Here is a 111,929-nt window from a genome sequence, read left to right as displayed (position 1 = left end):
AATTTTTGAACTCTCTAGTATAACTTGTTTTCTTTCTAGTTGTGGACATAATCATTCTCCTTAGGTTATTGTCGTATATCTATTATATACTAAATTTTCTTTACGACAACTATCCTATCACATAGGGTTATCGTCCAAATCATGTCCATTTATTTCTATATCTGTAATTGCACCACTTTTTGAACTTACTGTAATTTCTTGTAATATATTTTCTTTATCCTTTATTTGGAAAGTATATTCAAATGTAGCATCTTCAAATTCAAGTTCCTTTTTCACATTTATTACTTCTCCTGGAATTTTTTTAATAGCTATTTCTTCTAATTGCTTTTCACTATAATTTATATTTGATCTTGCATAGCTGTATATAGTTCCCGCTACAATTCCGCTACCAATAATAACTATAGCTACTGCTATTAAAGTTACCTTTTTTATTTTTTTTTTGTTATTTTTAATTGTTTCTATTGTTTTGTTTAAAATATCTTTCATCATTAACTCCTCCTATTATCTTATTGTTTATACTCATTATATTAATAGTTTGTGAGATAATAATGAAATATTGGTTAAGTTTAAATGAGATTTATATTAAAAAATTTTCATTTAGTAATGTGAAATTATAATTATCTTATACTCTCCTGAAATAGATGTAAAATACTTTTTATCTTCCACAAGGATATTTATTATTCCATCTTCATATTCTAAATTATATAAATTCTAGTTCCCAGTTGTAGTATCCAGTCTTTTCATCAAAAACATATTTAAAATATGCAGAAAACAAATTCCCCTTTTTGCTTCTTAAATTTCTAAATCCTACCTTCCCATTTTTAAGCAGAATCTCTACCATTTCTTTTGAGAGAGTTTTGCCAAAAGATGCAATATATTTATCATCTTTCCAAATTGTAAACTTACACCCATTTTTCCAATTGATGCATCCAAAGTTCTTTTCAGTCTCTACCACTGCATTTCCACAGGCAGGACATATCCCTATGCTTTCTTCTCCTTCTTGTAAGGAAACCTTAAATGTATTTAGCATAGATAGATCATTTTTTATGGAATTTACTGCATCTATAGTGAATTGTTTTATTATCTCTAGAAAATCTTCTTTTTTAAATTTATCTTTTTCTATATCTGATAGTGTTTTTTCAAGTCTCCCAGTATATTCTAAGTCAAGTAGCTCTTTACATGGAAAGATTTCAACTATAGTTTTTCCAAGTTCTGTGCATGTAAGACTTTTACCCTTTGCCTTTATATATCCTACATCTTTAAGTTTTTTTATAGTTTCAGCACGGGTCGCTGGAGTTCCTATTGAAAATCCACTTAAGATAGACTCCATCATCTCATCTGTATCTTCTTCATCTTCTTTAAAGTTTTTTCCACAAGTTTCCATAATTCTTAGGAGAGTTTTTTCAATATGAAGTTTAGGTGGCTTTTTAGTAACTGTATTTATAGTGCTAGATACTACATCTACAACTTCTCCCTCTGAAATCATAGGTAATATAGTATCTTTGGTTTGGGTTTTTTCAACAACACGCCAACCTAAAACAGTCTGAACTTTTCCTTTAGAGACAAATATTCCTTTAATGGACACTTCGTTTACTTTGCAAACAAGTTTTGTCTCTTCATACTCTGCAACAGGTAAAAACTGCATTATAAATCTATCTTTAACTGCTTCATATACTTGTTTTTCATCTACAGTTAATTTGCTTGGCTTCATATAAGTTGGAACTATAGCACTATGCCCTTCAACTTTTTTATTGTCAAAAATTCTTTTATTTGTACTAAATTTAATCTCTTTTTCATAGGGAAGATCTTTTTTTAATAGATTCAAAACCTTTTCAGTCTTTTCTTTTAAACTCTCCTCTAATGCAACACTTCCTGTTCTAGGATATGTTATAAATTTCTTTTCATAAAGAGACTGTGCTACTTTTAATACCTTGTCTGATGTCCACCCTTTGAATTTACTTGTTATATGTCCTTGTAAATTTGATAGATTGAATAGTAAGGGTGCGTAGTCTTTTCTCTTTTCTACTTGTTTTTCTATAACTACTGCATCTTTATCTTTTAAACTTTCACTTATCTCTTGTAATATTTTTTTATCATCAAACTTTTCATTATCATTTTCATAATAAAGTCCTTCAAATTGAACATTATCTTTTGTATTAAAATTTGCTAAAAGTTTATAATAGGTAGATGGTTTGAAGTTTTCTATTTCTTTATCTCTATCATAAATAATCTTTAATGTGGGAAGTAGCACTCTACCTATATTTAATATCTTTTTATCATTTGGTTTGTATCTAAGTGTTGCTACAGAAGTTAAGTTTATTCCTATAATCCAGTCTGCCCATTGTCTTCCTATTCCTGCATCTTGAAGTGTTTGCATTTCTTTATTTAGTTTTAAGTTTTCTAGTCCCTTTTTTACTTCATCTTCTGTCCACTCATTTAAAAGCATTCTATAAACAGGTTTTTTTTCATTAAAATATATAAATAATTCATCACCTATAACTTGACCTTCTCTATCAAAGTCAGTTGCAGATATAATGGATTCTACATCTTCTCTATCTATAAGGCTCTTTATTAGATTTAATTGTTTTTGTGCACCTATATCTATAGATTTTCTATCTTTATTATCTACTTTAACCTTATATTTAAATTCTTCTGGGATAAATGGAAATCTATCCATTCTCCAACTTCGCATGGTATCATCATAATCTTTTGCATCAAAGAGTTGTAATAAATGACCAAAAGCCCATGTGATTATGTAATCTTCCCCTTCAAAATATCCATCTCTTCTAGACTTAATATTTAAAGCATCAGATATATTTTTTGCAACAGATGGTTTTTCTGCAATAATTACTCTTTTCAATCAATACATCTCCTCTACTAAATCTATTATATCAATAAATGTACAAAAAAATAAGAGGCATTGCCTCTTATTAAGGATTTTTCTTTATTATTAATTTATTATCCTTTAAGCTTTTCTATAAGTTCATCTTTTTTATTTAATATACTTTTTAATTCATTTTTAACCAATCCATCTTTTATATTTCTTTTTTCTACAAAGAACATTGAAAGTCCACCAAGACCTACATGAGTTCCTACTGCTGCTCCCATTTGCATTATATAAATCTTATCTTTAAAGTTAGTTTCAGTTTTTATTTTTTCCACTAGGTTGTTTGCCATTTCTATAACTGAAGTATATCCAACTATTATAAAATCAGTAACTTCTAGATCAACTCTTTCTTTAAATTCATCTATATAGTATTTTAATACCCTGTTTCTTCCTCTTTCTTTAGCCACTATAGCGCCTTTACCTTTTCTCATAGTCATGATAGGCTTTACTCTTAAAAGTTTTCCTATAAATGCACTGGCATTTGTTAACCTTCCACTTTTAATTAGATTATTTAAATCATCTACACAAAGAAGATGTTTAACACGTGTTTTATAACTTTCATTAAATTCTATTATTCTCTCAAAGCTATATCCTTGTTCTATCAGCTGGGCACTTTTAATTATAAGCCATCCACTTCCATGACTCATAGATAAAGAGTCTACGACATATATTTTTATATCGGTATTGGGATTTCTATCAAAGAATATATCTTGTGCTATAATAGCAGACTGGTATGATCCACTAGTACCACTTGACATACATATACAAAGTATTTCTCTATATCCTTCTTCTATAGCTTTATCTATTATTTTTAAGTATTCTTCAGGGCTTGGCATAGATGTGGTGGGTAGTGTTTCAAGCATTGGCAGTCTTTTATAAAACTCATCTGATGTTATATCTATTTTATCCTTATAGCTTGTACCATCTATTATTATATTTAACGGAGCTATGCCTATATTATATTTTTCTATTATTTCCTCTGATAAATCACATGTGGAATCAGCCATTAACTTTATCATTTATATCCCCCATCTTTTATTATAAGAAAAGCTTATAAAGAAACATTATAAGGAAGCTTTTCTTGAAACTCATTGACGGAAAGTTCTAAATTATAAAAGATAAAGGTAGAACTTTCCGATTGGTTATAAAAAAGTCGTAATATGTCGATTTTTATTAATTATAACATAATATAGCTTAAAGAGATATAGTAAAAGATGGATAATTTATTAGGAAAGTTTAAATTACACATTAAAAAAGTGAGATAACTAAGTATCCCACTTTTTTGCTTTTAGTATTCAGTATGATCATTTCCTAGATAGTCTACATCTGCATAGATTTTTACTATTTCTTCACCATTTTTATAGTCTAAATTTATATTATTTGCTCTACCATCGTCGCCTCTATTTTTTAAATGTCTATCTACTACATCAATAGCACTAGCTTCTATATTACCAGTCATAACTTTATCAAATTCATCTTTAGAAATTTCTAGCACTAAACTATGCATTCCATCATTTACTATTCTCTTTTCTATAATATTATTAAAGTCCATATTTTCCTCCTATTATGTTTTTATCAACTCTTCTTATTATATTGCCTATAAAGAGTGATTTTTAAACATAATTTTGAAAGGATTATATAACTTTTGCACCATCTAGATCTATATTTAATTCTATAACTTTCCAATTATAGTTAACTGATTTAAAATAGCTTTCCATTTCTTTTTTAAAGTTTGTATCATCTTCATTTATAATTGCCATAATAGTCGGACCTGCCCCACTTAGATATCCTCCTAAAGCTTTAAATTCATAAATTTTCTCTAAAACTTCATTAAATCCTTTTATCAGTTTTCCTCTATAAGGTTGATGTAAATTATCTTTTAATGCGTGTTTTAATAAATCAAATCTACCATTAGAAAGTGAGGATATAAGTAAAGAAACTCTGCTTACATTTTCTACTGCATCTTTATAAGGAATATTTGTTGGTAAAACTTCTCTAGCCATTTTCGTAGATAAAGGAAAATCTGGTATTATAGCTACAAATTTAAGTCCCTTAGCTATATCTATTTTATTATAATAGATATTTGCCTCTTCCATTATCGATGTTATAAATCCACCAAATAATGCAGGCGCTATATTGTCTGGATGCCCTTCGATCTCTGTAGCTATCTTAAACATCTCCTCTTGTGATAAAGGTGAACCTGCCATCTTATTGGCTCCCATAATACCCGCTACGATGCAACAAGCACTACTTCCAAGTCCTCTCGACACTGGAATATCTGTATCTATATTAATCCTTATACCTTTAGGTTTATATCCTATAGCATCAAATACTTTTAACATTGAAGTATAGACTAGGTTGTCACTATCTTCTTCAGTATCTAAGGCTCCAATTATTTCTAGCCCATGAGATATTTCTTCAAATGAAAATTTATTATAAAGATCTAATGCTATTCCAAGGCTATCAAATCCGGGTCCTAAATTTGCACTTGTAGCAGGTACTCTTATATTAATCATCTATTATCACCTATCTCTAGAATTCTTAAGACCATCTTTTCCATATCTTCTTTATTGCAATTATTTTTATGAGCTATCTTTTTATCTTTGAGCTCTAATATCGCATTAGGTATATCTAAATTTCCCATTTCCCCTAGTTTTTCTATTATGCTAAAATCATCTTTATCCTTTGTATCTATTCCAATTGAATTTGAAACTTTAGTTCCAAACTTAAATGGACTTGCAGTTGATACTATTACAGTTTTTGTATTATCCTTTGTTTCTAATTTATACTTTTTATAAGCGCTATGTGCAACAGCTGTGTGAGGATCCATTAAATAGTTATGCTCCATAAATACTTCATTTATAGAACTAGTTATTTCTTCTTCTGTTGAGAAGTATCCTTTAAAATCTTCTTGATCTAAGCCTTCTACCTCATACTTTCCTTCTTTTTCTAAGCTTTCCATAGCATTTTTTATGAGTTTATCATCTCCACCACTTAAATGAAATAAAAATCTTTCTAAATTAGAAGAAACTAATATATCCATAGATGGAGAAGAAGTTAATATAAGTTTTCTTCTCTTATCATAAGTGCCAGTATTTATAAAGTCAGTTAAAACATTATTTTCATTTGATGCACAAATTAGTTTATTTATAGGTAGCCCCATTTCTTTTGCATAAAAAGCAGCTAATATATTTCCAAAGTTTCCTGTGGGAACTACAAAGTTTATCTTTTCATCTTCTTTAATCTTTCCCTCTTTCAAAAGATTTAAGTAGCTATAAAAATAATATACTATTTGAGGTACAAGTCTACCTATATTAATGGAATTTGCTGAAGATAGTTTATAGTCTCTATTCTCTAGAAGCTCTATGAATCTATTATCGTTCATAATCTTTTTAACACCACTTTGAGCATCATCAAAATCTCCATTTATAGATACTACAAATGTATTATCTCCTTCTTGTGTAAGCATCTGTCTCTTTTGTATATTGCTAACTCCATCCTCAGGAAAAAATACTATTATCTTAATACCTTCTACATCTGCAAAGTTTTCTAATGCTGCTTTACCAGTATCCCCTGAAGTAGCAGTTAAAATGACTATTTCTTTTTCTTCTCCTGTATATTTTATGGCTTCTTTTAATAAATATGGAAGCACAGACAATGCCATATCTTTAAAGGCAAAGGTTGCACCATGAAAAAGTTCTAAATAGTGCAGATCTCCTGCTTCTACTAGTGGAGCTATTTCTTTTTTACTAAATTTTTCATCATATGCTTTATCTATTGAATTTCTAAGTGAATCTTTATCAAAGTCAACAAAGAACTTATTCATAACTTCATATGCCAATTCTCTATAATCCATATTTAATAAAGATTTTATATTACTGATCTTTGGAATGCTCTCTGGAACAAATAATCCACCATCTTTTGATATACCATTTATAATTGCCTGACCCCAGGAAGCAAAGTTTTCTTTATTTCTAGTACTAATATATTTCACTTTTTCCACCTCTAATCAAGAATTCTAGCTATAAAATATTCATCCTTTTCAATACCCAAAGAAGATATAGTATCCATTATCTTCTTTAGTTCTATCTCACGAGTAAGTATAGCTATATTTTCTTTAGTGGATAGGACTTTTTCAGATATATCTTCAAGTGATTTAACTATTTTTTCTGTTGAATCAGAAATTCTTAAATAAAATTTACTTTTAAATTCAGAATTATTATTTTTAAGGGTTTTATCTCCTAAAGGATTAGCCTTTCTGTTATACCCTAATGCTATATCTAATACATCTCTTAAAACTGCATCTCCAGTTGGGAGTTTACCTGCTCCAGATCCATAAAATTTTAGTTCGCCTATATTGTCTCCTTTAAAGATTACGGCGTTATATGCCATGTTTACACTAGCAAAATATGAATTGTTTTTTACTATTGTAGGGAGTACTAGAGCATTATACCCATCATCTAACTCCATTACTTCTCCTATTAGTTTTACTGTAGATTGCATAAGCTTGATTTGTCTTACATCAAATGATGTAATTTTATTTATTCCTTCAAGTATAATGTCCTCTTCTCCCACTTTCCCTTGTAGCGATAGACTTCCTAATATTCTAAGTTTTCTAAGGGTATCATCACCTTCTACATCTGCTGCAGGATTCATCTCTGCATATCCAAGTTCTTGAGCATTTGTTAAGACTTCACTATAGTCTAACCCTTCATTAAACATCCTAGTTAAAATATAATTGCAAGTTCCGTTTAATATTCCCTGAACATCTGTGATCTCATTTAATATTATTTCTTCCTTAAGAGGCTTTATGATTGGGATGCCCCCTCCTACACTAGCTTCATATAAAAATGAAACTCCTTTTTCATCTGCTAAACTAGATAATTCTTCAAAATATTTTGATACCAATGCCTTATTTGCAGTAACTACAGATTTACCTTTATTTAAAGCCGCTTTTATATATTCATAACTTTTATCTATATCACTAGTTACTTCGATTACTATAGTTATTTCATCATCATTTAAGATTTCTTCAAAATTAGAGACTATAGTATTTTGTTTTAATGATACATCCCTTTTCTTGTTCACGTTTTTTACAAGGACTTTTTTTATATTTATTTCTTCTCCTACTAGAAGAGAGATTTCTCTTTGTCGCTCTTCTAGTATTTCAACTACGCCAGTACCTACAACTCCAAGTCCTAATAATCCTATGTTTATCATGTTTTGTCCTCCTATTTCATCATAATAATCCTATTTCAGGTCGATGAGTTTTTCTGCTATTTGAACTGCATTTAATGCTGCACCTTTTCTTATATTGTCAGCTACTACCCATAAATTGATTCCATTTTCAAGACTAAAGTCTTTTCTTATTCTTCCTACATATACAGAGTCTTTACCTTCTATATCGATAGCCATTGGGTAAAGATTTTCCTCTCCATTGTCACGTACAATTACTCCAGGTGCATTTTCAAGTACTTTATATACATCCTCTATATCAAATGGTTTTTCAAATTCTACATTTATTGATAGACTATGAGCATATTTTACTGGTACTCTTACACATGTTGCTGTAATCTTTATATCTTCATTTTTAAGGATTTTTCTAGTTTCATCTATCATCTTCATTTCTTCTTTTGTATATCCATTTTCTAAAAAGCTATCTACATGAGGTAGGGCATTAAATTGAATTTGGTGAGCATAACATTCAACATTTCCCTCTTCTAAATCTTTAAGCCCCCCAAGTCCTGAACCAGATACTGCCTGATAAGTAGAATAAACTATTCTTTTTATCTTAAATTTATCATCTAAAGGTTTAAGTGCTACAACAGCCTGGATAGTAGTACAATTTGGATTTGCTATTATTCCATTATTTTCTTTTATAGAGTCTGCATTTACCTCTGGTACTACTAGTGGCACATCGGTATCCATTCTAAATAAACTACTATTATCTATAACGGTGATTCCTTTACTAGCTGCTAATTTTCCATACTTTTCACTAATAGCTCCTCCAGCTGCAAATAGTGCTATATCAATATCTTTATCAAAAGATTTTTCATTTAGTTCTTCTACTACATAATCTTTGTTTTGGAAGTTTACTATACTACCAGCTGATTTTTTAGAAGCTAGAAAATATATATTTTCTACTGGAAACTTTCTTTCTTCTAATATTTTAACTATAGTACTTCCCACAAGACCTGTTGCTCCTAATACTGCTAAATTATACTTTTTCATTTTAAATTCCCCCTATATATTAATTTTTAAAAGCCTTATAAATTGATGATATTGATTTATTAAAATCTGCATTTTCAACTCCTACTATTACATTGAGTTCACTAGAACCTTGAATTACCATTCTAATATTTATTCCACTTTGGGATAAAGATGTAAATATTTTTGATAATATACCCTTAGTTCTAATCATTCCCCTACCAACTACTGCTATAAGGGACATGTTTGGATAAGCGATTATTGAGTCTGGATTGCAATATATTTTTATCTCTTCTATTATCTTTTCTAGCTTAGAATTAAGCTGAGATGCTGGAACTACTAACGATATAGAATCTATACCAGATGGCATATGTTCTATAGATATGTTATTAGTTTCTAAAACAGTTATTAATTTTCTTAAAAAATCTTTTTCAGAAATCATTCGAGTCTTTTCAATAGAAATAACTGTAAAATCTTTTTTACCAGCGATTCCAGTTATGGTTTCTGTATTATTTAAAGGATACAAATCATCCACTATTTTAGTTCCTGGATCTTCTGGAGAATTTGTATTTTTTATATTTATTGCAATACCCTTTTTCTTAACTGGAAATAATGACTCTTCATGAAGTACTGGTGCTCCCATATAGGAAAGTTCTCTAAGTTCTTTGTATGTAATTATCTCAATAGGCTTAGGATCATCTACTATTTTAGGGTCTGCCACGAGAAATCCTGATACATCTGTCCAGTTTTCATATAGCTTAGAATTTAAAACACTTGCAACAATAGCCCCTGTTACATCGGATCCTCCTCTACTAAAAGTAGTTATCTCACCATTAGATTTAGCACCATAAAATCCAGGTATAACAGCTTTAGTAACATTTGATAATCTCTCTTGCATTTTTATTTCAGTGGCTTTAGAATCAAATTCACCTTTATCATTAAAGAGAATAATATCTTTAGAATCTATAAATTCAAAATCTAAGAAACTGGATAATATAATAGCATTTAAATATTCTCCACGACTTGCAGCATAGTCTTTAGAAGACCCATTTTGAATTTTATCTTTTATTTCATCTAATATTTCTTGTATATCCAGTTTTAAATCTAAACTTTTACAAATATTTAAGAATCTATTCTCAATAATCTTATATACATCATCAATGTTTAATCTATGAGAAGCAAGTTGATGACACATATAAAGGAGATCAGTAATCTTATGATCATTTTTATGAACTTTCCCAGGTGCTGAAGGAATTATGTATCTTCTGTTGCTATCTGATTTTATAATCTCTTTTACTTTTAAAAATTGATTACTATCAGCTAAAGAACTCCCTCCAAATTTTGCTACGATTATATCATTCAATCTAATTCCTCCTTAAAAATGGGTATAAAAAAATACTCGCCCAAAATAGGACGAGTATTAATATTCTCGTTTCCACCCAAATGTTTAAAGTATAGCTTTAACGCAGCCAACGCATATCCCTAATAAAATTTCAGGACTGGACTCATAGGTGGTTTTCAATCAAGTGTATCAAAGAAGTTTTTCAGCCGATGAACTTCTATTTCTTTTGACCTTACATGGTTTACTCTTCCTATTCAAAGCCTTTTTAATATTCTAACCTAAATCTTTAGTAATGTCAACATTAAAAACTTTCAGATTTTTTATTTTGCATAAGCCTTTGCTATTTCTGGAAGTTTTATAGTTAATCCTCCATCTACCAACAAGTCAGTACCTGTTATAAACGATGCTTTATCATCTGCTAAAAAAGAAACTGCATTTGCTATATCATCTGGTTCTCCGTTTCTTCCAATTGGAGTCATTTGTTTCATATATTCCATTTGTTCTGGATGATCTGCGGCTGCTTTTTGAGCCATAGGCGTCATGATTATACCAGGAGAAATTGAAACTATTCTTGATTTCTTTTTACCGAATTCAGTAGCATATTTTTTAACTAATAAATGAACTCCTCTTTTTGAAAAGTTGTATGCAAGATCTGATTTATCCTGTACTACTTTTACTAAAGCGTCTATTGCTCCAGGCTCAGAAGGATTTTGTAGATATTTATCATAATCTGGATTTGGAGGTACTACATGCCCCATCATTGATGCAATAAGAATAAGTACAGTATTTTCTTCAGCCACATTTAAGAATTCTTCTATTAAATTTTCAGTTCCAAGTAAGTCAATTTCAAAAGTACCTTTTGTATTTGCCATACCTCCACTTACACCTGCTGAATTTATAATAGTTTTAATTTTACCCAGAGATTTTCCATATTCCAGTAATTCTTTTATACTTTCTCTTTTAGAAATATCGCTTGATTTATAAGCTACTTCAATGCCCGATTTTTCTAATTCCGCTTCTGCTTTTTTAAGTTTATCTTCATTTCTTCCAGTTATAAGTACTATTCCATCTTTAAATCTTTTAGCACATTCTAATCCTATCCCACTACTTCCACCTGTTATTACATAAACATTTTTCATTATAAACCCCTCCATTTTTATATTAATCAGAATATATGGAATTTTTATTATATATATTAATTTAACACATCTTTTATAATTTATCAAACTAATTTGATAATTAAAAACATATAATGATCTTCTATAAATCTATATTATCTTCTATCCACACAGATATACTTCCAGGGGAAACCATAAAGTCTCCAAATCCATCTTCATCTATATTAACTTTTCCTTCATTGTTTCCAGTATAATCAGTATAAGTTTTTCCAGACTCTTCTTTTCCTACAAACATTCTTATAGTATTTATATCCCCAATTGAAATTATAACTGCACATTTATTGGGATATTCTTTATTTCCTAATCTAACCCATCCTATTGCAGAATCCGATTCAAAGTAATCATTTTGTTCACCATAAGCAAATTTTTTCCGAATTTTAGCTAATTTTTCTATTTTTTCTTTATCTCCCGGCTGAGGATTTTCACCTCCTGTACCGTAGTAGTCTCCATAAAACAAACATGGATAGCCATCTTTTCTAAGAAAGATTATACCATATGCAATTTCTTTAAACCAAGGTTCTATAAAAGATTCTAGAGATTCACCTGGTTGAGAATCATGGTTATCAACAAAGGTAACAGACAATAATGGGTGAGTTTTTACTATTATATTATCAAATATCTTTCTTAAATCATACTTTAATCCCATTTTAGAAGCATTGTATAAGTTAAAATGAAGGCCTACATCAAATAAATCTAATTTATAATTTATACTATCTAAAAAACTATTATTTACATCTAAATCATCTATCCAATATTCTCCCAGTATATAAAAGTCTTCTCCCTTATACTCTTTTATATGTGATAGAAACTCTTCTACAAACACTTCATCCATATGCTTTAACGCATCCATTCTAAATCCATCAAGATCTAATTCATCAATAAACCATATTGCCCATTTTTTTAGCTCTTCTTTTACTTCTGGATGAGCTAAGTCTATATCAGAAAACATAAGATAGTCAAAGTTCCCTTTTTCATCAGATACTCCTAAATTCCATCCTTTATTTTCTCCTACAATCCTATAAATTGCATTATTTTTTGTTAGATTATCATAATCTACTCCACTAAAATGATAATGTGTCCATTTGAAATCTGAATATTTATCATCTCTACCTGGGAAATCAAATCCTGTCCATGCTTCTATCTCTTGTGGTTCACCCACGTCCTTATTTCTATCATTTTTATCTACCATTACTGCCATAAATTTTTCAGTTCTATCAGCACCTGCTTTGTGATTTAATACTACATCAGCATATACTTTCATTTTTCTTTTGTGTATCTCTTTTATAAGTTGTTTTAGTTCTTCTTTAGTTCCATATTTTGTTCTTATAGAACCTTTTTGGTCAAATTCTCCTAAATCATAGAGATCATATGATCCATACCCTGTATCACTAGTACCAGTAGCTTTATATACTGGAGGAATCCAAATAGCTGTTACTCCTATTTCTTTAAGTTCATCTAATTTTAATATCATGTTTTTATAATAATTACCATCATCAGGTAAATACCACTCAAAACCCTGAAACAACAATCCGTTCTCCATATTACTTGTCCCCTTATTATTGATTTTGTTTATACCTATACCCTATTTCTTGAAAATTATCAATACAATAGTATAGAACATACTATTGTATTGATAAAACGATCATAGCTCTGTGGGTTTATAAATTTTGGTATGTAAGTGTTGTAGGTTAGTAATTTTTTATTATAAAAGGATAGGAAACTTAAATATTTAAGTTTCCTATCCTTTTATATCTATGTCTTTTATAATCGTAATATTTCTTCCCATGCTTTTAGCTATATAAAGCTCCTTATCTGCATATTGTATTATTTCTCTAATTGAACTAAAATCCCCAACGTTTCCTATTACTCCCCCCACACTTATAGTTGTACATTTTTTATTTCCTTTATCCATATAGTAAAGACCTATCTTCTCAACTTCTGTACGAATAAAGTTTCCAAGCTGAAGTGCTTGTTTATAGCTTATAGAGGTTGAAATATATATAAATTCTTCTCCACCATATCTACCAAATATATCTTTATTATTTACTTGAATCTTTTTTATACAATTAGCAATTTTCTTTAAACAAATGTCTCCTTCTGTATGTCCCCAAAAATCATTATATCTCTTAAATTTATCTATATCTATCATAAATAGTACAATTTTATCTTGTTTTAAACTTATATCATTTAAAATATTTTCAATATATATATTAATACTTCGTCTATTTGCAATTTCTGTTAATTCATCTTCATAAGCCTTTTTTTCAAGTATCTCATTTGATGATTTTATATTTTCCAGTTCATCTTTTTGTCTTTTTATTTCTTTTTCAAGTCTTATCCTTATATTGTCAATTTTATCTTTATCTTGAATTTTTCTAAGATCTATGTTTAATACTTCTAATTTATCTTTTAAATTTAAACTCTTTAGTTCTTCATTTATATTAAAATATTTTTTATAATATAAAAGTGCATTTTTATAATCTTTTTGTTTTTCATGATATTGAGAGATAAGATTATATATATTAAAAAGTTTTTTCTTTGCCCCTATACCCTCGGCATAGTACATTGCCTTTTCATATAAATTTAAAGTTCCTGAAAATGATTTGACTTCATAGAGCTGTGCAAGATTTATTAGTACATCTATTGAGTAGTACTTGTTATCGATGCTTCTAAGTCTTTTAAAAGCTTTTAGATAATATTTTTCCGCATTTATAAAATCTTCTATTTGAAAATAAAGCTTTCCAATTTTATTTTCAACCTCTGGTAAAAAAATCACTTCATCAGCATCTAAAAGCATATTATAACTTTTATTATATACTTCTAAAGCCATCTCAAATTCTTTTTTAATAAAATAAATCTCTCCTATATTTCCTAATATAACGGCATGATATACATGATTCCCATTTTTAGAAATAACATTTGTTCCCATATTATAATACTCTATAGCTTTATCATAAATCTCAGAATCTTTATAAACCTCTCCAATATTATTTAAAATACTAGCTAATAGTGTATCATCATTATGCAGATCTAATAATTTTCTCCCATCAAAAAAACATTTTAAAGCTTCATCATACATTGAACTATAAAAGTATGCAATGCCTATGAGATTTAATGCTTTTGACTGACCTATAATATCATTTTTGTTTTTAAATATAGATAGTGCTTCATAAGCATTTTCAAGTATACTACTTGTATCTGATTTAATCCTACTAGCAAACGCTATATTTAAAAAAGCATATCCCTCTTCCAGTTTTAAACCATTGTTTTTTGCTAATTTATATACATATCTACTAATTTCAATAGACTTTTTAGGATCTAAAGGTGCTATCTTTTTTGCATGGTCAAGTTTATCATATATTTCTTTTGAAATCATAACTTCCATAATTATCATATCCTTGTTGTTATATTAATTAATTATAAAAAACAAACATAGTGTTTTATCTATCTTACTTCAAGTTCTTTTATATAGTCTGTTTTATTTACTAAATTTGAAGATCAGATCTTTTTAATATAATGTTTTTCATTATAATTTCAATTGTAAAAAGTCATACGCATCTTCTTCGGATAAAGGTTTTGAAAAAATATATCCTTGAACAACATTGCATTTAAGCTCCTTTAGCATAGATAGTTGATCTTCTAGCTCTACTCCTTCAGCAACTACATCTAAGTCTATATCATGTGCTAAATTTATAATTTCAGCTATGATACTTCTACCTTTTTCTTCTACCATCATATCATCTATAAATGATTTATCTATTTTTATAGTATGTATAGGAAGTTTTAACAAATAGTTTAATGAAGAATATCCTGTTCCAAAATCATCTAAATATAATTTAATGCCCATATCTTTTAGTTCCTTTAGTTTTTCAATATTATCTTCAAAAGACTCCATCAAAGCCGTCTCTGTGACTTCAATTCCCAGTAAACAGCTTTCAGCACCTGTCTCTTTTAATACCTTTTTTACCATTTTAATAAAGTCTATCTTTTGAAGTTGAATGGGGGATATATTTACGGAGACTTCTATTTTCTTTTGATATTTCTTTCTTATGTTAATTGCAAATTTACAAGCTTCTTTTAATACCCATTCTCCTATTTTGTTTATTTCTCCAATTTCTTCTGCTATAGGTATAAAATCCATAGGAAATACAAGTCCATATTCTGAGCTATTCCATCTTATAAGTGACTCAAATCCAACTATTTCATCATTACTAAGATTTATTTGTGGTTGATAATTAAGTATAAATTCATCTTTATCAAGTGCATTTTTAAGACTGTTTTCAAATGAAATCCTATTTGCAACTTCTTCTTCTATTTTTTTCTCATATACTTTATATCTATCTTTACCTAGCTCTTTAGCTTTATACATGGCTAAATCAGCCTTTTTAAATATTTCATCTACTGTATAACCATCCTTAGGATAGAATACAATTCCCATGCTTATAGTAACTTTTATTTCTTCATTTAATATATTAAATGGTTTATGAAATGATTTTTGAATCTCTATTGCAATTTGTTCTATTTCTTCTCTACCCTTACCTTCTAAAACAATCATATACTCATCTCCACTTAGCCTAAATATATGCTCGTTTTCTTTGTCTATAATATCAATGGATTTTAATCTTTCAGCAACTTCACTTAAAAACACATTCCCAAAGGCATGCCCAAATATATCATTAATATTTTTAAAATTATCTATATCTAGATATAATAGGGATCCTGATATTTCACTATTTAAGTCTTTATTAAACTTATCATTCATTATCTTGAAAAACATATTCCTATTAGGTAAGTCTACAACCTCATCATAGTAAGCCATTAATCTAAGATCTTCTTGAGTCTTTAATAATTCATCATTTATTGATTTCATTTTTGATTCCATTTGTTTTCTTTTATTTAGATTTAGGAAAAGATAGATGACAAGAATTAGCAATATAATCATACTTATAGTTGTAAATATAAATATGATTTTGCTTTTTTCACAGAATGAAATAGACTTAAAAATAGAATCAAGACTGGCTAAACTAATTATTAAAATTATAAGGACTATAAGTGATCCAATGTATTTAAATTTCTTCATCTTATTTATGGAAAGGATACTCCACTTCTAAACTCTAACCGAAGCGATTCTTTCGCTAGAGGGAGAAATTGCCATCTGCGTTAACAGGTATCCATGCCAAGTACACCTCCTTATTAATTAATACTATATACTATTGACTAAATGATAGTCAATATAATTTTATGCTAAACCAAACTAATCTAAGAACAACTAAATAACCACAAGAAACCCCTTTTTTTAAAAATTAAGGGTTTCTTGTGGTATAAGCAACTTATTTTTGTGAGTTCTTTTATATAAAACAAATCCTACTAAATCTGCTATTATCCAACCAATAGGTACAGACCACCAAATTCCTCTTTGTCCAATCTGAGGAATTCTAGAGAGAGTGTAAGCTAAAAACACTCTTGAACCTAAGGATAATATTGTAAGAAATAAAGAGGTGTTTAATTCTCCCATCCCTCTAAAAAATCCATAGAACATAAATAAAAATCCTATTAATACATAAAATATGGATATTATTGATAGATACTCTACTCCTATCTCTATTACATTTATTTCGCTAGCATTTACGAAGATATTCATAAGTTTACCCGCACTTATATAGATAGCTAGGGATAATATTAAGCAAAATATTATTATAGTCTTAACAACTGATTTAACACCCTCTCTTATTCTAGTCATATTATTAGCCCCTTTATTTTGTGCTACATAAGTTGAAAAAGCATTTCCAAAGTCTTGGACTGGTAGATAAGCTATAGAATCTATCTTACCAGCAGCTGTAAAGGCTGCAATTGTATCTGCCCCAAATGTATTTACAATCCCCTGTACACATACCATTCCAAAGGTCATTATTGATTGTTGTATAGATGTAAGAAAGCTATATTTTGCTACAACTTTAGCAATCTCCTTATCAAAAACCATATCTTCACGTGTTAATCTAATAAATGGAATCTTTGTAAATCCATATATTAAACATAATATAGAAGAAACAGCCTGGGCAATTGCAGTAGCCACTGCAACCCCAAGGACTCCCATGTCGTAGACTATAACAAAGAGTAAATCTAACACTATATTGATTAAAGCTGCTAGTATTAAGAAGTATAATGGAGTCCTTGAATCACCTATAGATCTTAAAAGTGCAGAACAAATATTAAATAAATAAGCAAATATAAGACTAGCAAATATAACCTTAAGATATATCCTAGCATCTCCTAATATGTTTTCGGGTGTATTTATAAGTATCAACATTTCTTCTATATTAAATACTAATAAAACTGATAATAAAATCGTGAAAATCCCTATGGATAAAAATGATATATATATCGTCTTTCTAAGTTTAGAATAGTTCTTCTCTCCAAAATAATATGAATATACAATGGAGGCTCCCATACACATCCCAATTATTACAAAAGAAAAGAAATTCATAAGCATAAAGGATGATCCTACAGATGCTAACGCATCCTTTCCTATAAATCTGCCAACTACAACTGAATCAACTATATTATATAATTGTTGAAACAAGTTCCCAATAAGCATGGGAAAAGCAAACTTTAATATGGTAGTAGAAGGATTTCCTTTAGTCATATCTGTTATCATAAACACCCCTCCCAATTTGTATGATTTATTATGATTTATTATGATTTATTATAGTTTAACATATTTCAAGGTATAATTAAAATTTAAATGATGATTCTAGAAATTTCCTATTTGGACAAATTCCTCAATATCAGTTGCAATAGTTGATAAAGTGCCATTTTTTTATATTTACTTAACATTTCACCCAAAACTGCCGATATAATTAAAAGAAAAAGAATTATTTGTCATATTTTATTGTAACTATATAGTAAGATTTTTAAAAAAGGTATTTTTGGAGTAATGTATATTATTTCATAAAATTAAATAGGGAGGATTAAAATGATTACTCAAAGCAAAGACAAAACAAAAGTTAAAGAAAGTCAAAAGAAAGGTAAAGAAGTTCAAAAGCAAGGGAAAAGAGCTTCAATTAAAGTTAAATTAATCATCATACCACTATTAGTTGTACTATTAGGCATATCAGCTATAGGCACTATCTCTTATTATTCAACAAGAAAAGGTTTGCTTAATGAAATGAAAGAAAATGGGCTAGCTACATCTGAAAACTTTATAGGTAGACTAAGTGATAATAAACAGTCGCTGGAGTTCATTAATAAAATGATTGAAGATAAAATTAGAACAGCTGCTAATACAACTATACTTAGTAAAGATAATTTAAGCGATGACTTTTTAAAAAAGTTGGCAGATGAATCAGATGTCGATGAAATAAGTTATTATAATTCCAATTGTGAAATTATAAATTCTAGTATTAAAGAACTTGTAGGCTTGGTAGTAGAACCAGGACATCCAGTACATAATTTTATGATATCAAGTAACTCAGATTTAATAGAAGAAATCAGGCAAGATAGTGAATCTGGAAAATATATTAAAAATGGGTACTTAAAAGATACTGATGGAAAATTTATACAAGTAGGAGTTTCGGCAGATAAGATTCACGAATTAACTCAAACTTTCGCCTACCAAACTCTCTTAGAAAAAATAGGTTCTAATAAAGAAATAGCATATATTACATTGATTAATAAAGATTTAGAAGTAATTGGTAGTAGTAACAAAGAGCTCATAGGATCAATATTTAATGATGCTGGAATTAAGTCTGCTGCAATTGATGGTGTACCTGCATCGCAAGAAAGATATTATAAAGCAAAAAATATGGAAGTTTATGATATTAACTATCCAGCTATTATAAACGGAGAAAATATAGGAGCATTAAGCATTGGTTATTCTATGGTAGATGTTCAATCAGCTATAAAAAGAAATTTGATTGTAGTTATAATTTCTGGTCTATTGATATTTATAGTTTTAGGCATTACTTTATTTAATGGATCTAATTATGCTATAAAAATAGTTAATAAATTGAAAGAGCAAATGGGATTTATGGCTTCAGGTGACTTTTCTAAGGATGTGCCAGAAGATTTAATAAGTAAAAATGATGAGTTTGGGGAAATATCACAAGCAGTAAGTCGTATGCAAACATCTGTAAGAGGTGTTATTAAAAATGTTATGGAAGCAGCTGAACAACTTGCAGCTTCTTCCCAGGAACTCACTGCTACTAGTCAACAATCCTCTAGATCTGCTGATGAAATAGCTAAAACTATTGAAGAAATAGCCTATGGAGCATCTGATCAAGCTAAAAACACTGGACATGGTGCGTCATCAATTTTAGAACTTGGAAATTTAGTGATGGAAAATAAAGTTGACATTAAAAATCTAAACAGTACAACTGAAAAAGTAAACCATCTTAAAGATGAAGGGTTAAAAATATTAGTTGACCTTGTTGAAAAGACAAATATTAATAGTAAATCTTCAAAAGAAGTTCAAAGTATTATCATTAATACAAATGAAAGTGCAAGTAAAATAGTTAGTGCCAGCGAAATGATAAAAAGTATAGCTGAACAAACAAATCTACTTGCTTTAAATGCAGCTATAGAGGCAGCAAGAGCAGGGGAAGCCGGAAGAGGTTTTGCAGTAGTAGCAGATGAAATTAGAAAACTTGCAGAAGAATCAAATAAATTTACTGAGGAAATAAGCAAAATTATAAATGATTTAACTGATAAGACATCTAGTGGAGTTAAAACTATGGAAGAATTAGAAGAAATAGTTTCTTCACAATCTGAAAGTGTAAAAACTACTAATAATAAATTCCAAGGAATAGCAGAAGCTATAGAAGAAATGAAGTGCGTTATTAATAGAGTGAGTAATTCTAGTGATGAAATGGAAAATAAAAAAGGAGAAATTATTAGCATAATAGAAAACTTATCAGCAATTTCAGAAGAAAATGCCGCAGGTACACAAGAAGCATCAGCATCTGTACAAGAACAAACAGCTGCTATGGAGGAAATCGCCAATGCAAGTGAAGATCTTGCTAAAATTGCAGAAAAATTAAATATGCGTGTAGGCGAATTTATAATATAGCTAGTTGATGGATTTGTAATTACACTATCTTATGTAGAAAGTTAAGGCTCTTTTCTGGCAATAATACTTAGAAATAAGAATTATTACCAAAAAAGAGCTTTTTTATATATTTATTAGATTTTTCATGCTTAAATCAAGAACATTATAGGAATGTGTTATAGTACCTGTTGAAATATAATCAACTCCACATTTTGCAACATCTGATATGTTTTCAAGGGTTATATTACCTGATGCTTCAGTTAAAGCGAGTTTATTGATCATTTCAACAGCTTTTTTCATAGTATTTAAATCCATATTATCTAACATAATAATATCAGCACCTGCTTCTAATGCTTCTTCAATCTCTTCTAAAGATTCAACTTCTACCTCTATTTTTCTAACAAAGGATACATTTTTTCTAACTAATTCAATAGCATTTTTTATTCCACCTGCTGCTTTAATATGATTATCCTTAATTAAGACACCATCAGAAAGGTTGAATCTATGATTACATCCACCACCAATTTTAACTGCACACTTTTCAAAGATTCTGTTATTAGGTGATGTTTTTCTTGTATCTAATAGCTTTGTATTTGACCCTTCTAATTTCTTAACAAACTTTCTTGTTAAAGTTGCAATACCACTCATTCTTTGTAAGTAGTTAAGTGCTACTCTTTCCCCAGCTAAAATATTTCTAGTGTTACCAGTAATCTTAGCAATATGTTCTCCTGTATAAACTTCTTTGCCGTCTATACTAAACAATTCAATATTAACATCCCCAAGCAAAGAAAAAACCCTCTTAAAAACATCAAGTCCAGCAATTATACCATCTTCCTTTACAAGCAAGTCAACACTTGAGCTAGTATTTTTACTGATAATACTATTTGTCGTAATATCATCATAAGGAATGTCTTCTAAAAGGGCACTTCTTATAATATCATCAACATTCAACCAATTCATTTACAAAATCCTCCCTAACACTTTTTAAACTATCTAGGATAATTCTTTTATTGAGTTTCTCAATTGCAGTTAAAGACTTAATACTATTTTGTTTATAAAACTTTTTCAGTTCAATATTTTCTATGTCATTATTTATAAGATCTGCTGCTCGCTTTGAAAAAACTAAAGCTTCAAGTAAAGAGTTGCTTGCAAGCCTATTGCGACCATGAACACCTGTACAGCTTACTTCTCCGCAGGCAAATAGATTTGTCATTGAGGTTCTTGAATATACATCTACTTCAATTCCCCCCATTAAATAATGCTGTGCTGGTGTTACAGGGATAGGTTTTTCTGTAATATTAATACCTATTTTTAAACACTCCTTAAAAATAGCTGGAAATCTATTTTTAATATACTCATTTGATTTAAAGGAAACATCTAAATATACATAAGCACTTTTTGTTTCAAATTGTTCATTAACAATAGCCTTGGTTACTACATCTCTAGCTGATAATTCATCTACAAATCTTTCACCCTTTAAATTAAGCAACTTACCCCCTTCACCTCTTACTGCTTCAGAAATAAGCATTCTTCTTCCCCTTAACTTATTTTCATATAAGCTTGTAGGATGGATTTGAATATAGCCTAAATCCTTAATCTTAACATTGTTTTTAAGTGCTATTGCAATTCCATCTCCAGTTATACTTCTATAGTTAGTTGAACTTTTAAATAATCCCCCTATTCCTCCCGTGGCTAATATTGTAACCTTTGAAAAGATATTATAGGCTGTCCCATTTTTAAGTACTGCACCACCATAACAAATATTATTATCAGTTATTAGGTCAATTAATTGTGTATCTTCAAAAATTGTAATATTTTTTCTCTTCTTTATCTCTTTATATAAAGCGTTAATTACCTCTTTTCCTGTACTATCTTTACAATGGATTATTCTATTGACACTATGTGCACCTTCAATTGTATATTCAAATCCCTTTTCATTTTTATCAAATTCAATACCAAATTCAACTAGCTTATTAATATTGAAGCTTGATTCGTTTGCAAGAATTCTTAATGCAATTAAATTGTTTTCATCTTTTCCAGCATTTAAAGTATCTTTAATAAAAATTTCAATATCATCACTATCTCTTGCAACAGAGATCCCACCTTGTGCAAGATTACTGTTACATTCATTAACCTTTGTTTTTGTTATTAAAAGAACTTTTAAATTTTTATCTAAATTTAGTGCACTATAAATCCCTGCTAACCCTGTACCAACAATTAATACATCAAATACTAAATCCACAAAATCACCTTCCAAAAATATGCATGTTTATTAGCGAGTTATATGCTTTTTTTCGAAGGTCCTCATCTAATATAATTTCATGCTGCGAATATAAAAGACTATCATATACATTTTCTAAAGTAGTCTTTTTCATGTTTATACAGGTCATAGTTCCAAGAGGATTAAAAAATTTCTTGTTTGGATTTCTTTTTTTGAGTTCATGAAGTACACCCACTTCTGTGACAATTAAATATTTTTCAAAATCACTATTAGATGCAAAAGAAATAATTCCTCCTGTACTTCCGACAAAATCTCCTAGCTCAATAACCTCTATTTCACATTCTGGATGAACTAGAATTTTAATATCAGGATGTATATCCTTTACCTTTAAAATTTGTTCTTTAGTTACTTTTTTATGCGTTATACAAAAACCATCCCATAATATTATCTTTTTATTTGGAACTTGGTTTTGAATATACTGTCCTAAATTTTTATCTGGTAAAAAAATAATTTCCTTCTCTTTAATATTATTAATAATTTGTACAGCATTTGAAGAAGTGCAGCAAATATCTGAAACGGCTTTAACCTCGGCTGTAGAATTTATATAACATACAACTTTTGCATCTGGATATTTTTTTCTCATCTCCAATACTCCTTCAGCATCTGCCATATCAGCCATTGGACATCCAGCATCAAATGCTGGTAATAAAACTCTTTTATCTGGTGAAAGGATTTTAGCACTTTCTGCCATGAACTTAACTCCACAAAATACGATAGTATTTTCCTTACAATCCTTTGCTACTTTACTTAAATAGTATGAATCCCCAACAAAATCTGCAATATCTTGAACTTCTCCCCTTTGATAATAATGAGCAAGTATAATTGCATCTTTTTCTTTTTTTAATTGAATAATTTTTTGACTTAAACTGTGATCCACTTATTAACCACCCCTTAAAAAAATTACATTTATCTTGTTATCGATTTTATCACTATTTCCTCTAATAATCAAGCATATCACTTTCTATAAACTATTTAAATATTCTCTGAAAACAAACCTCAAAACAACCCTAGTTTTTTTAAATTATTTTTTTAAATGATTGATTAGATTGTTTTAAAATAGTAGAATAGATAGTATGACTTTATTAAGAAAAACTTTTAGAAGGTGAATTTATGTTAAAAATGAAACGGTTATTCTCCTCTAAGGATTTAACTGAAGGTACGCCATGGAAGCGAATAGTGGAATTTACCATACCTATGTTAATAGGAAATGTTGCCCAACAACTGTATAATACCGCTGATTCTATTATTGTAGGAAAATATGTTGGGGATAATGCCCTTGCAGCTGTTGGAAGTGCATCTCCTATATTAAACCTCTTACTTGTACTCTTTGTTGGAATTTCAGTAGGGGCTGGCATTATGGTATCTCAATATTTTGGAGCTAGGGATAGAAAAAAGCTTTCTAAAACTATTGGAATATGTATAACTCTTACTGCTCTTTCATCAGTGTTTATTATGATTCTAGGACCTATAGTAACAAGGCCTCTACTTAATCTCTTAAACACACCACAGTCCATTCTACAGTGGTGCACAGACTACCTTATAATCTATTTTATTGGTATAGCAGGTCTTGCCTACTACAATATACTATCAGGAGTTCTTCGTGGTCTTGGCGACTCTCTATCCCCACTTGTCTTCCTTCTAATATCCACCATATTAAATGTAATATTGGATTTAATATTTGTAGCAAAATTCAATATGGGAGTACCTGGAGTAGCCCTAGCAACTGTTATAGCACAAAGTATATCTGCAGTTTTATGTATGCTTCGATTAATGAAGATGAAGGATAGCTTTGATTTAAATTTAGAGACGCTAAAACTAGACAAGGAATATTCCTATAGACTTATAAAACTTGGACTTCCTTCGGGGCTTACCCAAGCAATTTTTTCTCTTGCCATGATAGTAGTTCAATCTCTAACTAATAGTTTTGGAGAGATGGTTATTGCTGCAAATGTTATAATAATGCGGGTAGACGGTTTTGCAATGATGCCAAACTTTTCCTTTGGGAGTGCTATGACCACCTTTACAGGACAAAATATAGGGGCAAAAAAGATGGATAGAGTAGATAAGGGCGCTAAAGACGGAACTATTATCTCCCTTGGTGTATCTGCTACTATAACACTTTTAATCTTAATATTTGGGAAACACCTTATGGCAATCTTTACTGATACTAGTGAATTAGTAGACTTAAGTATGAATATGATGAAGATTTTAGCATTTGGATATCTGGCAATGGCTATCACCCAAAGTCTTTCTGGAGTTATGAGAGGTGCTGGTGATACTCTTACTCCTATGTGGATTTCATTTATGAGCACAGTTATAATTCGTATACCAGTAGCTTATGGGATTGCTTATTTTACAAGAAGCCCTTCTTATCCTACTGGAAGGCCAGAATCAACTTTTATATCTCTACTTACCTCCTGGACTCTTGGAGCAATTTTAACCTTTATATTCTATAGGAAAGGTAATTGGCGTAAGCAAGCTATAATTGATTAAAATCTACTAAAGAATAAAAGATAAAAAACTGTTGGAGATCTCCAACAGTTTTTTATCTTTTATTTGGTTTTATTATAAATTTTGAAAAAACTATTCCTAAAATTAGTCCCAAGAAGCTAAAAGAAACCCAGCCAAAACCTATTTTCCATAGGGGAAATTTAGAGAATAGCTTTACTATAAATAAATCTTTAAATCCTGCTGCTTCTATACCTATTATCAAACTTACTCCAAGAGTAAAATATACTGTTGTCTTATAGATTAAGCTATTTTTTATATAATCATCTAATAAATTTAAAAATGTCAGTACTATTACTACCGGGTACAAGGTAACCAATATTGGCACAGAAAAAGATATTATACCTTCTACTCCTATAATTGATAAAAAAGCACTTATTAAAATAGATACTATAACTATATGTTTATATTTTAATCTATTATTAGAAACTTTACTAAAAAAATCTCCTGTAGCTGTTGTAAGACCTATAGCTGTAGTTAAGCAAGCTAGTGCTACTATAATGCTTAAAAATATATTTCCATAACTTCCAAGTAGATAATTTACCATTACATTTAGTAGTTCAGTTCTTCCCAAACCGCTTGAAACTATTGGAGATATTTTAGCTCCTAAAAACGTAAGACCCCCGTATATAAGGATAAGACCTGTAGCAGCTATTAGTTCTGTATATACGGTATATCTAGTTAAAGCATTTTTAGATTCTATTCCTTTTTCCTTAAAATTAGAAATTATCATACCTGCAATTACCATAGGTGAAAGTGAATCCATAGTATGATATCCTTCTAAAAAACCTATACTCAATTGGTTTGACCCTGCTATAGCCGTGTTAGCTATAGGAGTAAATATCCCCTTTAATATAATAGTTAAAAGTGTTATAAGTAAAAAAGGAGTCATATAAGTCCCTATTATATCTATAATTTTTGATTTGCTTATTGAAAAATATAGGGTTATTCCAAAAAAGATTATAGAAAATAAAAGTGGGCTAAAATTCGGAAAAAAAGGTAGTACAGATATTTCAAATGTAGTTGCCCCAGTTCTAGGTACTGACATTAAAGGACCTATAAACAATATCACTAAACTACCTAATAAAATACTAAACTTAATACCCACCTTTCCAGCAAATTTCTCTGCATCTCCTTGGTTTTTAGCCATAGCTATCATTCCAAGTGCAGTTAGTCCAGGCCCAGACAAAGAAAAACCTATCCAAGCTAAAATCCAACTTTTCCCCGCCTGAAGACCCATAAAAGGAGGTAGAATTAAATTGCCTGCTCCAAAAAATATTGCAAATAACGCAAAACCTGAGACTATAACATCCTTAGTTTTGATAATATCTTTTTTCATTTTAAAGCTCCTATCTCATACTATTACAAATTTTGTTTATTAATAAACAAAACCGCCTACATAGATTATCATTTTTTTACAATCTTTGCAATAGATTTAAAATAGGAATATTTAAACTTAATGTTTAAATATTCCTATATTTTAGAGAGTAGTATAAATCTTTAACTTTTTATTTGTAAAAGCTTAGTTTTTAATTCTTCTTCAATTCTGTTTAACTCTATCTCTGCTTCTTTTCTCTTTTGACGACCTTCTATCTGAATACGCATAACTTCATCAAGTGTAGATATTAGGGATTCATTCGTAGCTTTTAGTGTTTCAATATCTACTATTCCTCTTTCTGATTCTTTTGCTGTCTCAATAGTTGCAGATTTAAGTGTTTCAGCATTTTTCTTTAGCAATTCATTGGTCATGTCAGTTACTTCTCTTTGAGCCTTTGCAGCCTGACTTGAATGAGTAACGCCTAAAGCTAAGACCATTTGACTCTTCCATAATGGAATTGTATTTACAATAGTAGATTGTATTTTTTCAGCCATTATACTATCATTTCCTTGAACCAAACGAATCTGTGGAGCCATTTGGATAGAGATCATTCTAGTTAATTCTAAATCATGTATCTTTTTTTCGAAACGATTACAAAGAGCAGTTAGGTCTTTAACAGACTGTGCATCCTCTGGTAATCCACTAGTATTTGATTTTGCTATTAGTGCAGGCAATTCTTCTTGATGGACTTTAGCGAGTTTCTTTTTGCCTGCCAGGATATACATAGAAAGTTCTTTAAAGTATGTTTTGTTAAGCTCATACATTTTATCAAGCATTGCTATATCTTTTAATAGCTGTATTTGGCTTTTTTCTAAAGTTTCACAAATTTTATTTACATTTACCTCTGCCTTATCATATTTAGCCTTCATTGTAGTAAGTTTATTAGAAGATTTTTTAAATATCCCTAAAAATCCTTTTTTTTCTTCTTCTACATCAAACTTTCTTAGTTCTGTTACCACACCAGATAGCATTTCTCCTATTTCTCCTAAATCTTTAGTTCTTACATTGTTTAAAGTAGTTTCTGAAAAATCTGATATCTTCTTTTGGGCACCTACCCCATATTGTAAAATTTCGTTGGATTTATTTAAGTCAATCTTACTTGCAAAATCCTCTACTACCTTTTTTTCTTCTGGAGATAGCATATTTTCATCAAATGGTTCTTTTTTAATTTGTATATCTTGCTGACTTAATATGTCTGTGCTTGAGCCTTCTTCTATTGATGAATCATCGCTAAAAGGTTCAAAAGTTAAAGTTGGAATTTTATTATTCATTCTTATCCTCCATATTTTATTTTTTAATGTTCATATCATTATCTGTTAATCCTTCTTGTGCAAACATAGTTTCAAGGACAGATATGTCTGTTGATATGTCAATTGCTATATCTTCAAACAAGCCATCTAACAGATTTTCAAAAGCAAGATTAATAGTATCCATAGTTTCTTCTATTTCTTTTTTTGCACTTGAACTATTTTCTCCTTGTATAGAGTGAGAATCTAATTTTTTGTAAGCGTTAACTAATTTTAAAGTTGTTGGTAAGAAATATTCAATAAATTTCTTTATCTCTGGAAATTTTTTTGGATGAAGTTCTACATAATCAAATATCTTTCCAGTTATTTCCTCTAATCTATCTAACTTAGCGGAAATTTTTTCTCCCAGAATCTCAATGTTTGCTTCTTTGATTTCCACAACAAATTTTCGTCCTTCATCTATTGCTTTTCTAATTTCAGGATTTAAATTATCCCCTTTATTAATATCTTTAGTTTTTTCCTTTTTTATATTTTCCATCTTTAGGTTCTTTTGAAGATTAAGATACTGTTCATAGCACTCGTTACTTAACATAAAACAAGTATTTCCCTCATCAATATGTCCTTCGGGAAACATACCAATATCAATCATCTTTCGTAAATCTCTTATTACAGCTTTATTACTTAATCTAGTTGCTTTAGAGAGTTCATCAATCGAACAATAATCTTGTTTTTCCATCTTAGAGATATATCTTTGAAATCTTTTTAGTCTCTTTCTAATTCTCTTTCCATTTATAAGTGAAATTATACTTATTATAAATAAAGGAAATAACCCCAATGCAATAGTATAAAAAATTCCCTCTCCCCCAATAGTCCCTCCTAACAATGTCAATACAAATATGGCTATTCCAAAGATACTACTTCCTATAGTGCCAAAGATAGTAAATAATAGACTTGATACGCGTCCAACTGGTATGGTAAAAGTATTTAGATCTGTTGGAGAATTACTTTTAAAAATACTTTTTCTATTGATATTTTTATAGTTATTTACAGTTTTATTAGTACTTTTATTATAACTACTTTGTTTTTGGATGATTGACTTTTTAGCCTCTTCAAGTGCTTCTTCAACAAACTCTTTAACATTTTTATTTAATCTATTAAAATCTCTATTTTTTATAGAATCTTGTACTATATTTTTGATTTTATCACCTAAGTTTAAATTATCTCTCCTTTTCATCTTTGCCTCCAAGCATAATTAAGTTATTCCTTTAAGTATCATTTATAATATTTTTAATATAATTAGAATAACTTTTCTACTATTATAGCATGAATCATATAAATATTACATGAATTTATATGATTTAGATACTGACTCTAATAATTTATCTAAAACCTTTTAAACTTAAGTTTTTAATTGTTTTTACTTATCAATACTGCTATCTAAATAACTTCCACAAGAATTGATTTATTTTCTTTGATATAGGGTACTATACTAATAAAAACTCAAAGGAGAATTGTTATGGAAATAAATTATAAAGTAAGCACAGACAAAAGTTTTGAAGTAGCCATAGAAGATCTAAAGAAAAGTCTTAATAATCATAATTTTGGAGTTTTATGGGAATTAAATTTTAAAGAAAAACTTCAAGAAAAAGGGTTAGATTTTAATAAAAATTTCCAAATATTAGAGGTTTGTAATCCTCAGCAAGCAAAAGAAGTATTAGAACAAAATATAGAAGTTGGTTTTTTCTTGCCTTGTAAGATGGTAGTATATGAAAATAACAACTCAGTATTTATTGGAATGACAAATCCTACAAAGCTAATTGAAATGATAGCTGGTGATGAGTTGGTTAGTCTTGCTATGGGAGTTGAAAAAGAATTAAGATCTGCTATAGACGAAGCAACATAACATATACAAGTTATTAAAATAGGTCTATAAATTTCTTAGCAAGTTCAGGATCAAACTAACTCCCACTATATTATAAGTTATTATCCCAAAAGCACTTACAGAAAAGGAGAATTTGACTATAGTGTTGATATACAATGAAACCTTACTGCTTCACCCATAAAATTGACCTCTCACAAAAATTCCCCTATGCTATGCTTAGGGGAAAATAAAACATATTTATTATATTATTATACTGCAAATCTCTGTAATGTTTATTTCTCTTACTGTGTTATCCAAGGTATTAATACATATTTTCTCTTTTATAGATTCTACTAATTTCCCTTCGAGAACACTTAATTCTCCATCTATCTTGACTACTACCTTACAACCGATAAGATTCGCTAGTTGTAAATATAGTGGGATACCAAAGAAGAAATTTATTAACTTAGGATCTGCCGATACAACCTTTCCAAAGTTTAGAACAATATCCCTTCTTAAACATTTGTCAATATCTTTAAGTTCTCTATTATGATTATGATTTTCATGGGGACTACAATCATTACTATTAATCATACAAATTCGGTTATAGGGTATAAAGTATCTTTTACCAATGTCTTCTATTTGTAAAAAATCTCGACCAGCCTCTTTCAATAAACCTTTAATGATTTCTTTAGTATCATTACATTCAAGTTCAATCTCAACTAAAATCCCACGAAGCATTCTAAAATGCAATCTAAGAGCACTTAAATTATTAGGATCTCTTGGATTAGTTAAGGTACTTAATAAATTGTTGATTTGCTCAATACACTGCTTCTGTTTTTCAAATTCTTCAGGAGAAAGTTCAGTAGTTGGAGATGAAAATCTTTTAACAGATATTTTCTCTGGACATTCTAAAGGAGTACAAAATAAATCATCTTTAACTGTAGATGGTATTTCATTTGGACAAGAAAAGTTATCTTTCATGGTTAATTCCCTCCTTTTGAAGTAGTTTTTGTGAACTATTATTGCATAGTGGTGCTAATATCGAATCTTCTTTATCTAAAACACGCATTATACCCCACATACCAAGTTCAACATCTGGTCTAATATTACCCGATCTATACATATAGTCTCCTGGTATATTATACATTCCTCCAGCACCAAAGATAAGATTGAGGTTAGCAGTAGTTCCTACAGTGTTTTGCCCTTTAGCTGATATGATCGTAGAGTCCACTAGATCCTCATTTCTAAGCCATGTGTGACCATGAAGTACAAAAGTATGAGTTCTTGCCCTATCAGCTGGATATACAAATCGTACTATTACAGGATCCCCTGGATAGGCAAGGAACACTGGAGTTGAAGGATCACAATGACAATTTGAACTAAATACTTTAGAAAGATCAAGATTCTCTTTTAGCCTATGAATAATTCTCTCTGACCTATAATTAAATCCTCTTGAACCTTGGTCTTCAAAGTCCTCAACTTCTTCTGATTCTACAAATATCGGTTCAGGATCTATTATTAGATCCCCATTCTTATCTACTAGTCTGACTCCATCATGCATTAGAAGAACAAATTCTCTAAATTCTCCTAATAGTGGATGAGATATAATAACTTGAGATCCAGTTGCACCTTTTTCACGAGTAGTAGGATGAAGATATTTCGATCCTTTTTTCTCTGCAATAAATATTCCAAAGGCTCCATGATGACGGTGATTTCTAACATCTGCCATATCCCAAAGATTGCATGCGCCAAAGTCTTGATCAACATACCAACGATAAGTTATGCTTTTTCCAGGTTCAATTGTTTGGTCTGGATTAAATCCAACAGTTGCTCCATCTGATCCTCTTACATCATATTGAAGCATTTGAGTATGAAGAGAGATTCGCGATGAGGTGGGGAAAAATGCATCTGCTGGGACACCAGGATATCCATGAACATCATTATTGTGGAAATTTCCTGTAAGATTATTATTAAGTGTTACTTCTATACAATCTCCTACATTACCACGAAGTATAAGAGGCTCTGGGTTTAATTCTCCAGATAGTATTTTAGGAACATCTTTTTCTAAGGCAAATATTATACCATGTGGGTCATGGTCACCAGCCTTGTTGTATACGATAGGCACTTGAAGTGCTACTACACTATATTTTCTAACAGGTGCATCGCATAAGCATGGATTTCCTGGATTCATTGCCTTTGGTGGTCTTTTACCAGTTGGTACAGGTAATATATTTTTTCTCTCTAATGGAGAACTACGATCAGGCAATGGTGGTAGATTGTTTGCTTTTTCCTTAAAGCTTCTGATCAATCCCCAGTTACCAACCCACAAATCATCAATAGAGCCATAGTGATAAAGCATGTCAAAGTCTCCATCTCCTTCAATATTTAATTCCAAAGTAAAAGATTCAGATATACCAATATGCTGTTGTTGCTCTATTTTGGAATCAAGATTAGGTCTATCTCTATGCCATCTTTGACGATGCAGGTTAAAACTATGGGATTCTTCTTGGGCTCCATCAAGTAAACGAATGCGAACTGGATCTCCATTATAAGTCTCAAGTATAGGGGTACAAGGATCACCATGAACCCACGAACTAAAAACATATGCTGGATCACAGTCAGGTTTTTTTAATCTAAATTGTAGCGGTTCACTACGATAATTCACTCCCATAACCCCTGGATCATCTAGAGAACCTGAGAATGGTGGTGGATTTATGGGACATCCATCTTTATCAAACAATAAAGCAAAATCATGAACAAATAAAGTAAATTCACGGAAATCAGGAATCAGTGGATTAGTAATTACAGCTTGAGTACCACTTTTAATTTGTTTACAAGTATTTTTTGGATCTAAAAATTTTGAACCCTTGGCTTGAATGTTAATTGATCCAAAGACACCATGTTGTTGATGAGTATTTGGGAATAAATGGTCGTGAAAAAAAGTAGCTTTTAGTTCTACATCTGCATACCACTGAAAGTTTATAGTTTCTCCAGGTAATACGCTTGAATCATAGTTCCATCCAACATTTCCGCCATCTGATACTAATGGATCAAATTTAACAAAGTGAATATGAGTAGCACTTTCGTAAGTTCTTGTTAGAAGTTGAAATGCATTTCCACCAAGTGTATCTGGAAACTCATTTGTATATTTGACGCGAATACATTCTCCCGCATTTGCCCTTATAACAAGAGGTTCAGGATCTTTTTTTCCAGATAACACTTTTTCTTTATCTTTTTTTAGTACATATAATCTGCCTTCTGGGTCATGCCACCCTTCTTTGTTATAGCAAATTTTTGTTTGTATACCAACTATATCAAAGCTCCTTTCAGGTGTCACGCCTTCAGTACAAGGGTTTACGAAAACAGCTCCTGGACGAGCATTTGGTGCAAATTGATTCCTTTCAATTTCAGTAACTTCTCTTCCACCTTCTATTCCAAGAGGTGGCCGTGGTGCTTTACATCCTACTATTCCAGGTATAAAATTAGGGTACCCTGGCTTTTTAGGGGTAGGATTAGGTAGTCTTTTTCTATCTGGAAGAGGCTGAAGTGCTTTTATCTTAGTCCCATTAGGGTAGCATTGCATCCCATCTTGAATTGTATTAAAAACTCTATGCATCCCCCACATCCCTTCCCCAAAGTGAGGATATAAATGGCAGTGTAGAATTATATCTCCAAAGGCTCCTTGAAAACTACCAGATCCATATAAAGGAGAAATTGTATAAAAGTTTTGAGGAGAAATTGCTTGAGAGTCAAGAATCTCCGAATTGGGATCAGTTGGTTCAAAAAGCCATTGATGAACATGATAATGAAATATATGAGTTTCCTGTACACCTGCATGAATCAAACGAATCTTATGCGGATCTCCTACATAGGAACGAAGTATTGGTGTATCAGGATCACCATAAACCCAAGAGTCATGGTGAACTTCTTCACCTTCACAATCAGAACAAACAAGTCCATTATGACTAAGGAGTACTCTATTTCTCATTGGTTCTGCCCTATAGTTAACGGAGTGAGTTGCTTCTGGTTGTAATGTCATAGGGTCAATAGGTATTTCACCAATTAAATTTTTTATTTCCATTTCATCATGAAATATCCATGCAAACTCTCTAAAAGATGGATGGAAAGGATGATGAATATCTGCATAAAGTCCACTATTGATTGGATACCCAGTTATAGGGTCAGTCCAAGTAGAGCCTTTAGCTTCCACTATTAAAGCTCCAAATAAACCATGGACATTACTTCCTAGTTCACTAGAGAGTGGATTTCCTAAATCACTAAAGATATGAACACCTTCTCTTATTACTTTCCATTTATACAATCGAGTACCACCAGGGGGACAAGCTGAAGCGATAGAATTTTCATTACATCCTACAAATGCTCCATCTGATGTTTGAACATTATACTCTGCTCTTTGAATATGCATTGATGTTGGGAAAGGCAATTTATTTTCAAATAATACTTCGATATCATCTCCTTCTGTAGCTCTAATTACTAAAGGCTCTACTAGATCAACAGGAGTAAATGGATTAGAGTCTACTTCTTTTTTTACTCTTTCTTCATTTTCCTTTAATACATACATCATACCATCTGGGTCGTGCTCTCCAAATTTATTTACAACAATCTTTATTGGAATAGCCACTATATGAAAACACCTGTTCATTACTCATCACATCCCTTTGAAGTACAATAATCTCGATGAGAGATTTTAGGAATTAATTTTCCCGGTTTCTCAATGTAAAAAACTTCAACTCTATCTAAGTGAATACGAAAAACTCTATTTTCAAGTGGGTCGATATGAGTAGTTTCCACATCAACAAAAACATAGTCACCTTCAACATTTTTTATTTTTCCAATCACTAAGAAAGGAAACTCTTGAGTTAAAATTAATACCTTCTTACCAATGGATTTTTTAAAAGTTTCTTCTACAACTGATTCTCTAATAAAATTAATATCACGACATTTTATATCATTAAATTTTGATGACATTTTAATTACCTCCATAATTTATATTAAGGAATTGAAATACGGGTTTCAGGATCAAATAGTGTAAAGTAAGCTATGTTTTCCATGGGAAAGCTTAGAGGTGTTGGAAACTTATAAAATGGTGCAGTGTTCATCTTAATTATTACTGGGTCTAGAGTAATAGCCCCATTAGTTACCTCAACAACCCTCCCAGTAAATATAGGTCTAAAAACCTGTCCAAGTATATTTAATTGAACAGCATCCAATACAAGTAAAATATCTTTATTTAACATATCTTTAAACAGCTTATTTTCAGGAACTATGTCATTTGGATTTGGCTTACAATATTTTGCATTCTTTGATTTATATTTTTCTATTGCCTGCATTTTTAAATCTCTACTAATATTAATAATGTTTTCATCAGTAATGGAGTCTTCTTTTGTTGGGTTAATGTTAATGTTAATGTGGGACATTATATTTCCTCCTTTAAATATAATCTTTAAAAAGACAACACATTGAATTTAGACTATCTCTGCCATCTTCTTGTGTTATTATATGTAGTTTTTATCTTTAGGTGTCTTTAATGTTAGTGTCCAATCAGTATGGATAATCATAAAATAAACTAAGGAAAGGAGGTATTTATATGGATAATATAAAATGTGGTTGTAATATGTGCCACTGCCACGATAAATGTTGTAATAATCACGACAACTGTTTTCATCATAGATGTTCACCACTTCAAGCTAACCTTGCTGGGTTACAAGGAAATCTTAATTTTCAGTTGTTTAGACTAAAAGGATGTAGCGTAAAAATTCATGTGGAATGTTCAGGTCAAGAACAGGTAATTATGGGCAAAATATGCAATGTTGGGACTAATTTTGTTAGTATTCACGTAGATGATGGACAACCGGGTGAAAAGGTAGTTACAGTTATGACTGAACGAATATGTCTAATAGAATGGCCAGATAAAAACTGTAGCCCTTGCAAAAGCTGGGAATCATGTAATCCATGTAGACCATGCGATTAAAAGCGTAATCACTTTTTAGGAATATAAAAAAGTCATCTTTAGTTGATTTAAATCAACTAAAGATGACTTTTCCCATTGATATGAAAAATTATATGAATTTATATTATTTATAAAAAACGTGAGACCCTATAACTTTAACAGGAGTTTTCGTCCGTGGCACAGTCTGATCTGTTGCTAAAATTGGATTGACAAAGTATATGGAAAGAACTAAATTTCAATTGACAAATACATTCTTAGCTTAAGGATTTATCTTTTATATTTTACAGTCTTATAATTGTTTATATAGGCTTTGACAGTTCAAATTCAGCTAACCACCTATGATATTCCCCGTTACTTAATATTACATCATAAAAGATAGTTGGTATACATTTTACTATTCTAACTCTTGTTCCAACTTCAACATGCGGTGGCTGCCCATGTCCAGTTGAGTTTATAACTGTAGCATAACCCCCTGGAGTAAGATTATTGCTTGAGCATGCATCTTCAGGTTCTAGCTCAAAACTTGCAAACCAACGATGAATCATGCCATCTGGTAATTTTACTGCGCAAAGACTTGCAATCCAAGGATTAACTATTCTAGCAGAAGTACCTGGATGAATTTCTGGTGGATGACTTACAATTGATATTACCCTATCTCCTGCAGAAAATTCAGGATAATTTAAATAATCATTCATCAAATTCTCAACCTCCCTCATTTTATATTACATTATATGATATGCAGGAGATTGATTAATTGATAATAAGTTTTACTTGTCTGTTAACTCATCTTCTGTTAACCACTTATGGTTTTTACTTTTTCTCCGCTAGTTTTAGGAGTATAGTCAACTATATAAACTGTTGTCTTTTCAGATGATTAAATTTTACTTTAACCCTCTTTATTTTATATTTCTCAATTATTTTATTATTTTAATCTAAATAAATCTTTTCATACATATCTATTTCTTGTATCCAATTATAATTATTCTTAGCTTTAATACCTAATAGTCCCATTTCTTTTCTTAGTTTAGAATCTTTCACTAATTTTGTAGCATAGTATTCAAATTCTTTTTTATCCTTAAATAAAAAGCCATTAACTCCATGAGTTATAATTGCCCTGTTCCCCGCGACATCTCTTGCTAGAATTGGCTTACCCATATATTTTGCCTCTAAAAGGGTGTTAGGCATTCCTTCTGAAAAAGATGCATTAAGCACTATATCTGATTTCAAAATAAAGCCCTGCGCATCTTTATGAGAAACCTCTCCAAGATATGTTGCCCAATTTTTCTCTTTTATTTTTTCCTTAAATTCTTCCCCTAAGTCTTTTTCTAATATTGGTCCAATAATAACTAATCTAATGTTTTCTATTCTTTCTACTAAACTAGAGAACATTTCAATTGTTTCCAAAGGAGCCTTAACCTTTCGTATCCCGCCAGCAAAAAGAAAAGTAATATAACTTGGATTGATGAAGTTACTAAGATATTGCTTATTTAGTATATTTTCTCTTTCTATAAGCATAGGTGTCTGTGGGATAACTTTTATTTTATCCTGAGCAATTCCTTCTTTAATTAATTCTTCTTTGGCTTCACTGTGAAAGACTACGATTGTCTTTATTTTATTTAATAAATCTACTATTCCTTCTTTACCATCTTCCATCTCTTGCAATTGTTTAAGATCTGTACCTGTAAAACTAACTACTATATTTTTATCCATATCTATAAGTAAATCGCTAACCTTTACCAGGGATTTAAATGCATGGAATGCATGAATCACATCATATTTCATAGGCAGTCCTTTTGTTACATCTTTAGCTTCAGCTATATCTACAATAATTCCTTTTTTTTTAAACCCCTCTACCAATCTAGTTACTGTCACCCAATTTCCACCTGACTTTACAGTTTCATCAGGCAATATATATAAAATTTTCATCATTTCAACTCCGATATATTATAGTGTATTTATTATAGTGTATTTACCCTAGATTAATCAATAGATTAATTTATTATAAACTTTTCTTTTATATTGATGTGTGTGTATAATATAATATATTATATTATATAAAGGAGGAAGCTATGGTGCAAGTTGAAATAGTAAATAAGTAACTTGGTAAATATACGATAAGTTAATAGCATTATTATAGGAAAAAATATACTTAGTAGTATAGTGAATAATTTTACAGATTGAGAGGTTATAGATGAAAAGAAAAGATATACTTGAATTAAAAAAACGTTTTAAAAAAGATGAATGCACCTTTACTAGAATATGTGGTTGCTTTGTTAACTCAGAAAAAAATATAGTTCTAGAAATAAACGAAAATTTCTTAAATTTAGATGAAGATGATTATTTTAAATACTTAGAAATTGCCAAAAAAGTTTTATCAGGTACCATTGGAAACAATATACTTGGGCTTAATTTTGTAAATGATGAGAAAGAATCAAACGATAAACAACTTTCTTTAATTGGATTAAAAAAGAGTAAGCTAAAGGATAATGATCTTTTAGATAATCTTTACAAATCAATTATAGATAACTATAACTATGAAGGTAACTATTTAATACTCCTTTTTCATGATGTGTATGATATAATCACAAAAACAAAAGATAATTTGAAAGTTGATGAATCTGAAGAAGTTTTTGAATATATAATATGTGCAATTTGTCCTGTTTCACTTTCAGATGCTGGACTTAGCTATTGTGAAGAAGAAAATAAGATAAAGTCGAGAGTAAGAGACTGGGTAGTTGGCTTTCCAACAAGTGGATTTACATATCCTGCTTTCATAGACCGTAGTCCAGATATTGACTCTATTATGTATTATACAAAGAACCCAAAGGAAATTCATGAAGAACTTTTAGAAAATACATTAGGGTGTTTAGCAAAGGATACTTCTACTATACAAAAGAACAAGTTTCAAAGCGTTATAAAAGATTCTATAAGTGCTGATGAGGAAGAAGCCAACAAAATATATATGGAAGTTCAAGAGAACTTAAGCAATATGGTTAGTGACTATAAATTACACACTAACAATGAGAGCAGTGAGCCTATAAAACTAACACAAGATAATTTAAAAGATATACTCGAAGAAAGTGGAATTACAAAAGATAATGCCCTTAAAATTGAAAACCTCTATAAAGAAAGCTTTGATAATGACCTTCCACTAGCAGAAAGTCTTATTGATAAAAAAGCACTTAAGGAAAGTGAATTAAGAAAAAAAGAAAGGACTCTTGAAAAACAGGTAGAGTTTCTTAAAGTTAAACTTGAGCAAGTTGATTTTAAAGATGATATAGAGGAAAATTACGATATTATTTTACAAGTAAAGCCAGAAAAGGTAAGTGAGATCAAATCTCAGACAATAGATGGACAAGAGTGTATAATAATTCCTGTTAGTAGAAATGAAAAAACTACAATACATGAATTGCGATAAATAATAAGTACATCTAAAATATCATACAACAATCTTGATATTTTAGATGTACTTTTTTATTTATAAAAAACGTGAGACCCTATAACTTTAACAGGAGTTTTGGTCCGTGGTATAGTTTGATCTGTTGCTAAAATTGGATTAACAAAGTATAAAGTATCTTCAGGCACTACCATTTTACCATTTAGTGCTTCAGCTACAGCCCTTTTAACAGATTGAGTTGGGATTCGTCCCCTGATTATTCCGTTTTTAACGGGAGAAAACTGAGATTTTTGGAAAATAACCCCCTCTAGTGTAGAAGGGTACTTATCACTTCTAATTCTATTTAATATAACATTTGCAACTGCTACCTGTCCTAAATAAGGCTCACCGCCTGACTCAGCCATAACAATACGCTCAAACATATTTATATCAGGAAAATTCATATCCATAGCTTCTCTATTTGGAACAGGCTTATCTAAGTCTTTTATTAATACATTTTTTCCTAATAACTGTTCGCTTTGCTTACTCTCCATTCCTTCTGGGATAATATTGCTTACAGTTTTACTAAGAGTAATCCTCTCTTGTTTATTTGTTTTCTGTTTAATTATAGGAATATTAGTATTTTTATAGTAGGTATTACTTCTTGATTTTTTAGTTGCTGTTTGTTTAGCTCCTTGCTTTTTACTTTGCATTTTTCTAATAGATTTAACTATTTCAGAGTACGTATCTTCTTCCTGGTTTTGCTCTTTTTTTATTTTTTTTTCTTTTTCAGCTTTTTTTCTATCTTCAATCTCCTTAAAAGAGAGCATTCCCTCAACAGTTGCACTTCTTTGTTTTTCTTTAAGCGTTTTACTTTGTGATAATCTTTTTTCTTCTAAAAAATCGCCTTGCTCATTTATATTTATTTGGAGTTGCGAGTCGGCTAAAACATTAGTATTTTTAGTTAAAGTAAATAATATCGATAAAAGTATTATTATAAGAAACTTATTATTTTTATTAATAAACATTACAAAATGTCCTCCTGATAAAAAAGTATACTTGTATTATATCATGAATTTACTATCTATTATATATAATAGATAGTAAATAGTTCCTTTTTTATCTATAATAAACTCTTTCCATCATAATATCACAACTATTACTGATTTCTCATCTGTTCATCATACATATTTTTATAAAAACCATCTTCAATCATTAAAGACTTATGATTTCCTTTTTCAATTATTCTTCCTTTATGAAGAACAATGATTTTATCTACATCTCTTATAGTAGAAAGCCTGTGAGCTATTATAAATGTTGTACGGTCTTCTTTTAATTTCTGAATACCTTTTTGTATTGCTTTTTCAGTTTCAGTGTCAATATTTGAAGTAGCTTCATCTAAAATTAAAATCTTTGGATTTCTTATATAGCTCCTTGCAAAAGAAATCAATTGTTTTTCACCTTGGCTAAGATTGTTTCCTTTTTCAAAGACTTTTTGATTTATTCCTCTTTTTACGAGTTCTTCTCCTCCTACATCTATAAGAGCTTTTTTTACATCCTCATCAGTAAATCTAGCATCACCAAGTACAATATTATCTTTTATATCAGTTTCAAATATAAAAGCATCCTGAAGCACTACTGACATTTCTTCTCTTAGAGAATTTTCATTTATGTCTTTTATATTTTTATCATCAATATAAATATTTCCAAGCCTTGGGCTGTAAAAGCTTAAAATCAAATTTATTATAGTACTTTTTCCGCTTCCAGTTGAACCTACAAATGCTATTGTTTCTCCACTTTTAACTTCAAAACTTATATCTTTTAAAACATCTTCTTCACCATAAGCAAAGTATACACTTTCAAATCTTACATCTCCTATAATATTTTTGATTCTTCCTTGCTGTTCTTTAACCTGCTTTAACTCCAGCAAGTTAAATATGTGTGATGCCGAAGCATAGGATTGCTCAACCTCTCCAAATCTTGTAACAATAGTATTTATATTATTGAAAATTTTAGTAACATAATCTATTACAATATACATACTACCTATAGTTACCGCATAAGCACTGGTTATCTTTCCTACTCCAAAATATAAAAGAACTATTACTGTTCCAAGATAACTTACAATATCAATTGCTCTATACCCTCCATAGCTTCTTACCTTAGTAATCTCTAAATTTGTATCAAATATCTTTTTATTTGTTTTATCAAACTCATCCTTTATATAGTCTTCCTTAACAAATGATTTGATAATCTCTATATTTTGTATATTTTCATTGATGCTAGAATTTATGTCCCCGATATAATTTCTGGTAAGAGTTGTATATTTGGCTGTTTTATATCTTAAGTCCCTAAATATAATATATACTAAGGGAAGGAGTATTAAAAGCATTATTCCTACAGCAAAATTGGTTATAAGAATCATCAAGTAAAGACTTACAACCATTATGGCAGAAGTTGTAATATCAGATAATACTAGCTGAAACATTGTTTTTAATTTGTTTGTATCATTAGTAATTCTTGAAACAATGCTACCTGAAGGCAGTGTGTCAAAATAAGAGATAGGAAGTTTTGTAACATGTTGATAAACTTCCTTTTGAATGCTAAAAGCTATTTTATTTGCTGCCTTTTCAAATGATATAATTGCTAAATTACTAAATAGTCCGCTTAAGAGATAAGCTATAAGATAAACTCCAAGAAGCTTTAATATAGAAATAAAGTCTTTTCTTTCTATATTTATCTTTATATAATTGTTCAGTATAAAGCCAATAACTAAAGGACCCAGGATTTCCATACCTGTTCTAATTAAAGAAAGCACTAGACCTACAGCTAAAGACTTTTTTTCATTCATTGCATGTTGTTTTAATTTTTCTGTTACTAGCTTATTTCTTATATTATTCTTCATCAAAATGACTCCTTGCTGACTGATTTTGATATTGTTTGGAATACCAATTACCTTTTTTAATCAATTCTTCGTGAGTTCCTCTTTCTTTAATTTCTCCTTTATCTAAAACTATGATTTCATCAAGATCTTTAACCTGGCTTATACGATGGCTTGAAATAATCATAGTCTTTCTTTCTTTCAGTTTTTGTATATTTCTTAAGATGTTTTTTTCTGTTTTACCATCTACCGCGCTCATTGCATCGTCCAATATTAAAATATCTGGATTTTTTAATATTGCTCTTGCTATACTTATTCTCTGGTTTTGTCCACCTGAAAGAGAAATCCCCTTTTCACCACATAGAGTATCAAGTCCTTTTGGAAATATTTTAAGATCCTTTTCAAAGTCAGCAAATCTTATAGCTTCCATTACTTCTTCATCAGTAGCATTGGGTTTTGAAAGTTTTATATTGTCTTTTATGTTTTTTGAAAATACCATATGTTTCTGAGGTACATAACCTATTTTTTCTCTAATGCTTTCTGCTGTATACTTATCGATATTCTTTCCATCAATGTATATACTCTCTGTATTCATAGGGTAGAGGTGAAGCAGCTGCTTTATAAATGTTGATTTTCCTGAACCAGTTTTCCCAAGAACACCTATAGATTTACCTTTTTTTATTTTTATATTTAAATCTTTTAAAACATCTTCCCTTGATGTAGGATATTTAAAACTATGATTTATAAACTCTATATCCTGATTTTCATTTAGGTCTATACTTTCTGGACTATCTGTAATATATTCTTTATAATCTAAAACTTCTTGTATTCTGTCCATTGAAGAATTTGCCTGTTGTTTAAAGTTGATAAAGTTACCAAATGCATGCATAGGCCATACAAGCATATTTAAATAGTAGGTAAAAGAAATTAACTTTCCTATAGAAATTTCTCCCCTTGAAATTAAAACAGCTCCATAGCATATCCCTATAATAAATGTAAATGCTGGTATAATCCTTTGAACAGGAGTAAGAAGAGCTTGATATTTTACAACTTCCATATTTTTATCAAGTAAGTTTTTACCATTTTCTTCAAATTTCCTTCGCCTTATATCCTGAAGATTAAATACTCGTATTATTCTTATTCCTTCTATATCTTCCAAGACATTAGAGTTTAGAGAGTCAAATGCCCTCTGAACTTTATACCATCTTACAAGAATTTTTTCTCCAATCCATATGCTTAAGTAGGCAAGAATAGGAAGAGGCAGTATCGAAGCTAAAGTAAGCTTTACATCTACAACCACCATCATCATTATTATAATGATAATTGGAAAGACAGTAGAATCAAACAAACTTAATGTTCCTATACCAGCTAAGTTAGATATACTGTCAACATCATTTGTAGCTTTTCCCATAAGAGAGCCTGTAGAGTTCTTTTCAAAAAAGTTCATGGACTGATTTAAAATCTTTGTCATAAGCTTGTCCCTTATCTTATAGTCTATTTCGTTTCCTGCTCTAAATGTAAAGTAACTCCATCCCATAGCTAAAAAATATTTAACTACTATAACAAGAATGTCTAAACCCAAGATAATTAAAAAAGTATTTAAAGCAATTGTCTCTTCAAATATCATATCAGTTAATCTTCCTGTTATATAGGGCGGTATAAGCCCTACGATATTACTTAAAGCTAAAAAAACAAATGCTAAAATATATTTATTTTTATAGTATGAAATAAACCACCAAAATTTTTTAAACATAAATCATCCCTCTTTAAAATTTAATCATCTGCTAATAAAACTGATTATATGATATGATATACATATAATACTTTTAAAAAGCTTAGTGTTTATATATCTTAACATATTTAAAGTGTTTTGATAAATAATAAATATGGAAAGGAAAAGTTATGAATATAATAGATTTAATTATTTTAGCAATTATAGGTTTAACTGCTTTATCTGGTTATAGAAGAGGGTTTATTTTATCATTTTTTAGTTTAATAAGACTATTTTTTGCAATAATAATTTCTAAAGCTCTCTACCCATATATCATAAATTTTATGACTCAAAATACCAGTATATATAATGGTTTAAACAACTTTTTGTATCCTAAAATACAAGCCTTGTTAAATGGGCCAAGTCTTCTTATAGCTGATAAAATAACTTATTTAATTATTAAACTATTTATAATTATTATAATTTATTTTATAGTTAACTCAATATTAATTCTAATTATCAGGCAGATAGATAGTTTCTTTAAGCTACCTATTTTAAATACTTTAAATAAGTTTTCAGGCCTTATATTTGGCTTTGCAAAAGGTGTTTTACTAATATATATAATATACGCATTATTAACACCTGTAATTATGCTAAAACCTGAGAGTTTTATCTCTGTTAGTACAACGAATTCAGCCTTAGCCAGATATTTTTACAAGCCTGATTTTATATTAAACTATCTAAAAGATAATTATCTCAATTTAATAAACTCTATATAGATTCTACTATATAGAGTTTATTTTTTAGCTTTTCAAATTATTTTATTCATCTACTTTTTCAATCCTATTGCTCTTTAACAAGCAATATTACACTCCAAGTATATAATTCTATAAAATATTAATTGCCTCTATCTGCCATTCTTTCTTCTTTATCTATTGAATACACATTGATTCCAACCATTGCTTCTCCTAAATCTTCTGAGATTTCAGCAAGTATTTTCGCATCATTATAGTTGGCTACTGCTTGAACAATAGCTTTTGCTCTTTTTCTTGGATCGCCTGATTTAAAAATTCCAGATCCAACAAATACTCCATCACAGCCAAGTTGCATCATCATCGCAGCATCTGCAGGAGTAGCAACACCACCAGCAGCAAAATTAACAACTGGGAGTTTTCCATTTTCATTTATATATTCAATAAGTTCAATAGGAGCTTGAAGTTCTTTAGCTGCATTCATTAATTCTTCCTTTTTTAAACCTTGAATTCTCCTTATTTCAGAATTCATAAGTCTCATATGCTTGACTGCTTCTATAACATCTCCAGTTCCTGGTTCTCCTTTAGTTCTAATCATGGATGCCCCTTCTCCAATCCTTCTTAAAGCTTCACCAAGATTTTTTGCTCCACAAACAAAAGGAACTTTAAATGCTTTTTTATCAATATGCAAACTAGGATCGGCAGGACTTAATACTTCACTTTCATCAATATAGTCTAATTCTAAAGCTTCTAATATTTGGGCTTCTACAAAATGTCCTATCCTTACTTTAGCCATAACCGGAATTGAAACAGCTTTTTGTATAGCTTTAACCATTTGTGGATCTGAAGCTCTTGCAACACCACCATCTTTTCTAATGTCTGCCGGTACTCTTTCTAGTGCCATTACAGCACAAGCCCCTGCTTCTTCTGCAATTTTTGCTTCTTCAGGTGTTGTTACATCCATTATTACCCCACCTTTAAGTAGTTCAGCAATGTTATTATTTAACTTATTCATTGGCAATTCCTCCTATATCCTTTAAATTTATGATGCATTCTTTAACTTTAGTTATTATTAGTCTAATTATTACATATTTTCAATATAATAGCAATACAGTGGTAGAATTATAGCTATATATTTTAAGGCTATAGGCAATAATAGAATGAGTAAATTGTTTAAAACAGATACTCGGAGTTATCTTTATAGTATATTTATTATTTGACATCTCAATATCTTAAACTTTTAAAAATTTGTTCAACCCCTAAAAGTTTTTCACCATTTGTTATTTGATTTTCTACTTGATCATATTCTCCTTGTTCTATATGTTTTGGTATTAACATTAATATTACCTAATATTTAAATCTTCCTATGCTTTTAAATATGGCTTCCGCTTGTTTTGATAATTCTTCACTAGCATTAGCTATTTCCATTGTTGAAGCTTCTTGTTCTTCCACAGAAGCTGCAGCTTCTTGTGTACCCGCCGCATTTTCTTCTGATATAGCTGACAGGTTTTCTATAATGTTTATAATTTCTTCCTTTTTAATACCCATTTCATGTCCACTATCATTTAAGGTTTTTATTGCATCTTTTATAATATCTATAGCTTTAGCTATACCTTCAAATTTATCTTGAGTATTGTTTACATTTTCTGATTGTGATTCTACAATATTGTGTACTTCTTCCATGAATTCAACGGAATTATTTGTTTTATTAATTAAATCTTTGATTATACTAGTTATCTCTTCGGTAAATCTTGTAGACTCTTCAGCAAGCTTTCTAATTTCATCTGCTACAACTGAAAATCCTCTACCCGATTCCCCTGCTCTAGCTGCTTCTATGGCCGCATTTAAAGCTAATAGATTAGTTTGTTCTGCTATATTTTTTATCATCTCGCTAGCTTTAGCTATTTTTCCTGCACTGTGGCTAGTTTCTAATGTAATGTTTTTCACTTCTTTTGTAATATTATTATTTTTCACTGCACTTTCTTTCAATTCATTTAATGCAGTATATCCTTCATTTACTAATAATATTATTTCTTTCGATAGACTGTCTAATTTTTCAGCTTGCCTTAATTCATCTTCTATTAAATCACCTAAACAATCTATATTAATTGCACCTTCTTCAGTTTCTTTTGCCTGATTAGTAACACTTTTTGCTATTTGATATATAGCTTTAGTAGCTTCACCTGCCACTATGACAGATTCATTGGTTGTTGCTGTTAATTCCTCTGAAGATGCTGCTACATGTTCAGAAATATTAGCTATTTCTATTACTATATTTCTTACTTTTTCAATAAAAATATTGAAACTATTGGATATCTCTCCTACTTCATCACTACTTATCATATCAACCTTTGATGTAAGGTCTCCATCCTTCGTTGCTAATTCATCTATTTTTTTTGTGACTACATCTAGTCTTCTAATTTTCTGAGCAAGTAAAACAAATGTTATAATTATTGCTAAAATGAGTAAAGTTATTAAAATAAATACTATTGTAATTAAAAAAATAGATTTATTAGAAGAATATTTTACCTCATTTTCAGCCATTTTATTAATCTCTTCAATAAATAAGTTAGATAAATTTGTTATTTCTTTCTTAGATGTATTATAATTGTCATCAAATACTAATCTTCTGGCTGTTTCTCCATCTCCTCTTTGTATAGCCTCCATAGCCTTTTCTTCTGTTTTCACCAAGTTATTAGAGGATTCAGCTGCTTTCTCTAAAATTAAGAAATGTTCTTCCTTTGCTCCTATCTCCTTTAATTTAGAGATAGTTTTTTCTCTTGTTTGTGTTTCATTTACTTCTTTCCAATAATTATCATAATATATTTTTTCTCCAAATTGAACATAAGCTCTTACCTGATTAGTCAAGTAGTCCGAAGCATCTCTTAATTGTAGTCCTAAGTTTGCAAATTGGAACTGTCTATCTTTTGCTATTCTCTCTGCTTTGATGCCTATATTTAATTCAAACACTGCAAAAACATTTAAAATTATAAGTATTATACTTATAACACTAGTAATTTTTAATAGCCTTGAAATTTTCATATATCTTCAACACCTTTCAAAACAAGTTGATTTTTATACTATATTAGCATTTCTAGTTATAATAGGATTTTTATGTTTTTAAACATTATTTACTTTTAACATATGTTATAAAACAAATAATTGTGACTTATGCAGGTATATAGCTATTGTTTTCTCTTTAAAAAAATTTCTTTGTCTCTAAAATTATACAAAAAAAGCCAATTAGGACTCTATGTTCAAATCCAAACTGGCTTCTCTCTACATAATATATTGAAACTTCTCCGTTATTTACCGCCCTCTCTTTTGTTAGGAAATCTAACGTATCGGTCTTTTGAAATATGGAATGTCCTTTGTATTTTAAATTACTCAACATTTGTCTAATGCTACTTTCAAATTATTTGATTATAAATCATATATCCTTATTTTAAATTCTTTTAAAGACTTACCTTCCATGTTTTTCTATATACGAGATTCACTTACACTATATCAAAATATACAATCTGTTATAGCTGGCGGGCTTGAAAAAAGGGTATTTTCATAAACACATTATTAATTACTGTTATATACTTTAAATATTGTTCTCTTAATTTGGCAAAATTACTAAATATCAAGTTTTAAAAACCCTATCTATAAAAATATTATGGTAAGAGTATACCTGTTAATGGTGTTTCTTCGGGTTTCCCAAAAAGATATCCTTGCATTAAGTCTACATTTTCTCTTTTTAGATATTCATACTCAGCTAATGTTTCAACTCCTTCTGCTAATATAGTTGCTCCTATTTTTTTACCAGCATTTATAAAATTAGATAATATTTCTTGTTTATTACTATTGATATCAATGTCCCGTATTATATTCATATCGATTTTCATATAATTTGGCCTAAGTTGGAGAAGAGAATCAATAGTAGAATATCCACTCCCTATATCATCTAATGCAGTAGAATAACCTTTATCCCTATAATAATTAAGAATTCCATTTAAATGATTAAAATCCTCTACTTTCTCTGTCTCTACTACTTCAAAAACTATTTGATCTTCATTTATATTTTCTTCATTTAAAACTTTTGCAGTACTTTTTAAACATAAAGACGGTTCATAGATTGCAGTAGGAATAAAATTAACAAAAATCTTCTTTATTATACCTTTTCTTGAAGCTGCTCTAATAGAATATTCCCGACAAACTCGATCCAAATAAAATAATAAATCCATCTCCTTTGCTATTGAAAATAACTTTTCAGGATTCATAATAGTACCATCTTTTAACACACCCCTACTCAATGCCTCATAACCATGGATTTCTCCTGTTCTTGGATCAATAATTGGTTGAAAAAGAGTTTTTATTCTTCCTTCATTTATTATCTCAGCCACTTCCATGCCTTGATATAGTTTTACCCATTGCAATAAACTTCTATAGTTTCTTAAAGAAGAAAATTTAAGGTCTTCTCCATTTTGTAATGGTAAGATTTTTATATCTTTTTGCTCCACAGGATTAAAAACAGAATTACTCAAAAAAAGAATGAAATCTTGAAACTCCACCTGTTTTATTAAGTAACCATCATCTACTGCTCTAAAATTATAATTGTTTTTCTTTAATGCAATTTCTGATAGCTCAATGTGATGATGGGTTGGTAGATTCATATAAACATCTTGATTTTCAAAAAAAGTTTTATGCAGTTTTCTACATCTATTACAATTCATAAACTTACTCCTTTATTTATGGTTTTTATAAACATTAATCATAATTTCTACAATGAAAAAACACTAAATGATAGAGGATGATAAGCATTAGCTCCCATCCTCTATCGATGTTCTAATATTATTTACTTTACATTCTTAATAAGTCTAAAAATAACTTACTATTTTATCTTCATTCCATTATTATCTTTTCCTAACTTTGGTAATGGTATTTGCAGAAGTCTTAAAAAGTCCTTTTGCGATTCCAACTCCCTCTCTAATATAAAATTAATGAATGGTCTATCATCTTCATGTGCTTTTTCAAGGAGTGAAATATAGTCTATTCTTAAGATTGGTGGAATTAATGCTGGCAAGTATCCATCCTGTATTAGTGCTGTATTCATTAATAATCTAGCGACCCTACCATTACCATCTTTAAAAGGATGAATAAATACAAACTTTTTATGAAGAAGGGCTGCAAATTCTACTGGATGATACTTTCTTCTTTCCTTATTCATCCACCTACATAAATCTTCTATTTCACTTTGAATATCTTCAACTTTAGTAACTGGGTAGTTAGAGCCTGTAATAAATACAGGAATATCACGGTATGTTCCTGCAAATTCTTCATCTATATTATGATAAAACAATTTATGTAAATAAAGAATATCTTTCTCTGCAATTTCTTTGTTACCAAGTAAAGTAAACATATAATCATATGCTTTAGCATGATCCACTGCCTCAAACATATCCCTTAGGGGTCTTCCCCCCACTGTTAGTCCATCTTCTATTAAAACTTTGGTTTCACTCATCGTCAATGAGTTCCCTTCTAGTGCATTGGATGTCCATGTTAATCCAATTCGATAAAATTCTTTTATTTGCTTTAGCATTTCGCCCTCAAAAGGTCTTAATTCATTAATAATTGTTTGATATAAATCTAGTTTTTCAAGGTGACTCATAGGTTCACTCCTTATCTCCATATTTTGTATTTTAATCTAATTATATAATTATTACCTATCCATGTCTATATCCAATTCCTGAACAAATCGATTATCCATCAGCTTATACATCAAAGGTATAAGCTGTTCCATTGGAATATTCTTATTCTGATCAAACCAATGTTTTATTATTGATAGGGTAGCTCCGACTAAAAACTCTAAAGCATAATCTATCTCTTCAGGTGAAATATTTACGCGATTTGTTATAGCTTCCATCATCATCGATTTAAAAACATTTTTCATCTTTATTGAAAAACGTGGATCTCCATTCTCACTTAATAAAACTGAATAATAGTCACTGTTTTTCTCATAAATTGTAATGATATTTTTAAAAAAATCAGGGCTATGCTCACGAGATTTATCTATTGATGGTAAATGTTCTATCCCTGGCATTAAATCTTCTTCAATCTGTTCAAGTATATCGTATACATCTGTGAAATATGCGTAAAAGGTAGATCGATTGTATCCTGCTTTTAGCGTAATGTCTTTAACTGTTATTTTTTCAATCTTTTTTTCTTTATATAATTCCCAAAATGCATCTTTTATGGTTTGTTTTGTCATCATGGTTATTTCAGGTTGTTTTTTATTCATTAGGATTCTCCTTAGTATATTAATCCGACACATCGACATAGATTGTTGATTGTATGGTTGTTCTTTATTCTATAAACTTATATCATACAACAAGTTGTCGAACTAAACAAACTCTAAAATTCATTTTTAAAAGGAGAACTTATGATTACAATATTATGCGGCGGTTCAAGAGGTGATTTTCAACCTTATATAGCTCTTGCACAACAACTAAAGAAATATAAAAAAGAAGTACGAATTTCAGGTCCAAAAGAATTCGAATCATTTGTGACCAATTACGATATTGATTATTTTCCAATTAACGTAGATATAAGTGCTTTAAACATTGATCCAAAAATGTTGGAAAAAGCTGGTTCTGCAGATAATCCACTCAAAATGCTACTAGCTTTCAATAAAATGAAAGCATACGGTGAGTATACTACTAAAGAATATTATAAAGCCTGTCAAAATAGCGAACTTATTATTTATCATCCAGGTTTAACTATTGGCTATTTTGCAGCTAAAGAACTTGGCATACCATCTGTACTTGCCTCACCATTTCCTATGCACAAAACAAAAGAATATTTATCCGTTGTTATGTATGGTAAATCAAAACCAACTATGATTAATAAAAAATTAAGCTACTTAATGATACAAGGTATGTTATGGCTGGCTGGAAAAGATTCCGTTAAATCTTTTTGGAAAAAGCAATTCGGTCGATTACCAAAAGATTTTGGTGCTCCCTATGAACACCATAACCAATCTAATCAGCCAGCTCTCATTTCCTGTAGTAATCATATATTTGAAAGGCCTGCAGACTGGAACTCACATATCCATCAAAAAGGCTATTGGTTTGTTGAGGAGAAAGATGACTTTAAACCCGACGAAGCCTTAGTAGACTTCATTCAGGCAGGCGAGAAACCTATCTATATAGGTTTTGGAAGTATGTCTATGATGAAAAAACATGCTGAACTAGGTGAACTTATCGTTAATGCAATAAGAAAAAGTGGTAAACGAGCTATTATCTGTGGTTTTGGTAGACCTGATAATCTAACCGATGATATATATGCACTTGATAGTATCCCTCACACTTGGCTTTTTAACCATGTTTCGGCTGTTTGTCATCATGGTGGTGCTGGTAGCTCCGCTGCAGGATTTAGTGCTGGTATTCCAAGTATTATTATTCCATTCTCTAACGATCAATTTGCCTGGGCTCATCGTTCTTATGATCTAGGAATTGGTGTTAAACCTATAAATGTAAAGAATTTAACTGTCGATAACTTGGCTAATGCTCTCATATCAGCTTTTCAACCAGACCTCATAGCAAAGGCAAAAGCAATAGGTGTTAAAATCCAAACTGAAGATGGTGCTAAAAATTGTGCTACAGTTATTATTGATCTATTAGAAAATTAAGCATTAGAGGATGTTAAATAAATGATATGTCAACCTTTTTTAGGTTCTTTCCAACATTGGTTGATTTAAGCACTATTGTAATATGCATTTGGATATATCTCAAAGCGTCTTAGAAGCCATCTACTTCATTTGTTTTACATTGATTATCGTTTCCTGTTTACACTTAGGACAAAATAGTGGGAAGTTTTCAAGCACCGTATCATCAAGTATCTTGACCCTTGTTTTGTTGACCTCTATCCTTTTACTTTGTTTTATCCTTAACCTTTTTCATGGCCTTGTTAACTTCTTGGTCAACAGATTCTTGATAGATGTCAGCGTAAGTTTTTGAATCTTTGATTAGATCGTCACAGAAAGCGGCTACGTCACTGTCCGTCACTTCAAGCACGCCTTTCCCCAAGGCCACGCCCTCTTCAAAAAAGTTCACAATCCCAGAGAGTAAATCTATACCATCAGTTAATTCAACTGGACCAACCTTAAAGAGATATTTTTCAATCTCTTTATAAACAATCTGATAATCTTTCGGGAGCGCCTTGACACGCGCCACGTGCACTCTCCACTCTTTTTTGCCTTCGATGATATCTTGTATTCTCATTTTATCCTCCTATCTACCTAACTTTTTAGCGATATTATTGTTGAGTTGCTTGCGCCACTTGTCCCGAAAAGACTTTGCCCCTTCTTCTCCTATCAACGCTGAACAGAAGCCTTCGATATCACCACCCAAAACCTCTTGTATACTCTGACCGTCCGCAGCCGTTTCTTCCAGCAGTCCAAGCACACCTTCAAGAATTGGCATTAGGTTGCGACCAGTGAAATCTGAGTGTTGCCAAAGATTATCCTCAATTTTTTCCCATGCCACTTGATAATCAGCGGGTAGATTTTTGGCTAGCAATTCAAAAGTTTTCAATTCTTTAGTCATGTCATTTCCCGTAATTTTTTCCCCAAACTTCATTATTTCTTCTCCTTTAACTTGTTAATTTTTGATGATACCAATTCCCATCTTTCCCAGAATCTCCTCAGCTCTTCGCACCCAGCATCGTTGAGCGTGAAAAACTTTCGCGGTGGCCCCATATCAGATGGCTTTTTCGTAATTTCTACCAGCTTGTTTTTCTCAAGCCGTACCAAGATGGTATAAACTGTCCCGTCTACAATATCGGAAAATCCGAGGGCATTCAGACTATTCTTTTCTATCTTAACAACCGTCTCAACGGTACAATAATTTGAAAACATATCCCACAAGATGTCAGATTAATTATAAAATTAACACTAACTGTTTTATAGTATTAATATAATTATGTATTATAAACATAATGGTAACTCCCATCTACATAGATTAAATTATATTTCTAGCTTTAAGAATTTCATAATTCAACGCATCCTCAATATCATTCTTTAGCATTCTCATGTTTTTATAATAACCCTCTTGAATTTGAGCGATATAAAATGCCAAAACTTTATTGTTTTTAATAAGAACCTGATCTTCATCCATCAATTCATCAAAAAGACTATTGTAGTTAATCTTAGCAATTTTGATTTTATCTTCCATGGTGATTGAATTAAATTTAATAATCTTGGAAAATCGAGAATATATCGGAGTCCCTAAATGTTTTTCCGCCTCTTCCTCAGTTAGATAATTAGTGGTACAAATAATAATACATTGTTCAACATTAACGGTATAATTCTTATCTACAAAAACTCCTTCATCAAACATCTGATAAAATGCATTATAAAATGAATTATGTACTTTATCAAATTCATCAAGTAATATTACATTAGACTCCCTACGAATTAATTCTCTTGCCAGACTATCCTCTCCATGCTCTGCGCCAAATATATATTTATACGCTTCCCCCGTTTGCTGCATTGAGAATTGTATTCTCAACATCTCTCTTTCAAAATGAGAATCAATAAATTTTGCTGTTTCCGTTTTTCCAACCCCAGATTCACCAAGAAAAAGTAAGGTTACTGGCCTTTTTCTATTTGGACTTGTGAGCGAATACACCGATGATAAAAATTGCCTGACAACATTTGGTTGTCCAATAATTGTATTGTTATAGTTCATTGATATATTTTTCAAAATCTCTAATGTCAACTCTTTATGTTTATCAGTATGTTCTTCAATTAATGCAGAATATGTTTTTTTTATATCTTCATAGAACTTTGTTGGTGGATTGTTGAGCCAGACTGTGTTAATTTTTACTCGCGAATGTTCTAAGACATTATTTGAAAAACTAAGTATTGCCCATTCTTTTATTCCACCATAATCATCCGTTTGGATAACTAAATTATCAATTTGCATAGGTAACTCGTCTGTTGATGTTATTCCATCCAAAACAATTTTTGTTTTATTGATATGATCTAAGACATCACCAATAGTAAAATAATGATCTGCCGAACTAATTAGTTTGTTAAACTTGGTATCTGATCCAAAATGAATGTGTATTTTTTTCATAATTATCCTGCAATCCCCGCTAAAACAACATCATAAACATCAACCTCAATTATATCTTGTGACTGGGTATCTTCTATATAACTTACCCGATCTTTATTCCTAGTTCCAAATTCAAATTCTCTAGATAAATCCAATTTGCTTTTATCTGTTTTTCCAACATAGATTGCATAAAGTGAAAGTTGCATTTTCGGCAAATCAGACATAGTATAATTATTTCTAAATGCAGAACTATTAAAACGAAAAATCGTCTCAATTTGGTTAGGATGTGAGACAAATTCATAATAGCCCCGGCCTCTAGCAATGGCCTCCTCTATCTTGGAAATATCCATTTTGAATTCATTTTCATCATTGCTTGGAATAGGAACATCACCATCAAGCATTGTGAAAAATGGCGCTGCTAACATTAGAAACGAAAACGAATTTGGTTCGGGATACATGATTAATTTTTCAAAAGACTTTATAGACGTGCACATCCTATTTTTTTCTTTTTTTCGTTGGTCCTTATCAATCAAATCTAAAAAGTCGGCAAGTAAAGTGTTTTCAAGAATATTCCTTGCTATTTTTTCTTTCTTTCGATTAACATCTACACTTCCATTTGCGCTTGCATTAAATGTAATACCGCTCAAAAAACTAAACAATTTTGGGGCATTTTTCCCATTAGTTCCAATACCCCCATCAACATCTGCACTTGCATTCATATCGGAGTTTATACTTGTAATAAATTCTGTTGTTTTTTTGAACTCTCCACCTAAAATTATCTGCATGTAATCTGCAACAGAACTTTCATCAAAATATATTACTTTAACAAATTTCATATTTTCCCTCCATATTCATTTCATTTTTTTAAATCTTGTGAAAATATATAGCTGTCAATTTTCTTATAGCATTTTCAGATATAATCGGCTATCTTCAAGACTCAAAACAACCTTATCCATGTCTTTATTTTGGATTATAAAATTTGTATCAAACACAAATGCTTTTTTCTTTCTCATTTTAGTCTCCATTTTGTCATTTATTGATCGACAGTAAGCGTTCAATAATCTCATGGATTTAAAAGCATCATGCAATATGAGATAATATCCCTACAAAATACTTTTAATGTTAACAAACAAGCTTTGGCAACATTAAAACAGTGGGGAGATGATAATTTGACTACTATGAAAGCATCAAGACATGAAATCCTTAAAGCCCAGTGGAAGAATATAATTAAGGACCAAAGTAAAAGTGATCTATCAATTAGGGAATGGTGTAGAGAAAATAATATTGCACATGGCAAATTCTACTATTGGCAGAGAGTAATTAGGGAGGAAACATTAATTAAAGCTGGAACATTAGCTGTTACAGGACAAGCTCAATTTGTAGAAGTCAAACCAAGTGTGGCTGAACTTAAATCAAACGACCAAGGCACTTGTGCTATCCTTCGTTCAAATGGAAATGAAATTGAAATTTTAAATGGAGCAGACCCAAATACATTAGGAGTGGTACTTAACCTAATGGGTATGCTATGAGAATAAGTCTTCCTGATGATATACGAATATATATTGCCTGTGGTAAGACTGATATGAGAAAATCTATAGATGGTCTTTCTGCAATTGTATCTCAAAATTTTAAACTAGATCCATTTGAAAATGCATTATTCCTTTTTTGTGGAGGAAAAAGAGACAGAATGAAAGCTATACTATGGGAAGGAGATGGTTTTCTTCTTTTATACAAGCGACTTGAAAATGGTGTTTTCCAGTGGCCAAGAAGCACAGAAGATGTTAGAGAAATTAGTCCACAACAATATAGATGGCTAGTAGAAGGACTAACAATTGATCAGAAAAAAATAATTAAAAAAGTAAATAATAAACTGGTAATATAGTTGCTTGAAACTCGTAAAAATACATAGTTTCAAGCAATTTCTTCTTGTTTTTCAATTGAGGAAATGATATAATATCCTTAAGAAAACAAACAAGGAAGGGCGATTCTAATGGATGAAAAATCTTTAATAAAGACACTTCAAAATACAATTGAATCCCAAAACAAAACCATAGAAGGCCTTAGAGAAGAGTTGAAAAAGGTTAATGAGAATATGGAATATCTCATTAAAAAACTCTATGGAAGAAAAACAGAAAAAACCTCTGCCATAGATGGTCAGCTAATAATTAGTGACATAGGCTTAGGTCTATTTAATGAAGCCGAAAAGGAAATGGACTTATCTGTACTTGAACCAGTTCCATTTGAAGAACCAATTAAAAAAACGAGAAAAGGATACAATAGAAAAGATCTATTTAAAAACTTACCTAGCCAAGATCAGATATTCAAATTAGAAGCTAGCCAGCAGGTATGTCCAATAGATGGAAATAGACTTTCAGTTATGGGAAATAAATTCATAAGATCTGAAATTAAATACATACCAGCAGAAATATCTGTAGTTAATATATACCAAGAAACATATGAATGTCGAGCATGTAAAAAAGAAGGTAAACCTGGGATATTTAATCCATATACACCAGAGCCTGTGCTTCAGCATTCTTATGCAACAGCTTCAAGTGTGGCATGGACAATGTATCAAAAATTTGTACAGTCAGTGCCACTCTACCGCCAAGAAAAGGATTGGAAGCAGATGGGATTTCCCCTAAGCCGTTCCACCTTATCTAATTGGATCATAAAAACATCAGAAGAATGGTTGTATCCAGTAGTAGAAAAGCTCCGTGAAGAACTACTTAAGGATAAATACTTGTATGCTGATGAAACCCCAGTCCAAGTATTAAATGAAGAAGGTAAGAAAAATACCACAAAATCATATATGTGGGTATACTCTACTTCAATTAATGCTAAACATGGAATAAGAATATTTAAATATGCACCTGGTAGATCAGGAGATAATGCCAAAGAATTCTTAAAGGAATTCAATGGATACCTCCACACAGACGGATTTTCAGGTTATGGTAAAGTAAAAGATATCCGCCACTCCTTATGTTGGGCACATGTTAGAAGATACTTTACGGATGCCCTTCCAAAAGACATGGAAAGTCCAGAAGCGACTTTACCAGCAACCGGAATAGCATATTGTAACCAGTTATTTGACTGGGAAAGAAAATTTAAAGACCTATCCCCAGAAGATAGAAAGAAACAGCGCCTAGAAAAAGAGAAACCAGTTCTAGAGGCCTTTTGGTCATGGGCAGAGATTACAAATGAAAAGGTACTTCCTAAATCTAGTATTGGGAAGGCCCTCCAATATGCTCTAAATCATACAGAAAAATTACAAACATATTTAGAAGATGGAAACTGTGTTATCTCTAATAATATAGCTGAAAATAGTATAAGACCATTTACAATAGGGAGAAAAAACTGGACTTTCTGTGGTAGCCCCCAAGGGGCAAATGCGAGTGCATGTGTATACTCACTAGTTGAAACAGCAAAAGCCAATGGATTAAACCCCTATAAATATTTAGAATTCCTCTTATCAAGATTACCAGGATCCAATATTAAAACAAACCCCAAAGTCTTGGATCTAATGATGCCTTGGGATGAATTAATTCAAAAAACATGCAAATCTGAATAAACACTACTATAGGGATATCATACAGATATCCCTATTATTATACAATGCATCTTTTATTGATCGCTTACGATCGACATTCTTATTATAGCAATAATACAAATTTATTTTTGGTCTCCCTCACCTAACAATTTCATTTCCATTTCTTCTAATGCTTTAATATAATCTTTCTCTGCTTTAGATATATCTCCTAAATGCAAGGCCTTATATTTCTTATACTCTTCTTTTGCCTTAAGTTCAGCTGTCTTAGCACTGATCTTACCGGCATGGGTTAGAATTTCATGCTTGGACAATTTGAGAAATCCATCTAATGTTTCAATCCAATCTGACATATACATAGGTATTCTTCTACGAGTCTGCATTTCAGCAAACTCAAGATAAGCAGAGACAACGCTATTTAATGCAGATAATTCATCTTCTGTACAATAATTTTTGGCTACTAACGCATCAGCTTGTTTGGGCTGTTCTCCTTTGAAACTTAGGATACCCATGTAAGGTTTATCGGCATTGACTGAGTAATAAATTTTTTCTGCAGCGGTTTGTCCATGCGCTGCCCAGTGCATTTTGTTTTGCACAGTTTTAAAAAATAGCATTGAAGATTCTATTCTTGGATCATAATCAATGCTTGTTGCATAGATATCAAGCACTTTCCTCCAAAATACTTTTTCTGATGAACGAATATCACGAATACGCTCCAACAATTCCTCAAAGTAAAGACCTCCACCATTATTCTTCAAAAGGTCATCATTCATGGCAAATCCTTTTTTCATATATTCTTTTAAAATAGTACTGGCCCAAATTCTAAACTGTGTACCTCGCAAGGATTTTACACGATAACCCACAGAAATAATGACATCCAAGTTATAATAATCAACTTGATATGTTTTACCATCAGCTGCAGTTGTTGCAAAATTTGCAACAACTGTATTTCTTATTAATTCACCTTCGTTAAATATATTTTTTATATGCCTAGAGATGGTAGATTTATCACGCTGAAATAACTCTGCCATTTGATCAATGGAAAGCCAAACCGTATCATTCTCAAAAGTTGTTTCTATTTTAGTCAAACCATCTTCGGTCTTATACATAAGAATTTCAGAGTTCATATTCATGCTCCTTACACGTTTTTCTTTTATTATACATGTTTCACCAAGATATTTCCATTATTATACCAAAAGGAGACTAAGTTTAAGAATTATTTTACTTCATTAAACTTAGCCCCTAGCATTGTAATATTTTATTAAAAACTCCTATCTATATGATTTAATCTAAAAGGTTATATTAATTCGACTTTCTGAGCTATCTTATCCACTGGGATTTTTCCATCACCCTCACCAAACTCAATGTTTATGTGGATATGACTATCTGCATTTTTGTGGGAAAGAGATACAACTGTCTCAACGTGCCTTGAGAGTATAATAATGATATCATAGTCTGATACTACCCCCTTGGTGGAAGGGTATATCTGTGAACCTAAGTATGATTAATAGCTTTTTCATTACAATATCTACCAATACACACTTTGGTTATTTATAATTTTTGATTCTAGTATACTGAAAGTTTTGTAATTATATAGGTTAGTAATTAAGGTTTATTAATATCCTTAACTTTCTAAAAATGATAATAATGGTTTTATCATATTTTTATCAGTAAAATCTACTTTTTTTCCGTATGTAGCTAAAAGTTCTCTATCATCATCAGATAATTCATCAGAACTCTTCTTAGAAATTACAATTTTCATCATTGCCATCATGGATTTATGAATTATTCCTAACTTCTTGTAATCAATTCCACCTCGTAAATGAAAAAACTTTATATTATCACGCATCTCTTTTGAAAAGTGTTTTTCTATAATGGGAAGAAAAACTTCCTCTTTATCAGTTGAAGCCAGCCCTACAGTAAAAACTATTATTTTTTTATCTTTTATAATCTCAAAGTTTTTAGTTATGGTAGAAATTCCAGCAATCCCACTTGCATATAATCCGCCACCATAAATAATAGTATCATATTCCATTAGTTTCTTAGTTTCTATTTCTGAGCATCCAAAAAAATCTGCTTTAGCTTCTTCAGCTATCCACTGAGCATATCTTTTAGTGCTACCATATTTAGACTTATATACTATAGCTATATTATTCATATATTTTCACTCCCCATCTTATATTTACTTAAAATATTTATTTGCCCCTTTTTAATTATTTAATGCATCTTCTATTGACTTAAGATAAGCTTTAGATGTCACTGTGGCTTGTGATATTACATCTGTTTTAGTATTTTGCGCTTCAATAACTTTATTAAATAATTCATCACTTACACTAGACTTTGCAAATGTAACATCATCTTCTATATTAATTTTTATTATTTTATGGTCCCTTACTGTAACATTGAGCTGATTTGACCATCTTCCAGCATTATATTTCCCACTATATATCCCATCATTTAGATCAGATATATTTATTCCGTTTATTCCAATATTCATTCCTTCACTAAGTCCTCGAGATAGATAAAATATTCCACTTGCAAAAACCAGTATAAATACACATGATATTGTGATTATTATTTTTAATATTCCCCTCAATTCCCTCCCCCTCCTAATTTAATCTATTTCCATTAGCCATTCTTAATACTATTTCATTTGAATAAAAACTAATCAAATTATCTCTTTGTTCATCGCTAATGTCTTTTTCTATTATGATTTTGAAAATAAGACCTAAGGTTGATACTACAATCATTTGAGCAGTTAATTCAATTGTATTTTCATCTACATCTTTATCCTTATACATTTCTTTTAAGCATTGGTATAATGCAGACAAAGCTGGTTTTTCTTTTGAGGCACCTTTAAATAATGAAGAAGTATGTTTTAATGCCACTTTTGATTGATTTAACTGGGCTGCCATAAATTCTTCTGGCATACTTAATGCTACTTTTATATAATTTTGGGTCATTTGTACTAATTTTTCTTCAGGTACGCTACCCTCTATTTTCATAGAAGATACTGCTGATACTATTTTTTTATAGCCTCTTTGTATTACAACATTCAATATTTCTTCCTTATCATCGAAATAATGATAAATTATAGAAGGGGAATATTCAATTTTTTTAGCAATTTTTCTAATCGACAGTTTATCAAATCCCTCGGAAGCTATGATGTCACTTGCTGCTGAAAGGATAAGCTCCTTCATTTCCTCTACTTCTCGTTCTCTTCTTTTTTCTGTAGTCATTGTTTCACTCCTTGTTTTCATTTAACATCATTTAATTATTGTACGTCGTTCAATGACTAAAGTATAACACTTAACAGGATTATTGTCAACATAACAATTAGGTATAAAGCATTAGTCAGCCTATTCTACTACTTATCTAGGAGAGGATTCTTAATTAAAACCAATATCCCCCATCCTTGCAATCTTGCTTTTATATACACAATAGTTTTTAAAGAAAAATCCCCTTAAACTTATAGTCTAAGGGAACAAAAATACACTATATTTTTATTAAAACCTTCTTAAAAACTAGCAATTCCAATCTATTCCTTCTCTATCAACACAACACACTCCACATGCCTTGAGGTGACAATGATGTCAATTGAACTTGGTAGCTCCTTGGTGTCATGTTGTATTTTGGGAATTATTGCAATTTACTTGTTTTTAATGAAAGTTTGCACTAGTATAGTGTGACAATTATATTTTCCAAATAGAGAATTCAACTATAATCAATGATAGTTCCGCTTGAACATAGTAATGCTTTTACAATAGATTTTTGGCTAAGTTTTTCCTTAAAACCGCTATACTGACTCTTCTTTCTATGAATTGAAGACCAAACACTGGACTACTTTTTTTTACTGAAAACACCGGTTAACTTCCCGAATAAAGATGTTTCTTTCGTCTTGATTTCATCCAACCTAACTTGATTGTTAAATAATTCAACTCCCATTTCACCTATAATTTTTCCTAATTCATTTTCAAAGTTACGATTATTATCAGGATATCTTGTAGTTGCATGTATATACTCGTGAATTAAAACATCGTAAAAAACATTTTCTTTATCAAGAACGCTTTCTTTGATGATAATGGCATTCTCATCTGGATCATAAACCCCGTTTGTATCACCACTTATATATTCATTTATCGTTTTAGAAATTTTTATTCTGTATCTCCATTTTTTATCTCTCAACCAATCCATAACAATATGATGTTTTTCCCAAACAATCTTCCTTTTTGAAGATAGTTCCTTTGGTGATACCCAAATATACTCAAAATTATCGTTATACTCTTCACGTACTAAATCGAATGTTCCCATTGCATTACCGTTAATATCAGTAGAATCTTTGATTTTATCGAAAGCATTCTGAGGAACGATAACCAACTCTCGTCCTGATTCTTTGATTTTCTCCTTATCATCATTTGACAATTCATAGGCTTCCATTTGAGAGAGATATACAACTGGTTTTTGAGCATTGTATGTTTTCATTGCATGAACTTGAATATCGACATAGTTAATTTCATCATAGCATCCACCTGTATTCAAATTTTTCAGTTCGTTAACCAACTGTTGTATAACAATTTCACTATTACTTTTCAAGAGTAACTTTTTCACAATATCTGCATATGCAGTTCTTCCGACATTGCTACGTTCTCTGTTGAGAGCTTTTTTCATAGCAGCAGAAAGTCTTGTTATATTATAGTTAAACATATAATTCTCTTCTTCTGCAACTTGAATACCATTAACGTATATTATGGAAATATTTCCATCTTTTCTAAATATCTCACCAAATTCTGTTCTCTCAATTGGATTTTCAGGATTAAAAGCTAAAAAAAGTTTCTTTGCTTTTGACATATCATCATCAGAAATTGACAAGATAAATTCAGTACCTGAAAAATCGTAATCATCAGTTTCAGAAACAGAAATATGTAGCGTTTCAATGTCATTAAAACCACCCTTTTTATGCATTTCAGTAGAAAAAACACCATGCTTAGATTTAATCTTGAGGTCAATATTATGTCGATAGAAAACTGCTAAGGCATCTTTTAATCCTACACCAAATTTCCCAATTATGCCTTCAGCATTATTCTTTTCTTCACTTTCATTCTGAGAAAAATGTTGATAATTTAAGCCACGACCAAAATCTCTAATATGCCAGAGTCCTTTTTTGTCTTTAAAAATATCAACAGGTAATGAATTAGTTAATATTGTTTCATCTAAAGCATTAGCGACAATCTCTCGTACAGCATGATAAACTTCCCAATTTTCTAAAACTTGTTCAATGTTTAAATCGAAATAGCGCTTTTCCATTGACATATCTCCTTAACTTCCAATTTACCCCGACATCCATCTTACTCGCTCAAAATTTTCATTATCTGAACCCCAGCCTAAACTATCCTCAAACTCGCACTTTCATAGAATCAAGGTTTCTCCTCCAGCAAACAAATCGTCTCCACATGTTTTGAGAGGAGGGGATAGCTGTCAAGAATTAGCAGCCTGTATTTTTTAGACTGAAATTCTCTCCGAGGGAACATATCGACTAAGGGTGTACGTATGTGGGAACAAATCAACTATAGACTTTCGTGTGAGTTTATTGTAAAAACCTAATTCACCGAAAAGAAATGTGGCGCATCTCGGTTTTCAAACTTACACTAACTATAAGAACTTATCAAGAATATAGTCAATTATAAAAAGAAATCAGGTAGTTAATTGTGCCATTTTCGACAAGAATATAAATTCCTAACCCGATAAAGATAACGGGCACAATAATACGCCCATAGCGTTCGATAATTCCACCAATCATTGGGATAGTAGCAAATCTTTTAGCTAACTGGCATAGAAGGAATATGCCAATAATAAAGACTGCAAGAACTATAACAATCTGACCAACATTCATTCCTGTAAAATATGGAATATAAATCCCAAGATTATCTCCTCCCATAGCTAAAGTCAGACCTGTAATAGCAAAAATTTGGGATTGATTGTTTTTAATTTGATTTCCAATGGAATCTTCATCCACATCCTCATCAACAAATATCGAACGAATCCCCAAACCCAAAGGAATCAAACCTAGAAACCCAATCATCAAATCCTGAGGAATATAATTGAGGAAATAGGCAGCAATGAGGCTTACCCCGACTAATATACCAGTCCCTAAATATTGCCCGATATAAATAGATTTTATCCCTCGGGTTCCTTGGTTGGCAAAAAGAATTATTAAAACAACTAAATAGTCAATCGATGTAGAAATGAATACAAGTAACGCTGAAATAAGTGTTTGCATAATTTTCTCCTTATACTATAGATTTTTAACATTCAGTTGAAATTATTCCATTTTTAAGCCTTTATCGATTGCCTCCTGAATAATTTTATGGCAACAAGTCCCTAGAGGGTTTTTTTCCTTGCAGTTGGAATTTTTCATAGCACCAGTTATGGCATTCACTTCTTTTACACTTTTCGCTCCATGTTTTAATACTGCATCAATAACCTGATCCTCTGTAACTTTGCTACAATAGCATGCGTACTTTGGATTTGCATCTTTCTTAAACCAGATAGGTACCCTAACCTGGTCTTTTAAGAATTTCTTTTCGTTATCAACACTATAGTAGACTACATTACAGTACTCATTCATGCAAATCTTATATTGCTCTCCTTCGACTGACTTGTGATAATCGTCTGTTACTAAGTGCTCAACGGTCACTTTACTAACAGAAATTCCTCCTTTATTGCATACCGGGCAATTATCCTTAGTTTGATCTATTTTCTGTGTATTGCACTCATGGCAACATTCATTAACATTGTTCATTATATATCCTCCTCGTCTTTGCTTCGCATTAAAAGAAGATGCACACTGCCTGCTATCAAAATTCGCCGATTAAGATGAATTCAACTCCCAATCGGCGATAAAAAAACTATATTTTCGTAATACTACAGATTTTTAACATTCAAGGCTCTAAAAGCATTTAATACTGCAATGATAGTTACACCTACATCTGCAAATATAGCTGCCCACATAGTAGTTATTCCAAAAGCACTTAAAATAAGAACAATTATTTTTATTCCAATAGCAAATACTGTGTTTTGAGATGCAATTTTTAGTGTTTTTTTAGAAATTTTAATTGCGGTAGCTATTTTTGATGGTTCATCGGTCATAATTACAATATCAGCAGCTTCAATGGCAGCGTCAGAACCTAAACCACCCATTGCTATTCCGATATCTGCACGGGCTAATACAGGTGCATCATTGATTCCGTCACCAACGAAAGCAAGTTTACCCTTTTTAGATTTTTGCAAAAATAATTCTTCTAGTTTCTCAACTTTGTCTGCTGGCAATAGTTCTGCGTAAACTTTATCAAGACCAAGTTCTTTTGCAACTTTTGAACCAACATTTTTATTATCACCTGTCAACATAACAGTTTGTTTAATATTTGCTGCCTTAAGTTCCATTATTGCCTGTGCTGAATCTGGCTTTACTTCATCAGCAATAACAATGTAACCAGCATATTGGTTATCAACTGCAACATGTACGACAGTTCCAATCAACTCTCCATCGAAGTATGCAATGTTCTTCTTTTTCATGAGTTTAATATTGCCTGCCATAACCTTTTTTCCATCCACTGTTGCAATAACTCCATGCCCTGATATCTCTTCTACATCTGAAATACGTCCATTGTCAATTTCCTTACCATAGGCTTGTTTTAAAGAACTGGAAATTGGATGGTTTGAGTAACTTTCTGCGTATGCAGTTAACTCTAATAACTCTTCTCTAGAAACTCCTTTTGGATGAACCTCCTGTACATTAAATACACCTTTCGTTAATGTTCCAGTTTTATCAAAAACAATAATTTCAGTTTCTGCTAATGCCTCTAAATAATTACTACCTTTGACTAAAATACCCTTTCTAGATGCTCCACCTATTCCACCGAAGAAACTTAAAGGAATAGAGACTACAAGAGCGCATGGGCAAGAAACTACTAAGAATGCTAATGCTCTATATATCCAGTCGCTAAAGGTTGCTCCCTCTATAACAAGAGGTGGAATAATAGCAATGAAAACTGCAAGAATTACAACAATTGGAGTATAGTATCTTGCAAATTTCGTAATGAATTGTTCTGATTGGGACTTTTTACTACTTGCATTTTCAACTAAATCAAGAATCTTACTTACAGTAGATTCTCCATATTCTTTAGTAACTTCTGCAGTAATAACTCCATTAATATTAATGCATCCACTTAAAATTTCATGTCCCACTTCTACCTCACGTGGAACAGACTCACCTGTAAGTGCTGATGTATCAACCATTGAATTTCCCTCAATTACCTTACCATCAAGCGGAACTCTCTCCCCTGGTTTAATTACAATAATATCACCAATTTGTACTTCATCAGGGTCAATTTTTATAACTTCATCGCCCCTTTTAACATTTGCATAATCTGGTCGTATGTCCATAGCATCTGCGATTGACCTTCTTGACTTATCAACTGCGTAACTTTGGAATAGCTCTCCAACTTGATAAAATAGCATAACTGCAATACCTTCTGGATACTCACCGATTAAAAATGCTCCAATTGTGGCGACGCTCATTAAAAAATTCTCATCAAAAACTTTACCTCTAAGAATATTTGTAACAGCTCTTTTTACAATATCTCCACCTGCAATAATATAACTGATTACAAACATAGCAATCTGCAACCATTCAATATTATTAATTAGCAGTGCTACAATAAATACTAATGCAGCAATAATTATTCTCCATAAACGTTTTTTCATGCTACCTCAACTCCTTTAAGCCTTTTTCATGATAACATGTGACTCAATATCTTTAACGACTTTTTCTGCTTCTTCTATAATTGTAGGCATTTTTTCATCTTCACCTTCAATAACAAGTTTTTGTGTCATAAAGTTTACAGTGGCTTCCTTCACACCATCAAGCTCATTAATAGCCCTCTCCATTTTTGCTGCACAATTTGCACACTCTAAACCTTCAAGTTTAAATCTCTTTTTCATTTTAATTCCTCCTAAATATTATTTATAATTTTGTTTTGCATACTACAAGTCTTTTTAAATTTACTTGAAGAATTGCCCATCTAATATGAATACTAATTTTCAAAAAACATTCTATTCTACCGTATTTCTACTTTTCGTTGATATGAATTAGACCTTGATCAAATATTTCTCTTACATGATCATCAACTAAGGAATAATATACTACTTTGCCTTCTTTTCTGTTTTTCACTAAATTAGCTTGCTTTAAAACTCTCAGCTGATGGGAAATTGCTGATTGTGTCATGTTAAGTAATACAGCGATATCACAAACACACATTTCAGCTTCATGTAAAGCCCATAATATCCTGATTCGTGTTGAATCTCCAAATACTTTAAATAATTCTGCTAGATCATAAAGGATTTCTTCTTGAGGCATTTTATCTCTAACTTGATTTACAATATCCTCATGAATTACATTGCAGTCACATCTTTCAATTGAATTAAATTTTTCAGTCATATTATCACCTCTTTTTAAACTATTTCATCTGAAAACTTGAACAGGTATTCATACGTTATGTATTTATTATATGATCTTTTTTCTCATGTGTCAATAGTTATATGAGCATTTATTCAAGTGTTTTTTATAAACAAGAGAAAAGCCCACAACTCTACTCCTGAGTCATGGGCCATCTAAGTTCCTTTTTTCATACTTCAACTTCAATGCCAGATTTAAAGCATATTACAAAGTGGTCATCGTAAACAGTAACATTCTGTATTAACTTTCTTACAAGTGCACCATCATATCTTTGGGTACGGTATTTATTGTTGCGGATAAATTCTATCAGCTCGCCTATCCTCTCATTCTCTCCACTTAAGGATGCATCTTGCACAAGGAATCTCTGTCGCTCTTCACGGAGCTTATCAATCTCATCAGCTAAGAATTCGTAATCCTTTCCTTTGTTGGCGAGACTGATTACTTCTTTCTGCTTTTCCTCAAGTAGGTTGTTAATCTCTGAAATCTTATATTCTGTGGTATCACCAATTACTGCGTGGATGTTTTCTTCCAAGGTTCTTATCATGTTATCACCCCCGGCAAGAAGTCTATTAATGGCAGTCATAACCGCATCATATAAATCTCCTTCTTTTACCGTCCGGTTCTTACAGACTTTGGGTCCTTGATCGATTCTAGTGACGCACCGCCAAACAAACTCTTTCCTCCCGTGAATATTCCAATAAACCCGTCTGTAAATGTCTCCACATTGCCCGCAGAAGGTTATGGTACTTAAAGAATATTTACTACTATAGAGTCTTTTGCTTTTATCTGCCCCTGTATAAATATTATTCCGGCGATGAAGTTCTTCCTGAGCCTGAAGAAAGAGTTCCTTTGGTATGATCGCCTCATGGCTATTTTCAACATAATACTGTGGGACATGGCCTTCATTCTTGACCCTCTTTTTTGTAAGGAAATCCACCGTAAAGGTCTTCTGTAGAAGGGCATCCCCGATATATTTTTCATTCATCAGAATCTTTTTTATAGTTTCTGGTCGCCACTTTGGTTTTCCTGCAGCTGTTAAAATACCTTCCTTCTCAAGATCCCTCCCAATACCTGCTAAGCTTTTCCCCTCAAGGTATTCTCTGTAAATGCGTTTAATGATGTGTGCCTCTTCAGGAACTATGATTAGGTTGCCTTCTTCATCTTTCGTGTACCCCATAAAGCGATTATGGTTGACCTGTACTTTCCCTTGCTGATATCGGTATTGAAGTCCAAGCTTCACGTTTTGGCTAAGCGATTGGCTTTCTTGCTGTGCGAGGGATGCCATTATGGTCAGAAGAACCTCCCCCTTGGTATCCATTGTATTGATGTTCTCTTTCTCGAAAAATACTGAAATATTTTTGTCCTTGAGCTGCCTAATATACTTTAGGCAATCCAGAGTATTTCGAGCAAATCGACTGATTGACTTTGTAATCACCAGATCGATATTCCCCTCCATGCACTCGTCAATCATGCGATTGAACTCTTCTCGTTTTTTCGTGTTAGTGCCTGAAATACCGTCATCTGCAAATATGCCTGCGAACTCCCATTCAGCATTTTTCTTTATAAACTCGGTGTAATGAGCTACCTGCACCTCATAGCTTGAGTTCTGCTCTTCAGTTTCTGTAGAAACACGGCAATAAGCAGCAACACGCAGTTTCTTTACTTTTTCTTTTGCGGCTGTACTTCCGACCCTTTTTCGTGCTGGAATTACAGTTATGTTTTTCTCTGCCAATTTAAACCTCGCTTTCTATCAGACTATACAGGTACTCCGCTCGCGCTACTGGATCATCTGGAAGCTTACCTTCTGATTTTCTCATTTTAAATCTTTCTATAGGTGGGGGAGCACTGAAAGCTGCAAGCACTGCAATCCTCCCTAGATCCTTCGCACGTTTACTTCTAACTTCTTCAGCCTTATCAAACGTCTCTTTATCAATGATTGCGGGGTATACGTCATTTCCAAGATAGTTGACGTTTTTCAAAATAAGTCCCATGGATGAATGTGTCTTCTGAATACCAGCCTGCTCACCGGCCACAGCTAGAGAAAGTCCTGAAATGTACTTTTCAAAGAAATCCCTTACTTGATCCGCAGCCCTTTCATCAACGGTAACAACTCCGTCCGTAATTGTATATCCGTATGGTACATAGGCCATTTACCTCACCACCCTTTCTTTAAGGGAAAGTCCACATTTTAGTTCAAATATCAGTTCATCCCTTGAATTTACAATGATGTTTTCTACATACTTTTCAAATGCCTCGTCCGTATAATTGCCATCAAACTTATCTTTTGAAACATGCTCAAGAATCGCCTTTACCTCATCAGCCTGTGATGTTCCACTTGTAAATGACATGACCAGGTTCGTCTTCTCAGTGGTTAGATTTTTTATTTCGCTATCCAGAACATTTCGTTCCTTGCTAAAAAGTGCCGGTTCAAGAAACCCTTTTGTCATAAGGCCAATAAGGGTATTACGCTCTTCTGTTAGTTGTTCCATGCGCTTATCGATGGCGTCAATTCTTTCAAGATCGCACTCTTCTTGGGTTTTGCTTATGGAATCATAAAGTGGCCCCAGGATGACCTTTCTGCTGTAGGCAAGCTTATTCATCATGGTGGCAAAGGTTGCCTTTATCTCTCCATCCCGAATAAATAGCATGGAGCAGCTGTTTTTGTCTTCAATATGCCCTATGCAGCTCCAGGCGATATAACTTCTGCCAGCAGAGTAGTTTCTTTTTCTCCTAAACTTGGACCCACACTCTCCACAGATGATTTTGCCGCTTAATACATATCTATTCTGATAAGCCTTTTTGTTAACAGCCTTAATCTTTGCTCTTTGTGTTATCAGCTTTTGTGCCTTAGAAAACACTTCTTTGCTGACGATAGGCTCATGATGATTCTTGCAGTAAAATTGGTCTTTCTCACCTTTATTAGGTCGCCGATTGTAGTTGTTATCCGTGTAAGTCTTTTGGAAAAGCGCATCCCCTTTGTATTTTTCATTTCGGAGCATATCAATCACTGTTCCTGTGCTCCAATGATTACCTCTTCTTGCAGGAATCTTGTCCCTGTTAAGGCCCTTTGCGATCACACTTCCACCTTTACCAGAAAGGCACTCTGAAAAAATGCGCTTAACAACTTCTGCTTCTTCTGGAACGATGACCATCTCACCATTCACATTGGCATAACCATAAGGTGGACTGCCAATAATGAAACTGCCATTTTGAAATTTTTTACTGATTGACCATGTCATGTTCTGTGAAATGGATGCTGACTCTTCTGCCGCAAACCCAGATAAAATAGAAAGCATTAACTCACCTTCCATATCACCTGTGTTTAGATTTTCCTTTTCAAAACAAATGGTGACACCTATGTTTAAGAGCTGTCTTACCAGTTCTAAACAATCCATGGTATTACGCGCAAACCGGCTTATGGATTTGGTGATAATAAAATCAATCCTATTACTTTCACAATCACGAATCATCCGGAGAAGTTCAGGTCGTTTTTCCTTCTTGGTGCCTGATATGCCTTCGTCATAATAAAGCCCGGCAAATTCCCATTCTGGATTGGATTTAATATAGTTTTCATAGTGTACCCGCTGAGCTTTAAGGCTTACCAGCTGGTCATCACTATCCGTTGAAACCCTTGCATAAGCGGCAACTCGAAGTTTGCTTTTTGATGGCTGTGATTTGGGCAGTTCATCTATTTTCGTTATCTTTTTCATCATCTCACCTCCCTTTCTGCTATTACATATATCACTCTAAAAGCTATTAATAGCAAGCTTTTTAGGACATAATCTCGGCTAAACGAGGAGAGAATTTCTGCTTATTCAAGGCTGATATTTTGTGTAATTCATCCGCTGTGATTTTGCCTTCTTTATATAGGTTTGCGACAATGCTCTCCGCTATGTGAAAATCATATTCCTTTTGTAATTCTTCCTCTGTCATCTGCTCGGTCTTACCCTTTAACGGACAACCATCTTTTACTTCATAAATGTTCATAGAAAAACACCTCCTACCTAGTAGCCATGGCAGGAGGTGAAATCTGATGATTTCATTAATCTTTTTGATAAAATTCACATTCATAGCCATCAGCATCAAGGAGCAGCCCTTTTGCCCAAGGTGGCACTTGACTCATTTGTTTACATACTTCAGTAACAGATATTTGAGTATTGGCTTCAATAATGACTTCATCATGGACATGAGCCACAATACGATAAGTACTAAGCATCTTCATTGAATACATCAAAATATCACGGGATATAGCTTGAACAATATTCTCTACAAACTTAGGACCGTAACTTTCAAGACGCTCCCATTTCTTTGTTCCACCTACTCCTTCATAGGTAACAGACTCACCACCAAACTGATTCTCACCGATTCGAGGTTTTACATAGGCAAGCCGTCTACCTGAGGGAAGAATGATAAAAAGCATGCCACTAAGACAATGAAACTCGATGCCATGGGTTTCTTGTGATTTATTTTCCTTTACGCATTGTTTAGCCGCCCGATCTACATCCCACCAGAACTGTGTGATGTTGGGATTAGACATTCTCCAGGCATTCACAAGCGGTTTTAATTCTTCCTCTTCAAGCCCCATCTCTAATGCGCCCATGGCTTTTAATGCACCAACAGAACCACCATAGCCAAGTGCCAATTCAGCAATTTTACCCTTCTGTCTCAAGTGACCGTTCACACCATGCTTTTCAACGGAAACACCAAACATCTGTGAGGCAGATGCACAGTAGATATCACCACCACTAGCAAATACATCCGTTCGCCATGTCTCACCTGCAAGCCATGAAAGCACACGAGCCTCAATGGCTGAAAAGTCAGCCACAATAAACTTATGACCTTCTTTTGGTACAAAGGCTGTACGAATTAGTTGTGAGAGTGTATCGGGTATATCTTCATAGAGCAGTTCTAGTGTTTCAACATCACCATTTCTGACAATAGTTCGCGCCTCTTTTAAATCTGGCATATGGTTCTGAGGGAGATTTTGTAACTGCACAAGCCTTCCGGCAAAGCGTCCTGTTCTGTTAGCTCCATAAAACTGAAACATTCCTCTGGCGCGAGAATCACTACAAACCGCATTTTCCATTGCTGTATATTTCTTTACCGAGGATTTTGCCAGTTGCTGACGAAGTGAAAGAACTTCATTTAGTTCACCATCTGTTTCCTCAAGTTTCTCAGCGACAGCCTTTTTCCCGAGTGTCTCCATCTCTAGACCGTTATCTGAAAGCCAGCCTTTCATCTGTTGTACGGAGTTTGGGTTTTCGAGATGTGTTATCTGCTGCATGGCGGTTAGTAGTTTTTCATGAGAGATGTCATCCATAGCGATGGCCTGCTTAACAAAATCCATATCAACCTTTATGCCTCGATCGTTAATTTCTTGGTCGAGATGATGCTCATCCCAGATGTCCTCTGGCACTGGAAACTTGATCAATCTTTGTTGTATCTGGATTTCTGCCTCCACATCACGCTTGTTATATGCTTTGAACTTTTGCCACTTATCGATTTCATCAGTGGGTAGGTTACGGGTCCTACCACCATTTGTTTTAGTCGGAGTACATGGAACACAAAAGTATCGTATCAGGTCTTTACCCTCCGTCAGCTTTTGCTTCTCAAGTCCTAGCACTGCACCTACACCTTCTAAAGAAAGAGGAAGTCCCATATAGGCAGACCAAACCATGGAACATTTCCACGAGGAAGGATTTAGATAAGTCCCAGTGGGATAGCCCAAATAACGTGAAAGGCATACTCGCTCAAACTGAGCATTAAATGCCCACTTCGTAATGGTTTCATCGGTTAAGGCATCTAGGATTTCTTTTGGAATCTTTTCTCCATTCATCAAATCGATGACCTTAACTTCATCACCGTCAACCGCATAACCAAACAGCATCACCTCAAAATCATCTGCTTCTACGTAACGATAAACACCACTTTTTTGTAGATTGGTAGAAGAATAGGTTTCGATATCAATTTCTAAGTTCTTCATAGCTACCACCTTTCCTAAATGAAAAAAGGTGGCAGAGGTAAGACCTCCACCACCATCAAGTTTTCTATTCCTTTTAGGCAAGGAAGTCATCATCGACAAGAGTCGTAAAATCATCTACTGCAGAAGTCTTACCGCCTAGAGGTTCTCCGTCTCTAATTTTTTGAATGTTACCAAGACCACAAGCTACACCTTTATTACCATTTGAGTTGAAAGCATAGAAGTTAAGAGAAACCCTACCATAACAACCGCTGTATACCTCGCTACGATCCAGTATCGGCTTAACACTTTTGTCTACAATCTGTGGCGCTGTCTTGCTATTCGCATTGATGAAGTAATGGCCTTTATAAGCCTCATCATCACGCTCTACATCACCATCACGCAGCGGTAGTTTAATGGCTGCTTTATTTGGTTTCTTACCACCAAACATTGCGATACCTTCCTCAATGGCAGCATCAACTGCTGCATGGATAGCATTAATGGTTTCCTTGTCATCCTTTGGAATAAGGACGGATACGCTGTACTTTTCTGCACCACCATTAATAGATACAGGCTCCCATCCGTGGAAGTAAGAAAATCTTGAGTTTACACCTGTGATAACTTTTGTTTTGTTTTGCATATTTGCCATAATATTTAATCCTCCATAATTTCGTTAAATTCGTTTTTAGCATTTACTACGTTCATAGCCGGTCTTTTATCTGAGTTTGGAACAAGAGTCGGCTTGCCCGGTGGTTTGAAAATGAGATCACCAAGGAGTTCCTCAAACTTGGCTTTACCCATCAGTTTTTGCATCTCTGTCAGCGGAATAAGGCTCTTTCTGTAAATGTCCTTATATCCACCTGCCACGGCTTTTTCTGCAATGGCTCCTTCATCTTTGTACTTGCGAACCGAGCGACCTTCCACAACTTTAAAACCATTCCACTCTTTACCGTGATTGACTGCTGCATCAGTGGCATAGGCAGTTATTTCATTTGCCCATTTGGTAAGGTCGGGAAGAACAAGTAAGATTTCTTCTATTTCAGCATCCGTCAGAAGAGGTGGTATCTTGAATTCTTTCTCAGCAAGTTTTAGTTTTTCTTCGGCTCTAGCCCTACATTTGTTTGCCGCTTTACAGAAGGTACACCATGGACCGGGGATGTATTCACCCTCACCGTTGAAGGCTTTGTCAGCTCTGGGCTTTAGTTCCTCTTCAGCCCAGTCTTTTAGTTCTTCCACCGGTATTGTCCAGGTGCTGACATTCTCTCTTCTAGGCTGAAAGATCGTCATGGACACTTTTTTAATGTCGTACAGGTGATCATAGATTCCAAGTGCTCCTAGGGCATACAGTTTCATCTGTGGATTGTCCACTGCATCAACTAGCACACCCTGTCCATATTTAAAGTCTACGATGTGAAGTCTGTCATCTGAAATGATTACACAGTCTCCTGTCCCAAAACCATCTGGAACATAACAAGAGAAGTCAAGACGTTGTTCAATAAGAACGATAGGATCTGTGCAAGACTTTCTTGCAAGTTCCACCTGCTCCATAACAAAGTCCACGTAAGCATCTGTACATTCCTCCATCTCATCAGAGCTATACTCAGAGATAGGTCGCTGACTTCTCATATGAAGTGCCTTTTTTAGTTTGTGTTCACACAGGTCATGAGCCGCTGTGCCTTCTTTTGCTGCCTCACCACTTTGGTCTTCAAACTCCAGTTCAAGTCTTGCAGAGGGTAGGCAGTTAAGCCACCTGTGGGATGAGGATGCAGATAATATTGCATGATTACCCATTTCCAAGCTCCTCCGCATCTTTCAAAATGTCAGCGTAATAAGACTTATCAACAGCACTTAACTTGTCTGCACCATACTTCTGAATGAGTTCCCGCACTTCGGCAGTAAACCCAATCTGGCTCTTTTCAGCAAGTACCATACGCACTTTTTCCAGTGGGATATCCGGCTCTTTTACTGGTTCTTGTTCAGTGGCAGCTTTTGCACTTGGAGCAGGATCTCCTTCTGTCATCGCATCGCAAACTGCCTGTATGCTGTCAGCAAGACTTCGCATATCATTGACCACTTCAAGCAGTAATTTTATTTTGCTCAAGGTCAGTTCCTCCTTTCGTCATTTCACAGATAGAGAGTTCCTCGATGCTATCTCCAGGGATCACAATCGTTACACGCTGGTTGCTCCCTAAAAGAAAGCGAAGAATTCGTTCCCTTACGGACACATTACGGTAGGTAACAAGTCCGCCTGTCTGTGGTTTCTTAGAAACACTAATTTTTAGATTATGTTTCATATCCATCACCTCTTTCCAAAGGGCGATTTATTTGTTGCCCTCTACCTAGTAGCCACGGGAGATGATAGAATCTGACGGTTTAGAAAAAAAGAATGCCTACCAAAGAGAAATACTCCTTGATAGGCAATCTTATTAGGTCTTATTTCAAGAGTTCATTGACCCTTTTTTGTACCGAAATATAGTCATAACCGGCATTTGTAAGTTTGTTTTTTCGATCTTGTCCGTTACCCCAATCGCCACGAATGACTTCCTTTGCGATGGCATCAATAGACTTTTTACTAGATAGCATTTCATTGACCTTTGATTGCACTGCCACATAATCATAGCCTGCATCCGTTAAACGTTTCTTTCGTTCTTCGCCATTACCCCACAACCCTTGAATGACTTCCTTGGCCAGCGTCTCAACCGATTTCTTTTCTGTAGGAGCAGATGTGCTTTCTTCTTTGGCAAGATGATTTAGCCCTGCACTTTGGATAATCGTTTTGTAATCCTTATAGGCATAGTTCATATCCAAGTTGCCTGAGTAACCACTTAGTTTACCTTTGCTTGAGTACTGCCAGATACCATGACGAAGTGTCGGTTCTTTATTAGACCACTGAGCGACCCAGAAATCATAAGGTGCTAGACGATCCAGTTCTGTTAAATCTTGAAACCAAGAACTAGACGCATAGATACCGGCATAATAGCCAGCATTTTCTATGGTTTCACAAAAGCCTACTAAAGCATCGGTAATGGCTTTCTTACCACTTGGTCGCTGGTGATAATTATCCTCTGTATCAATAAAAACGGGATAAGAGATGGTCTTGCCTTTGATAATTTCAAGGCATTTCTTCGCTTCTGCTACGCCTTTGGCATTAGTATTCGCACAGCTGTACCAGTAAACACCGATAGGAATACCTCTCTCGTGAAAGGCTTTGTAGTGTTTTTCAAAGGCATCATCTTTGTGTAAACTCACTCCTGTACCGTGACCGGTGTATCCTGCACGTAGAATGACAAAATCAACCTCTTTTGCAAGTTGGTCATAGTTTATCTGACTTGGTTTTTGCCACGTGCTGATATCGATTCCTTTAGTTTTCATGATTATTCCTCCTCGTCGCTCTTGTTATGAAGCTGTTTTAATACATCTTTTAGTTTTTCTGGGATAGGTAGTCCAAGATGAGCTGAGTTTTCTAACAGTGAGATCCCCTCATTCGATAAGTAGAAGAAAACAATCGCTGTTCTTAGTACGCTCCCATCACCAATCACATAGACATCTAAAATATTAGCCACACCCACTAAAACAAAAATCAGCACTTTACGGCTGATTCCGATAAATCCCACTTCGCTTGATAAAGACCTATCAGCGATTGCACATAAGACACCTGTTAGATAGTCGATGACTACAAAAACCAGTAGCACATATAAAAATCCGTCTGCTCCTCCTAAAAACCATCCGAAGAATCCACCGATTGCTGTTATCACAACTTGAATCCAGTTCCATATTTCTTTCATTTAAAAATCCTCCTTTTGATGAAATAAAAAGAACACCTACTTTTGCAGATGTTCCTTTGATTACTCTATTTGCTTTGGTAGCCACTCCCAGAGCCTTAAATCCTCCTGCCCTAGTGACCACATACACATGCCTCGAAGTTTCCACCGATAAGCTGCTTCATTTGCCCAGTACACAAGACTATCTACATCTTGATAATAAAGAATGGAAAATCCGTCACCATCACCTAAGAAAAGACGAGATATCCAGATGTTGATATCCCTTGGAATGATGGTGACACTGTAGTCCTTTCCGCACTGAATGGACGGCATCATATCTGAATGAAAAAAATCATAATCTAGGGAGATGCTTTCACTTCTTGTGGCTGATTCCTCAAGGTCTGCTGTTAAAGTAAACACTTGAAACTCATCATCCCAAGAACAGTTACTTCTTGATAGCCGACCATAAGTTTTAAATGTTCCATCGGGCATAAGCACGTCAAAGCGTTCATAAGGCTCATAGGTCCAAGCATCGCCTAAGCGAAGCAACTGGCAATGGACTTTATTATCCGAACGAATACCTGCATACCCTGTCACATCCGAGCAAGTGGCTGTAAAGCGCAGTGTATTAGATGCAGAGGAATAGACCCGCACTTGATTGCCACGCTTTCGAATTTCTAGAGTGTAAAAGCTTGGATTCGATCGAATGTTTGCGGCCGATGTTTTTGAAAAGCTGGTGGCATAACTACCTTTTAAAGTAGAACCTTCATACAGTTCAATACGCTGGTTATCATAATTAAAGCAACAATAAATCGTTCCAATAAAAACACCTGCCTTGCCACTAAAGGTCTCAGGAAAAATAATCTGCGCCCTTAAATGGATATCTGAAAAATTGTTGTAGTTCCATGCTAACTGCCCCTTACCCTCCAGTTGGGAATAGGGTCTATTCATCGAACTGCTTGTATCTTGCCAAACACTCCATTCGCCTGATAATGTTGTCCAGTAGCTTTGGGGGAGAGGGTTATCATCTCTAAAATCCTCATACCACACAAGGGCAGAATCTGCTTTTCTTCTAAGCATTTCAAGCGTCAACTTAAAACCAGTTGCAGGTCCTACCATATCACCATTTACATCCTTGAAATGTCTAGGAGCTAGGGTATATTCTGCTTCACCAACTGTTGGCTCCTCAGAAAATGAAGAACAGACTCTAAATCCATAAAACTGTACACCCTTTGCCCCAAGCGAAATGGTGATGGTGTGTGTTCCTGCAGAAAGGCTCACTCCTTTTTTCAGCACCGCCCAGAAAGTCGTTCTCCAATAAGGCCACCACAGTCTGTTTTCAGAAAAATCTACTTCATTTCCATCAAGGGAGATATGAATATTATTCTTATCCCAAAATGGAAAGCCTAGCTTTACTGCTACATCATAAGTACCTGCCTGAGCAAGCGTAAAATGATAGGTTGCCGCACCTTCATCCCCCAGTGTTGTGACGCTATTAGAAACAGAAACAACACCAGAATAACTATCCGGCATGGCATCATGATCTACATAAACAGTTCCAAAGGCTAACTTTTGTTGTTTGCCATAGGCTGTGAGATATTGTCTGCCATTGTAGCTTGCAGATAAGAGTGGATAGCTATAGCGAGTGGCATCTCTTCCTTCCATATAATCGTAGACATGCGGCAATGCCCAGGGCACTTTATTATCATCATCCCAATAAGCCACGACGGGAATAAACGGTTGAGGAGGCGCATCGTCTGTGAAATTATATACTCCTGTCATCCAGTATTTTGCCGCATAGTAGGTATGAGACGTTCCCCTATAGGCTTTACCTAGGTTTTCTGGTGTGTCATAGATTTGCCAATTCCAACCGTATGCAGGCATCCCAAAGAAAATCTTATCGGGATTCATTACTGTAACGGCATAATCATAAATCCCTTCAAGCCAGCTCCTTGGAGATACAGGTCCCGGTGCAGAACCTGACCAAGCCATACCATAACTCATAATTGATGCGGTATCGCAATAAGGGTCTAGGTCACCATAGACGCACCAGTTCTCACCACCTACAGAGCCATTGACACTGGTCATACCTGGAAGGCAAATGTTCATCAGTTTACTTGAATCATAGGCTTTGATGGTGTTGTAAATATTTTTAAACATGGTCGTTGACTCAGCATGAGTGGAATAGTCATCGCCTCTTTCTAGGTCAATATCAATACCATCGCACCAAGGATACTTTTTCATAATACGAATAAGCTCGGATAGAAACAGTTCCTGAGCGCCATTCGTGTTATCTCTCAATGCTCTGAAAATACTATTTGCTCCATCATTGGCAATGGTCAGTAACCATTTGATGTGACGATAACGGTTAATGTAGGGGAGCATACTACTGATGGTGACACCACTCTCAACAATTTCACCCGTAGCTCGTACCTTAAAAGAAAAAAGACCGATGGTATCAATCCGGTCTCCATATTTCTCTAAAGCTTCATACATCCGTGCATTTCCCATAAAAGTCCACACCATGATTTTCTTGCCTTTTAGTCGTTCCATTAGAATGGTTCACCTCCGTCTTGCATTTCCTGCATGGTAAACAGCACCCTTGCAGATTTCCCTTTTTCAAGGGTCACTTTGTGCTTTGAGTCCCAGGCAGCACTGTATTGATAGAACCCCTCTTTGGGTTCGCTTGCTCCGTTTTTGGTACATGCTCGTGTAGATGCTAGGAGCGCCAAATCAACATCTTTTCCAATGGTTCCAGGGAAGGAGACCTGTTGACCTCCTATACCTTGGCTTAGTTTCACTGTTCCAGCAGACATAGAAAGCTTTGGATAGATATGAATATCAAGTCCTGCAGAGGTTTCACCAACATTAAATAAAATAATGGTTTCCTCTGAACGGACCACACCGTTAAACCAAACAGGATTCTTGATACTGCCATCTACTTTTAGTTTTTCTAACCTACTTTCTGTATGAGGCGCATAACCATTTAGAACAGGTCCTTCTTGTAAATGGATGTCCGTAAACCAAATCATGCCAGTGCAATCATAGAGGGTAGGTTTTATGCTTACACTCATGACACGCTTATCTTGTTTTTTATTTATGACTTCTGCCAACCTTATAAATTTAACCTTAGCCATCTAACGTCCACCTTATTTCACAGGGATGACCTACCCATCCCGTGACCACTGACCCTGCTTGTAAAAAGAGATCCGTAATATAAAAAGTGCCTGTGCAATTTGTGACACAGACACGGATGGTAATGGATTTTACTTTAGAAGAGTAGCTTTCTGGGAGTATCTTTTCTGATGTTCTTGAAAAATAGGCCACCAATCCACCTCCTTAATACAAATCAATAAACCTTGCTTCTGTCGTTCCATCTTCATATTCAATAACCACTTCAATGCCAACCTGTGAATTGCTACTCAGCTTTTCAAGGTTTTCAGATGCGATTTGTGCCGAGAGCGTGTAGCTAGAGCGATTAGCCGGATAGATGGTCTGAGCCATACTCTTTGTCATATTTGCTATACCCATTGCCTTAAAGGATGTCGACCCACTTACACCGTTATCACCATCTACTTCAAAGCCTGAGTTAACCCAGTAAGCCATTCCATCATCAGCACGAGAATTTCGCAACAGATTAAAAGGCACCATTTCCCGGATATCATTATTTGTCACCATACTTGTGCCTTCAAGAGAATCTGCCACGTTATCCCACTGGCTTGCAGAACTACCCAGATTTTTAAGGGTAGTGGATAGTTCTAATACTGTATTCCATGGTTCTTGTAAGTTATATTCTCTTCGTATAACACGAGTTGTCACCGACAGTCCTAAATCTTTATCTTCTACATGAACATAATCGCCAAGCGACCATGCCTCATGCTCATAACCCGTTAACACCGATAAATCCATTGCCTTTAAAACATAAGAGATGTTTGGTTTTGAATACTGAGCAAGCCTCATCTCGGTATATTCTTTCATCTGATAGGGATTGGTAAAGGTAGAACAATCAAGCGTTGATATTCGAATATCAGACGAATAAGTATAGTCCTCCACATACGCCTTTCCTCCATTGATGTCTGCAAAGGTAAGACCATCGCTGCCAATGGCATAGAGCCTTGTTACAAGACTTCTGGTATCAACGACTCTTTTAATGCTCTTCATATTTTTCTTATAGGCGAACAATGCACCACTATCCGTACCATAGACCGTTAAGAGATGGACCAGTCTATTCGGGCAATCAAAGACAAGGTCTCCACCGTGTAAGTCAGCAACCCTGCGAAGGATGGAAAGTGCATTCTTTTCTGTACTCGTCCAGGTTCTTTTGGTTCGTACATTAACTGTGCCTACGCTCCATTCCGTTCCTTCTAAGGCATAAGCCATGGAGACTTCGGCAGTTTCTGCATCAAATTTATGCTCTTCTTTTCGCACTGAAAAAGTCAGGTCATAAAACTCTGCCTCAGCATACACTTCAGTCGCTAGATTTCCTTCGCTGTCTTTTGTATCCGTCAAAGTCCTTACTTTGTAGACGTCATCAACAATCTGAATTTTCTTTTCGCTATCAATAAATCCCCGCTTGGGATCACGGTAGGGGATCATAAAGGAGAGCGTATCCTCGCCATTGATTTCACTGGTTACCACAATGTTATAAGCATTTTCTAACACAGCCTCCCAAGCCCCATTTGAATCCAGTACGACCGGTCTTGAAAAACCAATCCTCTCATAAGGTGACTTTGGAATGTCATATAGCCTGATATCAATAATTCGAGGGGTCTTACTCGTATCTGTGGTAGTAAGTGTGACCTTAAAACGAATGTATGCCTTATTTGGAGATACAAGTTTTCCATCAAGTGCGATGGCTACCCAATCACTCCAATGAACTAGGTCATCGCTTGTTGAGGTTTCTATCGGCCCAACTGCAGTTACCCCAGAAATATATTCACTGGTAACGGAGACCCGACCTGTGCCAGATAGAGTGCACGTTGCCGGAGCAGTATATAGTGTTCCTACCGTTGGATAGACACCTTCTGTTTCCCTTAAGCTCACCACTCCCGGTACGCTAAGAGCATCAACAGCACCGCCCATATCACCACCGTTAGTCAAAAGAGACCCATTGAAATAATCAATCAAATCATCCACTGTAAGACTTGAATCCATATCAAAAAACCAGTCATCAAATCTTCCAGCATACCAATAGGCATCTGCATGCATGCCCATAATGATGTCGGCCGTGCAAGAAGGATTTAGTGTGCCTGTAAAGGAATAAGTCGGTGACACCCAGCTTGTTCCGCTCGTCTTATCTCCCAGTACAATCCATGCATTTTTATTGTTTGGTTCTATGACCGTGCAAATAAAATACACACCACCATTGATGAGTGAAAAAGGCGGTGTGGTTGTTTGGTCGAGTATGAGAGAACCACTAGCGTTATAAAGCATGATTCTAGGTCTGCCTGCAAAGAGCGACAGGTAAAAGATTGGCTGACCAGGACCATAGCGCGTATTTAATATGGGGCAATAGGTATTTCCCACCGAATAAGTAGTCGGTATCATCCAACCGCCAACAAGGATTCGCTCTCCCATCTCCGAAAAGAAAGTACCATCATTGGCCACTTTAAGGTAGGTTTTTTCTGTAGCGGGATTGTTGATGTTGATTCGGATCTGTCTCCCTTTTTGGCCGCTTTGAAGGCTTGCAGTTGTTCCTAGATAATTGACAAGCTCTATTTTTCTATCTAGCCCAGAAGAGTCTGCAAGATAGCCATATTCATCAACTGATACATCATTAAATCGCCACAGTCCAGATTTTGCATATTCGACTGGGAACTCTCCCGTAAAATCTGTCTGTTTATTTAATATTGTTTTTAGTGCCACTGGATCACCTCCATCTACTGCGAGCCTTTATTTCAAGTGCTGTAAACACAGCATTATTCGTTGTTATTGCTAGGGTATTCGTGCCCACATGAAGACTTGGAAAATCTATCTCCTCTAGGTAAGGCAAAGCGTTTCTTAAGATTATCCCGTTTTCGTCTTCCACATAAGCCGTCATCTTATCTGTATCAATGACAAGGGTTTCTTCTGCCAAAAGTACAGCATTCACTATTTTCATTTCCAAGCCATTGGTTGTAACAGAAATAGAATTGTTCACACCCGATGTGATGATTCCCTTCAAGCGATACATAGGATTGGAATCAACATTGCCGGTCAGTCTTGTAACCGTGTAGTCGCCTTCGCTTTCTATTAAATAATTTTCATCCGTAATGGCATAAGCAAATGGGTCAGGGCAGAAAAACTTCAAGTTAAAACTTCCTGAAAAACGAATGAGTCGTTCACAGTCCACTTTCTCATTCAGCCTTGCCATGAAATACCTGTCGGGCACATCATCAAAAACAAGTTCTTTTAACCCTTGCATGGGATCAAGCCATGTTGAAAGTTCATCAAGCGTACTCACCAGAGCAGAAAAGCTATGCTTGGGATAGATATTGCAAGCTACATTGATTTCTCGGTAATCAAAATCAGCTCCAAAGTCTGTCACCCCATACTTTCCAGGTACGTTGGTGGTGAAATTTCGCATTCCTCCACAGACCTGCCAGGAAGTGAGCCTGGCTTTTAGCCCCATGCTTTTTGAAGAAATATCGTCATATGAAAAACCCATCGGCACACCTCCTTATGTTGTAGAAAACCGACCCTGAGCACGAGATCCTGTCTGAATTAAGTTATAAAGTTCCTGAGATACCCTTCTGATATCATCTTCACTTCGTACAATCATCTGCTGTACAGTAACTAGCGACCCACTGACACCACCTAGGGAAGAGGTCGCTGCATTTGAAATCACGCCGCCTACAGAAGTATCCACTGAAAAGTCTGTAGGCAAGGATGTACTCATATCACTGGCAAGACTGGTCATCACATCGTTGATATCCTCGCTCATCATTTCAGCTGCTTTTACAGCCTCATCACCGTTATCTTGGATAGAACCTGCAAGACCTTTCACAAGCATCTCGCCGACCCAACCCATCTGTTTCGAGGGTGATTTGATACCGAAGAAATCCTTGATACCCGTCCAAATGCCACTAATCCAACCACTCACTTTATTCCATAACCAAGAAGCAAGGGATTGAATACCCTGCCATAACCCTTTTACAATGTTGCCACCCACCGTCACGATGGAACCCATGGAGTTTGTAAATGCTCTGACGATGCCGCCAATAATCTGGGGCACTGCTTTTACGATCTCTACCACAATGGTTGGTAAATTCTGAATGAGTGCTACAAATAGCTGAACCCCTGCCATAATGATCTTGTCGATGTTTCCAATTAATGCATTTACAATACTTGAAATGATTTGAGGGATTGCCACCACAATGGTGGTAATAATGGTCGGTAGATTTTGAATCAGTGCAACAAGTAAGTCGACACCCGCTTGTATGAGTTGTGGAATCGAACTTAAAATCCCATTTAATATTCCATCAATTATCTGTGGAATCGCCTCTACAATAGCCGTAATAATTTCAGGCAAGGCTGTAACCAGCGATGTTAATAGCTGAATACCTGCATCTATAATCTGAGGAATTGCGCTTATAATAAAATCAACGATTGCCAAAATAATCGTAGGGAGAGCCTCAATTAGTTGCGGGATCGCCTCGAGTAGCCCCTGAGCCAAACCAAGTATTAACTGCAGTGCTGCATCGAGAAGCATGGGTAAATTATCCACCAAACCTTGCACAATCGTAGTAATTGCATTAACTGCCGCAGGAATCAGTTCTGGGAGAGCCTGCCCAAGACCGTCCACTAAAGCTGCTATTAACTGAACGGCTGCATCCACTAGCAGTGGTAGGTTTTCAATCAAGGCATTGACAATTGTGAGAATGGAATCAACCGCTACCGGTATCAGGGTAGGGAGTAGGCTCAACAGTGCATTAAGTACCTGAGTAAATAAATCTGTCACCGTAGCAAGGAGTGTCGGTAACAAATCCGAAATCGCATCCAATAATGCTTCAATTGCTATGGGCAGGGCCTTTACGATATTTTCAATCACTGGGGTAATGTTTTTTACCACCGACTGAAAAGCATCCACCATGTTATTACTGAGTTGTTCCATATCCGCATCGGCATTTCCAAAACCAACTAAAAGATTTTGGAATGCAGATTGGAATGCGTTCAACGATCCAGAAATAGTTTCTTCTGCCTCAAGAGCAGTCGTACCAGCAATACCCATGCTTTCTTGAATGACATGGATGGCAGAAACTACATCGGCATAAGAAGAAACATCATACTCAATGCCAGAGATAGCCTCGGCATCGGCAAGGAGCCGCTCCATTTCACTTTTTGTACCACCATAGCCTAGTTTAAGGTTATCTAGCATGGTGTAATTTTGCTTGGCAAAACCCTGATAGGCATTTTGAATGGACTCCATGTCTGTACCCATTTTATTGGCATTGTCAGACATATCGGTGATCGCCATATCCGCATATTTAACGGCTTTTTCTGTATCTCCTCCAAGAGAAGAAATAAGGCTTGCAGAAAAAGAAGTCACGGTTTCCATGTAGTCATTGGCAGAAAGACCTGCCGTCTTATAGGCATTCGATGCATAGTCTTGTAACTGCTGAGAGTTTTCTTTAAAAAGTGTATCTACACCACCGACTAATTGTTCGTAATCAGCATAGGCAGAAATGACTTCTTTACCAAGTTTGACAGCCGCCGCACCTGCTGCAACAGCAACTGCTCCCATGGCAATGCCGATAGATTTTAAAGTTGTACCTAAGCCTTTAAACTTAGATTCAGACTTTTCAGCGGAGTCAGCCGCCTCATCAATCTCTTTTCCCATATCATCTGCACTGTCGGTGACATCGTTCATTTCACGGTTCACGTCATCGAGAGCATCTTCGGCATCATCATAATTGGAGTTAGCTTCTTCAAGAGCAGCATTATTGCTACTTAACTCTCGCTCCATATTGTTGAGTGCCGCCTCAGCATTGTTCAATTGAATCTGCCAGTTTTGTGTCCTTCTATCGGTTTCTCCAAAGGAGGTAGCTGCATTTTCTAGAGCCGACCTCAAGGTATCAATTTTGCTCTTTTGGGTTTCAATCTCTTTGTTGAGAACTGAATTCCTGGCGGAAAGAGCCTGGACAGACTTATCGTTTTTATCAAATTCTGAAGCTACCAGTTTCATTTCAGAGCCAAGTACTTTAAAGGAGCGATTGATATCTGTTAACGCCTTCTTAAATTCTTTCTCGCCTTCAAGACCAATCTTCAAACCAAAATTATCTGCCATGCTTTCCACCTCCTTTGTCAGATTCCATCAGGGATAATGTCATCAATAAATATCTCTCTTTTTGGTTTTGCCAGCCCCTGATACTGTTTGTGACACTCCCACAAGTCTAGTAGCAAACCAAACGGCATCAGCCAAAATTCATCCATGGTCAGATATAATACGCTGATGCCGTAATATAAAAGCCTCGTAAATAACTCTTCGTCACTTACGGGGCTACTGCGTTTTTTTGGCTTTCCTCACTGAGTACATTTCTTTTTGCACCTCTATAAAGAGCATTCATGATTGCTTCTTTGTACTCTGCTAAATCAATAGGTGTTGTGAGAATTTCCACTTCATCTTCTGTCAGTAATTCCTTAGGTACATCCTTATGCTTGATGTTATGAACAAGGATACTTTGATTGGCCAGTAAGGTAATCAGCCACACAATCTCTGAAAGTGCCATCTCGACATTCTCAGACTTCATTAGCTTATCGCCTAAGTTTTCAAGACCACCATATCGTCCTGCAATTTCCTTTGTTGCCTTTGTAGTAAGTAGTAGCACATATTCATCGCCACCAATACTAATGCTTGCTGTTCGTTCGTTATCCATGAATTATCCCTCCTTATACTGTGTAATCCGGTTCATAGACTTCTGCATACCAACTGCTGATAACCGATGCCGGTACATCCTTATCGCCTTCGGTCACTTCCGCTTTCCACGGATGTTTACCGCTTGTATCCGGCTTGTTTCTTCGGAGAACCGTACCTTCAATTGTTGGTGTTGAGAAAGTGATGCTGTCACCTTTTGTTGCTAGGTTTGTCGCAGGAATACCGAATTTCACTCGATAGAGCCAGTAGTATTTATACTTGCCATTGGATTTCTTTGCTCTAAAACCAACGGCTACAGGATCTCCGCCATCTTCACTGTTAGAAACCATAACGTTGTTCTTATCAACCGTGACTCCGGTTAAGGCGGCTGCAGTACTCGAGCCAATATCATCCACTCCAAGAGAGATAGTGCCATTTTTAAATTCTTTGACGATTTCTGCCGCACCATCATCTGCATAGAGGGTTGCCTCTGCCAGTTCAACAGATAGCTCTGCTGAGATTGCTTTTGCCATCTGAGTGGGTGTGCCATAGATTTCTTCGCCATTTTCATCATCTGTGATGGTCGCATAATAAAGTTTATCCAGACCAATTGTTGCCATTTTTAATTACCTCCTATTTCATAATGTTTGGCTACATCCACGTTGTAGTGGTAATAGCCCGTATCATCTTCAAAGCCGATGTAGCTCCGTGCGGTTATGGTGAAACTGGAAGCCAACAATAACTGCACCACTTGATTTTTTATCGCTGTATAACTGCCTTTGCTATAAATTGAAATCCGTGCCTCTTGAACATCGATGCATGGTAGATTATCCGAATGAAGGTCAAAGCTATCGCTCATCGGAACAATCACCATGTACTTTGACGGCGCAGCATCCGAGAACACGCCTGTTTCTATTGGAACATCCAGTGATTCTAAAGCGACTTGTAAGTCTGCTAGAATGCTCATATCTTTTTGACCTCCTCTTCAAAAGTGCTTTTCATTACTGAGATACACTCAGACTTTGATGCACTTTTAGCTGGTTTCAAAAAAGGTTTTGCAGGTTGACCGTGTTTGCCATACTCAAGGATGTTTGCTATTTTTGCGTTACTCTCACCATCAGGCCTTGGTTCAGAAAATCCAATTTTTATATTGTGGTTTCCGTTCCTATCTAGCCTGACTGAAGTGACACCGAGTGCCTTTTCTAATTCACCCGTTGATCGTGATTCATGCTTTGTACCTTTACCAACCACTGCAGATAGATTGCTTTTTGTTCTCTTAAAAATAACTTCACCGCCTGCTTTTAGTATTTTTTCTGCAACAGGATCAAAGTCAGAGTCAAGCTTTGAAACCTTAAGCAGAAATTCATCGGGCATCTTAATATCAACTTTTGCCAACGCTACTCACCACCTTTTTTGCCAGGACTTCTGTATACATACCTCGACCTTTTACGTTCTCCACCGATGTAATATCAAAAAGTTCTCCTTCGCACTCAATAAAATGTTCTGTAGTTACCACCACTCCAGGAATAGCACGAAATCTAAAGAGATCCGTAGCTTCAGAAAAAGCAGCGAGATTTGCCCATTTCTCACTGCCATGACGTCCTTCTCGATAAACTCGAACTGAGGCAAGTATGGTCTGTGATGTAGTGGCAAATCCCTCACTATCTTTCGTTGTTGTAATTGTTTTAATATCAGCAAATTTATTCATATTCCCAAAGCTCATAGCCTACACCTTCCAGTCCCGGTCAAGTCGCAAAAGAAGATTGACCGTATTCCAAACTTGCTGTCCAGCTCCCACATTGTCAGCAAAAAATCCACCGGTACTGCCATCTCGACTTTCATAAAAATGAGAAGAGAGCATAATAATGGCTTGCTCTGTAGTCGGTGGCATAGGATTGTCGCTATAGAAATTTTCTGGTACATGCTGATAACTTTCGGCATAACTGACAGCAGCGGTGATGAACATCTCTAATAGTTCGTCATCAGCGTCATGCTCTAAAATCAAGTTTGCTTTTACCTTTTGAATCAGTGTCATACCGCCACCATCCTTTCTCTTTTTAATCATCTTCCATGAGTCCTGCTGTTTGAAGCTTTAGAAGCAAGGCATTAAAATCAGCAACTAAACTCGTAATATCTTCTGCCACACTAGGTGCTTGGTTTTCTGTAGGAGTAAAAGAAGAAGGGAGACCGGTTACGGTTGCTCCCTCCTTAATCTCTAATGTTCCTGCGATGACGGTTTTATCTCCGCCTTGTTCGGTGTAGTTTTTTGTGTTGTAATCCATATCGCACCTCCGTTAGGCTTTCTGCTGAAGAACCTTGATTGCTTCAGGTAGTACTAACTTGCCATCCACACGTTCTTTAGCTACAAAACCGACCATGCCATTACCTGCAAACAGCTCACGAAGTTCTGCAAAGGAACGAGAACCACGATCTCCAATGTTGTAATAAGACAAATCGCCAAAGATAATGGTCTTAGCACCTGCCTCAATGGTAGGCATATAAGCAGATGTATAAACAGGATAGCCAAGCAATTTATCTGGTTCACCTGCAACAAGAGCTGCTTGCCACATATAGGCACCGTTACCGTCCTTTAGTTTTCTAAGGGCTGCAATGGTCTGGTCATTTAAAATGAACACGGCATTTTTACGGTAAGGACGCTTCAGTGAATACACCAGGTTAATCACTTCGTCAGCAGTAATCGCCGTTGCAGATGCTGTGGTCACTCCTACTTCAGCTCCACCACTTGCAGCTAGAATACCCAGTGGTTTCCCTGTACCATTACCATTAATAAAGGCATCTTCTTCGGCATTGGCCAGAGCCTTATAAAACTCCTCAATGATGTAGTTCTCCAGTTGGAAGGCATTGTCATAGAGCAGTTCCTCGGTCACCTTTACAGCTACGTGAAGTTTGTGAGCATCCAGATTAATTTGAGAGAAGGTTGCATCACTAAAGGTCAGTGCCTCGCCCTCATCAATCCATGCAGCTGCAGGTTTTGTAGCTGCAATATTGATTTTTCGCTCACCTGATGTGGTAATTCTGTGACCCAGCTTACGAATGATATTCTCTTCTTCCAGACCATCAATCAATCTGCTGTCGTATTCTTCGGGTACGAGATAGCCACCATCTGCGTCTACCCCTTCTTGTAGGACATTGGATACATTACGGAAGTTTGAGCGAAGGGCTGAAAGCATGGCAGTCTTATAAGAATCAGCTGCTCGGCCAGTTTTAATTTCACTGTTATCCAGTCGACCATTCATCGGTTTCTCAATGATTGGTTTGCTGACAGGCTTTTCAAGTTCCGCCTCAATCTCCTCACGTCTTTCCATACGATGGATTTCATTTGTGAGTTCAGTGATCTCATCTTCCATGGTTTTGTAGGTTTTATCATCTTCTGCGGATAATGTGCCATTCTTGGTTTTATGAGTGTCCAAGAACCCATCCATCGTTTCAATAAGCTTTTTGCGTTTATTACGCATTTCTGTAATCGTCATAGTAAAATTCCTCCATTTACATATATTTTTTGATAATCAAAAGACGCTCCTTGAGTTCATCAATTGAGCGCCCTTGGGGTTTGGCAGATTCCTCCGCCTGAATTGGTTTATTCTTTTCTGCCATTTTGTTAAGTAGGTTAGTTGCCACTGCTTTTCTAGAAAACGCATAGGCAGAAAAAGTGGGTTCGGATTGTTTCTCATCCTTTAGCACATCGTCTGCAAAGCCAAGTTCTATGGCTTTGTTGGCATTCATCCAGGTTTCAGCATCCATCAGATGAGATAGTTTGATGCGAGATATTCCAGTCTTAATCTCATAGGCATTGATAATGCTTTCTTTCACCTCATCTAACATCTCAATCGCTCGTTTCATGTCTTCATGATCACCCATCGTGATGGTTGCTGGGTTATGAATCATCATGAGTGCTGTCGGAGCCATTAGTACCTTTGTTCCTGCCATGGCAATGACAGAGGCGGCAGATGCTGCAATCCCATCAATCTTGACAGTTACCTCATCTGGGTAATCCATCAACATGGTATAAATCTGACTTGCGGCAATGCAATCTCCACCCGGTGAGTTAATCCATAAGGTGATGGGTCCTTTTTCGCTAAAGAGTTCATTTCTAAACATCTGTGGGGTCACATCATCATCAAACCAGCTTTCTTCAGCGATTGTTCCATAAAGCTCAAGAACTCGTTCTTCTTGTTCGCTTGCTTGGTTCTTCCATCGCCAAAACATCTTGTTCTTCATCCAAGTCTTCCTCCTTTCCATCCTCGTTTGTATTTGCGAATGCACCTGCCTTTGTAAGAGGGAGCATATTGCCGTTGACAAGGTACATGTCACCGCCATCCTCTGAAGGGATACGGTCTAGGTTTTCAAGTTCTCTAATATCATTTGCACTCATCCAACCGTTCTGCCTTGCTGTGGCATATCCGCTCATACGACTGACATAATCCCCTCTCAGTAGGCCTTCTACATTGAATCTAAAGAAGTATTTTTTCTTTTCCTCCGATGTAAAAAGGGTGCGGGCTAGGGTTTGCTCCCAACGCACTACCCACGGGTCTAAGGTGTATTTCACAAACTCAAGAGATTGTTGCTCAATATTAGAAAAGCTAGACTTTTCAAGGTCGCCTACCATGTGAGGAGGGACTCTGAAAATCCGAGCAATTTCATTGATTTGAAACTTCCTTGTTTCAAGGAATTGTGCTTGTTCTGGTGAAATGGAAATCGGTGTATATTTCATTCCTTCTTCCAGCACGGCTATTTTATTGGAATTGGCACTGCCACCAAATTGTGACTGCCAAGCCTCTCTTACTTTCCCAGGTTCTTTAATCGTTCCTGGATGTTCAAGCACACCACTTGGAGCAGCACCGTTAGCAAAGAACTTAGCTCCATATTCCTCCGTTGCAATAGCTAGACCAATCGCATTTTTAGCCATTGCTATGGGAGAGTAGCCAACTAATCCATCAAACCCGAGTCCAGGAATATGAAGCACGTCTGAGGTGCTAAGTTTTACCGTCATGCCCTTCGTACTGTTCACATCATCTGCACCTCTGGTGTATAAGTAATAGAGCTGCCCACTCTCATCTCGATGGACTGACATCCTATTTGGCATCAAGGGGTAGAGTCCTACAACTTCACCTTTTCCATTACGAATAATCTGTGCGTAACAGTTCCCCCATAATAAAAGATGAGTCATCATTGTTTCTCGAAACACAAAGGAACTCATCTCGGGATTTGGTTCATCATGCAAAAGTTTATATAGGGAATGGTCAATTGCTTTTTCCTTGCCACCATCTTCTGTATAACGATAAAGGTGCAGAGGAAGCCCTGCTACTGCTTCAGCTAATATTCGAACACAAGAGTATACGGCCGTCATTTGAAGTGCCGACCGTTCGGTCACTGTTTTACCTGCTGTGGTTGATCCCATTAAAAATGTATAGTTGGAACTCACAGCTCTGTCAGTAGGCTTATCTCTTGCCTTAAAAATGGATGATAAAAATCCCAAAATTAATCACCTCCTCATATAAAGAGAATGCCTCGGTTGTCATAAACCGAAGCACTCGTATCATTGCCACAACGAATCGCTCGATCAAGAGCCATAATCGTTGCCACTGCACCATCAATTTTTTCTGATGATTTTTCCTTGTCTGGCTTGATGTTTCCTGCCGGGTCCGTTCGAACAAAAATGTTATCCATCATCCAACGAAGTACTGGATGCCCACCATGAGCAACCTTTTCCTCTAGCGTTAGTTTCATCAGTTCCTTAGTCGGTGGACTCATATCCTTAAATCCCTGACCAAAGGGGACTACGGTAAAACCCATGCCTTCTAGGTTTTGAACCATTTGTACGGCTCCCCAACGGTCAAAGGCAATTTCACGAATATTGTACTTTTCGCCAAGTTCTTCAATAAACTTCTCAATAAAACCGTAATGGACCACATTGCCTTCCGTTGTTTTAAGCTGTCCTTGCTTTTCCCAGACATCATAGGGAACATGGTCACGGTTGACCCTGGCACTTAGAGTTTCTTCTGGCAGCCAAAAGTAGGGAAGAATGATGTATTTATCATCCTCATCTAGGGGAGGAAACACCAATACAAAGGCAGTAATATCAATGGAGCTAGAAAGGTCTAGTCCGCCATAGCATACCCTTCCAAGTAAATCCTCTTCATTTACAGCAAAGGCGCATTTATCCCATTTATCCATTGGCATCCAGCGAACCGCTTGTTTGACCCACTGATTAAGCCTTAGCTGTCTAAAGGCATTCTCTTCTGCAGGGTTTTGCTTGGCTGATTCACAGGCGGCTTTTACCTTATCAATCCCCACTGTTATGCCAAGGCTTGGATTCGCTTTTTTCCACACCTTCGGATCTGTCCAATCATCTAACTCATCTGCTCCATAAATAACCGGATAAAAAGTAGAATCAATCTTTCTTTTCTCCATGAGGTCTTTGGCTTTCTGATGAGTTTCATAGCAGATTGATTTTGTTTCAGATCCTGCCGTGGTGATCAGAAAATAAAGAGGCTGCGTTCTGGCATCACCAGAACCTTTGGTCATGACATCAAAGAGTTTTCTATTGGGCTGCGTATGCAACTCATCAAAAACAACACCATGAATATTAAAACCATGCTTTGAATAAGCCTCTGCTGAAAGCACTTGATAAAAACTATTAGTCGGTTGAAAAACGATTCGTTTTGTTGCCGATAAGATTTTGACTCGTTTACTTAGAGCCGGACTCATACGTACCATATCAGCAGCCACCTCAAAAACAATGGATGCCTGTTGCCTGTCTGCAGCGCATCCATAAACCTCGGCTCTTTCTTCGCCATCACCACAAGTAAGCAGTAATGCGACAGCTGCCGCTAATTCAGATTTCCCCATTTTCTTAGGAATCTCAATATAGGCTGTATTAAATTGCCTGTAGCCATCTGGTTTCAGTGTTCCAAAGAGATCTCTGATAATCTGCTCTTGCCAATCAATCAGTTCAAATGGCTTTCCAGACCACTTCCCCTTGGTGTGACTTAAGCATTCAATAAAGTTGACCGCATAATCTGCAGCATCTTTATCGTAGATAGAGTCCTTTGCCATAAAAGGAGTCGGTTTATATTTTTTGAGCTTTCTAATTGCGGTCACCTCCCTTCAAAATGAGCATAAAAAATACAGCCTTAAGCTGTATGACGAGAGAAAGAGCGTCTGCACGCTCAAACCCCTATACTATTGAATTATTTATGATTTAATCTTCATCACCGTTTAAAATGAACTTCACATACTTGGTTTTTTCTTCTTCAAGAAAAATGACCAGCTCATAAAATTCCATCTCATCTGCGATTCTTTGGACTGCGTTCACATCAAACATATTGGTAAGGCCTGTATCTCGAATGGAAAGAATCTGCTCTTTTATCTTATCTGTCATCGTCAATCCTCCTGCAAAGGTCTTCTCCATAAACAACGGATAAACTAGACCCCGTGTCCCAAGACACCATGATTGAACCAATATCATCTACGCCTATTACTGTTCCTTTTGTTCCAATAACTGGTGCTTGAATATCATCCATCCTTAAAAGTTCTACACGGCATCCAACAGGATACTTTTCACGAAGATGATGTAGTCTTTCCTTACTGATTATCATCATTTTTAGCTCCTCCTTTAAATGCCGATGAACCTGTTAGGTTTCTAAGCAGTATTTTTCGTTCTTCCTTATATTCTTTTCCGATAAAGCCAAGGCGCAGTAAAAAGCATCGAAATGCATATTTCTCATTCGGAGTTTCCTTTTCTTTTGCCATGATGCGTTTTTGAATCCTTGCCATCTCACAAAGAGCTGAAATAAAGTGGGTATACGCTTGTACCTCTTCTGGTGAAGGCATTTCTTCAAACCAAGGAAATGAGACTTCCTCTTCTGAAATCTTAATCGGTAAATCGTCTAGCCGCAAAGCATGACGAATCAGTTCGCCTTTTACCTGAATGATTGCTTTTACGTTTTCTAATGCTGTATCAGTAAAGCTATTTCTTGGCATGGAGATACAAAGACCAAACGTTCCGCTGTCCGCCGTTTGTGCGGCCTCTGTGCCCTTAGTTTCTTCCATTGGGGTAAAGCCCTCACTTAATAAATGCTCGGCAACACTTTCGATTTCTTCGCTATCTGCCTTGCCACCTTGTTCAAGTGTTCCATTCTTGTCGATGATAAAATCCCCCACCTCATAAGCCATGCTAGGCATTCCTAGATACTTTGCTTTCACACCTGTAATTTTGCTCAGTGTTGTAACTAGCCTTTTTCGGTCTGCTCCTGTTACGTTATATTTAATGACCATGTACAAAACCTCCTTTGTTTTGGTATGTACATATATCACTCTAAACCACTACTATAGCAAGCTATTTTTCGCTTTTTAGGTGTAGAAATGAGACTTAAGATTTCACCTCTAATTGTGTAAACCAAACAATGCCCGATAGGACAAAACATACATTGGGCAGGGCTACTCCATTACCCCACATCTTATATTCTGCAGAATCTGAATGAGGGTTTCTAAGCCACTTCTTGATTTGCTTTAGTGTCTTAGGTTTGGTGTAAGCTCCCGTTGCTTTACGAAATGTTTCGAAGATGTCATACCAAATCCGAAGGTCATCCATCGTTGGGGTCTCTATGCCTAAATCACTACACCACCAATCTGGAAAACCTTGCAGTCTTGCACACTCAGTTGGAGTTAGTCTTCTCACCGTATAATCTATCCCGTCATTATCATTGATAAGTGGCGGATCTTTGTAGTCGGTAGCAACTAGTGTATTGGCCAGTTCCTCTTTGGCATCTGTAAAAAACGATGCCTTACTGGATGAGTAGGTAGGAGTTGCAACAGCACTGGGGCCTTGTGCCTTCAGTGTTGAATTAATTCCGTCTTCAGTAATTCCTAGGTTTCTAGCATAGTTTTGACCGCAATTAAATGACTCTCTATCAATTGCATAGACCACAGCGTGTTTATCTATGGTATTTAGAGTAAAGCTAAGCTCTTCATTCACACCAGCACCTTGAGGTCCATTCTTATCTGCCCGTCCTATCATAGAACCTTGTAAGCCATAAGATTCCACCACTGCAATACCACCTTGATTGCTGTCCGGTGCATTACCTGACGTATCAATCGTTCTTGCCGTGTCACTCTCGTAAACATTGGAACGAGCATTTACAGTTCCTTCCGAGGTAAATCGCACATCATAAGTCTTAGAATTCTCCACAACAAATGGTTGGTTGTTGCCTCCTGTTCCATAGGTCGCTGAAATCGTAGGAGCAACATCTATCGGTCCAGTAAAACGTGTATCCTTTCCGTGATTATCAAAAACTGCAGAGTCCATGATGCAAGGCGGATGATTTGATTTCGCTCTTAAAGTGCAAGTGATATCGGTTGACACGTCCATGCGTTCTCCGCCTTGGTCATTTAAGCAGATTGTGCCTGTCGCTCCAGTGCTGTCTGCAAAGTCGCTGGCAGTTCCTTGCCACGAGCGGATGCTCTTTTTAGAATACCCAGACAAGCCTTCTGACTTAAATAGTATTTCTCCGGCACCCCCACCTGCAAAATCTGCGACAAGGAAGATGCGTTTTCTTCGTTGGGGAACTCCCCAGTATTGAGCGTCAAGCACTCGCCAGGCAAGGGAGAAATGGTCTCCCACAATAGTTCCTGCCTGTTTCCACTTATCAATCTTAGGAACTGATAAGGTTTCATCCTTGATGTGGCAGATGCCTTCAAGGACACATCTGAAATCTTCTCCTTTGTTTGATGAGAAGGCTCCAGGGACGTTTTCCCAGACAATATATCTTGGTTTTTTGCCATCTGTAGCACACCTCATTTCTTTTACAATTCGGATGGCCTCATAAAAAAGACTTGAACGTTTACCATCCAAGCCATCACGCTTACCTGCTATGGATAAATCCTGACAAGGTGAGCCAAAAGTAATAATATCTACCGGTTCTATCTTACTGCCATCCATGGTTGAGATATCGCCGTAATGTTTTATAAAAGGCAGCCTTTTCGTTGTCACCCTAATAGGAAACGGTTCAATCTCCGATGCCCATACTGGGGTAATACCAGAAATTAAACCGCCTAAAGGAAAACCACCTGAACCATCAAAAAGACTGCCAAGGGTTAGATTAACCATCAGCAACCTCCAGTTCATCATAGTTGTAGCTCAGCCCATCCCTTTGGACGCTGACATCGGTAGAAGTTCCGACCTGTTCAATGTAGCGTTTGATAATGACATCGCAAAACTTCTCATCTAATTCTGCCGTGTAGCAAATGCGATCTGATTGTTCACAAGCAATTAAGGTACTACCACTGCCGCCAAAAGGATCTAGCACAATGGTGTTAGTCATCGAGGAGTTCAAAATCGGATAGGCGAGCAGAGGGATAGGTTTCATCGTAGGATGGTCTCCATTTCTCTTTGGCTTATCAAATTCCCAGATGGTGGTTTCTTTTCTGCCCGTATACCACTGATGCTTGCCTTTCTTTTTCCAGCCAAACAGCACAGGTTCGTGCTGCCATTGATAAGGAGAACGCCCCAGTACAAGGGAGTCCTTTTTCCAGATACAACAGCCAGACAAATAAAAACCGGCATCCGAGAAAGCTTTTCTAAAATTAAACCCTTCGGTGTCGGCATGAAATACATAGATGGAGGCATCGTCTGCCAGCACTTCTTCGATGTTGATAAAGGCGTCTAAAAGAAATTGATAAAAGGCATCATTTCCCATATGATCATTTTTAATCTTTCCTGCAGTGCCTTCATAATTCACATTGTAGGGAGGATCTGTTACACACAAGTTTGCCTTCTTTTTATTCATCAGCACATCATAGGTTTCTTCTTTGGTGGAGTCACCACAGATAAGCCTGTGTCTGCCAAGTGTCCATATGTCACCAAGCTTGCTGATGGCAGGCTTTTTTAGTTCTGTCTCCACATCAAAGTCATCATCGTGGATCCCCTCTTTCAGCGTGTCTTTAAATAAGTCATCCAGTTCTTTAGGGTCAAATCCAGTTAGGGAAACATCAAAATCTACACCTTGTAAATCTGAAATTAAAAGGGCCAATTTATCCTTGTCCCAATCACCGCTGATTTTATTGAGCGCGATGTTGAGTGCTTTTTCTTTTTCTTCGTCCATCTCGATAATGACACATTCAACTTCTGTGATGCCCATATCCATGAGAACCTTCAGTCTTTGATGCCCACCAACAACATGGCCGGTCACCTTATTCCAGATAACCGGCTCTACATAACCAAATTGTTCAATGGATCGTTTTAATTTATCGTATTCTGCATCTCCTGGTTTCAAATCTTTACGAGGATTGTATGTTGCAGGGATGAGGTCTTTTGTGTTCTTCTTTTCAATCAACATATTTGTTTACCGCCTCCCTTAGTTCTGTATAGCAATCTAGAAATTCCCACGTGCTTAAGCCATATCTGAAATGGCCGTAAGTAGCTGTATCTGCATAAATGACATCCGTCAGTTTTAGCTTTTCGATAATGGCTGCAGGTCTTAGATTGAATACATCTAACACAGCACGGCAAAGGATACTTTCCTCAATCGTCCCTGTTCCAAAGGTATCAATCTCAAGAGCAACAGGATCTGCTTTTCCAATTGCATAGGAAATCGCTACCTGGCATCGCTTAGCAAAGCCACATCGAACGATATTCTTTGCAATCGCCCTTGCCATATAGGCACCACTGCGGTCAACTTTTGTCGGGTCTTTTCCTGAAAACGCACCGCCACCATGAGCGGCTAATCCGCCATAGGTATCAACCATGATTTTTCTTCCCGTAAGACCGGTATCAGCTGCTGGTCCTCCTTCAACAAATCGTCCACTAGGATTAATAAGGATCTCAGTCTCATCGTCAAATGGATACTTCTCAAAAACAGGCCAAAGCACCTGAGCGATGACTTCCTTTCGCAAAACATCTAAATCTTTATCTGCACTGTGTTGAACGGAAACTACAATGCTCTTAATTCGTTTTGGTTTGTCACCTTCATATTCAACGGTAACTTGAGCCTTACCATCAGGACCAATGTCTTTGATCACACCATTCTTCATCACCTTATCTAGCTTTTCGCAAATGGCATGGGATAAGACCAAGGGGAGAGGTAGTTTCTCACTGGTTTCATTGGTGGCATAGCCATAAACGGTGCCTTGGTCACCCGCTCCTAACATGGAATACCATGACATATCACCCTCACGAGATTCCAAGGCCCTATCTACACCACCTGCGATATCTTTACTTTGTTGATGGACGTAGACAAAGACTAAAAACTTTCTAGGATTGTAGCCCACATCCGTCAGAACACGGCGAACAACACCCCTGATATCAATTCTCTTTGAGCAGGTAATCTCACCAGCAACAATGATGTGTCCTTTGGTAGCCATCACCTCGCAAGCAACACGAGAAGATTTATCTTTTCTTAAACACGCATCTAAAATGCTATCTGAAATAAGGTCACATAGTTTATCGGGATGACCTTTACAGACACTTTCACACGTTCTATATTTTTTCATTTTATTTTCCTTTCCGAGCAGATAATAACCGCTCCATCAAATCATCTTGTGGACTTCTTCCACCGAACTCCACAGAGCAGTTTTCTTTTACAATTTGGTAAATCTGATACCAACACTGGTTGACCTGTTTCATGTATTCACGACTCATCGCAACATAAGGTGATGCGATGGCAGCGGAAGTGGTTGGATGCTTGGCAAGAAAGCCATATTCTGAAATACACTCTTCACACTGAATCCAACGAGAAACACTCATGGCATACTGCTCGATTAGCTGGTTGTTTACTAACATTTCGCAGCTACGATCTTTTAACCATTTATAGGTTTCTATATAAATATCTTCTGCGCAGAGGTCTTTGCCATTTTTCTGAGTAGCCTTTAAATAGTCTTTTACAGCCGGCACATCTGCACCTTCTATTTCCGTTGGCTCTGGCAGGATCATGGCACCATTTAATCTGCCGTCAGCAATTTTGTCGGTTAGAGCCTTTGATTTTCTTCCCGCACCAATACGCTGACCGCCTCTTGCTGTACCGTCTTTCGCCATGTTTTTCACCCCACTTTCCTAAAAGTCTTTAATACCCCCTTTGATTTCTGATTTTTACACACGAAGCCCCAGGCCGTTGTCCGCCATAAAAGGTCTAGAGATTTGACCTCCCCCTTGGCTCAGTTGCGAATTTGTCGATCACCGAGTTCTAAATGAATCTTGTTGTGACAGGATTTACATAAGGACATCAAATTACTTCTATCGTGTGTACCACCTTGAGAAACAGGGAGGATGTGATGCACTTCATCGGTGGGAGCTAGTCGTCCGTCCTCTTTACACATCTCACACAGGGGATGTTCTCGTGCATAGCGGTCACGGATTCTTTTCCAGGCTCTGCCGTACTTTTTATTGACATCGCTTGACCGTTGGTACTTGTCATAGCGCCTACGCTCAATTAACCGATGGTCATCACAATACTGACCATCGGTTAAGTTTGGACAACCCGGAGTACTGCACGGTCGTTTCGGTTTTCTTGGCATCGTATCACCTCGCTTTCTGGGCATAGAAAAAGCCCTGCAGGGCATGGCCCACAAGGCTTGGTAAGTATTCTATCTTGCTGACTATAATGTAACATAAAGATGAGGTGCTTATCTCTGCTCAAAAGTGCTCATTGCTGTTTAACTTTTGAATAGTTATTGGATTTTCAGGTACAATAACATGATTTAAGGCATTACCATGCCATCTGCGAATAGTACTCTTATCAGCATTTAATTCATCACCGATTTGCTCCCAAGTAAAGTTATGAACATAACGGTAACGTAACACCATACGTTCATCGATATCCGTTACTTTATTAATCACATCTCGAATCTCTGCTTTAAGTGCTACAAGATGATCCACCTCATCATTAATCTTGATTTGAAGTTCTTCAATTCGCTCCAGGTACCTGACAAACAAAGCATCGGTATGCCGTTGTGTCTGTATTCTCTCACCCCAGCTAGGGGAGGAAACACTGGTCGATAACTCCCTTAGCCTTTCCATTTCCTCAATGTTTGATTGTATTCGTTTATCTAGCCTGTAGGCTTGATGTAAATATTCTTTTGCTTTCATTGTTCGCTCACCTCCGCTTGTAGCTTTTTGATTAGGACGTTCCCATCAACAGAGGTAAGTTCTCTATACCAATCAGAGTGGAAGAACCTCTCCACCTCGTTTTTCATATCTTGTGCCGGTCCATAAAATGGACGTTTCTTTAGTTTCATTAAGGCATCTCTATAATCTTTAACAGCCATCAAAATAATGGCATTAGCTAAATTTTGATAAGGTTCTGTCATCGCATCACCTCTAAATTCGCCTTTACCGCATCAATCAAGGCATCTTGAGTTTTCTCCTTTTTTGTGAGTGCAAGCAGCACGTCTTCATCGATGGTGTTTTTGGTGATGATGTGGTGGACAATAACTGTATCCCTTTGACCCTGCCTATAAAGTCTTGCATTGGTTTGCTGATACAGCTCTAGTGACCAGGTCAGACCAAACCAGATCAGAGTCGAGCCGCCGCTTTGAAGATTAAGACCATGACCTGCACTGGCTGGATGAATAACAGCAATGGGTATCTTGCCATCATTCCAATCCTCAATATCCTTCGACGACTGAATTTGTCTGACTGGAAATCTATCTTTAATTCGCTCAAAATCATGCTTATACCAATAAGCAACAAGGACCGGTTTCCCATTCGCTCCTTCGATTAAATCTTCCAAGGCATCTAGCTTTTTGTCATGAATCACATGAGCCTTATTCTCGCTATCGTATACTGCACCATTTGCCATCTGTAGCAGTTTTCCAGAAAGGACTGCTGCATTAACCGCATCAATCTCTTCATCACCTAAGTTAGCCACCATGTCTTTCTTGAAATCTGAGTAAACCTTCCATTCCTTATCACTTAAAGTGACAAATACTTCATTGCTGACATATTCAGGCATCTTGAGATAATCAGTAGATTTCATAGAAATGGTGATGTCTGATATTTGTTTGTAGATTTCCTCTTCCGCACCGGGTAGTGGTTTATAAGAAAATATAATCTGAGCATTTCGCTTATCTGGCTTAAAATAGGTATTTCGATAATGACTAATGTAGCGTCCAAGCCTTTGACCCAAATCAAGAATTCGAAATTCTGCCCATAAATCCATCAATCCATTACTGGAGGGAGTTCCGGTAAGGCCGACTATTCTTTTTACAGAGGGTCTTACTTTAAGTAGACTCTTAAACCGCTTTGCACCATAAGACTTAAAGGATGATAGCTCATCAATGACCACCATATCAAAATGAAAAGGAATACCACTTTTATGAACCAGCCAATCTACGTTCTCACGGTTGATGATGTATAGCGTTGATTGTTTCTTGAGGGCATCGATTCTTTCTTTTTCCGTTCCCACTGCCACTGAATAAGAGAGTCCTTTTAGATGATCCCACTTTTTGATTTCGGCAGGCCATGTATCTCTTGCTACTCTTAAAGGCGCAATGACCAAAACCTTGCAAACGAGAAAGCTATCTAAACACAAATCAAATATGGCGGATAAAGTAATCACACTTTTACCTAAACCCATTTCAAGAAATACTGCAGATATGGGATGGGATAAAATGAATTCAGTAGCATAGCTTTGGTATTCATGTGGATTGTATTTCACTAAGTATCCCTCCAATCTGTTCTATATCATCCAGGCAATAGACTAGAAAGCCTAATGCCTCTAATTGCTTCTTTCTTTTATTCTGTAAAGGACGCATCTTTTTCCCTGTTGCCTTACATTCGACAAAGGCGATACTTCCCATGGGAAGTAACACAATACGGTCAGGCATTCCATCTATTCCAGGACTTACAAATTTCGGGGCAATACCTCCCATGTCTTTAACTGCTGCTACAAGTTTTTTCTCTATATATTTTTCTTGCATAATATCCTCCCATCTGACACAAGAAACACAAAATCACAACCATTCCCCTATATTTACTAACGCGCGTATACGCTCACGGTTATTTACTATCTACTTTTAAGAAAAAGCATTTTGAATATAAGGGAAAAAGTTGTGTTGTGTCGCATTCTTGTGTTCTCTATCCACCATAATGATATAGTCGCTGCCTACCATAAATCGGCAAACGCTTAATACTACTGGTTCGTTCCCAACCGGAAATCTGAGACATAAGTGCTGCAATCTGATAACTGTCGGTAGTCTTTAATTCTGGGAGACTACGATTAAAGCATTCACACCAAATTTCCGCATTGCTTACAGATGTTCGTGCAACAGTACCTGTATGCTTGGCTCCACCAAATTCGCTACCGCTTAGGTAATTCCTACGGGCAAATAAGTCCATACTATCCCAATCATCTGGAAGTAGAGTATTTAGGTATTCTTCAACCATGCCAACACGCTCATCAGCCTCCATCGCACCTTTCTGTGCTTTTTCAGCCTCCTCTAAAACATCACCCTCGAGGTACAGTTTTTCACCCGATTTCCATATTTCTTTAGCTTCGGCCCAGAACTGCTGCCTATATGCTTCAGTAAAATTCCAGGTCTTCTTCTGCTTTTTCTGATGTACCTTAATAATCCAAAAGCGGCGGTTTCCTGTGATGTCACGTAAATATCCACGCTCTCCATTTACCGTTGCAATGACGATGCACTGTCTAGGATGACTTTCTACAACTCTTCCATAGGACGGTCTGTATTTATCATCTGAAGTTGAGAGGAACGCTTTTACTTTTTCAATATCAGCTTTCTTCATTCCAGCAAGTTCTCCGATTTCAACCGCCCAGAATCCTTGCAGTTTTTCAGCACCAGACTTATCATCCATATCCGTAAGAGATAATGTTTCAGAGTAGAATTCTGCTGTTACAAGGTCTTTAATGATGGTGCTTTTCCCAATACCCTGATCGCCATCAAGCACAGGAACACAGTCAAACTTAATTCCAGGAACATATATCCGTGCAACAGCAGCTGCAAAGGTCTTTCTGGTCACTGTGCATATATACTCGGTATCATCAGCCTGGAGATATTTGATAAAAATATCTTCTACACGTTTTACTCCATCCCACGCAGGGAGGGAATCAAGGTAATCCCTTATAGGATGGAATCTTCTATCATCAGCAACCTTAGTAAATGCAACATCGTGGTTTCTGCTTGAGAACGGAAGGTAGCGAATATCCATAATGGACTTAAGCTGGGCTGTGTCGGCATCTCTCCAAAATACGTTACCTTCTGGTCTTTCCCATGGTAGTGATCCTGTGACCTGGATACGGTTCGACAGCTCGTTATATGCAAAGTTCTTAAAATCGGGGTCATGATTAAGAATAAGGTTTAAGTTGTATACGCTATTTTCCAGTAAACTTGATCTAGGTTGATACCTCAGTCTTGACTTCCAATCATCTCCACTGTCAGTGAAATCCACTTCAGCTTCTGCAAGACGCTCATTAGCTGCAAGGAGTTTTACTTCATCAATCTGCATTGCAAACTCGCACATTTCTTTAAAGGACTTCTTATCATCCTCATCACCAAATTTATGGATACGAACGATGTCAAAGGCATTGCATAATTTTAGGTATGCCGGGTCCTTGGCATGATGGCTATACACGAACTTGCCACCATCTTTGATTTCAACACCCGCCATACTGCTTGATTCTATAAAATGGTAGCGGTCCTCATTTTCTGTTGGCTCGTAGACGTCTGATAAAAAAGCATCGATTGCTTTTGTAACAGGGAAATAAACTCTATTAAAAAGGCCCACAACACCCTCCTTTGCAAGAGGGTCCTGTACCTTCTCATGCGAAACTGTATTTGCCTTGCTCTCCCTAGATGAAGTCGGAAGTCTTGTAGGATCAGTCCATTCGGGATGGGCTATTAAAATATCATCTGGATTAAGCCAAGTTTTGTCTACTTCCTTATATACAAATTTTCCGTTGGATGGCGTACTTGGCCAGTACATCAGCTGGTTTGGTAGATAGGAGCATTCATCGAAATAATCCATGCCAAGCATCTGTGCTAAATATCTTGAAACTGCTACAAATTCCTCTGAGGTTACATCTCTTGTTAGGGGAAAAATAAGACGCACCCTTGGATTTTCTTCTGTGCTACTATGGGTTGAATAAAGAACAGAGGTATATGCAGCTTTCGATTCATAGTTTTCAAGAAATTCTTTATTAATTCTGTCACCATCTAAAGCAATCATTGATCGAAGTTCCACAGTATCGTTTTTTCTGCGACCACCTTTTAATACACCTGCAACAAAGCCACCATGGTCTTTTGCAATATCCTTTTGACCTTTACCGAACTTGGCATATTCTTCAGCTGATTCCGTGGTCCTAATTGGAGTCTTCAATCTATCTTTTAGCGCATCAAAAGTGATTTCTTTGTTGACCCACTTCTTTGCCTGTCGGCTGTTCCCATAAGCAATGGCTAATTTTCTCAACTTAATAACCTCCTTTCAAACGAGGTCTTTGTCCATGTTCAAATCTTGCCTGTCTAGCAGCACGATAGGCTTTTTCAGTTGCTCTACGGTCCATATCACAAAGATAGTTACTGTCATCTCCAAACAGCTCAAATTTGCCTTGATGATTTATCCCGGGATATCCAGCAAAGTAATCTCCATCGATAGTTTCGAAGTTATACTTATTAGGCCAATTACCGTTGTTTGCATAGGCTTCACCTTCAATGCACCAAAGGATATCGTCGATATCCCCTCCACTTGGAATATTGCCAACCACAAAGATTGCGGTCTTTGACTTTCCGTAAGCGTCAGGATCTTCTTTCCCCAACTCGTAGAAACGGTTAATCTTCTTCGCATCGTCCTCGGTCATCTGACCCTTAACTTCAATGTAAAGGTCACCGCCATCTCTACCATCTACACCATGAAGAAGAAAATCCGGAAGATACATCAAACCGTTTCCTAGGTCATAGCCTTCGGGTTCATACTCATATTGGACACCACAGCAATCGAAGAATATCGCCCAGCGTGCCTCAAGTCTTGAACGGAAGAGGTAACCTTTATATTCAGTCTGTATTGCCTTTATTTTTTTCATAGAGCCTTTACCTCCTCGAAATCTTTATTAAAATATCTGACTGGCTGTCTACGTTTCTTTGCCTTTTCTATTTCAATACTCATGCCTTTTGAGATAACATCTCCTAGCACCCAGACCTCTTGGCATTTACCCATCAGGATAATATCCATGAAAATAGCGAGGTCACGTTCTTTTTCATTGTTGTCATCCATAAACTGCGGAAACATAAGGTGGGGAGCAAGAGGGATATTTCCTTTTTCTAATGCGAAACGGCAGAACTCCCGTGTCCGCTTATTATTGTTTTCTATATCGCCACTAAAGGGGGAGCAAATATAGACAAGAGGCTTGAAGGCAGCTTTTGCTGCTGCCTTTTCCTCACGAGTGATATTTCTAAGTGCTTCATGTGGAGTCGGATCATGATATCCTTCTGAATTAAATTTGTTTATGCTCATAATGTCTACCTCCAGCTCTAACCTTCTTGCCACATTCATCACAAAATACTGCCGTACCAAATAGATCGCTCTCTCCGTCACTTAAAATTTCTGCAATGTCTACTGGCACCTCAGTGCCACACATAGGGCAATGACAAAATACATTCTCATCTGTTATTTCAATGGATACCTCCATGGTATCGTTCAATCTCTCTTTCACATAAAACATAATGATTATCCTCCTTAATTTTTGTTCTCTTCCATCTTCAGCTTGTACCATTCCAGATGACGCTTACGCTGCTGATAATCTGGAACAGCCACTAATAAACCCACATCTACTTTTTGCAGAGTTTCCAGCATGGTAATCTGCTCATCTGAAAGATACGGACGGATACTTTTACCTTTTTCAATACCGTTAGCAATTCTAAATTGCTTTGCCGACATCCCTGTAACAATGCGGTTAATCATGTCGCATTCATTACTGAAGTGATAAGGCTTGGGGTTTTCATGGAGCAACTTAATGTTGTCAGTCAGCAAAGGAAACTCCTTACGAGCGGAAACAAGGGTTTTAATGAACTGCTCCATTTCATTAAAGCGTTTGATGTATAACTCTTTGAACTTCATTGCTTTCTGCCCTGTATATCCCATAACCAACATAGTGAATCCATCACGGGTCATGGCATAAGCCTTTTGCTTTCTGTTCCAACCATCCGTGTATGAGGTCGGCTCAAAATTGAGCTGAGCAAATTCTGTGCTTAACCCAGATTTGGGGTCAGTGATTTTAGCAATGTCACGCAGAACATTTTTATGTTCCTTCTCAAAGAACTCAGCCACAAACAAACTATCTACTCTTGCCGTATCCTTGGTGTCGGCAAATACACCGTATTTGTCTTTAGGTATTAATTCTCTCATCAGAATTACCTCCTTATAATTTTTGAGAGGCCTTGACCTCTTACCTAGTAGCCTTGGGAAAAGGTCAAATCTGACGATTTGGATATTCTTTTCCTAATTTCTTTGTTGCTCGCTTTAATTTCTGGGTGATATTGTTTTCATCTGCACCGATAGAACGGGCATATTCACGAATTGAAATGCCATTAATACGGACTGCAATAAAGGCATCTGCCCATTCTGGTTTCTTGGAAAGAGTGCTGCGGATCCAGTCACAGATTTCTTCACATTCATAATCTCTACTGCGTGTCTCGTCATCAGAAGTGGTACAGAGATAATCCATAATGTTAAAGGACTCCTCGTCTGGTTCAGCCTGGATATATCCCCTCTTACCACTTAACTTCTTCATCTTTGGATTGGGGTCAATATACCTGGTTTCCCTGCGCCAGCAGTTGTATTCTTTGCTGTTCATAAGGTCGAACATTTCCTGCACGGTCTCACAACGCTTTACTTCAGCCTTCTTTTCTGGCTTTGCTTCTGCAAGACGCTGTTCATAGTCGATATCCAGCATGATGCTGTAATCTCCATCTGGAATTTCAATTGTGGTGTAGTTCTTGTGACCGTTTTTGATGTGATCTTCATATAAAACTCGTATTTTCATTTTGCATTCCTTTCCGTCCCGGTAATGGGTGGCGGAATGCAAAAGAGCCTGCGGATAAGATGACCACAAATTTCGCTTGTCCAAAAAAAGAGCACACGAAATTACGGTGGGTGCATCTTCATTCCAAACACAGTCTTTGTCACTGTGTTCTGAACTCTTATGCATCCCGCCGTCCGTATGCGCAATAGGACTTTGAGACAGATAAATTTTAAGAGGGATTCCCCCTCATCTATAATTGTAATCAGTCTCAAATAGTAAGTAAATTTCTGAATTTATCGATTACTATTAATAATAATCAGCTTTCAAAGGTTATTGTATTGATTACTAAAACTTGATATAATAAATAAACAATTATTTATTCGATTACTTGTTGATGTGATTTTATGTGTTTGTAGTATGAGGAGGAGGAAATTCTTATGTCTGAAATCGAAAATATTGCATTAGAAAATGAAAACTTTTTTAATTTAGGAAACGATTATTTTTCTCTAAAGGGCTATAGATGTTTTACAGGTGTTGATGTTGTTAATCTTTCTCCTGGTGAGATGAGACGCACTTTGAAAATTCAATCTGATGAGCAAAATGAATTACATTATGCCTTTAGTGGTTCAAACGGTCTTTGTAGAACCACACCGATGGGATCAGTTAGAAAAGAAAACTTACTAAGTGCACTAATCTCTTTACCAAACGAAGTTGACAGCATACGAAGTTTTTTTGAGGAAAACGGTTTTTTCTTTCCTGTTAGTAAAACGGAATACGAGGAAGTCGATCTATATTCTTTGACTGAAGTTGTGAATCATATAAAGGCAACAGTTCTTCTCATGAGTGAGATTGAAGAACCTAATAGAAGCTATGAGAAAATACTATACCTAACTCTTTATCTACTTCTGTCAGAGCGAGTTTCTTTCAAGTTAAATTCTATGAGCAAACCATATTCGACTTGTTATAATGGTTTCATTAAAACATTAGAAAAAGCCTCCTCAGTACCCGAGATTGACGGCACCAAAGAAGGCTTTGAAAGTGAAACGTATATAATTACTGATTCAGTATATAAACCAACATATGATTTAAATATTGAGGAGTATCAAGATATTATTTCTGGTAGTTCTTTGACAAACCGTTATCCAGGAATAAACGACCTTCGATATAAAGATATTGTTTATCTGTATCGCAATGCACCAAATGAAACACCTGCAGCTCGTATTACCATAGATTTCCTATTTCATCTTATGAGAAAGGTAGGCGTGGTTAGTAAAGTAACTTATGAAAATGGCATCGAATTTTATGATGAACCAGCTATTGAGAATTTTGACGACAATCTTAAACAGGTTCTTATAGTAGTCGCAAAGATTGTGTTAAATGAAGAAATTAATTCAAATCTTTCTGGTATTGTGCCTCGTTTTGTGGCAAGTAAAATGGAGCCTTCATGGAAAGCCACTAACTTGCTTTCGGCCTTATATTTTTCAATATTTTATATGAGACCTGGTTCTGAAATATATAGAGAATGCGCTAATCCTGCTTGCAATAATCATTTCTTGATTAAGACCTCAAATGGACGAAAAAAATATTGCAGCCCTAACTGTAGAAATGCAACTGCCCAGCGAAATCACCGGAAAAAAGTAAAGAAAATGGCTCAAAAATAAAAAATCACCGTCACTATGCAGTCCACATAGTAACGGTGATTTTTTATTTTTTCTGTATACTTATGATTAATAATCTGATCCAACTGATACACTTATTTCAGCCTCTATAGGTAAATTCCCACCATTTTCAGTTAAAGCTCTCTCTATCGAATCTGCTAAGGCTATAATTTTTTTCGAGTGGTTTCCTGTGTAATGGTGCATCAAGTAATTGATATCGACCAAGATGCCTTGGACATGTTCAAAAGTATTATCATGCCCTTTCCACTCACCTGTACTTTCACCACAATTTTCAAATATACCAGACAAATCAAAAATATTTTCTCGTGAATTGTATGGCATCAAAAATGCATTGTATACCGTTGGATTATTGCCATTTTCATCTTTGAATTTATTGTTTATACTTATATATTCACCATAAGTTATCTGCTTATGTATAGATCTACCCTCTGGCAGATGCATGGGTTCGCCAGTTAATCCATATCTATAATACTTTGCGTCTAAGACATAGATTTTGTTATTGCAAACCATGATTGTATCTGGCCTAAGAGCTTCAAATGTTCTTGTCTTACCTTTTTTTAGGTGCCAGGTTGCCTTTGGAAAATATGAGTTTTTGTTACTAACACCAAATACTCTGTCAATAAGTTTTTCCCATACATACTCGAAACTATCTGTCCCAAAATAGAATTGACGTTTGTTTGTCTCTTCATCTATATACTTAAGCATTGCAATCATTGAAGTGAAAAGACGTTTATCTTTATCATTATTTGTTTTACCTAATTTATCATTTAGTTCAATAAGAAACCGTTTAATATCAATCGGAAAATCTGGTTTAGGTGGAAGATTTGGTGTAAACAACCATCCTAATTTTTGAAAACTCTCATATACACAGTATTTGTGGATTTGTGTTATCAGATTACGATCATTCGGTGTAGAATCCCTTACTGTCTGTTTTAAATAAATAGGCGAATTGTTAGCCTGCAACAAAGGTTTCTGCTGACGAATTGTTTTAGCCCAGTCGGTGTTACCACGATCGCTAGTTTTATAGATAGGCTCCTTCTCTGTGTAATATGAGCGTTGCTCCAAATAGTAGTTTATTACTTCCATATATGCATTGACAGGAAAATCAACGGATTGAGGAGCTTCAAACTTTTTCATATGGAGTACTCTATCATTTCTGACCGTAAATTCTGAAAGTACGGATATTAGATGCAAAATATCTCTTCTTCGTTCATGTTCTGTGTCTGGCAATTGATAACCCATAGGAAAATAGACCATCGCATTTTCAGAATCAGCCTTGATGCCTACAAAGCGATCTCCTTCTTCATTCGTATTAACATGGCACTTGCTCTTCAGTAATTCAGTGCTTATTTCCATAGATTATCACCACCTTACTCAACAGTACTATCAATTAAATCCTGGGTTAGAAAAGCATCAATAATCTCTTCTTTAAAAACATCTAGACGATCATTGCCTGTTGCTTTTGCAGAACTCCTAGAATTAAAGTGATTAACTACTTCTTCTAGACTCTTATAAATTGTATTTTTGAAAATATCCTCACGTGAAAATTTAAAAGCATCATCCCATAAATATTTAAGAACTTTTTCAGCGAATCTATAATTAAGCAACCTTGCTTGAATTTGCTCTTTTTCAGATAGGTCATTATTGTCTGCTTCTTCATGATATTCTAAGTCAGTAGCTCTAACAAAATATGTTCCAAGTCTTTTGTCTTCTGACGATGTCATACGAATATTTTTTGTAACAATTTCATTATTGATAACTTCACAGAATCTTTGCCAAGTTACACTTGTGTCTAAGATGCGGAGTTTGTCAAGCAAGTTGTCGCATTTAGTATAAAAAATATATTCCGTTGTTTCCGATTTGCCATTGATATGGAGCCTCTGCCTATATGGTTTTAGTACCTGAAGGCATGACTAATAAAGGTACT

The 111,929-nt window shown here is 34.8% G+C and carries 107 protein-coding genes and 1 pseudogene; 11 read left to right on the top strand and 97 right to left on the bottom strand.

The features are described from left to right. Positions 1-117: 117 nt before the first annotated feature. The 14 genes from TICRE_RS12355 to TICRE_RS12290 form a co-directional block, all read right to left on the bottom strand. The gene (locus tag TICRE_RS12355; RefSeq protein ID WP_075728536.1) at positions 118-486 is read right to left on the bottom strand and encodes a PepSY domain-containing protein; all 369 of its coding nucleotides are present in this window, start codon (positions 484-486) and stop codon (positions 118-120) included. Positions 487-700: 214 nt separating this feature from the next. Further along, positions 701-2,860, bottom strand: coding sequence for a type IA DNA topoisomerase (locus TICRE_RS12350; RefSeq protein ID WP_075728534.1), 2,160 nt, complete (start codon positions 2,858-2,860; stop codon positions 701-703). Between the two features lie 98 nt (positions 2,861-2,958). After that, positions 2,959-3,906 carry a DegV family protein gene (locus tag TICRE_RS12345; protein ID WP_075728532.1) on the bottom strand — a complete coding sequence of 316 codons (948 nt, stop codon included), beginning with the start codon at positions 3,904-3,906 and terminating at the stop codon, positions 2,959-2,961. A gap of 269 nt (positions 3,907-4,175) precedes the next feature. Further along, positions 4,176-4,439 carry a hypothetical protein gene (locus tag TICRE_RS12340; RefSeq protein ID WP_075728530.1) on the bottom strand — a complete coding sequence of 88 codons (264 nt, stop codon included), beginning with the start codon at positions 4,437-4,439 and terminating at the stop codon, positions 4,176-4,178. A gap of 82 nt (positions 4,440-4,521) precedes the next feature. Next, positions 4,522-5,403 carry a homoserine kinase gene (gene thrB, locus TICRE_RS12335; RefSeq protein ID WP_075728528.1) on the bottom strand — a complete coding sequence of 294 codons (882 nt, stop codon included), beginning with the start codon at positions 5,401-5,403 and terminating at the stop codon, positions 4,522-4,524. Beyond that, positions 5,400-6,881: a threonine synthase gene (gene thrC / locus TICRE_RS12330; RefSeq protein ID WP_075728526.1), complete on the bottom strand. Its 1,482-nt coding sequence runs from the start codon at positions 6,879-6,881 to the stop codon at positions 5,400-5,402. The genes thrB and thrC overlap by 4 nt, the downstream gene beginning before the upstream one ends. Positions 6,882-6,892: 11 nt before the next feature. Next, positions 6,893-8,107, bottom strand: coding sequence for a homoserine dehydrogenase (locus tag TICRE_RS12325; RefSeq protein WP_075728524.1), 1,215 nt, complete (start codon positions 8,105-8,107; stop codon positions 6,893-6,895). A gap of 30 nt (positions 8,108-8,137) precedes the next feature. After that, positions 8,138-9,118, bottom strand: coding sequence for an aspartate-semialdehyde dehydrogenase (locus TICRE_RS12320; protein ID WP_075728522.1), 981 nt, complete (start codon positions 9,116-9,118; stop codon positions 8,138-8,140). A gap of 19 nt (positions 9,119-9,137) precedes the next feature. Further along, positions 9,138-10,448 (bottom strand): aspartate kinase, encoded by a 1,311-nt coding sequence (locus TICRE_RS12315; RefSeq protein ID WP_198927576.1) that lies wholly within the window; start codon positions 10,446-10,448, stop codon positions 9,138-9,140. A 308-nt stretch (positions 10,449-10,756) separates the two neighbouring features. Next, on the bottom strand, positions 10,757-11,575 hold the full coding sequence (locus TICRE_RS12310) for an SDR family oxidoreductase (protein WP_158016545.1): 819 nt from the start codon (positions 11,573-11,575) through the stop codon (positions 10,757-10,759). A 121-nt stretch (positions 11,576-11,696) separates the two neighbouring features. After that, the gene (locus tag TICRE_RS12305) at positions 11,697-13,154 is read right to left on the bottom strand and encodes an alpha-amylase (RefSeq protein ID WP_075728518.1); all 1,458 of its coding nucleotides are present in this window, start codon (positions 13,152-13,154) and stop codon (positions 11,697-11,699) included. 198 nt (positions 13,155-13,352) lie between these two features. After that, complete coding sequence (locus TICRE_RS12300; RefSeq protein ID WP_075728516.1) at positions 13,353-14,999, bottom strand: diguanylate cyclase; 1,647 nt, start codon at positions 14,997-14,999, stop codon at positions 13,353-13,355. Positions 15,000-15,140: 141 nt separating this feature from the next. Continuing rightward, positions 15,141-16,694 carry a putative bifunctional diguanylate cyclase/phosphodiesterase gene (locus TICRE_RS12295; protein WP_075728514.1) on the bottom strand — a complete coding sequence of 518 codons (1,554 nt, stop codon included), beginning with the start codon at positions 16,692-16,694 and terminating at the stop codon, positions 15,141-15,143. A gap of 216 nt (positions 16,695-16,910) precedes the next feature. Next, entirely contained in the window at positions 16,911-18,269 is a 1,359-nt protein-coding gene (locus tag TICRE_RS12290; RefSeq protein WP_084191963.1) for an MATE family efflux transporter, read from the bottom strand. A 318-nt stretch (positions 18,270-18,587) separates the two neighbouring features. On the opposite strand from TICRE_RS12290, the gene TICRE_RS12285 reads away from it, so the two are divergent. After that, positions 18,588-20,678, top strand: a complete 2,091-nt coding sequence (locus tag TICRE_RS12285) for a methyl-accepting chemotaxis protein (RefSeq protein ID WP_075728512.1) — start codon at positions 18,588-18,590, stop codon at positions 20,676-20,678. A 102-nt stretch (positions 20,679-20,780) separates the two neighbouring features. On the opposite strand, the gene nadC is transcribed toward TICRE_RS12285, so the two are convergent. Genes nadC through nadA form a run of 3 tightly spaced genes read right to left on the bottom strand, consistent with a single transcriptional unit; the run spans position 20,781 to position 23,815 of the window. Then, the gene (gene nadC, locus TICRE_RS12280; protein WP_075728510.1) at positions 20,781-21,617 is read right to left on the bottom strand and encodes a carboxylating nicotinate-nucleotide diphosphorylase; all 837 of its coding nucleotides are present in this window, start codon (positions 21,615-21,617) and stop codon (positions 20,781-20,783) included. Then, positions 21,598-22,899, bottom strand: coding sequence for an L-aspartate oxidase (locus tag TICRE_RS12275; protein ID WP_075728508.1), 1,302 nt, complete (start codon positions 22,897-22,899; stop codon positions 21,598-21,600). The genes nadC and TICRE_RS12275 overlap by 20 nt, the downstream gene beginning before the upstream one ends. A gap of 4 nt (positions 22,900-22,903) precedes the next feature. Next, complete coding sequence (nadA, locus tag TICRE_RS12270; protein WP_075728506.1) at positions 22,904-23,815, bottom strand: quinolinate synthase NadA; 912 nt, start codon at positions 23,813-23,815, stop codon at positions 22,904-22,906. Positions 23,816-24,048: 233 nt separating this feature from the next. On the opposite strand from nadA, the gene TICRE_RS12265 reads away from it, so the two are divergent. Further along, a complete protein-coding gene (locus TICRE_RS12265) occupies positions 24,049-25,431 on the top strand; it encodes an MATE family efflux transporter (protein ID WP_075728504.1) in 1,383 nt (460 codons plus the stop codon). 52 nt (positions 25,432-25,483) lie between these two features. On the opposite strand, the gene brnQ is transcribed toward TICRE_RS12265, so the two are convergent. The 3 genes from brnQ to TICRE_RS12250 form a co-directional block, all read right to left on the bottom strand. Next, positions 25,484-26,785 (bottom strand): branched-chain amino acid transport system II carrier protein, encoded by a 1,302-nt coding sequence (gene brnQ, locus TICRE_RS12260; RefSeq protein ID WP_075728502.1) that lies wholly within the window; start codon positions 26,783-26,785, stop codon positions 25,484-25,486. A 161-nt stretch (positions 26,786-26,946) separates the two neighbouring features. Next, entirely contained in the window at positions 26,947-28,095 is a 1,149-nt protein-coding gene (locus TICRE_RS12255; RefSeq protein ID WP_075728500.1) for a toxic anion resistance protein, read from the bottom strand. Between the two features lie 16 nt (positions 28,096-28,111). Further along, positions 28,112-29,305 (bottom strand): 5-bromo-4-chloroindolyl phosphate hydrolysis family protein, encoded by a 1,194-nt coding sequence (locus tag TICRE_RS12250; protein ID WP_075728498.1) that lies wholly within the window; start codon positions 29,303-29,305, stop codon positions 28,112-28,114. 282 nt (positions 29,306-29,587) lie between these two features. On the opposite strand from TICRE_RS12250, the gene TICRE_RS12245 reads away from it, so the two are divergent. Then, a complete protein-coding gene (locus tag TICRE_RS12245) occupies positions 29,588-29,974 on the top strand; it encodes a DUF302 domain-containing protein (protein WP_075728496.1) in 387 nt (128 codons plus the stop codon). 219 nt (positions 29,975-30,193) lie between these two features. On the opposite strand, the gene TICRE_RS12240 is transcribed toward TICRE_RS12245, so the two are convergent. Genes TICRE_RS12240 through TICRE_RS13535 form a run of 4 tightly spaced genes read right to left on the bottom strand, consistent with a single transcriptional unit; the run spans position 30,194 to position 35,373 of the window. Then, entirely contained in the window at positions 30,194-30,916 is a 723-nt protein-coding gene (locus TICRE_RS12240) for a hypothetical protein (RefSeq protein ID WP_075728494.1), read from the bottom strand. Further along, entirely contained in the window at positions 30,906-34,598 is a 3,693-nt protein-coding gene (locus tag TICRE_RS12235) for a multicopper oxidase domain-containing protein (protein ID WP_075728492.1), read from the bottom strand. Before TICRE_RS12235 ends, TICRE_RS12240 begins: the two co-directional genes overlap by 11 nt. Next, positions 34,598-34,924, bottom strand: coding sequence for a hypothetical protein (locus TICRE_RS12230; RefSeq protein ID WP_075728490.1), 327 nt, complete (start codon positions 34,922-34,924; stop codon positions 34,598-34,600). The genes TICRE_RS12235 and TICRE_RS12230 overlap by 1 nt, the downstream gene beginning before the upstream one ends. Before the next feature lie 23 nt (positions 34,925-34,947). Then, positions 34,948-35,373 carry a hypothetical protein gene (locus TICRE_RS13535; RefSeq protein WP_198927573.1) on the bottom strand — a complete coding sequence of 142 codons (426 nt, stop codon included), beginning with the start codon at positions 35,371-35,373 and terminating at the stop codon, positions 34,948-34,950. Positions 35,374-35,543: 170 nt separating this feature from the next. Between TICRE_RS13535 and TICRE_RS12220 the strand changes: the two genes are divergently transcribed. Beyond that, on the top strand, positions 35,544-35,927 hold the full coding sequence (locus TICRE_RS12220) for a hypothetical protein (protein ID WP_075728488.1): 384 nt from the start codon (positions 35,544-35,546) through the stop codon (positions 35,925-35,927). 278 nt (positions 35,928-36,205) lie between these two features. On the opposite strand, the gene TICRE_RS12215 is transcribed toward TICRE_RS12220, so the two are convergent. The 3 genes and pseudogenes from TICRE_RS12215 to TICRE_RS12210 form a co-directional block, all read right to left on the bottom strand. Then, positions 36,206-36,604, bottom strand: coding sequence for a hypothetical protein (locus TICRE_RS12215; protein ID WP_075728486.1), 399 nt, complete (start codon positions 36,602-36,604; stop codon positions 36,206-36,208). A gap of 95 nt (positions 36,605-36,699) precedes the next feature. Further along, positions 36,700-36,774: pseudogene (locus TICRE_RS13870) on the bottom strand (DUF1541 domain-containing protein); the annotation flags it as partial. 59 nt (positions 36,775-36,833) lie between these two features. After that, complete coding sequence (locus TICRE_RS12210) at positions 36,834-37,832, bottom strand: glycosyltransferase (protein ID WP_075728484.1); 999 nt, start codon at positions 37,830-37,832, stop codon at positions 36,834-36,836. Positions 37,833-38,097: 265 nt separating this feature from the next. Between TICRE_RS12210 and TICRE_RS12205 the strand changes: the two genes are divergently transcribed. Next, a complete protein-coding gene (locus TICRE_RS12205) occupies positions 38,098-39,324 on the top strand; it encodes a DUF4317 domain-containing protein (RefSeq protein WP_075728482.1) in 1,227 nt (408 codons plus the stop codon). Between the two features lie 56 nt (positions 39,325-39,380). On the opposite strand, the gene TICRE_RS12200 is transcribed toward TICRE_RS12205, so the two are convergent. From TICRE_RS12200 to TICRE_RS12190, 3 genes are all read right to left on the bottom strand, one after another. Further along, positions 39,381-40,310: a cell wall hydrolase gene (locus TICRE_RS12200; RefSeq protein ID WP_075728480.1), complete on the bottom strand. Its 930-nt coding sequence runs from the start codon at positions 40,308-40,310 to the stop codon at positions 39,381-39,383. Between the two features lie 131 nt (positions 40,311-40,441). Then, the gene (locus TICRE_RS12195; RefSeq protein ID WP_075728478.1) at positions 40,442-42,187 is read right to left on the bottom strand and encodes an ABC transporter ATP-binding protein; all 1,746 of its coding nucleotides are present in this window, start codon (positions 42,185-42,187) and stop codon (positions 40,442-40,444) included. Then, a complete protein-coding gene (locus TICRE_RS12190) occupies positions 42,177-43,916 on the bottom strand; it encodes an ABC transporter ATP-binding protein (protein WP_075728476.1) in 1,740 nt (579 codons plus the stop codon). Before TICRE_RS12190 ends, TICRE_RS12195 begins: the two co-directional genes overlap by 11 nt. Positions 43,917-44,065: 149 nt before the next feature. On the opposite strand from TICRE_RS12190, the gene TICRE_RS12185 reads away from it, so the two are divergent. Then, a complete protein-coding gene (locus TICRE_RS12185; RefSeq protein ID WP_075728474.1) occupies positions 44,066-44,653 on the top strand; it encodes a CvpA family protein in 588 nt (195 codons plus the stop codon). 118 nt (positions 44,654-44,771) lie between these two features. Here the strand turns inward: TICRE_RS12185 and pdxS are convergent, their stop codons facing one another. The 5 genes from pdxS to TICRE_RS12160 form a co-directional block, all read right to left on the bottom strand. Further along, positions 44,772-45,641: a pyridoxal 5'-phosphate synthase lyase subunit PdxS gene (gene pdxS, locus TICRE_RS12180; RefSeq protein ID WP_075728472.1), complete on the bottom strand. Its 870-nt coding sequence runs from the start codon at positions 45,639-45,641 to the stop codon at positions 44,772-44,774. Positions 45,642-45,973: 332 nt separating this feature from the next. Then, the gene (locus tag TICRE_RS12175; RefSeq protein ID WP_075728470.1) at positions 45,974-47,668 is read right to left on the bottom strand and encodes a methyl-accepting chemotaxis protein; all 1,695 of its coding nucleotides are present in this window, start codon (positions 47,666-47,668) and stop codon (positions 45,974-45,976) included. A gap of 617 nt (positions 47,669-48,285) precedes the next feature. Beyond that, positions 48,286-49,344: an EAL domain-containing protein gene (locus TICRE_RS12170; RefSeq protein ID WP_075728468.1), complete on the bottom strand. Its 1,059-nt coding sequence runs from the start codon at positions 49,342-49,344 to the stop codon at positions 48,286-48,288. 158 nt (positions 49,345-49,502) lie between these two features. Continuing rightward, entirely contained in the window at positions 49,503-50,279 is a 777-nt protein-coding gene (locus tag TICRE_RS12165; protein WP_075728466.1) for a Fic family protein, read from the bottom strand. A gap of 51 nt (positions 50,280-50,330) precedes the next feature. Beyond that, a complete protein-coding gene (locus TICRE_RS12160) occupies positions 50,331-50,882 on the bottom strand; it encodes a TetR/AcrR family transcriptional regulator (protein WP_198927572.1) in 552 nt (183 codons plus the stop codon). A 168-nt stretch (positions 50,883-51,050) separates the two neighbouring features. On the opposite strand from TICRE_RS12160, the gene TICRE_RS12155 reads away from it, so the two are divergent. After that, positions 51,051-52,298, top strand: a complete 1,248-nt coding sequence (locus TICRE_RS12155; RefSeq protein ID WP_075728462.1) for a glycosyltransferase — start codon at positions 51,051-51,053, stop codon at positions 52,296-52,298. A 120-nt stretch (positions 52,299-52,418) separates the two neighbouring features. Here the strand turns inward: TICRE_RS12155 and TICRE_RS12150 are convergent, their stop codons facing one another. The 6 genes from TICRE_RS12150 to TICRE_RS12125 form a co-directional block, all read right to left on the bottom strand. Then, positions 52,419-52,535 (bottom strand): cysteine-rich KTR domain-containing protein, encoded by a 117-nt coding sequence (locus tag TICRE_RS12150; protein ID WP_198927575.1) that lies wholly within the window; start codon positions 52,533-52,535, stop codon positions 52,419-52,421. A 4-nt stretch (positions 52,536-52,539) separates the two neighbouring features. Further along, complete coding sequence (locus TICRE_RS12145; protein WP_075728460.1) at positions 52,540-52,890, bottom strand: DUF1048 domain-containing protein; 351 nt, start codon at positions 52,888-52,890, stop codon at positions 52,540-52,542. Between the two features lie 9 nt (positions 52,891-52,899). Continuing rightward, on the bottom strand, positions 52,900-53,247 hold the full coding sequence (locus TICRE_RS12140; RefSeq protein ID WP_075728458.1) for a DUF1048 domain-containing protein: 348 nt from the start codon (positions 53,245-53,247) through the stop codon (positions 52,900-52,902). Beyond that, on the bottom strand, positions 53,247-53,525 hold the full coding sequence (locus TICRE_RS12135) for a PadR family transcriptional regulator (protein WP_075728456.1): 279 nt from the start codon (positions 53,523-53,525) through the stop codon (positions 53,247-53,249). Before TICRE_RS12135 ends, TICRE_RS12140 begins: the two co-directional genes overlap by 1 nt. A gap of 103 nt (positions 53,526-53,628) precedes the next feature. Beyond that, complete coding sequence (locus TICRE_RS12130; RefSeq protein WP_075728454.1) at positions 53,629-54,747, bottom strand: AAA family ATPase; 1,119 nt, start codon at positions 54,745-54,747, stop codon at positions 53,629-53,631. A 2-nt stretch (positions 54,748-54,749) separates the two neighbouring features. Next, the gene (locus TICRE_RS12125) at positions 54,750-55,562 is read right to left on the bottom strand and encodes a DUF6414 family protein (RefSeq protein WP_075728452.1); all 813 of its coding nucleotides are present in this window, start codon (positions 55,560-55,562) and stop codon (positions 54,750-54,752) included. 246 nt (positions 55,563-55,808) lie between these two features. Here TICRE_RS12125 and tnpA point away from each other — a divergent pair, with 246 nt between their 5' ends. The 3 genes from tnpA to tnpC all read left to right on the top strand — a co-directional run bounded on the left by tnpA (position 55,809) and on the right by tnpC (position 58,294). After that, a complete protein-coding gene (gene tnpA / locus TICRE_RS12120) occupies positions 55,809-56,255 on the top strand; it encodes an IS66 family insertion sequence element accessory protein TnpA (RefSeq protein ID WP_075728450.1) in 447 nt (148 codons plus the stop codon). Next, entirely contained in the window at positions 56,252-56,608 is a 357-nt protein-coding gene (tnpB, locus tag TICRE_RS12115; protein ID WP_075728448.1) for an IS66 family insertion sequence element accessory protein TnpB, read from the top strand. The genes tnpA and tnpB overlap by 4 nt, the downstream gene beginning before the upstream one ends. Positions 56,609-56,716: 108 nt before the next feature. Continuing rightward, the gene (gene tnpC / locus TICRE_RS12110; protein WP_075728446.1) at positions 56,717-58,294 is read left to right on the top strand and encodes an IS66 family transposase; all 1,578 of its coding nucleotides are present in this window, start codon (positions 56,717-56,719) and stop codon (positions 58,292-58,294) included. A gap of 101 nt (positions 58,295-58,395) precedes the next feature. Here tnpC and TICRE_RS12105 read toward each other — a convergent pair whose 3' ends face one another. The 54 genes from TICRE_RS12105 to TICRE_RS11830 form a co-directional block, all read right to left on the bottom strand. Then, complete coding sequence (locus tag TICRE_RS12105; RefSeq protein ID WP_233120211.1) at positions 58,396-59,397, bottom strand: virulence RhuM family protein; 1,002 nt, start codon at positions 59,395-59,397, stop codon at positions 58,396-58,398. Positions 59,398-59,894: 497 nt separating this feature from the next. Then, on the bottom strand, positions 59,895-60,428 hold the full coding sequence (locus tag TICRE_RS12100) for a flavodoxin domain-containing protein (RefSeq protein ID WP_075728442.1): 534 nt from the start codon (positions 60,426-60,428) through the stop codon (positions 59,895-59,897). Between the two features lie 51 nt (positions 60,429-60,479). Next, entirely contained in the window at positions 60,480-60,866 is a 387-nt protein-coding gene (locus tag TICRE_RS12095) for an FMN-binding protein (RefSeq protein WP_084191960.1), read from the bottom strand. Between the two features lie 13 nt (positions 60,867-60,879). After that, positions 60,880-61,509, bottom strand: coding sequence for a TetR/AcrR family transcriptional regulator (locus TICRE_RS12090; protein ID WP_075728439.1), 630 nt, complete (start codon positions 61,507-61,509; stop codon positions 60,880-60,882). Between the two features lie 601 nt (positions 61,510-62,110). Further along, complete coding sequence (locus tag TICRE_RS12085; protein WP_084191959.1) at positions 62,111-63,574, bottom strand: ATP-binding protein; 1,464 nt, start codon at positions 63,572-63,574, stop codon at positions 62,111-62,113. 370 nt (positions 63,575-63,944) lie between these two features. Beyond that, positions 63,945-64,547, bottom strand: coding sequence for a CadD family cadmium resistance transporter (locus TICRE_RS12080; RefSeq protein ID WP_075728435.1), 603 nt, complete (start codon positions 64,545-64,547; stop codon positions 63,945-63,947). 42 nt (positions 64,548-64,589) lie between these two features. Then, positions 64,590-65,069: a Csac_0668 family 2Fe-2S cluster-binding (seleno)protein gene (locus tag TICRE_RS12075; RefSeq protein ID WP_075728433.1), complete on the bottom strand. Its 480-nt coding sequence runs from the start codon at positions 65,067-65,069 to the stop codon at positions 64,590-64,592. A gap of 122 nt (positions 65,070-65,191) precedes the next feature. Then, on the bottom strand, positions 65,192-67,033 hold the full coding sequence (locus TICRE_RS12070) for a heavy metal translocating P-type ATPase (protein WP_047389426.1): 1,842 nt from the start codon (positions 67,031-67,033) through the stop codon (positions 65,192-65,194). Between the two features lie 15 nt (positions 67,034-67,048). Further along, positions 67,049-67,270, bottom strand: coding sequence for a cation transporter (locus TICRE_RS12065; RefSeq protein ID WP_003762648.1), 222 nt, complete (start codon positions 67,268-67,270; stop codon positions 67,049-67,051). Between the two features lie 127 nt (positions 67,271-67,397). Then, the gene (locus TICRE_RS12060) at positions 67,398-67,766 is read right to left on the bottom strand and encodes an ArsR/SmtB family transcription factor (RefSeq protein ID WP_003762650.1); all 369 of its coding nucleotides are present in this window, start codon (positions 67,764-67,766) and stop codon (positions 67,398-67,400) included. Between the two features lie 187 nt (positions 67,767-67,953). After that, on the bottom strand, positions 67,954-69,516 hold the full coding sequence (locus TICRE_RS12055) for a recombinase family protein (protein WP_075728431.1): 1,563 nt from the start codon (positions 69,514-69,516) through the stop codon (positions 67,954-67,956). 1 nt (position 69,517) lies between these two features. Then, complete coding sequence (locus TICRE_RS12050; RefSeq protein ID WP_075728429.1) at positions 69,518-69,934, bottom strand: recombinase; 417 nt, start codon at positions 69,932-69,934, stop codon at positions 69,518-69,520. Then, entirely contained in the window at positions 69,935-71,494 is a 1,560-nt protein-coding gene (locus TICRE_RS12045) for a recombinase family protein (protein WP_075728427.1), read from the bottom strand. Between the two features lie 61 nt (positions 71,495-71,555). Then, positions 71,556-71,771, bottom strand: coding sequence for an SHOCT domain-containing protein (locus TICRE_RS12040; protein WP_075728425.1), 216 nt, complete (start codon positions 71,769-71,771; stop codon positions 71,556-71,558). A 55-nt stretch (positions 71,772-71,826) separates the two neighbouring features. Next, the gene (locus tag TICRE_RS12035; protein WP_075728548.1) at positions 71,827-73,767 is read right to left on the bottom strand and encodes a DNA polymerase; all 1,941 of its coding nucleotides are present in this window, start codon (positions 73,765-73,767) and stop codon (positions 71,827-71,829) included. 73 nt (positions 73,768-73,840) lie between these two features. Further along, a complete protein-coding gene (locus TICRE_RS12030) occupies positions 73,841-74,392 on the bottom strand; it encodes a DUF2815 family protein (protein ID WP_075728423.1) in 552 nt (183 codons plus the stop codon). 5 nt (positions 74,393-74,397) lie between these two features. Next, positions 74,398-75,534, bottom strand: a complete 1,137-nt coding sequence (locus TICRE_RS12025) for a DUF2800 domain-containing protein (RefSeq protein ID WP_075728421.1) — start codon at positions 75,532-75,534, stop codon at positions 74,398-74,400. Beyond that, on the bottom strand, positions 75,527-75,844 hold the full coding sequence (locus tag TICRE_RS12020) for an rRNA biogenesis protein rrp5 (protein ID WP_075728419.1): 318 nt from the start codon (positions 75,842-75,844) through the stop codon (positions 75,527-75,529). The genes TICRE_RS12025 and TICRE_RS12020 overlap by 8 nt, the downstream gene beginning before the upstream one ends. Before the next feature lie 332 nt (positions 75,845-76,176). Further along, positions 76,177-77,115: a GH25 family lysozyme gene (locus TICRE_RS12010; RefSeq protein ID WP_075728415.1), complete on the bottom strand. Its 939-nt coding sequence runs from the start codon at positions 77,113-77,115 to the stop codon at positions 76,177-76,179. Positions 77,116-77,117: 2 nt separating this feature from the next. Further along, positions 77,118-77,528 carry a phage holin family protein gene (locus TICRE_RS12005; protein WP_075728413.1) on the bottom strand — a complete coding sequence of 137 codons (411 nt, stop codon included), beginning with the start codon at positions 77,526-77,528 and terminating at the stop codon, positions 77,118-77,120. 60 nt (positions 77,529-77,588) lie between these two features. Beyond that, on the bottom strand, positions 77,589-80,057 hold the full coding sequence (locus TICRE_RS12000; RefSeq protein WP_075728411.1) for a glycosyl hydrolase family 18 protein: 2,469 nt from the start codon (positions 80,055-80,057) through the stop codon (positions 77,589-77,591). Next, positions 80,057-80,641, bottom strand: coding sequence for a hypothetical protein (locus tag TICRE_RS11995; RefSeq protein WP_075728409.1), 585 nt, complete (start codon positions 80,639-80,641; stop codon positions 80,057-80,059). The genes TICRE_RS12000 and TICRE_RS11995 overlap by 1 nt, the downstream gene beginning before the upstream one ends. A 202-nt stretch (positions 80,642-80,843) precedes the next feature. Further along, a complete protein-coding gene (locus tag TICRE_RS11985) occupies positions 80,844-83,369 on the bottom strand; it encodes a phage tail spike protein (RefSeq protein WP_075728407.1) in 2,526 nt (841 codons plus the stop codon). 4 nt (positions 83,370-83,373) lie between these two features. Next, the gene (locus tag TICRE_RS11980) at positions 83,374-84,150 is read right to left on the bottom strand and encodes a distal tail protein Dit (protein ID WP_075728405.1); all 777 of its coding nucleotides are present in this window, start codon (positions 84,148-84,150) and stop codon (positions 83,374-83,376) included. Between the two features lie 12 nt (positions 84,151-84,162). Next, positions 84,163-86,769, bottom strand: a complete 2,607-nt coding sequence (locus tag TICRE_RS11975; protein ID WP_075728403.1) for a phage tail protein — start codon at positions 86,767-86,769, stop codon at positions 84,163-84,165. Between the two features lie 205 nt (positions 86,770-86,974). Further along, positions 86,975-87,358 (bottom strand): hypothetical protein, encoded by a 384-nt coding sequence (locus TICRE_RS11970; protein ID WP_075728401.1) that lies wholly within the window; start codon positions 87,356-87,358, stop codon positions 86,975-86,977. Between the two features lie 13 nt (positions 87,359-87,371). Continuing rightward, on the bottom strand, positions 87,372-87,956 hold the full coding sequence (locus TICRE_RS11965) for a major tail protein (RefSeq protein WP_075728399.1): 585 nt from the start codon (positions 87,954-87,956) through the stop codon (positions 87,372-87,374). 2 nt (positions 87,957-87,958) lie between these two features. Beyond that, positions 87,959-88,303 (bottom strand): hypothetical protein, encoded by a 345-nt coding sequence (locus TICRE_RS11960; protein ID WP_075728397.1) that lies wholly within the window; start codon positions 88,301-88,303, stop codon positions 87,959-87,961. After that, the gene (locus tag TICRE_RS11955; RefSeq protein WP_075728395.1) at positions 88,300-88,731 is read right to left on the bottom strand and encodes an HK97-gp10 family putative phage morphogenesis protein; all 432 of its coding nucleotides are present in this window, start codon (positions 88,729-88,731) and stop codon (positions 88,300-88,302) included. Before TICRE_RS11955 ends, TICRE_RS11960 begins: the two co-directional genes overlap by 4 nt. Continuing rightward, positions 88,718-89,059: a head-tail adaptor protein gene (locus tag TICRE_RS11950; protein ID WP_075728393.1), complete on the bottom strand. Its 342-nt coding sequence runs from the start codon at positions 89,057-89,059 to the stop codon at positions 88,718-88,720. The genes TICRE_RS11955 and TICRE_RS11950 overlap by 14 nt, the downstream gene beginning before the upstream one ends. A 3-nt stretch (positions 89,060-89,062) precedes the next feature. Beyond that, the gene (locus TICRE_RS11945; RefSeq protein ID WP_456300653.1) at positions 89,063-89,401 is read right to left on the bottom strand and encodes a head-tail connector protein; all 339 of its coding nucleotides are present in this window, start codon (positions 89,399-89,401) and stop codon (positions 89,063-89,065) included. Next, complete coding sequence (locus TICRE_RS11940; protein WP_075728391.1) at positions 89,394-89,618, bottom strand: Head fiber protein; 225 nt, start codon at positions 89,616-89,618, stop codon at positions 89,394-89,396. Before TICRE_RS11940 ends, TICRE_RS11945 begins: the two co-directional genes overlap by 8 nt. Before the next feature lie 12 nt (positions 89,619-89,630). After that, positions 89,631-90,827 carry a phage major capsid protein gene (locus TICRE_RS11935; protein ID WP_046391898.1) on the bottom strand — a complete coding sequence of 399 codons (1,197 nt, stop codon included), beginning with the start codon at positions 90,825-90,827 and terminating at the stop codon, positions 89,631-89,633. Between the two features lie 16 nt (positions 90,828-90,843). Next, complete coding sequence (locus TICRE_RS11930; RefSeq protein WP_233120210.1) at positions 90,844-91,575, bottom strand: head maturation protease, ClpP-related; 732 nt, start codon at positions 91,573-91,575, stop codon at positions 90,844-90,846. Next, positions 91,511-92,833, bottom strand: coding sequence for a phage portal protein (locus tag TICRE_RS11925; protein WP_075728389.1), 1,323 nt, complete (start codon positions 92,831-92,833; stop codon positions 91,511-91,513). The genes TICRE_RS11930 and TICRE_RS11925 overlap by 65 nt, the downstream gene beginning before the upstream one ends. Before the next feature lie 14 nt (positions 92,834-92,847). Beyond that, a complete protein-coding gene (locus tag TICRE_RS11920) occupies positions 92,848-94,458 on the bottom strand; it encodes a terminase TerL endonuclease subunit (protein WP_233120209.1) in 1,611 nt (536 codons plus the stop codon). Positions 94,459-94,558: 100 nt separating this feature from the next. Further along, positions 94,559-94,738: a DUF5049 domain-containing protein gene (locus TICRE_RS11915; protein WP_075728387.1), complete on the bottom strand. Its 180-nt coding sequence runs from the start codon at positions 94,736-94,738 to the stop codon at positions 94,559-94,561. Then, positions 94,728-94,958 (bottom strand): DUF4314 domain-containing protein, encoded by a 231-nt coding sequence (locus tag TICRE_RS11910; protein ID WP_075728385.1) that lies wholly within the window; start codon positions 94,956-94,958, stop codon positions 94,728-94,730. Before TICRE_RS11910 ends, TICRE_RS11915 begins: the two co-directional genes overlap by 11 nt. Beyond that, complete coding sequence (locus TICRE_RS11905; protein ID WP_075728383.1) at positions 94,942-95,634, bottom strand: virulence protein; 693 nt, start codon at positions 95,632-95,634, stop codon at positions 94,942-94,944. The genes TICRE_RS11910 and TICRE_RS11905 overlap by 17 nt, the downstream gene beginning before the upstream one ends. Positions 95,635-95,728: 94 nt before the next feature. After that, complete coding sequence (gene dcm, locus TICRE_RS11900) at positions 95,729-97,465, bottom strand: DNA (cytosine-5-)-methyltransferase (RefSeq protein WP_075728381.1); 1,737 nt, start codon at positions 97,463-97,465, stop codon at positions 95,729-95,731. Beyond that, on the bottom strand, positions 97,458-98,693 hold the full coding sequence (locus tag TICRE_RS11895; RefSeq protein ID WP_075728540.1) for a site-specific DNA-methyltransferase: 1,236 nt from the start codon (positions 98,691-98,693) through the stop codon (positions 97,458-97,460). Before TICRE_RS11895 ends, dcm begins: the two co-directional genes overlap by 8 nt. Beyond that, positions 98,683-99,846 (bottom strand): methionine adenosyltransferase, encoded by a 1,164-nt coding sequence (gene metK, locus TICRE_RS11890; RefSeq protein WP_075728379.1) that lies wholly within the window; start codon positions 99,844-99,846, stop codon positions 98,683-98,685. The genes TICRE_RS11895 and metK overlap by 11 nt, the downstream gene beginning before the upstream one ends. Before the next feature lies 1 nt (position 99,847). Further along, complete coding sequence (locus TICRE_RS11885; RefSeq protein ID WP_075728377.1) at positions 99,848-100,387, bottom strand: P27 family phage terminase small subunit; 540 nt, start codon at positions 100,385-100,387, stop codon at positions 99,848-99,850. Positions 100,388-100,506: 119 nt separating this feature from the next. Continuing rightward, complete coding sequence (locus TICRE_RS13900) at positions 100,507-100,668, bottom strand: HNH endonuclease signature motif containing protein (protein ID WP_456300654.1); 162 nt, start codon at positions 100,666-100,668, stop codon at positions 100,507-100,509. A 316-nt stretch (positions 100,669-100,984) separates the two neighbouring features. Continuing rightward, complete coding sequence (locus TICRE_RS11875; RefSeq protein WP_075728373.1) at positions 100,985-101,437, bottom strand: DUF1492 domain-containing protein; 453 nt, start codon at positions 101,435-101,437, stop codon at positions 100,985-100,987. Continuing rightward, a complete protein-coding gene (locus TICRE_RS11870; protein WP_075728371.1) occupies positions 101,434-101,658 on the bottom strand; it encodes a hypothetical protein in 225 nt (74 codons plus the stop codon). Before TICRE_RS11870 ends, TICRE_RS11875 begins: the two co-directional genes overlap by 4 nt. Beyond that, on the bottom strand, positions 101,655-103,007 hold the full coding sequence (locus TICRE_RS11865) for a DEAD/DEAH box helicase (protein WP_075728369.1): 1,353 nt from the start codon (positions 103,005-103,007) through the stop codon (positions 101,655-101,657). The genes TICRE_RS11870 and TICRE_RS11865 overlap by 4 nt, the downstream gene beginning before the upstream one ends. Beyond that, complete coding sequence (locus TICRE_RS11860; RefSeq protein ID WP_075728367.1) at positions 102,988-103,269, bottom strand: VRR-NUC domain-containing protein; 282 nt, start codon at positions 103,267-103,269, stop codon at positions 102,988-102,990. The genes TICRE_RS11865 and TICRE_RS11860 overlap by 20 nt, the downstream gene beginning before the upstream one ends. A gap of 157 nt (positions 103,270-103,426) precedes the next feature. Further along, the gene (locus TICRE_RS11855; protein ID WP_075728365.1) at positions 103,427-105,775 is read right to left on the bottom strand and encodes a virulence-associated E family protein; all 2,349 of its coding nucleotides are present in this window, start codon (positions 105,773-105,775) and stop codon (positions 103,427-103,429) included. 1 nt (position 105,776) lies between these two features. Next, positions 105,777-106,385, bottom strand: coding sequence for a PDDEXK family nuclease (locus TICRE_RS11850; protein WP_198927570.1), 609 nt, complete (start codon positions 106,383-106,385; stop codon positions 105,777-105,779). Further along, positions 106,382-106,816 (bottom strand): DUF7768 domain-containing protein, encoded by a 435-nt coding sequence (locus TICRE_RS11845; RefSeq protein WP_075728363.1) that lies wholly within the window; start codon positions 106,814-106,816, stop codon positions 106,382-106,384. Before TICRE_RS11845 ends, TICRE_RS11850 begins: the two co-directional genes overlap by 4 nt. Continuing rightward, a complete protein-coding gene (locus TICRE_RS11840) occupies positions 106,797-107,024 on the bottom strand; it encodes a hypothetical protein (RefSeq protein ID WP_075728361.1) in 228 nt (75 codons plus the stop codon). The genes TICRE_RS11845 and TICRE_RS11840 overlap by 20 nt, the downstream gene beginning before the upstream one ends. Positions 107,025-107,038: 14 nt before the next feature. Next, positions 107,039-107,707: a Rha family transcriptional regulator gene (locus tag TICRE_RS11835; protein WP_075728359.1), complete on the bottom strand. Its 669-nt coding sequence runs from the start codon at positions 107,705-107,707 to the stop codon at positions 107,039-107,041. Positions 107,708-107,771: 64 nt separating this feature from the next. After that, complete coding sequence (locus TICRE_RS11830) at positions 107,772-108,509, bottom strand: hypothetical protein (RefSeq protein ID WP_233120208.1); 738 nt, start codon at positions 108,507-108,509, stop codon at positions 107,772-107,774. Positions 108,510-108,760: 251 nt separating this feature from the next. Between TICRE_RS11830 and TICRE_RS11825 the strand changes: the two genes are divergently transcribed. Next, positions 108,761-109,984 carry a CGNR zinc finger domain-containing protein gene (locus TICRE_RS11825; protein WP_075728356.1) on the top strand — a complete coding sequence of 408 codons (1,224 nt, stop codon included), beginning with the start codon at positions 108,761-108,763 and terminating at the stop codon, positions 109,982-109,984. Positions 109,985-110,050: 66 nt separating this feature from the next. Here the strand turns inward: TICRE_RS11825 and TICRE_RS11820 are convergent, their stop codons facing one another. Together TICRE_RS11820 and TICRE_RS11815 are read right to left on the bottom strand one after the other, a co-directional pair. Beyond that, entirely contained in the window at positions 110,051-111,358 is a 1,308-nt protein-coding gene (locus TICRE_RS11820) for an LlaJI family restriction endonuclease (RefSeq protein WP_075728354.1), read from the bottom strand. A gap of 14 nt (positions 111,359-111,372) precedes the next feature. After that, the gene (locus tag TICRE_RS11815) at positions 111,373-111,726 is read right to left on the bottom strand and encodes a hypothetical protein (protein WP_143583181.1); all 354 of its coding nucleotides are present in this window, start codon (positions 111,724-111,726) and stop codon (positions 111,373-111,375) included. Positions 111,727-111,929 lie beyond the last annotated feature (203 nt).

It is taken from the genome of Tissierella creatinophila DSM 6911, assembly GCF_001940565.1.
GTDB classification, from domain to species: Bacteria; Bacillota; Clostridia; order Tissierellales; family Tissierellaceae; genus Tissierella_A; species Tissierella_A creatinophila.
This window is presented reverse-complemented; position numbering and strand designations above follow the sequence as displayed.

Coding starts and splice junctions, on each gene's coding strand:
- TICRE_RS11875 (WP_075728373.1), bottom strand. CDS start 101,437: ATGAAAGCAAAAGAATATTTACATCAAGCCTACAGGCTAGATAAACGA.
- TICRE_RS12045 (WP_075728427.1), bottom strand. CDS start 71,494: ATGAAAAAGATAACGAAAATAGATGAACTGCCCAAATCACAGCCATCA.
- TICRE_RS11895 (WP_075728540.1), bottom strand. CDS start 98,693: ATGTTGATTGAAAAGAAGAACACAAAAGACCTCATCCCTGCAACATAC.
- pdxS (WP_075728472.1), bottom strand. CDS start 45,641: ATGAATAAGTTAAATAATAACATTGCTGAACTACTTAAAGGTGGGGTA.
- TICRE_RS12165 (WP_075728466.1), bottom strand. CDS start 50,279: ATGAGTCACCTTGAAAAACTAGATTTATATCAAACAATTATTAATGAA.
- TICRE_RS12245 (WP_075728496.1), top strand. CDS start 29,588: ATGGAAATAAATTATAAAGTAAGCACAGACAAAAGTTTTGAAGTAGCC.
- metK (WP_075728379.1), bottom strand. CDS start 99,846: ATGAAAAAATATAGAACGTGTGAAAGTGTCTGTAAAGGTCATCCCGAT.
- TICRE_RS11905 (WP_075728383.1), bottom strand. CDS start 95,634: ATGGTCATTAAATATAACGTAACAGGAGCAGACCGAAAAAGGCTAGTT.
- TICRE_RS12100 (WP_075728442.1), bottom strand. CDS start 60,428: ATGAATAATATAGCTATAGTATATAAGTCTAAATATGGTAGCACTAAA.
- TICRE_RS12220 (WP_075728488.1), top strand. CDS start 35,544: ATGGATAATATAAAATGTGGTTGTAATATGTGCCACTGCCACGATAAA.
- TICRE_RS11885 (WP_075728377.1), bottom strand. CDS start 100,387: ATGGCGAAAGACGGTACAGCAAGAGGCGGTCAGCGTATTGGTGCGGGA.
- TICRE_RS12090 (WP_075728439.1), bottom strand. CDS start 61,509: ATGACTACAGAAAAAAGAAGAGAACGAGAAGTAGAGGAAATGAAGGAG.
- TICRE_RS12240 (WP_075728494.1), bottom strand. CDS start 30,916: ATGAAAGATAACTTTTCTTGTCCAAATGAAATACCATCTACAGTTAAA.
- TICRE_RS11980 (WP_075728405.1), bottom strand. CDS start 84,150: ATGGGTTTTTCATATGACGATATTTCTTCAAAAAGCATGGGGCTAAAA.
- TICRE_RS12205 (WP_075728482.1), top strand. CDS start 38,098: ATGAAAAGAAAAGATATACTTGAATTAAAAAAACGTTTTAAAAAAGAT.
- TICRE_RS11860 (WP_075728367.1), bottom strand. CDS start 103,269: ATGCAAGAAAAATATATAGAGAAAAAACTTGTAGCAGCAGTTAAAGAC.
- TICRE_RS11835 (WP_075728359.1), bottom strand. CDS start 107,707: ATGAGAGAATTAATACCTAAAGACAAATACGGTGTATTTGCCGACACC.
- TICRE_RS11815 (WP_143583181.1), bottom strand. CDS start 111,726: ATGACATCGTCAGAAGACAAAAGACTTGGAACATATTTTGTTAGAGCT.
- TICRE_RS12135 (WP_075728456.1), bottom strand. CDS start 53,525: ATGTTTTCAAATTATTGTACCGTTGAGACGGTTGTTAAGATAGAAAAG.
- TICRE_RS11830 (WP_233120208.1), bottom strand. CDS start 108,509: ATGCATAAGAGTTCAGAACACAGTGACAAAGACTGTGTTTGGAATGAA.
- TICRE_RS12160 (WP_198927572.1), bottom strand. CDS start 50,882: ATGATGACAAAACAAACCATAAAAGATGCATTTTGGGAATTATATAAA.
- TICRE_RS12000 (WP_075728411.1), bottom strand. CDS start 80,057: ATGGAACGACTAAAAGGCAAGAAAATCATGGTGTGGACTTTTATGGGA.
- TICRE_RS12185 (WP_075728474.1), top strand. CDS start 44,066: ATGAATATAATAGATTTAATTATTTTAGCAATTATAGGTTTAACTGCT.
- TICRE_RS11960 (WP_075728397.1), bottom strand. CDS start 88,303: ATGAGCATTCTAGCAGACTTACAAGTCGCTTTAGAATCACTGGATGTT.
- TICRE_RS12030 (WP_075728423.1), bottom strand. CDS start 74,392: ATGGCAAATATGCAAAACAAAACAAAAGTTATCACAGGTGTAAACTCA.
- TICRE_RS11945 (WP_456300653.1), bottom strand. CDS start 89,401: ATGATTAAAAAGAGAAAGGATGGTGGCGGTATGACACTGATTCAAAAG.
- TICRE_RS11965 (WP_075728399.1), bottom strand. CDS start 87,956: ATGGCAACAATTGGTCTGGATAAACTTTATTATGCGACCATCACAGAT.
- thrB (WP_075728528.1), bottom strand. CDS start 5,403: ATGATTAATATAAGAGTACCTGCTACAAGTGCAAATTTAGGACCCGGA.
- TICRE_RS11940 (WP_075728391.1), bottom strand. CDS start 89,618: ATGGATTACAACACAAAAAACTACACCGAACAAGGCGGAGATAAAACC.
- TICRE_RS11845 (WP_075728363.1), bottom strand. CDS start 106,816: ATGAGCATAAACAAATTTAATTCAGAAGGATATCATGATCCGACTCCA.
- TICRE_RS12155 (WP_075728462.1), top strand. CDS start 51,051: ATGATTACAATATTATGCGGCGGTTCAAGAGGTGATTTTCAACCTTAT.
- TICRE_RS12265 (WP_075728504.1), top strand. CDS start 24,049: ATGTTAAAAATGAAACGGTTATTCTCCTCTAAGGATTTAACTGAAGGT.
- TICRE_RS12035 (WP_075728548.1), bottom strand. CDS start 73,767: ATGAAGAACTTAGAAATTGATATCGAAACCTATTCTTCTACCAATCTA.
- tnpC (WP_075728446.1), top strand. CDS start 56,717: ATGGATGAAAAATCTTTAATAAAGACACTTCAAAATACAATTGAATCC.
- TICRE_RS12310 (WP_158016545.1), bottom strand. CDS start 11,575: ATGAAAAATGTTTATGTAATAACAGGTGGAAGTAGTGGGATAGGATTA.
- TICRE_RS12255 (WP_075728500.1), bottom strand. CDS start 28,095: ATGAATAATAAAATTCCAACTTTAACTTTTGAACCTTTTAGCGATGAT.
- TICRE_RS12060 (WP_003762650.1), bottom strand. CDS start 67,766: ATGACTGAAAAATTTAATTCAATTGAAAGATGTGACTGCAATGTAATT.
- TICRE_RS13900 (WP_456300654.1), bottom strand. CDS start 100,668: ATGTGTAAAGAGGACGGACGACTAGCTCCCACCGATGAAGTGCATCAC.
- TICRE_RS11910 (WP_075728385.1), bottom strand. CDS start 94,958: ATGATGATAATCAGTAAGGAAAGACTACATCATCTTCGTGAAAAGTAT.
- TICRE_RS12130 (WP_075728454.1), bottom strand. CDS start 54,747: ATGAAAAAAATACACATTCATTTTGGATCAGATACCAAGTTTAACAAA.
- TICRE_RS11975 (WP_075728403.1), bottom strand. CDS start 86,769: ATGGCAGATAATTTTGGTTTGAAGATTGGTCTTGAAGGCGAGAAAGAA.
- TICRE_RS12235 (WP_075728492.1), bottom strand. CDS start 34,598: ATGAACAGGTGTTTTCATATAGTGGCTATTCCAATAAAGATTGTTGTA.
- TICRE_RS11870 (WP_075728371.1), bottom strand. CDS start 101,658: ATGACAGAACCTTATCAAAATTTAGCTAATGCCATTATTTTGATGGCT.
- TICRE_RS12170 (WP_075728468.1), bottom strand. CDS start 49,344: ATGAATTGTAATAGATGTAGAAAACTGCATAAAACTTTTTTTGAAAAT.
- TICRE_RS12295 (WP_075728514.1), bottom strand. CDS start 16,694: ATGAAGAAATTTAAATACATTGGATCACTTATAGTCCTTATAATTTTA.
- TICRE_RS12190 (WP_075728476.1), bottom strand. CDS start 43,916: ATGTTTAAAAAATTTTGGTGGTTTATTTCATACTATAAAAATAAATAT.
- TICRE_RS11820 (WP_075728354.1), bottom strand. CDS start 111,358: ATGGAAATAAGCACTGAATTACTGAAGAGCAAGTGCCATGTTAATACG.
- TICRE_RS12070 (WP_047389426.1), bottom strand. CDS start 67,033: ATGAAAAAACGTTTATGGAGAATAATTATTGCTGCATTAGTATTTATT.
- TICRE_RS12230 (WP_075728490.1), bottom strand. CDS start 34,924: ATGTCATCAAAATTTAATGATATAAAATGTCGTGATATTAATTTTATT.
- TICRE_RS12325 (WP_075728524.1), bottom strand. CDS start 8,107: ATGATAAACATAGGATTATTAGGACTTGGAGTTGTAGGTACTGGCGTA.
- TICRE_RS12040 (WP_075728425.1), bottom strand. CDS start 71,771: ATGAACATTTATGAAGTAAAAGATGGTTGTCCGTTAAAGGGTAAGACC.
- TICRE_RS11995 (WP_075728409.1), bottom strand. CDS start 80,641: ATGGCTAAGGTTAAATTTATAAGGTTGGCAGAAGTCATAAATAAAAAA.
- TICRE_RS12195 (WP_075728478.1), bottom strand. CDS start 42,187: ATGAAGAATAATATAAGAAATAAGCTAGTAACAGAAAAATTAAAACAA.
- TICRE_RS12010 (WP_075728415.1), bottom strand. CDS start 77,115: ATGAAAACTAAAGGAATCGATATCAGCACGTGGCAAAAACCAAGTCAG.
- TICRE_RS12345 (WP_075728532.1), bottom strand. CDS start 3,906: ATGATAAAGTTAATGGCTGATTCCACATGTGATTTATCAGAGGAAATA.
- TICRE_RS12105 (WP_233120211.1), bottom strand. CDS start 59,397: ATGAACTCTGAAATTCTTATGTATAAGACCGAAGATGGTTTGACTAAA.
- TICRE_RS12050 (WP_075728429.1), bottom strand. CDS start 69,934: ATGGCCTATGTACCATACGGATATACAATTACGGACGGAGTTGTTACC.
- TICRE_RS12320 (WP_075728522.1), bottom strand. CDS start 9,118: ATGAAAAAGTATAATTTAGCAGTATTAGGAGCAACAGGTCTTGTGGGA.
- TICRE_RS12200 (WP_075728480.1), bottom strand. CDS start 40,310: ATGTTTATTAATAAAAATAATAAGTTTCTTATAATAATACTTTTATCG.
- TICRE_RS12175 (WP_075728470.1), bottom strand. CDS start 47,668: ATGAAAATTTCAAGGCTATTAAAAATTACTAGTGTTATAAGTATAATA.
- TICRE_RS12005 (WP_075728413.1), bottom strand. CDS start 77,528: ATGAAAGAAATATGGAACTGGATTCAAGTTGTGATAACAGCAATCGGT.
- TICRE_RS11915 (WP_075728387.1), bottom strand. CDS start 94,738: ATGACAGATAAGATAAAAGAGCAGATTCTTTCCATTCGAGATACAGGC.
- TICRE_RS12355 (WP_075728536.1), bottom strand. CDS start 486: ATGAAAGATATTTTAAACAAAACAATAGAAACAATTAAAAATAACAAA.
- TICRE_RS11840 (WP_075728361.1), bottom strand. CDS start 107,024: ATGTTTTATGTGAAAGAGAGATTGAACGATACCATGGAGGTATCCATT.
- TICRE_RS11935 (WP_046391898.1), bottom strand. CDS start 90,827: ATGACGATTACAGAAATGCGTAATAAACGCAAAAAGCTTATTGAAACG.
- TICRE_RS11950 (WP_075728393.1), bottom strand. CDS start 89,059: ATGAGCTTTGGGAATATGAATAAATTTGCTGATATTAAAACAATTACA.
- tnpB (WP_075728448.1), top strand. CDS start 56,252: ATGAGAATAAGTCTTCCTGATGATATACGAATATATATTGCCTGTGGT.
- TICRE_RS11825 (WP_075728356.1), top strand. CDS start 108,761: ATGTCTGAAATCGAAAATATTGCATTAGAAAATGAAAACTTTTTTAAT.
- TICRE_RS12300 (WP_075728516.1), bottom strand. CDS start 14,999: ATGGAAGTTATGATTTCAAAAGAAATATATGATAAACTTGACCATGCA.
- TICRE_RS12065 (WP_003762648.1), bottom strand. CDS start 67,270: ATGAAAAAGAGATTTAAACTTGAAGGTTTAGAGTGTGCAAATTGTGCA.
- TICRE_RS12145 (WP_075728460.1), bottom strand. CDS start 52,890: ATGAGAATACAAGATATCATCGAAGGCAAAAAAGAGTGGAGAGTGCAC.
- TICRE_RS12305 (WP_075728518.1), bottom strand. CDS start 13,154: ATGGAGAACGGATTGTTGTTTCAGGGTTTTGAGTGGTATTTACCTGAT.
- TICRE_RS12140 (WP_075728458.1), bottom strand. CDS start 53,247: ATGAAGTTTGGGGAAAAAATTACGGGAAATGACATGACTAAAGAATTG.
- TICRE_RS13535 (WP_198927573.1), bottom strand. CDS start 35,373: ATGTCCCACATTAACATTAACATTAACCCAACAAAAGAAGACTCCATT.
- TICRE_RS12080 (WP_075728435.1), bottom strand. CDS start 64,547: ATGCAAACACTTATTTCAGCGTTACTTGTATTCATTTCTACATCGATT.
- TICRE_RS11970 (WP_075728401.1), bottom strand. CDS start 87,358: ATGGATAACGAACGAACAGCAAGCATTAGTATTGGTGGCGATGAATAT.
- TICRE_RS11930 (WP_233120210.1), bottom strand. CDS start 91,575: ATGAAGAACAAGATGTTTTGGCGATGGAAGAACCAAGCAAGCGAACAA.
- nadC (WP_075728510.1), bottom strand. CDS start 21,617: ATGAATTGGTTGAATGTTGATGATATTATAAGAAGTGCCCTTTTAGAA.
- TICRE_RS12210 (WP_075728484.1), bottom strand. CDS start 37,832: ATGAAAATTTTATATATATTGCCTGATGAAACTGTAAAGTCAGGTGGA.
- TICRE_RS12125 (WP_075728452.1), bottom strand. CDS start 55,562: ATGAAATTTGTTAAAGTAATATATTTTGATGAAAGTTCTGTTGCAGAT.
- TICRE_RS12025 (WP_075728421.1), bottom strand. CDS start 75,534: ATGGGTAATCATGCAATATTATCTGCATCCTCATCCCACAGGTGGCTT.
- TICRE_RS12290 (WP_084191963.1), bottom strand. CDS start 18,269: ATGATAACAGATATGACTAAAGGAAATCCTTCTACTACCATATTAAAG.
- brnQ (WP_075728502.1), bottom strand. CDS start 26,785: ATGAAAAAAGATATTATCAAAACTAAGGATGTTATAGTCTCAGGTTTT.
- tnpA (WP_075728450.1), top strand. CDS start 55,809: ATGCAATATGAGATAATATCCCTACAAAATACTTTTAATGTTAACAAA.
- TICRE_RS12075 (WP_075728433.1), bottom strand. CDS start 65,069: ATGAACAATGTTAATGAATGTTGCCATGAGTGCAATACACAGAAAATA.
- TICRE_RS12250 (WP_075728498.1), bottom strand. CDS start 29,305: ATGAAAAGGAGAGATAATTTAAACTTAGGTGATAAAATCAAAAATATA.
- TICRE_RS12085 (WP_084191959.1), bottom strand. CDS start 63,574: ATGGAAAAGCGCTATTTCGATTTAAACATTGAACAAGTTTTAGAAAAT.
- TICRE_RS11850 (WP_198927570.1), bottom strand. CDS start 106,385: ATGAAAAAAATAAAGGCAATACAGACTGAATATAAAGGTTACCTCTTC.
- TICRE_RS12285 (WP_075728512.1), top strand. CDS start 18,588: ATGATTACTCAAAGCAAAGACAAAACAAAAGTTAAAGAAAGTCAAAAG.
- TICRE_RS12340 (WP_075728530.1), bottom strand. CDS start 4,439: ATGGACTTTAATAATATTATAGAAAAGAGAATAGTAAATGATGGAATG.
- dcm (WP_075728381.1), bottom strand. CDS start 97,465: ATGGTTAATCTAACCCTTGGCAGTCTTTTTGATGGTTCAGGTGGTTTT.